The organism is Spirosoma knui (assembly GCF_054780635.1).
On record NZ_BAAGVY010000012.1, the window covers coordinates 115,343 to 230,685 of the forward strand.

Genomic DNA, 115,343 nt, shown 5'->3' on the forward strand with positions numbered 1-115,343 from the left:
CACCAGTTCAATCATCCCCGCAGCACCCATCATCGACAGCAAGGGCACGGGTTCGCCGCCGCCGGGAATGCCCAGTAACTTCTGGCTGCCGTGGGATGCATAGAGTAGGCCTGCTACAATGCGCACAAGAGCGAACAGGTGCGGTGTGTAAGGAGCAAGTAGTTTGTCCATGATACGTATCAATTTAGAAAATGGTGAATACCAATCTGTAAGTACAGGTAATGAACCGAAACGGGAACGAGTCGGACCGGAAAGCGGCTATAGGCTGAACCTATCTCGAACGGATGCTTTTTGCGACGGTGTTTATCGAATACGTCTTTACACCTCAACTTCTATACGGAGCTCGATATGGCCACGTTAATGACAGACTCACTCAGCAGCTTGTGCTGAGCAAACTCGCGAAGAGACCCAAACAAGCAGTAACGACAACAGCACCATTACGATAACTGACCTCACCCTGAGTTTGTTACTACTCTGAACCGCACGACAACTCCAGACCTCAGAGCAATCACAATAGTAACCCCACTTTTTGCAGGTCAAGAGGTGACCGTATAGGCTATTCACTCCGGAGGGTTATAACCGAACAGGGTGAGTTCGGGCTAGCTAATCGTTACGTACTTGACCGCACGCATGATGTACGGTTGATCAAGGAATGTATAATCCGAGTAGCGTTACGTCGCAAAAATGGCTTAGCTTCGCGCAATTCTTGTTTTAGTTGTTCCTACCATTCCATGTTAATGTATTGTATGAAACGGATTTTTTCTGTTCTTCTCCTGTTTGTTACCTTATCGGCTTCGGCCCAAGAGTTTAAACCTTTCAAATTCAATATCTCGTTAGGCTACGCCAAACCCACTGGCCCGGGCGCGTCGGGGGGTGTGCTTTTCTCGTTAGAACCCAAATACGGCGTAAACGATCAGTTCGACATTGGCCTGCGGTATGAGCTGGCGGCTATGGCTCGCGCCTACACCATCAATGGTCAGGACGCTGATGGCGAATTAAAAGCCGCTTCGTCATTTGTACTGACCGGAACGTACCTCATCTCTACCAACAATTTCCGTCCCTACGTGGGCGTGGGTGCTGGTCTATTTTCAACGGCGGCTACCGGCTTTACCGTTACGGGTGGTCAGGGAACAACGGATGGCGACATTGCTGCGGGTACCAAATTTGGTGGTCTGGTTCGCGCTGGTTTCAAGGCCGGCCATTTCAATTTTGGCTTGGAATACAACCTGATTCCTAAAACAACGGGAATCATTGGAAGTGTATCGGGCAGCAATTTCAACTACGAAAGCAACAACTCGTATTTCGGTATCAAGTTCGGCGTCGACATCGGCGGAGGGCGATATTAGCGATAAAGAGTGAAAGGGTGAATTCGCCCTTTCACTCTTTAGGAAGAATCAACGGGTGGAATCGCAAGCCCTTTGTTCGGTTAAACTCCAGCGACGGAGCGGGTATTTTGAAGAATTGCACGGTTCCAATGAATCGTTGCAACGATGGACTGAACGTACCGATGCGCGACAAATCAGCATCTGGCGAAATAAAGAACTGTCGGTACCGCTCGAACTTCACCTCCTGCCCATTGGCATCAACGACGCGTGGATTCTCGTGTCCGCCAATCATGCCGCTACCGCTATAACCCAGATCGAGATTTAACCAGCGCGGAAACGACGGGCCAACCGGTAACACCGACGCCAGATTCACCGATAGCCAATACTGCTGCCCATTGTAATCTTTGAGCATCTGCTGGCCGGTCGTTTTCCCGAGCAGGTTCGGGCGATAGGGCGGAAAAATCGTTTTGCGGAATCCGTATTTCAGGCTCACAACCTGCTGCCCGGCGCTGTACTGCTGCCCAACAAACAGGGCCGTTCCCGCTACGTTGGCCACCATATCGCCTTTCGAAAACCCCCACCCTTCCGAGTGCCCATCAAAGACTTCAAGGGTTGTCTGGAATAAAAGCGCCAGGAGTCCGCCAGTCAGAATACTGGCCCGCTCATTAACACCGCTCCAGCGCATAAGTTCATAGCCACCCCGGCTCATACAATAGGCCGTAGCCGCATGCCCGACCTTGTCCATCTGCAACCACTCGGCATTGTCGTTGAAGCTATGAAAGGGGACCTTCTTTTTATACCACTGCTTGCGTAGCAGCAACAGAGTAATGGTATAAAAAGCCGCTGTACCAGCAACTACGCCAATAAATCGACCCTGGTTTATACCCGATTGATCCGGTATAGTAGGGGCGGCTGGTAACGGTTGTGCCTGAACGGATTGGCCCAAAATGAGCAGGCATAAACCAATCAATGCGGTAGCCCGTATCCCTTGTTTCATGCCCAAAAGTAGCCGATTATCACTTCACCAACTGCGCCAGCTCGGCAGAAGATACCGTTAGCAGGCCAACTTTGGGTAATCGTCGGGTGAGTTCACGCCAGTTTGCATCTTTAGCGTAAATCCGGTTGAGCATGCTGGCGGCCTTGGGCACCTGCTTTGAATTAGCTAAGGCAATAGCTGTCCAATACTGCATTTCGAGATTTTGCGGAAACTGCTTCATGGCGGCTCCGTACTCCTGCATGGCTTTGGTCATGTCGTTCTTTTCAACCGCCAGGTCACCGCGGTTCATGTGCTCATACGCCCGGTGGGTACGTAACAGCCGATCCAACTCACGTAACGGCTGGTCGGCATCATCTACGCGCAGATCAACTAGATGGTTGTCATCCCACGGACTCCCCGTTGCCTTCCCTTTCACAACCAGGATAACGGCCGACTGCCGTCCCCGAATGTCGCCACCAGCGGCCTGGGCCGCGTGTAAGGCCGACAGAACCCGTTCGGGTAAAGGCAGGTTGGTGTTCTTTTCAAAGGCGGTGGCCATTGCACCCGGCACGTTGTCCGTTAGCATCATATTGGCCTGTACTGAGTAGTTTCGGCCTTTGCGATGGCTGGCAAAATCCACGCATTTTTTGCCCGTATGAACCGCTACGTTCCCTTTCGCGTCGACAATCGCTACCTGCCGTACGTCGCGCCCTTCGTCGAGACGCAACAGCTCATCCAGCGCCTGTTGAGCCGTTCTGCCTTTCTTCAACAACGCCAATCCGCGCAAGCCAAACGATTTGTTAATAAACGATTGAGTCGCTACAACACCAACTCCGGCTTCACCCCAGGAAACGGTGGTACCAACCGAAAACCAGTGACTCTGTACGCCTACGGCTAAATCGCCGGTCTTTTCATCGCGGGCGACGATGGAGAACGTATGGGCAAACGGTTCGCCGTTATGGGTTCGTTGAGCCGTAGCCAGTAGTGGCACAACTAGTAATAATAGAAAAGTTCTTCTCATACAGGCGGTTAAGTAATCATCGTGAAACGCGCATAGGTAGTCGTTATGATAACGTCTTTCACGCCAGTGCGAGTGTACAGCCGACGCTTGTTTACAACCTGAATCGTGTTGCTACCTGGATCAACTGTAACGGATTCGGGATAGACCCAACGGAATAGATCTTCCTTGGTATTGGGCGCGACATCGATCCGTTTAAGATCGGGAGAAAACGAAAAATACCGGACTACCCCCTGCATGTTGTAATTAACAATCCGTTCAGGATCGTAGTCAATTGGCTCACCGTCCCACACCTTATTGGTAGTACTCATCCAGATATGTTGTTCTGGCCACCACTGCGTGAATAGAAAAGCAGATTTTGAACTATACTTATTCGGTGAGTAAATACGCAACTCAAGGTAATTGCTGTAATTCAGGGTCAAATCCGGAATCTCAACCAGCATATCGGTCGATGCTTGCCCGTCGAGATTAACATCCAGTGGCTCGCTGCTTACGGATCGAATGGCTTTATACTTCCCGTGGAACTTCTCGTGCAGGGCCTCTGCGTTTTCATTCGGCGCAAATTCTTTGGGATAGCATCCCGCCAGCCCCAGGCTAATCAGGGCTATAATCACGTTTTTCATACCGTTGCGGCTTGTTATATACTTGGCCTAAATTACAAAATAAGGATATATACAATTGTGGTAATCGTTGACAAACTTGTCCAATAATTTAAAATTGTATTTAGTGCACGGGTAAAAGAGACACCAGAACGACGGCCCCCTATGGCTGTGCCAAAGCCAACGGGTCATAAAAGAATAATGCCCGACACAAACGCCAGATGCCGTAATTTGCAACCAAATACCCAGTCATTTTATGAGTCTCGAACAATCGCCACCCCTCAATCGCGCCCAGGAATCCCGCGTTGCCATCGAACGATTATACATTACCATGCGCCACCTCTTTAACCGGGGGTTTTACAAACCGTCGGGGGTTTCGGGTGAAGAAATACGTCGGGCACTGCTCACGCTGCAACCCGAAATCTACGGTCTTGTAACGGATCCCCAACGTGTTGAGTTAGACGGTCTGGTATACGTAATGGATCGTCTGCCGAAGGGCATCGAAGCGTGCCGGGTTATTACGTTAGCCTCGCGCGAAGGCTTCGAACACTCCCATTTCCCGGTACTGGTTCCCGCTAAACGTCGACGTAACTGCTACCGCATCGATCAGGAGCAGATGGTGATCGAAGTAACCAACGGACGCAGCGAAATTTACGACATCTTGACCCACCTGACGTTTATGTTTATGGAAGCCGACAAGATTCGGCGGAACGCGTTTCAGGAACGGGGCAGTAAAACCCGCGAATGGGAGAAACTGGAGGCTATCATTCAGGCGGGCGGTACCGTTACCGAAGATGAACGCGAACTGGCGCTTACGTACTTAAGCTCGATTCTGGGCCGCACGTTCGAGGAAACCCAACGCGCTTATCGCCGTTTTGAGGAGACGGCAGGCACCAACAACGGGCTGTTCCAGATCGTCTATAATCTGGGCAGCGTGTCAATCAGCGAAATTCGCGAAACCCACCTCGACCGGGAGATCAACTTTACGCCCATGCTCCGCGAACGGATCGGTCAGCACCTGTACGGCGAACGCTGGGCAACCCGCATCAAACAGTATATCTGGGAGAACAACCTTCAGGAGCGACCTCTGCATATCATCAGTGCTAACCCGCACAGCGTAATGAACTGCCTCTACGCCCCAGCGGCCCTGGCAGGAACCACGAGTTGGGATAGCCTCTACGACCTGGCCCTGAAACTCAGCCAACCGGCGCAGCAGGACCTTCGGCAGCGGGTGGTTGACTACGCCCTGACCCACGGTCTGCACGAACTGGCCGATGCGGGCGGTACCAATCTGCTGGTTCAGTTAATCGACACCGCCCGATTGGATGTTGCTCAATTATCGACTGAACTGGCGCACGATCCCGATCAGATGCGCAAAGATCAGCCGCTACTCCTGGTGATGGATTATGCCTTCGGCGAACAGGCGTTCGAAACCATGGATGAACTGTTAAAGCCGTATGAGTTTAATGGCGATTCATTCCCGCTGCGGGTAGCATCTATTTCGGTCATTGGCAAAGCAGGTATCCTGACGGGCGGCAAAGGCGATCTGATGCTGCCAACCGCTCATATTTTTGAAGGCACCGCCGATAACTATCCCTTTGTCAACGACTTCTGCAAAGCTGATTTTGAAGACAATGGCCTGGCTGTCTACGAAGGCGCTATGATTACCGTCCTCGGTACGTCGCTGCAGAACAAGGACATCCTCAGTTATTTCCGCAACTCGTCATGGAAAGCCGTTGGTCTGGAAATGGAAGGAGCGCACTACCAAAAAGCGATTCAGGCTCATGTCGAAATTCGCAACAGCGTTCCCAGCAACGTCAAAGTACGTTACGCCTATTACGCGTCGGATAACCCCCTGATCACGGGTGGAACGCTGGCCTCCGGTAGTCTGGGTACGTTAGGCGTAAAACCGACGTACCTGATTACGGTCAAGTGTCTGGAGAAAATTTTGGCCAATCAGGACGCAAAACACGAATAGCCAGACTGCGTCGAAAACGTAGCGGTTGCCTTTCCAGTTATTGGTACTATGGCGACCGCTACGTTTTGTTTTCAGGATTCACTCAATGATTTTCTCGCCCGTAACCGGCGATACGTAGCGTTTACGCATTCGTTTGGGACGAGGCTGTCGGTTAAAGATGTGGTCGAATCGTTGGGGGTACCTCATCCAGAGATTGGGTTATTGCTCGCCAACAACGAATCGGTCGATTTTACCTATCTTATTCAGGAGCATGATTTTATCAGCGCTTATCCGGCTCTTAGTCAGCATTTTGCGGGTGTGGTCTCCAAAGTTCAGCCAGTACGTTTACCGGAGTACCGATTTGTACTGGATGTACACCTGGGTACACTGGCGACGTACCTGCGCATGCTGGGCTTCGATACGCTCTATCGGAATGATTACGACGATGAGGAATTAGCCCGTATCTCCCATCAGGAAACTCGTGTGCTGCTAACCCGCGATCGGGGTTTGTTGATGCGTACGATTGTTGAGTATGGATACTTCCTACGTAACACGAATCCCGAAAAGCAACTCATCGAAGTCATGCAACGCTTCGGCTTAGCTGCTGCCATACGCCCGTTTGCGCGCTGTTTAGCCTGTAATGGCTTGCTTGAACCCATTGACAAAGCATTTATTATTGACCAGTTACCGCCGAAAGTTCGGGAGGGACAGGACCAATTCTGGCGGTGCCAGCACTGTGGTCGCGTATACTGGGAAGGAACGCACTACCAACGTATGCGGCTGTTCGTAGAGAAAGTCAGCAATCAGTTAGCCAACAATAGCACCTAACCAATACAAGACTTCACCTAAGTCATATTATGGGCCGTAAACGCTTTTTTTGGAACAAGCGCCCGATCAAATTTGTAGAAACATAGGGACTTTTTGCCCAGCTACTTTCATGGCTAAGCACGACAAAACTATACAGGCAGGACCCGACGTTATTCTGATCGGGGCAGGCATCATGAGCGCCACACTCGGCGTGATGCTGAAGGAATTACAGCCAGACATCACCATTGATATTTACGAACGGCTCGACGGGGCTGCCGCCGAAAGTTCAGACGCCTGGAACAATGCAGGCACTGGTCACTCGGCGTTCTGTGAGCTTAATTACACTCCCGAACGCCCAGACGGCTCCATCGACAACTCCAAAGCGATCAAGATTGCGGAGTCATTCGAGCAGTCAAAGCAGTTCTGGGCGTTTCTGGTTGAACAGGGCTTTTTATCCGACGCGCCGAATTTCATTCGCTCGATTCCGCACATGAGCTTTGTGTGGGGCGAAGACAACGTAAACTATCTGCACAAACGCTTCGAGGCTCTCCAGCAGAATCACCTCTTCCACGGCATGCAGTACTCGGAAGATCCGGGGCAACTGGCGCAGTGGATGCCGTTGGTCATGGAAGATCGCGATCCCAACCAGAAGGTTGCGGCCACGCGTATGGACCTGGGAACGGACGTTAACTTCGGTGCCCTGACCCGCAGCATGTTCTACCGGCTGCAAGCTATGCCAGGCGTTCGCATTTATTTCGCTCATGAAGTGCGCGATATATGGCGGTCGAAGTCACTGGGTGGCTGGAAAATTCGGGTAGAGAACGTAACAACGAATCACGTTCGCGACGTTCGGTCTCGCTTTATGTTCATCGGTGCCGGTGGTGGCTCGTTACGTCTGCTGGAAAAATCGGACATTCCCGAAGCACGTGGCTACGGCGGTTTCCCCGTAAGCGGCCAGTGGCTTAAATGCGTGAACCCCGACATCATCAACCAGCACCAGGCTAAAGTATACGGAAAAGCGTCAGTAGGCGCGCCACCGATGTCAGTACCTCACCTCGATACCCGCATGATTGAGGGGCGACGTGAACTCCTGTTTGGACCCTATGCCGGCTTCTCAACCAAATTCCTGAAGCATGGGTCTTATTCCGATTTACCAAAGTCGATCCAGATGGGCAACCTCGCTCCGATGCTGATGGCTGGTCTGCATAATATTCCGCTTACCCGCTACCTGATTCAACAGGTGATGCAATCACCCGAAGATCGACTAGCCGCCTTACGTGAATACTTTCCCAATGCCAAGATGGACGACTGGGATCTGGAGATTGCCGGTCAGCGGGTACAGGTTATTAAGAAAGACGAAGAAGAGGGCGGTGTGTTAGAGTTCGGTACCGAAGTCGTTAGCTCAGCCGACGGCACCATTGCTGCGCTGCTAGGAGCCTCACCAGGTGCGTCAACGGCGGTATCGATCATGATCGATCTGCTCAACAAATGCTTTAAAGAAGAGATGGCGTCGGATGCCTGGCAGCAGAAGCTAAAAGAAATGATTCCATCGTATGGCCGCTCGCTTGCCAAAGACCCTAAGCTATTGCAGGAAACCCGGCAGCACACGAGCCAAGTTCTTGGTCTGAGCGTTGGCGAGCAGATGTCGGCCGTTACGCGGTAAACGATACGCTATTTTAATCTGATATTACTAAAAAAGGAGGGCTTAAGCCCTCCTTTTTTATTGTACTGATAATATTTTAAACTCGGTTCGTCGGTTCTGCTGGTGTTCATTCTCGTTACAGTTCACCCCATCGACGCAGCCGTTTACAATTTCACTTTCTCCGTACCCATGAGCCACTAACCGGCTGGCCTTGATGCCCCGCGACACCAGATAATCCATAGCTGCACGGGCCCGGTTTTCCGATAAGCGAAGGTTGTAGGCATCTGTAGCGCGTGCATCTGTATGCGAACGCAACTCAATCGACATCTGCGGATATTCTTTCAGAATCGCCAGTACGTGATCGAGTTCACGAGCCGCATCAGCCCGGATAAAGAACTTGTTCAGATCGTAATAGATATTCTTGAGCTGAAATATGTCACCTACGCCATATAAACCCAATGAGTCGGTGACAACCTTAGGATTGCGTTTATTCTTCGCGTACTGTGCTTTTTTCGTAGCGTACCGATCTTTCTGGGCCGTAATGGTATAAGGAGCATTAGGACGGGTGTTGAACTCGTACCCGCCGTCGGGTCCCGTAATCACCGTTTGCTCCGACTTATCTTTATCATTACGTAACGTCACCTTCACCCCAGAGGCAGGTAACTGATTGACTTCGGTTTTCACTACGCCTTTCACAATCGTATTCTCCGAGCGTTCGAGATAAATCGATACGTTCAGGATCGGCTTGGGCGACTGGGTCAGCGTCGAGAAACGAACACTATTCATGGCAAAGCCTTCTTTAATAGCTTTAAACTCGTATTCGGTATTGGATTCAACGCAAAGATCCGCCCGCCCCTGCAAGTTGGTTAGTTTAAGCTCCTGGTTAACGCCGTTCCGCAGAATGCGGACATCCGCATTTTCGAGGGGTTGATTAGTTTTCGCGTCGTAAACGAAAATATTCAACTGTTTACATATACGTCGGAACGCATAGATATCGTCATCGCTTACGCCTTTCTTACGATTGCTGCTGAAATACCCGTTTGTGCGGCTTTTATCGGTAATGAATCCGAAATCGTCTTTCTCGGAATTAATCGGAGCGCCTGCGTTGGTAACTCCTTTGTAGGCAACCCCATCCCGAAGTTCTGCGTAGAACACGTCCAGCCCGCCCAGACCTTCGTGTCCGTCCGAGGAGAAGTACAGATTTCCTCCCTCATCGGCGAACGGAAACATCTCGTTACCCTCCGTATTAATTTCTTTACCCATGTTCACGGGTGTTCCCCACTGGCCGTTGCTGTATTCAACGACGTAGATGTCCGTGCCACCGTAGCCACCGGGCATGTCAGACGCAAAATAGAGTTTGGTATTGTCGGGCGAAAAGGCCGGGTGGCCAACTGAATATTCGTTGCTATTGAATGGCAGCTCCTGAATATCACTCCACTTCCCGTTTTTGTTCACGGAAGAATACAATTTCAGTTTTTTTATCCCATCCGAGCTTTTGCCGGCTTTTCCCTTGCTGGTGTTGTTCCGGGTGAAAATGATAAAGTTCTGATCCCGGGTAAAGGTCATCGGTCCCTCGTGGTATTTTGTGTTCAAGGTCCGGCTGAAAATCTCGGCTTTAGTGAGCTGCTGACTCTCGGCGGCCACTTCCGCTTCGGTGGCTTTTGTGTCGCTGCTGCCTCCCAGCACAGCCGCACTCGCCGGGCGGGGCAGAGCCCCTGGCACCCGTAACTGATTGGTATCGGGGTGGTAATATAGATCCAGAAAAGGCGTCTGATTCCAGTTGAAAACCCGCTTAACCGCCCCCGACTCGTCGCGGGCCGAGACAAACACCAGCCCGTTTTTATAATACATCGGGCTAAAGTCAGCCTGGCGTGAATTGATGGGAAGATTATGAATTCGGTACGATGACGAATCCTGATAGAAGCGACTCATATCCATATAGGATACCGTAAACCGACGCCCCCGTAAGTCCTGCGCCTGTTTTTCGCCGTATTGGCTATACATCTTCTGCGACTCACGGTATTTGCTGTTAGCGGCCAGTGACTGCGCGTAATACAGGTACACCTCACTGTCAAGGTCCGTGTAGGCTTTGACCAGATCGGCGTATACCCGCTCGGCATTCCGGGTATCCTGGAGTTTGCGGTAGCTATAGCCAAGCTTGATCATGGCTTCGCGAGTCTCTGTAGGGTCCTTTTTCTTATCGGTCCGCAAAAACTCTTCGTACGCCCGCACAGCACTGACGTAGCTAAGGTTATCAAATTGTTTGTTGGCCGCTCGCAACCGCGCACTTTGCGCCTGAACAGTCAGGCTCCACAAGGCCAGTCCTGCAAGTAGCAAGACCCGTACAATTCGGTTCATGGATAATAATAAGTTTATGAAACTATGGGCTCAGAACGGAATCTATCAAATAGAGTGCCAGAGTTATAAAAACGAACACCCAATCCGGTCGATCAGAACAGTGCACGCAATTGCCCCTTTAAAAGTACAATTTTTTGTAATCTAGTATACACATCGAATCACTTACGTTGCCAAATGAGCTCCACGATCCGGCTTGTCTGGGACGTAATGCGAACGGAGTGGCTGATTCGCCGACCAACCACCCAGACAATTTGATCGCCCGAGAGCAGGACAAGAGCATTCTCCCGCTCCGAGCGACTTACTTTCAGATCGTTCAGGACGTCGCTAACCAGCTTGCTTCCCTTCATCCCCAACGGCCGGATGCGATCGCCTTGCCGCCAGGGCCGAATCGTCAGCGGAAACTGAAGTCGGTCTGCATCCAGGCAAGCGATGTGCGCATCGGTGGGTGCCCTAAATTCAGGCTCTCGTGTACTGAGCGTAACCCGAAGCACGTATTGATCATTTAGGTCCACAGGCGACGCGGGCCAGTGAGTCAAGATAATCTCGAACGGAGCTACATTAACCAGGGGTGCCAGCAAAAGCCCTCCCCGTTCGTGCGTGATACGGTGGCTGGCCGATTGAACGACCTGCCCAACCTCACTAGCTAACGTAATGCTTATCTGCCGGGCCTGATCACCTGTAAAGCCGAAGGGTTTAAGCCACTCCGCTAATCGAAACGCCATTTCCGGCAAGGCAAGCAGCTTATCCGCAGGCAACCAGATCAGCTCATCCCGCCGTTCGGCAATATCGGCCCAGGAGCGCTCCAGTTCATTACGTACCAGGGTTTCGGTAGCCCGTAGCCGTTCGATGGTACGTGGCAGCGTTTCCCAAAGCCCCGGATTCAGCGCTTCCAGCACGGGGACAACGTGGTGACGAATTCGATTGCGTGCATACTTATCGTCCGCATTGGAACTGTCTTCCCGGTACGTCAGCGCATGTGCCTGTGCGTAAGCTGACAGTTCAGCACGGGTTGCCATCAGCAATGGCCGAACAACGTTACCTTGCCTGGGCGCTATGCCGCGCAATCCCGCGACACCCGTACCTCGGGTGAGGTTTAGCAACATCGTTTCCAGTACGTCGTTCTGATGATGAGCCGTTGCGACGCAGGCATAGTTATGATCACGGAGAAGCTGCGCAAACCAGTTATAACGAAATTCGCGGGCGGCCATCTGAATCGAGATGCCCCGCTCACGAGCCAGACTGCGGGTATCGACCTCGGTTATATGAAACGGAACCTCATACTGCTTTGCCTTGTTTTCTACAAAAATGGCATCAGCCGCTGACTCCGTCCCGCGCAGCCCGAAGTTAACGTGCGCTATGGCGAACGGCTGACCACTGCGCTGGAACACCTCGGCCATCACAACTGAATCGAGTCCGCCACTCACCGCCAGCAGGACCCGATCGGTTGCCGTGAACAAGCGATTGTCGTTAATAAATCCTAAAAAATGTTGCTCTAGCATCCGGTGTCGGCTCTATGCCGTAGTTTTGTTACCATGTATCGTTTGACAGTTCGCCTTCTTCTTGGTTTTACGCTGCTCAGTTTTCTGGTAGCTGCCCCCAACGCTCTGGCGCAGGTGGGTCGCCCAACCACGCCCGCGGCTGACAAGGTGGAGCTGCTACCCGGCTCCGACAGCTTAGTGATCGTGAATATACCGGGTCAGGCGGTTCGCAAGATTTATAATAACGTCCGGTTTCGTCAGAAAGGCGTGCTCATGTACTGCGATCTGGCTATCCAGAACGTAACGAGCAACGTCATCGAAGCCTACGGGAACGTTCGCATGATCCAGGGCGATACCATCAGCGTTCGGGGCGATACTATGCTGTATTACGGCAATACCCGCCAGGCGAATGTACGTGGCCGAGTGATCATGAAAGACCGGAAAATGACGCTCACGACGACTCAGCTCGATTACGATATGATTTCCGGCATAGCGCACTATCCCACGCCGGGCCGGATTGTCGATAAAGAGAACGTATTGACCAGCCGCGAAGGCTATTACGATACCCGTTCAAAACTATTCACCTTCCGGCAAAATGTTCGTCTGGTCAATGAGAAAGGTACGTTGACTGCTGATTCACTGCTGTATAATTCCCTATCCCGGATCGCCACCTTTCAGGGCCCAACCCGTATCACCAATAAAGATGGCGTGCTGACGGCCATTGAAGGGCAGTATAATACGACAACGGGCATCTCAAACTTTCAGCGCCGGGCCACGGTTGAAACCCCTAAATACCGACTCACGGGCGACTCCTTGTATTACGACAACGTAACAGAGTTAGGAATTGCCAAAGGTAAGGTAATTATGGTGGCTAAAGATCGCAAGATCATCATCAACGGAGACCACGTTCGCTACAACGGTAAAGCAGGCATTTCGCGGGTAACGGGCCATCCGGTCATGAAAAGCCTCGCCAGCGAAGCCAGTAGAGACACCTTGTTTCTAAGAGCTGATACGTTATTTTCCTTCGATGACAAAGCGACGAATACACGCCGGTTATTAGCGCACAAAAACGTGTTTGTCTATAAGTCTGACCTGCAAAGCAAGTGCGATTCGCTGCTGTACAATACGGCCGACTCAACCATCTATTTCTATAAAAAGCCGATTGTCTGGAGCCAGAACAAATACCAGATGGAAGCAGATTCGATGCGGGCGTTGTTAAAAAGTAATCGGATCAATACGATGTTTCTGAAAGGCAGGTCGTTCGTGATTTCGCTCGATACGCTTAAGAATTTCAACCAGATCAAGGGACGTACCATTACGGCTTATTTTACCACAAAAACCAGGCCTGCGGACGTAGCGCCCCAAACGACTTCGGCCGCTCGGGTCGGCGGCACCAGTTCAACTGCTTCGCCCATCATCCGAGCCGTTTCTACGGTTGCAACGAACCCCTCCCCGAAAAGCGTATTGGTACAAAACACCGCACCCATTTCGGCCAGCGCCCCGGTTCAGGAAGAAACCACACTGGAGCGGGTCATTGTGGAAGGAAATGGGCAGAGTATTTACTACGCAGTTGATGAACAGAATAAAATGATTGGGTTGAATCACGTGGAATGCAGCCGCATGAACATCGAGTTTCTCGAAAATAAGGTAGGGCGTATCCGCTTTTACGGACGGCCTGACGCTCAGCTGATTCCGCCCAAAGAGATTACCAGTGAGAACGAACAATTAGATGGTTTTCGGTGGCGCGAACCCGAAAAGCCCACAAAGGCACAAGTTTTGTGGTTAGAAACTCCACCGGCTGAACAACCAGCCGCTAAAAAACCAATTAAAATGAAGCCGAACACTAAACCTTTAGCTAAGAAACTCGTTCCAAGAGGTAATAATTAAACCGTTTAACAATTTTTTAGACTGTACCCCGTTGACATTGTCTTTTTCGATGAATATGTTTGTGGTGAGTACAAGTGTACCTGAATACGACTTTCATGAAACAAATTATACTTATTGGTGTACTGACGGGCCTGTTAACGGCAACAATCCCGATTCGGGCGCAGGTCGCGCTCCGGGATTCGGATGCCCGAAAAGGTAGTCGCCTTGAGCTGGGACGGACGTCAACGCCCCGGAAAACACCTACCCCGGTGATGCCGTCGAATCGGTTTTCGCTGGCGCCGAATCCAACCCTATCCAACCTCGACCGGGCAATTTTGACGAACAAGAACACGGCAATCAACGAACATTACAAAGCGTTGCTTGTAGCCCGTTCGGGTTCTAAAACACCTGCCCGCCCCCTGGCAACTGACAGTACGCCCACACCAACCAGCGATGCCCGGCCTGTACCGGCACAGGAAGGAAAAGGCGAAAACCGAATGTTCTCGAACGAGAAAATCTGGGTGTCAAATGCGTATCCAAACCCTGCGGATGATGTCGCGGAACTGGATTACCAATTTAACGGCGGAGCTAGCGAAGCGAAATTAACACTACTGAATATTCTGGGTGGGCCAGTGGCTGAATATGAGCTTGAACGAAGTGATCGAAAGCTCCGCATTGGCACCCGTGATCTGGCCACCGGCTATTACCTGTACCAACTCACGGTCGACGGTAAAAAAGTGGCGACCAAGCGTCTGCTCGTCCGTCACCAGTAAGAATGCGATTTGTTAAAATATTGTAAAACCAGGTCTAAATCAGCTTGTTTTACGGCACTATCCGGGCTGCATCGTCGTTAAAACGGTGTAGCCTCTATTTTTTTTGTATCTTTGCCACTTATGCAACAACGTCATATCAGTAAGTTTCTGTTGGGAGCTTGGGTCGTGGTAATACTTGGTTCGTGCAGTCCGTTCTCGAAATTGCAGAAAAGTGGTACCGATGACGAAAAATACAAAGGTGCTGTCGAATATTACAAAAAAGGCGACTGGTACCGGGCGGGCCTGCTGTTTGAAGAGCTGATTCCGGTTCTGAAAGGAAGTACGGAGTCGGAGATGGCTCAATTCTATTACGCCTATACGCAGTATCACCAGCAGCAGTATTTGCTGGCCGCTACGTTGTTCAAGAAATTCTACGAAACGTTCGCCCGGTCCGACTACGCGCAGGAGTCTATGTATATGTATGCCTACTCGTTGTATAAGGACACGCCAGCGTTTAACCTGGATCAGTCCAATACGTTAACGGCGACCTCGGCTTTACAGGATTTCATCAACGCCTATCCCGATAGTAAGTACAATACCGAAGCGACGAAATTGATTCTGGACCTTCGAAAAAAGCTGGAGCGGAAAGCCTACGAAAAAGCCAAGCTTTATTACAAAACGAGCGGTTTCAACATCGCTTCCTACAAATCATCGGTTATTGCGATTAACAACTTCCAGAAAGAGTTTCCGGATTCTGAATACAATGAAGAACTCGCCTATCTGAAAGTTGACGCCGAGTTTAGCCTGGCGCAGAACAGCCTGGAAACAAAGCAGAAGGAACGTTATCAGGAAGCGATCAGTTATTATCAGGCATTTGTGGATAAATATCCGAACAGCAAATACATAAAGCTGTCGGAGAAAATGTACGAAACCAGCCAGAAAGAACTGGAGCGGCTGACAAAGCTGGAACAGGAACGCGAACTGGAAAAACAGAAATTAAAGGCTCCCGATGCCAACCGCCCGGCGAAGGTAACGGCCGCTAATTAGGTATAGCAAGACAAATTACGGGTAGCAAATCTTTACTTGCTACCGTGAATACAAATCATAAATTGAATTTCAATACATGGCAACGAATCAATCGATCATTACCCGCGATAACGACAAGATTGCAGTACAAACTGGGAATCTGTACGAATCAGTAGCAATCATCTCGAAACGCGCTCGCCAGATTGCTACCAAAAATAAAGAAGAGCTCAGCAACAAATTGTCGGAGTTCGTTTCGGCGGTCGACAACCTTGAAGAGGTGTTTGAAAACCGCGAACAGATTGAGATCTCGAAATTCTACGAGCGGATGCCGAAGCCGACATCCATCGCAACGGATGAGTTTCTGGAAGGCAAAGTGTATTGGCGTTATAACGACGAAGACGCTCAGCAATAAGCAAGTGTTACGTTGATATGATCTAACCGCACGGTATGTTTGCCGTGCGGTTTTTCTGTTTACCTGAACCGTATGGTGGATGCGTTAGCACGCTTCGCCCGTATTAATCCTTCTGATTGATGACTTTATCCGGCAAACGAATTCTCTTGGGCGTAACGGGCAGTATATCAGCTTATAAATCTGCGTTACTGACTCGATTACTGGTAAAAGCAGGCGCTGAGGTTCAGGTACTCATGACCGAATCAGCCCAGGAGTTTATTACTCCGCTAACGCTGGCTACGCTTTCGAAACGTCCTGCTCTATCGTCGTTCATCAAAGACAATACAGGCAGTTGGAACAACCACGTTGAACTAGGCCTCTGGGCTGATGCGCTTGTCATTGCCCCGGCTTCAGCGCATACGCTGGCCCGTTGCGCTCATGGTTTCTGCGATGACCTGCTGTCTGCTGTTTATTTGTCGGCTAAATGCCCGGTCTTTTTTGCACCGGCTATGGATCTGGATATGTACCACCATCCGACCACCCGAGAAAATTTACAGCGGTTAGCTTCGTTTGGCAACATCATCATTCAGGCGGAACACGGCGAACTGGCCAGCGGACTGATCGGTGAAGGTCGGTTAGCTGAACCCGAGACGATTGTGCAGACGCTGGAAACGTTCTGGGCAAGGAGCGAGGAGCTGGGAGCCGGGGGCCGGGGGCATACCGCATCCAGTTCCCAACCTTCAGCTTTTAGCCCTCTACCCCACGCCCTCCGCCCCATGCCTTTAGCAGGTAAACACGTACTGGTTACGGCTGGCCCAACTCAGGAGCCAATTGATCCGGTGCGGTACATAAGTAACCATTCGACGGGTAAGATGGGCTACGCTATTGCTCATGCGTTTGCGCAGGCCGGTGCCGACGTAACGCTCGTTAGCGGCCCGACTGCACTGCCGGTACCTCATGCTGGCATAAACCGCATTAACGTCCGTTCCGCTCAGGATATGTTCGAAGCAACAAAGGCGGTTTTTGATGAGGCAGACGTAGTGATCCTGAGTGCCGCCGTAGCTGACTATACTCCTGCTCATCCCGCCGACCGAAAGATTAAAAAGAAAGAAGCGGAGTTTGCTTTGGAACTGATCAAAACCGTCGATATTGCGGCTACCCTTGGTCAGCAGAAACGCCCTGGCCAGTTGCTGATGGGATTCGCCCTGGAAACGGATAACGAGATTGAAAACGCCCGGAAGAAGTTACACGCCAAGAACTTAGACTGGATTGTGCTCAATTCATTACGTGATGCCGGGGCTGGTTTTGGACACGATACCAATAAAATAACCGTTATTGACAAAGACGAACAAACCCACGAATTTGCGTTGAAATCGAAAGATGAGGTCGCTCAGGATTTGGTAAGTCTAGTCTTAACCCAACTAAAAAGCTGACGCCGATATACGCTGTTCCCCTAATTATGAGATTCTTCTTACTCCTAGTTACCTTCCTGACCATCAGCCGGCTCGAAACTCGGGCGCAGGAACTGAACTGCCAGGTAACGATCAATTCAGATCAGTTATTCGCGCAGCAAAAAACCGACTTCACTTACGTGAACCAGTTGAAGGGGATCATTTCGGAGTTCATGAATACCCGGCGCTGGAGTAACGATCAGTTCGCGGTTTCCGAGCGCATCAACTGCTCGATGAACATTAATCTTATAAAGTCGCTGGCTCAGGGCGCGTTTGAAGCCACCGCGCAGATTGTGGTTACACGACCCGTTTACGGCACCAACTACGAAACCACTATATTTAGTTACGTCGACCGGGCGTTTAATTTTGTGTACCTGCCTACTACACCCGTCTATTTCCGGGAGAACCAGTTCTCCGATGATCTGACGTCGCTGCTGGCTTTTTACGCGAACGTTATTTTGGCAGTCGATTACGACTCGTTCAGTAAGCAGGGTGGTAATCCATTCATTCAGCGGGCCTACACCATTACGAACCTGGCTCAGCAGGGTTCAGTCAACGGTGCCTGGCAGCCGGGCGGTGACCGGCGTAATCGGTACTGGCTCATCGAGAATTTACAAAATCAGCAGCTACTGCCCTTCCGCGACGGTTTTTACACGTATCATCGGCAAGGGCTGGATGTGTTTGGCGCCAATCCGGTTCAGGTGCGCAAGCAAACGCTCGATCTGCTGACGACGATTCGGACCATTGGTCTGCAAATGCCGAACTCGGTGCTGCTCAATTCGTTCTTCGATGCAAAGTCGCAAGAGCTTTACAACATTCTTTATGAAGGTACCCCTGAGGAACGGAAGCGCGCGTTTGATCTGCTTTCGTATCTGGACCCCGCCAAAACGGAAACGTACCGAAAGCTAACTCTGTGAAGTACGGATTCATAATCCGACGGGGTTGTGAACCCAATTTCGTAACGCTTACCGTCTTTATCACTGAACCTCGCCTTGGTTACCTGTGTTAGTTAAGTAAGGAGCTTCCTCTATGCTATCGCATCTACTAATCAAAAATTACGCGTTAATTGACGAGCTTGAACTAGCCCCCGACCGCGAACTGAACATCGTTACGGGCGAAACGGGAGCCGGGAAGTCAATTATGCTGGGGGCAATCGGGTTGCTGCTGGGCAACCGGGCCGATACCCGAGTTTTATTTAATCCGGAGCAGAAGTGCGTGATTGAAGGTACGTTCGGCGTATCGGGCTATATCATCGAGCGCATTTTTGACGAAGAAGAACTGGACTATTCCGATACGTGCATCGTTCGCCGGGAGATCGGCGTGAGCGGCAAATCGCGCGCGTTCGTGAACGATACCCCCGTGAACCTCGAAACTTTACGTCGGGTAACCAGCCAGTTAATGGATATTCACTCCCAGCACGACTCAGTGCTGCTGGGCTCCAACGAATACCAGTTGGAGATTGTTGATACGTACGCGCAGAACGACGAGCCGCTCCGTGCGTACCGGACTGATTACCAGACTTACCGCGCGAAACGAACGGTTTACGATCAGTTGCAGGCTGAAGCGTCGGCCATGCGCAAAGAGTTCGATTACAACAATTTTCTGTACGAAGAATTAGTCAAGGCGCAGCTTCAGCCCGACGAACAGGAACAGCTCGAACAGGAACTGACTATTCTTGAAAACGCCGAAGATATCAAAGAGCGGCTTCAACTGGCTTACGAGTATCTGGATAATACCGAGCAGTCCGTCATCGACTTTTTAAAGGGTACAGTCAGCAATCTGGCTTACATCAGCAAGCTCTCTGACCAGTACCTTCAGTTGCAGCAGCGGGCACAAAGCAGCCTGATTGAACTCCGCGACTTAGCCGATGAAATCAGCCGCGAGCAGGACAGCGTAGACGTAGACGATACGCGCGCCGAGGTGATTCGGGAACGCCTGAACTTACTGTATCAGTTACAGACCAAACATCAGCTTAAAGACATTGCGGACCTGATTGCGCTACGTGACGAACTTGGCCAGAAAGTGAGCAAGGTGCTTAACCTGGATGATGCACTCGCCGACGCGAAGGCTCAGGCTGAAGCCGCCCGCGCCCAACTGCAAACGTCGGCCGAAGCCTTATCGGCTTCCCGCCAAGCGGTACTTCCTTCCATCGAATCCGAAATTGGCGGCTTACTGCACGACCTGGGGATGCCCAACGCGTCGTTGAAGATTCAGGCGGAAACCGGTAAACCAACGCCAACGGGCGTCGATACCATCTCGTTCCTGTTCAGTGCTAACAAAGGCGTGAAGCCGCAGCAGCTTAAGAACGTAGCGTCGGGGGGTGAGTTTTCGCGGTTGATGATGGCGATAAAATACATTCTGGCCAGTAAGCGCTCATTGCCGACCATCATCTTCGATGAGATTGATACGGGCGTATCGGGTGAAATTGCTATCAAAATGGGCAATATGATGCGAGATATGGCGCATAGCCATCAGATCATCGCCATCACGCACCTGCACCAGATCGCCGGTCAGGGCACCGCTCACTATTTTGTTTATAAAGATCATTCGGCGGCAAAAACGGTGAGCCGGATCAAGAAATTAACCTTCGACGAACGGGTCACTGAAATTGCGCAGATGATTGGCGGCAAAAACCCATCGGCAAGCGCCCTGAAAAACGCTCGTGAAATTCTTAAACAACGTGCTACAGCCGTAGCCAAATAAATGAGTTGCCCGCGAAAGAACTCTTTCGCGGGCAACTCGCATTTCCCCCGTACTACTATGCTAAAATTTTCGCTTACCCTTGCTACCGCCATTACACTTGGTACTCTTCTTGGAAGTTGTAATTCGGACGAAGAGGCCATTAAAAACGCCGAGAACGAGGTCTTTGCCATTCACGATGAGGTGATGCCCAAGATGGACGACTTGATGAAGCTACGCAAGCAGTTGAATAAACAGATCAGTCTGATTGACAGCCTGAAAGCCACGGGTTCGGCGGCCGCTACGCTACGTAGTGACGAAGACAAGGAACAGGCCATTCGTTTACGACGAAATCTGAATGAGTCCGACAGCCTGATGAATTACTGGATGGACCACTATAAAGGAGATACGCTGGCTAAGCTTTCCCATGAAGATGCGTTACGTTACTTAGCCGAGCAAAAAGATAGGATTACCGATGTCAAGACAAAATACAATGCCAGCCTTGAACAGGCTCGTCAGTTCCTGGATAAAAAATAGCCGCTCGCTGTTGGCGTTTGGCTTAGCCGCTACGCTGTTGAGCTGCGGTTCTGGCGACGATAAACTGCCGATTTTGGGCCAGCGCGAAGCCGTTACAAAAGTTGTTGATGGAAAAACCGTAACCGACTCGGTGTATCAGGCTGTTCCCGATTTCAGCTTTGTCAGTCAGTATGGGGATACCGTTACGGCCAAAACGCTGGACAATAAAATTTACGTTGCCGATTTTTTCTTTACCAGTTGTCCAACCATCTGCCCGAAGATGAAAGTGCAGCTGAAACGGGTCTACGAGAAGTTCAAGGGAAACCCGGATGTAATGTTGCTCTCTCACACGATCAATCCGGAACGGGATTCGGTGGCGGTGCTGAAAGAATTTGCCGATAACCTGGGGCTGACGGGCAAACAGTGGCTATTTGTCACGGGCGATCGGGAGAAAATCTACGACATTGGTCAGAACAGCTATATGGTAACGGCCCAGGCTGACTCAACCGCTCCGGGGGGCGTTGTGCACAGTGGTGCGTTTATTCTAGTCGATAAGGCCAAACACATTCGCGGTATCTACGACGGTACAACCGAAAAAGGCGTTGATAAACTTATGGTCGATATGGAGCGGTTACTGGCCGAGTACAAAAAATGAGTCGACTGATTGGTTATTTACTGGTATTGGTAGCAACGGCTGCGTTTTTCGCCTGCCAGAGTGAAGAAGAGATTAAGCGCCAGCAATACATCACAGAAGGTATTCTGGTGTATAAGAATAACTGCGCTAACTGCCACCAGGATAAAGGGGAAGGATTGGCCGAGCTTTATCCGCCCATTGCAGGCTCCGACTACCTCGCTAAAAAAGACAGTGTGATTTGCCTGATCCGATATGGTCAACAAGGGCCGATTAAGGTCAACGGCAAGCACTACAACCGGGTGATGCCCGCTCAGCCCCAGTTGAGTGACCTCGAAATAGCGGAACTCGTTACGTATATCTACAATCAGTGGGGTAATGAAACGAAACGTACCGATGTGAAAGCGGTAACGCCGATCCTGGCGCGCTGCAAACAATAATGGACCGCCTTGTGGCAGTCCATTACGTACGGGAAGCAATTAAAAACCGGGACCGGCTTCGACATTGAAAATACCGGTTGGCTTGCGAATTTTAGAGCTTGTAAAGTCCTGGTTGGCGTCCAGGCCCATCCCGTATAAGGTTTCCCCCGTAAGTTGACTGACTATTTTTACCCGGCTTTCGGTGTATACTTTTTTAGTGACCGGATTCCAATTCAGCAGCGGGGTGTAGAGCCGTTCCTGCTTCTGCTTGTTCACGACCACTACGTTCCCCATCACCGTATATAAATCTTTGGCTTTATCGTAGCGGCCGGAATCAGCCCGTAGCGTGGTTACCTCGTCACCAGCTGGCCCATAAAACACAATATTGACGATTTTTGGATATGATCGGTTGTCATTGGCATAGCGGAACTGCTTGGGCGTTGTCAGCCTTACCTTCAGAGCAGCCGATTCGCTGTACAACAACGTTACGTCGTTAATTTCCTCGATTGGTCCGCTGTACGGATTTACTTTCTTGGTCTGCTTGGCTTCTTCACAAGCCAGTAGCAACGCACTGAGGCAAGCAAAGAGCACAACCGCCTTTGTTTGAACAAAACGTTGTTTCATCTGACTGATAATAGGCATAGTAGCAACTAACGCAACGCGGGAGAAGAGCGATAAGTTTGCGTAGCCTTAGTCGACAACCTGTTTGCGGAACCACCAGTCGTTGAGCGAGAATCCCAGCGCCATGCGGACGTACTGCTCCCGAATCTGCGTGCCCGTGAGCACACCGCGCTGCCCACCCACAACCGACAGGGTAATGTGATTAACCAGATACGCGCCCAGCGGCAGGGACAGACCTAAGCTCCCATTTACGTCGTTAATCTGCTTACCCTCAACGGTGTACGGCAGCCGGTTGTATTGGAATCCAGCCCGATACGTAACCAGATCCCAGTAGCGGGTAGAGTTCGCCTTAGGCGTGTATTCCAGCCCCGCGGCAACCGTCATCCCGTCGGCCAGATTACCCGACTGACCTGTGATCGTCCGGTACTGTCCCCATTTCTGGAATCCGACATCGACTCCGAAGAGAAACGTATTATTTTTTTCCAGGCTGATGCCGAAGTGCATTTGCTGGGGTAAGGTTACCCGACCACTTGATTCGATACGTAAGGTGTCGGCCGCCGAGATCGCTACGCCCGTCAAGGACGTTTGCTGATAAATATCGGTCTCGCTGGCGTTAACCCGAGTCTGCGGATCGTAGGTAGCACCCAGGTTAAGCGACCATTTTTCGCTTAGTTTAGGGCGCCAGCCCGCACCAAATTTCCAGACGATATCGCTGTAGTTGATGCGGTCTAACCGAGTCACACGCGTATCCTGAATGCCGACACTGGCATCGTTGATCAGCACTCGCGAATCGGAAGAATTGGTTACGTTACCAAACAGGAATGAGGCTTCGCCACCGACGTAGATGTTACTGCCAATCCGAAAGCCGTTGGTAAAGGTTGCTTTGTTCAGACCACCCCGCCCCGTGTAGTTGTATTCGGCTTCGTAGATCGTGCCCGGTACAGTTCGGTACTGGCGGGTGGTATAATCGACGTAGGTATAGGGTTTGAGGCTGATTCCCATGTTCCAGCGCGAGCTTGCCGGAAACGCTAAAGCCAGATAGCCGAGGTTTCCCCCAAAATCCCGCTGGCTTTGCAGGCCACCGTTCAGATTCTGACTGAGTGATTTTGACTGGCCGATCAGGCCTACTTCAAATACCGTAAAGCGAGTTCGGCGGGCAAGCAGGGCCGGATTCTGCATATTTAGGTAAAAAGGGCTGGCATTACTGATGCCCAGACCACCCATACCCATGTTTGTTACGTTACCTTGGCTATATAATTCTCCGATGCCTAAGGCTGAATAGGGAGAGTTTCCCAATCCCTGCGCCAATACCATCGGCGATGTCGCGGCAACGGCCAGCAAACTATGCGTTAACGTCCGGCGAAGCCGCTTATAAATTCTCAACATTATACCGTAAAATTCGATTCAACCCTAGTAAAACCAGTTCGGGCACTGCAAATATCGGCGGTTTAAGACGACTTTCAAAGGCAGGCGCGTCTCCCCCGCACAGCAATACCACAATGTCAGGCCGCTCACGGCGGTACGTATCTATAATTCCGTTCATCTCAAACGCCAGTCCGTTCGCCACTCCGCTTTGCAGGGCCTGCCGCGTATTCTTCGCCAACAGATCTGGCCATTCCGTCGGCAGCTCGACCAGCGGTAGCCGAGCCGTTTGCTCGTGCATGGCCCGAAAGCGCATCCGTAACCCCGGCGAAATAAGCCCACCTTGAAAAACACCCTGCCGATCGACCAGATCAGCCGTCAGGCACGTACCCAGGTCAAACACCAGGCAATCGCGTTGGGGAAACAACGTAACGGCGCCTACCGCAGCTGCGACCCGATCGGCTCCCAGCGTAGTTGGTGTATCGTACGCTTTTTGGATGGGCAACGGCGTATGACCGTCGAGCACCCACACATCTTGGCTCAGGTCCACGAGTTGCGCCCGGATCTCATCGGCCGGGCGATTCGTCGACGAAACCAGTACGTGTCCGATCAGCCGGTTAGCAAGTGCCGCCACTAGGGCCTCCGGCGATTCGTAGCGGCTTGTTTCCAAAAGTGTTTCCCCCTTAAACCAAGCTGTTTTCAGGCTCGAATTACCCCAGTCAATCACCAGATTCGGGGAAGCCGACGGCGTTGCCTCCTGCGTTTGTGTCTCCATCCGCGTACCAAGTCCCAACGTTGATTCAGGACTTAAAATTTGCATGTTTATAAGGATTTAAGGATTTTTAACGACGTCTCTGAATAGCCTACCTTTCCGCTTGCTAATCCGTATGCGCCCTCTCTTTATTCAAGCGGTCTTCTTCATTTGTCTGTGTGTATGGGTTGCCGCCTGTCATTCAGCCAAACAAACGCTGGCAATTCACACCTTGCCGAACTATACCGAAAAAGCCCTCCATCAGGTCTTATTTCTCGATTTTGACATCAGTCGTTCAGGGTCTGCTCAGCCAGAGCGAGTGCGCCTTGTGAATTCAATTATAGGGAATGGTGAATTGAAAACCTTATCTCGCCCTGTACACACCCCGTACCAACTTAGGGTAATCCGCTACTATACCGACGGCCGGGAGCCTGTCAGCGACAGTCTGGAACACCCCTTATTCAGGTCAGTGGAGATGGCCGAATCGAATGGTACATTAAACCGTCAGGCTTTAAGCGAACAAAGTGGCCACATTTCAATCCGGTTTCCGTATGCCAAAGCGCTCAGCCGACTTGCTATTTTCAGTGTCACGCCTGACAAAGGCATCGTCAAAATCCACACCCTACGTCTACGCCCATGAAGCAATTTTCTATCTGCCTGCTTATTGGTTTCTGTTTAGTAAGTGCCTGGTGCAGCGCCCAAACGTTCCAGGTCGATACACTCCGCAAATCCGGCCCAATTGCCAACCGGATCAACGTTGTTATACTAGGTGACGGCTTTACCCAAAGCGAACTTCCGGCATTTACCCAGGCCGCCCAAAAGTTCGTTACGTTCTTTTTGAGTTATTCGCCCTATAACGCCTACCAGAACTATTTTAATTTCTATTCGATACCGATTCCGTCAAAACAAAGCGGAGCCACAAATCCGGGAACGGCCCCCGATCGATACCCCAACCAGCCCGTCGAAACCAAGGATACGTATTTTGGCTCTTCCTTCGGCACCAGCAATATCCACCGGCTGGTAGCCATCCGTAATTACTCGGCGTTTACGAACGTCATGGCCACTAATTTCCCAAGCTACGATTTGGCTGTTATGATTGTCAACTCGCCCTGGTACGGTGGGTCGGGCGGCAATCCGGCTACGTTTACGCTTGACCCACAAGCCGACCTGATCGCTATGCACGAGGTTGGACACATCTTTTCGGCTTTAACGGATGAGTACTGGGCGGGTTTAGTATACGCCCACGAAGCCGCTAACATGACCCGAATCACTGACCCTAATAGCGTCGTCTGGAAGAACTGGCTGAATCAACAGAATATCGGCATTTTTCCGCATACGGGTGCGGCCGATGCTGGGAACTGGTATAAACCCACAACACATAACTGCCTGATGGAGCAGCTCGACAAATTGTTCTGCGCCGTATGTCGGGAAGCCACAACCGCTAGAATTTTAAACGTAGTGAAGTCGGTAGAATCGATACAGCCGCAGACCGGATCACCGGTTGTCGTGAACGAACAGCCTACCCTCTTCCGGTTGGGCCTCCTCAAACCTGAACCGAACACGCTCCGGGTAGAATGGCGACTAAACAATCAGCTTATCGGTCAGAACAGTGACCAGTTGACGTTGACCAGTAGTCAGCTAACCGACCCGACCGCTACGTTGAGTGTTTCGGTGGTTGACACAACCCCGTTTATCCGGCTGGCCAGTCACCGCACCAATCATCGGTATACCACCCAATGGAGCCTGGTTAAAGGAACCACTGCCCCTCCATTTTCCCTGACAGCAACGAAGCGTTCAGTTTGCGCTGGGGAGTCCATTACATTGACCGCTCTGAACTGCGCGGGTGCAGTGACCTGGTCGACGAGCGCTACCGGTACGTCGGTAACCGTATCGCCCGCTCAATCTACGACTTACTCCGCAACGTGCACGGGTAGTGCATCGCAAACTGCCACCATTGACGTACAGGTGTTTCCTTTACCAACGGCTAGCGCAGCTAATACAGGCCCGTATCTGGAAGGCCAGCCACTGCAGTTGACGGCGCAGGGTGGCAAACGTTACAGATGGACCGGGCCGGATAACTTTCAGTCGACGGAGCAGAATCCAACCATTCAGAGCGTCAAAATAAGTCAGGCGGGCAGCTATACCGTGGTGGTCACAAATGAACAGGGCTGCTCCAGCACCGCCCAGACTCAGGTTACGGTCAATCCGGTACTCGCCGTACATAAGCTGCCTACTGACATGGTCCGGATATTTCCGAACCCCAGCAAAGGCCGGGTTCAAATCCAGACCTCGCTGGATGGACTTCTGGAAGTGACGCTGCTCGACGAAACCGGCCACGTAGTCGCTAAAAAATCGTTTTTTCGCGACACCGAGTTAAGTACGGATAAACTCCCGAGAGCCGTTTATATCTACCGGATTAGCACGACCAAAGGGCTGATCACCGGCAAGCTTCTGGTGGAGTGAATGTAAACCCGAATATTCGGGTGCTGGATCTGGATTTTTGATAAACCAGCGGAAACATTTCCAATCCAATTACGTTATCTTGACATAAACAAATGAAATCGCTACATTTGCTTCCATCAATCCGGTTTGCAGGTAGTGCTTTCATCGCAGCAGCCCATAGCTATAGCGGACCGTCTGTTTTCCCAAGAGTTTTAACAACCACCGTGTCTGGCCCCACCAGACCTTTGTGTGTAGATCAGGGAAATCGCTTCCAAGCTTACTAGTTGACTTATTTTTCCATTACGTAAATAATTGAGCCCGTTGAGGTTAATGTGGTTAATTAATCGGTGGCCCCACCTCCGGCGTTTGTTCGGTCAACCAACCTACCCACAGAACATCTGTTTTCAGTCAACATTCCCCTATTTCAACATTACCGCCAGCGCGGTCTCTTGAAGGTTTATTGCTAACCTGACCTCTATGTTAACAAAAGAAGAATTAGCTATGAAGCTCTTGTCTGAGCTTCAGCCTATTGCCGAGCAGTTTGGCATCCGAGATGCTGCCAAATACACGAAAGAAAAACTCATTTACAGAATATTAGATCAACAGTCCGTCGCGTCTGAGCCCGAATCAGCGGCTGTAGCGCCCGTTGTTGACGAAGCCCCCCGCCGTGGCCGACGTACGCGACCGGCAGCGGAGGTGGTACCCGTACAGCCCAGCCAACCTGAGGCAGCCCCGGCCGAAACACCTGAAGCTCCTCGTACCCGTCAGCGGGCCCGGCGTGACCGTGAGGAGGTTATTACTGCCGAAGTAACTCCCGTAGCCGTTGCAGAAACAGCCGCTGAAGCTCCTCAGCCCGAGGCCGCTCCGATAGCGAATCCGACTGTTGCGGGTGAATCAACTCCCCCACAGCCCGCTGATCAACCCACGCAGGAACCCCGCGACGAACGTAACCGCACGAATCGGGACTCAAAACCCATTCAGCAACGTAGCGATATGGGAAATCAGCCCAGAAACCGTCAGGAGAACGGTCGGGACATGGGATCGCGTAATGACCGCGATCGTCTTAACCGCGAGGGCGGACCGGATCAAACCGGCCCCCGCGAAGGCCGAACGCCTTCACGTCCTGATGGGAACCGTGATGTAAACCGGCGCGATCAGCGCCCCGATGCCAATCAATTTGGCGGACGGGATGGAAATGGTCGTCAACGTGTAGAGGGTAACCGTGATGTGAACCGGCGCGACAGCAATGCGGGGCATCGCCCACGTACGCAGCGCGTCGTAGCCGACGAAACAGCGATCAACTACGCCGGTCAGCCCGACGAAGAGTTTTTAACGCCTACGGTTGTATCGGAAGATAACGCAGCCAACATGCAGCCGTCGACCGAAGAGTTGAGCACAGCCGATCCGTCGGTGGCTCCACAGACGGATACTCCGGGAGATGGCCAATCAGATCAGCCACAGAACGGAGCAGCGGGTCAACCCCATCCGGTGAATCAACCTTCGCGCGAAGCGCAGGAATACCAGAACCGCATCCGTCGGCAGTATAACCAGCACATCCGCGAATTCGATGGCATCATCGATAACGAAGGGGTACTGGAAATTATGTCCGATGGTGGGTATGGCTTCCTGCGGTCGGCTGATTACAATTACCTGGCCAGCCCCGATGATATTTACGTATCGCCATCGCAGATCAAGCTGTTTGGCCTGAAAACCGGTGATACCGTTCGCGGTGCGATACGTCCTCCCAAAGAAGGCGAGAAGTATTTCGCCCTGCTTCGCGTGTCGACGGTGAATGGCAAGACGACCGAAGAAATACGCGACCGGATTCCGTTTGAATACCTGACTCCGCTGTTCCCCGAAGAGCAGCTTCGGTTGAGCAATCGTCCGGAAAATTATTCGTCGCGCGTACTGGATTTGTTTGCGCCGATCGGTAAAGGCCAGCGGGGTATGATTGTAGCCCAGCCTAAGACGGGGAAAACGGTGCTGCTGAAAGAAATTGCCAACGCGATCACCAAGAATCACCCCGAGGTGTATCTGATCGTACTGCTTATTGACGAGCGCCCGGAAGAAGTAACCGACATGGCCCGCAGTGTCAATGCCGAAGTGATCTCGTCGACGTTCGATGAGCAGGCCGACCGGCACGTAAAAGTGTCGAGTATGGTCCTTGAAAAAGCGAAACGCATGGTCGAGTGCGGGCATGATGTAGTAATTCTGCTCGATTCCATTACGCGGTTGGCGCGGGCCTATAACACGGTCGTTCCGTCGTCGGGCAAGATTCTGTCGGGTGGCGTGGACGCGAATGCCCTGCACCGGCCAAAGCGCTTCTTCGGTGCCGCCAGGAACGTAGAGAATGGCGGTTCGCTGACAATTATTGCGACCGCTCTGATCGATACAGGTTCGAAGATGGACGAAGTTATCTTTGAAGAATTTAAAGGTACGGGCAACATGGAACTTCAACTGGACCGTAAACTCGCCAATAAACGCATTTACCCAGCCGTCGACGTATTATCTTCCGGTACGCGTCGGGAAGATTTGTTGCTGGATAAAGAGACGTTGCAGCGTGTCTGGATTCTGCGGAAGCACATGGCCGATATGAACCCTATGGAAACCATGGATTTCCTGCTCGATCGCATGAAAGGCACCCGTACCAACGAAGAGTTTTTGATTTCAATGAACCGATAGGAATCGGGCATAGTACCAAAAAAGACGACCTACATAGGTCGTCTTTTTTGGTATGAGTGGTTACGGAAATAGACGTCAGACGAGATCGGGAAGGTAAATCGTAAACGTAGCGCCCTGGTCGGGCTGACCCTCAGCCACGACAGTTCCGCCGTGATTTTCGGCCACCTTTTTCACAATAGCCAGGCCAATGCCTGTACCGGGAAACTGCTGCCGACCATGCAGACGCTGAAACGCTCCAAATATCTGGTCGGCATATTCCTGGTTAAATCCAATGCCGTTGTCGGCGACTTTGATAACCCAATAGTGACGCGACTGGTAACCGAATCCGTCTCCCCCTGGAAGCAGCCGGGTAACTGAAGCTGGCAGCGCTCGTTTTGCCACGGGCACGCAGGTCACGATGATGTGTGGAACGGCTTTTGTCGACTTTACAAATTTCAACCCGTTACTGAATAAGTTCTGGAAAAGTTGGCGTAACTGACTTCCGTCGCCCAAAACAGTGGGCAGGTTCGGTACGTCAATGCGAGCCTGTTTTTCCTCAATAGCCGTTTCCAGATCACCCAGTACGTCGGCAATCACCTGATTAAGATCTTCCGGCTGGAATACTTTCTGTTGGGTAGTAATTCGTGAGTAACTCAGCAGGTCGCGGATCAGAACCGCCATTCGGGAAGCCGCCAACTGCATTCGGTTGATCATATCCACGCCCGATTCGCTCAGGCTACCAGCATATTGACTTCTAAGCAGCTCGCCGAAGGATTCAATCTTCCGTAAGGGCTCCTGTAAGTCGTGGCTGGCTACGTAGGCAAACGCCTGTAAGTTTTCGTTCGACTTCAAAAGCTCGGCATTAGCGGCTTCGATCCGCTGGCTGTAGGAATGATTCTCGGTGATATCAAACGAGGAGGTCAGCACGCCATCGCCAAACTTAACAATGGATACGTAGTACCAGCGATTGTCTACGGGCATTTCCAGAGTGACTGGCTCCCCGGTTTCCACGACCTGAACGTACTGCTCAAAGGCAATGATCTTCGGTAGCTGCGGATTCAGTTCGCTGAGCAGTTTACCATGCAATTCCTCGGCCATCATGCCCAGCATTTCGCACGTCATCTGGTTCGCCAGCGTGAAGCGAAAATCCAGAATTGTCTTCTCGGCGTCGCGCACTGTTTCCAGACAGGATACGGCCGTAAGGGTAGCATCCAGAACAGCGTTCAACAGTTCAGCCTGTTTCTGCTGCTTCAGTTCCGCCTGCTTGATGGGCGTAATGTCGATGTACGACTGAATGAAGCCATCGCCCCACTTCACCGCCTGCGTGTCGAACCAGAAATCGAACCCATCGTATTGATAAGAATCCTGAAACCGTTCTGTCTTGGCCTGCTCCACCAGTTCTACCCAGCGGTCGAATACGCCACTTGTTCGCACTCCCGGAAACAGTTCAAGCATCCGCTTGCCAATAATTTGTTCCGCCTTATAACCCGTGAATAACTCTGACGTGTGGTTAAACGACTGGTAGATGAAATCGACAATCTGACCATCGTCGTTACGTACGGCCGTAAAATGTGAGATGGCCGTCAGCGCGTTGTCCAGTATCTGACTAAACTCCTCGGCCTGCTTTTTAGTAAACTCCTGTGCATTTTTCAGATCTGTAATATCCAGAAATGACAGGACAATCAAATCATCTTTGCGGATTCCCTGCACCTCGTACCAAAGATCGTACCCGTCGACGTTGTAGTGGTTGTGGTAGCGGAGCGGTTCGCCGGTTTCGGCCAGTTGCTTGTATTTACTCCAGATGCCCGTCCCTTCGATCCCCGGAAACACCTGACGCATGGTACGTCCTACCAGTTCCTCGGCCTTACGCTGAGTCATTTGCTCAGCCCGGCCATTAATCAGTTCATACCGCAGGTCGACGACTTCGTTGGTCACCGGGTCGCGAATAATCGAATACAGCCCAATTGCCGTTAAGGCACTATCCGTAACAAACTTAAGCTGGTAAGCCCACTTCTGGACCTGTAGTTGCGCCTGTTTGAGGGCGGTGTAATCGGTGTGCGTAATGAGGAGTTCATGGTCCAGCCTGGACACCTTCACATCGGCCCAGATATTGAGTCCATCCTGTGTATAATTCAGATCGAGCTGCTGACTTTCCCCCGATACGTACACCTTTCGGTAGAGGTCGAACAACCCTTGCTCCCGATACCCCGGAAACCAGTCGGTTAACGACTCGCCAACTAAATCGGCAGGCTCTACACCGGCGTACTCCGCCAGGGCCGGGTTAACTGCCGTAAACTTAAATTCGACGATCTGACCATCCTGATCAAATACCGGTCGAATGATGTGAACACTGCTTTGCAGGGTATCAATAACCCTCTGTAAACGTTGCGGCTGCCACGGCTGGTCGCGCTCGGGGGCCACCGTGGGTTCATCAATTTTCCGAATAGTTGTCAGCGCACCGTCGCCGTAAGGAGCGATTGTTACATCGAACCAGTTTAGGAGATCATCTATCCTGCTTTCCTGCTGGTATTGAATCGGCTCACCCGTTGTGATTACCTGGATTGATTGTCGATACAGTTGGGTGTGTAGATCACTGGCTGATATGGCTGACCATCGTTTTCCCCGTACTTCCTCGGCGGCAAGGCGTCCTATGAATTGGACCGCTCGGGAATTGACGTAATGCACATGCAGATCTATCAGTTGATCAGCCTGATCCCGAACGGATTCCAGATGAATGAGAGCGACTGGTACTTCCTCTAACAGCCGTTGCAGGTACTCAGCCTGCCCGGAAGCGCCAGTAATTGGTGTTGTATTCATGTATGACAGAGTACTGGCTGGCCGTACCGTCGATTAGTTCGCGGTAGAACCAGTAAGCTTATCCGTAATAAATTGAGTGTTGATTGGGGGTACTAACTGAGCACACGTAGTACTGTAAAGTACGCAGTTATTTTGATAGTTACCAATAAGTTAGTCTTATAATAGTCTTGTTATTCGTTCAACACGTAGCCCACGACATTGTCCGGATATGTGCCCTTTCCCGATTGTATTCTACCCAGATGCGCTTTATTTTTGTATTGGTCGAAGATGGAATAAAAGAATCTATAGACGTTGGATACGCTTGTCGCGTTAAATCATATACGAACGTAATGAAAGACTTGATTCAATACGCCATCCCCGGCTTTGTCATTTTGCTGATCGCCGAGGTAATAGTAACGGCCAAACAGCAAAAAGATTATTACGACGCTAAAGACACAGCCAGCAGTCTGGCGATGGGCATCGGGAATGTCATCGTTGGTCTTGTTGGCAAGGTACTTGTGTTCGGCGTGTACTCGTTTGTGTATCAGTTCCGCCTGTTTACCATCGACATGACCCAATGGTCGGCCTGGCTGGCGCTGTTCGTGGCCGATGACTTTAGCTACTACTGGTTTCACCGGATTAGTCACAGCAGCCGGTACTTCTGGGCGTCGCACGTGATTCACCATTCATCGCAGAAGTATAATCTGGGCACGGCTTTGCGCCAAACCTGGACCGGTACGTTGAGCGGGGCATTCCTGTTCTGGGCCTGGTTACCGCTTGTAGGTTTCTCGCCCGTGGCCGTGATGACCATGCAGGCTATCAGTTTGTTGTATCAGTTCTGGATTCATACCGAACTCATTAATAAGTTGCCTGCTCCCATTGAATTTGTGTTCAATACCCCTTCTCATCACCGCGTCCACCACGGCTCCGACCTCGACTACCTCGACAAAAACCACGGGGGCATTCTCATTATCTGGGATCGGCTGTTTGACACCTTCGAACCCGAACATAACCGCCCAACGTACGGCCTCACGAAGAATGTGGATTCGTATAATCCTGTGCGTATCGCCTTCCACGAGTGGAGCGATATAGCCCGCGATCTGCGCCGGTCTAGCTCAGTACGTAACGCCCTGGGGTACCTGTTTGGCCCTCCGGGCTGGAGCCACGACGGATCGCGTAAAACAACAAAGCAACTACAAGCTGAGAAACGTAACCCCCTAACCAAACACACCGCCTGAACGCAACAAAACGGTTTTAGTCAATGAGTTAACTAACAGCAAACTCGGCACCCTGCTCTAACGATAGATACATGCCAAGGAAGCGGAGCTAGAATAGCTTGATTATTAAAAGCTTTTAGTTCCGCGGTTTTACATACATTAATATGTTGGGTGGACGGAATAGGCGGTAACGTAGTAGTGAGCTTGCGGTCGACAGGGGGCACGTCCTGTGGCAAGGTGGTTTTGGCTCATTGGGCGGTTTCGGTCGACACTAGAAACGTCTCAGTTAGGAAGTCAAAAAAAACATATTTGGCACGTAGCGCCGACACGAGAAATGCTCCGGTTGGGCCGAAAAAAAGTGGATTTTCAACGAAGCGTCCGACTCGAAAAACACTATAAATAGGCCAGCAACAACGTAACAGGTGACCCGACAATTTGGAACACAACGCACTCGCCTACCTCTCATTTTCAACTAACTTAGCAGAGTATTATTGTAGATGGCGAGCCAATTAGACTGGGTATCATCTTACGGAAAGAATTTGTACATTACTTTGCACAGTTAAATTACACAAGAAGACATGAAGTCATTGAAACCACATATTAAAGAGAAGTTGCAAAGCTTAAAATCAAACACTTCTAATGTACAACTCACTAGCGGTAGAATAAAAGAAATTCCTATTGAGCTCAAAGATTGTGAGAGAATGAGAACTCTCGATTTATTTGGGAATTCAATCCAGAGGATTCCTGATTGGTTTTATAATCTTAAAGGACTTGAGCATTTGAGCTTAAAAAACAATAGCTTTAAAGAAATTCCAACTATTGTCTTCACTCTTGAAAATATAAAATCTCTAAATTTTGCAGAGAATCAAATTAGTGAACTCAATGATAATATTTTCGTAAATTTGATGAATGTAGAAAAGGTAGATATTAGTTATAATATTATCGAATCGATTCCTTATAAAAATATAGACTATCCGAAATGTAAAATTTTAAATCTCCAAGGCAATCAATTAGAAAATTTTCCAACCGTAATCAGTCAAGTTAAAAGCCTTAAAAAATTACTTTTATCTGAAAATAAAATTAGTTCCGTAGAGGATAATGCATTTGAAGGATTTGAAAATTTAACAGAACTTGATTTGAGTTTTAATGAACTCACGTACTTACCATCGAGTTTAGGTAAATTAACAAAACTTAAAAAATTAAATTTAAGTGGCAATAGAATTCAATTACTACCAAAAGAATTCGAGAATCTTACATCACTTGAGGTACTCGGTTTGGATGGCAACCCAATGGAAAGGGTTCCTGTAGAGATTTCAGCCCAAGGAGTCTCGGGAATTATAAACTACTATTTATCTCTCGGAGATAATGTTCAACTGTTTGAAGCAAAACTCCTGATAGTTGGACAAGGTAATGTTGGTAAAACATATTTAATGAATCGTTTAATCCACGACTCTATACCTGATACCCACACAACAGAAGGAATTGATATTAAGACATGGAAAATTCAAACACATTCGTCGCCAGATTTTAGAGTCAATATATGGGACTTTGGCGGTCAGGAAATTTACCATTCTACCCATCAATTTTTCCTAACGAAACGTTCTCTATATTTACTAGTTTGGGAAGCAAGAACAGATCAACATCTTATAAGTTTTGATTATTGGCTTAATGTAATTCGCTTATTAAGTAACAATTCTCCTGTTATAATTGCGCTGAATAAGATTGATGAGAGAATAGTTAATATTGATGAGAGGTCTCTCAAGGCTAAATTTAAAAATATAGTCGCTTTTCATCAGGTTAGTGCAAAGAGTGGTCAGAATATAGTGCAGTTAACTTCTCAAATTGGAGTCGAAATTGATTCACTTCCTTTAATTGGTGATAGACTTCCAAAAGTGTGGCTTGAAATACGAACTGAATTAGAATCTTTAGACTCAAACTATATTCCAACAGAAAAGTATTTAACTATTTGTAATTAAAAAGGCTTGTCTAATAAAAAGGCACTCTTTTTAAGTCAATATTTTCATGATCTTGGTGTTTTCCTCCACTTTCAAGATGATAGTTTATTAAGAAATTTAGTCTTCTTAAAGCCAGAGTGGGCTACAAATGCCGTTTACAAAATACTCGATTCTAAGGATGTTATCACGAGAGAAGGAGAGTTTGACTCTAATATGTTAGACGATATACTTATTGAATTTGAACGCGATAAACGGCCATACATAGTCAACTTGATGAAGAAGTTCGAATTGTGCTTTGAAGTAGATAAAGATACGTACCTTATACCAGAACTACTTACGCCTGAAAAAATTGAGTTTGACTGGAATTATGCAGATAATTTACGTTTCCAATACCATTATGATTTTATGCCAGCCGGAATTATGGCTCGCTTTATTGTGAGAATGAGAAATTTAGTCTATGATAGGACATTTTGGAAAAATGGAGTAATTATTCAAAGAGAAAATACCCGTGCACTTGTGACTACAGATCAGTATTCTCGGAAACTATATATATGGATTCATGGAAATAATTCGTCTCTTTTACTTGAAATTATTAGAAAGGAATTAGACGAAATTCATGCCTCATTGAATTATCATGATGTTCCGCAGAAAATTCCATGTATCTGTCCAGAGTGCGCTAATTCTCAAAGTCCACATTTATTCAATTATTTGTTTGTTAGGAAGATAGGTCAAGATAATACCTTTAGAACTATACCTTGTGAAGTTAGTTATACGGGAGTTACAGTTCACAAACTTCTTGGATTATATAGAATAGACAATCCTGAACCTGATAACAATCCAATGTATTCTCTTGATAAGATTTTGAGTGATCTTATTGAGGTATGTTCCAGGATTCTTGAACGAAAGTTTCAAAAGAAAATTGAAGACTTGTTTAATGATGATATCGTTGATCTACTGAGAACTAAAGGGCATAATATAGCAGATCAAACGAGATCGGGGCTTTCAGGAAGTGGCCGAGGCTCTGGTGAAATAGATATTATGATTAGAAGGAGTAACGGAATTCCAATTACAATTATTGAATGTTTCAGACTTGAAAGCTGTGGTCCAAAAAACGTAGTAGTAGCAGAACACTTAAAAAAATTACTATCAAGGTATGACACTCATGAACTTAGTCGGAAATTCATTATCGTATTTGGGGAGGCAGATAGGTTTGACAACCTATGGGTCAACTATTCTGAGTATATTAAAAATATAAATTCCAATGATGATTACGGAGATAAGTATCCTCTTTCTGGATTTAGTGTAAGGGAGGACCTAAATAGTTTTTCAAATATGAAAATTGGTGTTTCGCGACATGAAAATAATGGAGAGACATTGGAAGTCGTTCATCTTGTTTTGAATATGAACCATATAAGTCAAGATTTGAATTAATAAATCGCTCCGCGTAGGCGGCTGTCTTGCAACAGGGAGCACGTCCCGCATGGAAGCGGGTCAGCCCAACCGCCACCGTGTTCAAGAGCGAACGAACCCAGAAGAACTGTTAAATTGCCTTTTTGAACGATACTTGATAACCAGTCATTTGCAATTTAACAGTACATCAAAACTAGGGTGCAAAGGTTAAAGCGGTCTGTATTTAGAGACGTTGTGTGCTACTCCATTAACCCTAGTGGGCGTTGGGAGTAGGTTAAAGAAGTTGTTCTATTTTCAGGTAGCGATCAGCAGATTGCAGGCGAATAGGTTAGACTTATTGCTTGTTCAGCAGGTTTCATTTGATAGGTCGAACGCCGTAGCGACGGCCCGGTTAGAGGGGTTTATGCAACATCAGCGGTTTGGTTCCATGTCCAAAGCTCGTGCGACAACGGGAGCGCCACAAGATCGGCCTTACAGTTAAAAAAAGTGCCTTATTGACGAAGACAACGCTGGCATGAAAAAACTTGTATACGTATTAATCTTACTCTTTTGCCAAAGCGTTGTATTGGCAAAACCAATTCCAGAGTATGATCCTGAACGAAACTTTGAGGAGTTTTGGCGATTGTTCGATCATCATTACGCCCATTTTGAGACCAGAGGAATTGACTGGAAACAGCAATACAAACAGTTTAGACCCAAAGTCAATTCACATACCACAAATGAACAATTACTAGCCATCTTCAACGAAATGGTGGCTCCACTTAAAGATGGCCACGTTGCTATTTCCCCAATAGGTGACCTACCCGCGAGTGCCAAATATTCCCGCTTTTATCAGGAGTTTCCCACCAAAGAATTACAAAGCCAATTTCACCAGGTCACCCTTAATGTGCTACAGCCACAGGGATTCGGGCCGCTTGTTAAGTTTAGGAGTGAGCCCTACCAGATTGGCGGTTACTGCCGGTCAAAAGAACTCGGCTATCTGCAACTAAACGGCTTTGGAGGAATGCCTTTAGAGGAGTTCAAAAAACAGTTGGATGAAATGGTTGTTGCATTCGCCGACGTAAAAGGGCTGATAATTGATATTAGAATTAACGGTGGCGGTTCACCAGACTTTTTGTGGGCTTTGGTCGGGCGGCTTACTGAGGTGAAACGACTGGTTGGCTATGCCCGTACCCGCGTGAGTAAACCAAAATTCGAGTACACGCCCTGGGGAGCCTATCAGGTGTCCCCCCAAGGCCCCAAGCAACTCATCAAACCAACCGTTCTTTTGACCAGTGGAGCTACTATAAGTGCCGCCGACCATTGCGCCATGTACCTCAAAGATTTTCCCTACGTCAGACTGATTGGGGAACCTACAAACGGCATTTTCTCGCCTATGTTAGGAAAGAAATTGCCTAATGGTTGGGAGGTTTCCTTATCGGATGGCCAAACCGTTAGCAGCAAACGTATCAGTTATGAAGGGAAAGGCGTTCCTGTTGATCGGGTAGCCTTGCATCATCGAAACGATATGTTGCAAGGGCGTGACCCGGTTTTAGAACAGGTCGTCGATTTTCTAAACTTGAATCAATCGGAACTCGCCAAACATACTATTTGCTACGAACAAATTGCTTTAAACTTCTATGCCGACAGCGTACTGACCAATAAGACCTACGGCGATATAACCGCTTATTCCACTGGCTTAGTAGAAGAAGATGCAACCTTGTTAGCTCCATTCGCTACCAAGTGTTATTCGTTACAGTCAGCTTACTGGACTGATGGCGTAGAAAAACGAATTAAAGCCGAGCAAAAAGCGGATTCACAGTTCTATCAGCAAAACGTTGCAAATCGTTTCTACGTGGAACTACGGACACCAATCCGGCCAAAAATGCGGTGGCCCTTTGTCAAGCGTAATGCCCGCCGTTTAACAGTAGCTCATCACATTACTATTGACAATAAGCGATACGTTCGCCTTCACTTAAGCCAGGGCAGTTGGCGTGGAGAGACCGTTTTAGTTGTAGTAGATAGCGCGGGCCGCGTTGTTGAACATTGCTCGCTGACGTACAACTATTTATCTGGTCAACACTATCAGTAATTTTTTAGGAGACTAGTCTTACTCCGCGTAGGCCAGCTTCTCGTCGACACGCTACATGTACTAAAGTCAAATGTAACACCCAGCAACCAGGGCTTTCTGTGGTGACTATTCAGCCCCAGTTGCCATAAGGCGACGCAGATTATTACTGCGGGGCAGGGTTATGTATAGCCGATACGATCTCTTCGGCCCGTATCTTCTGCTGCTGACCGGTTATCATGTTTTTGAGCGACATCTGCCCCGTTTGTACTTCTTCCGAACCAATCAGCACTACGTACGGAATCCCTTTGGCGTTCGCATAGTCGAGCATCTTTTTAACTTTTGCCAGATCCGGATAAACCTCAGCCGCTACATTGGCTTCCCGAAGTCGGGTTAATAACGGCAAGGCGACTCCCCTTGCTTCAGCGTCGAAAGGTACGATAAGCACCTGCGTGCCCTGTCCGGCCGAAGCCGGGAACAGATTCAGTTCATCCATTACGTCGTAAATCCGATCAACGCCGAACGAGATGCCAACGCCCGACAAACCCGGTTGTCCGAACGCGCCCGTCAGGTTGTCGTAACGTCCTCCCCCACTGATGCTACCAATTTGCACCCCGTTAGCTTTCACTTCGAAGATGGCGCCCGTATAATACGATAAGCCGCGCGCCAGGGTTATGTCCAGTTCCAGCCGCGAATCGGTCAACCTGTACTGCTCAACAAACCGCCAAACCTCTTCTAACTCGGCAATACCTTTCTGCGCCGTATCCGACGTATTAAGCCAGCTCTTCAACTGCGTAAGTACGTCGGCCGGGCTACCAGCTATAGTAAACATGGGGGCAAGATTCGTAATGGCCTCTTCAGAAAAACCACGTTCGCGCAATTCGTCCAGCACCCGTTCCTGGCCGATCTTATCGAGCTTATCAATCGCAACGGCCAGCGGTCCCTCCTGCCCGGCGGCTCCAATCGCTTCGGCAATACCCGCCAGCACCTTCCGGTTGTTGATTTTCAGCGTAAAGTCCTGAATGCCCAAGTTGCGAAATACTTCGTGCACCATCAGCACAATTTCGGCTTCGCAAAGCAACGAATCCGTTCCAACTACGTCGGCATCGCACTGATAAAACTCGCGGTAGCGGCCTTTCTGGGGACGATCGGCCCGCCAGACCGGCTGCATCTGATAGCGCTTAAACGGCATCGTCAGCGTATTGCGGTTCATGACGACGTAACGCGCGAAAGGTACGGTCAGGTCATAACGAAGGCCTTTTTCAGAAATCTTGGGCGTAAGTTTTTTATAGCCGGACGTAATGTCCAGCTCGGTCAGTTCAGCAGCAAAGTCGCCGGAGTTCAGAATTTTAAAGAGGAGCTGATCACCTTCGTCACCGTATTTACCCATCAGCGTAGACAGGTTTTCCATCGAAGGCGTTTCGAGCGGCTGAAAGCCGAAACGCTGAAAGGTTTGACGGATAGTGTCAAAAATAAATAGCCGTTTGCGCATTTGCTCCGGCCCAAAATCGCGGGTCCCTTTGGGTAAGGTCGGTTTTTGCATAGGGCAAAATTACGCACCTAACCGAAAAGAACGGACGTACCATTTACTTTGTCTGATAAAAACCTTATTTTTGCGGTCTCATTTGCAGAGACGCTGCATTTTACTAGCAAGAACCGACAAGTTAAAACAATATACCGTCATGGGAGTAACTGAATTGAAGCGGAAAGGCCGCCGGAACCGCGCCGTCGCTAATAATAAGACCAACGCCATCAAACAACTGCTGCGTAAGCCAATCATCAAGAACGTAGACGTAGAAGCAATCAAAGCTTCATTCGCTGAGAAGAAAGCAGCGTAACGTTCAATCTGCCCGGTCCGCTAAGCAACAACGAACCGGCGACTTACTACCTAATCCTCATCTCGACCGGATGAGGATTTTCGTTTTCTACGATTTCCTTCGCGCTTTTTAAACTCCCGGCGCACAAACCGGCGATAGTCGAGCTGGACCCGGTACCGGACGGCCTGCCCAAACAACGACAAGCCGCCGTTGACCAGAATAAGCCCGTAGAGCCCAATCAGAAACCACTGCCGGAAGGGGCCTCCGGTATGTTTAGCATGACCTGCCTCACTTAATACGCACAACCCAGCACCAACCAGCATGAGGCTAATCGGCGCTAACAACAGCCATTTTGTGCGGGTACTCATCCGCTTCACTAATCGGCGGCCGGGGGGTGGAGGAAGCTTTGCCATGTCGTTTACAGCTAAGGTGGTGTACGTTCATAACGTAACCATCCGTTTATTTGTTAACAAGCACGAAACATTAAGATGGATAATCGATGGTTGCTCCGGTCTCCCGAAACCCTTTGGGCTCCCGAATACGTTTCCAGCCCTCGCTTATAAATCCGAAACCGTAACCGATCAGTTGGACAAACGCAGCTTCGATACTGAGCAGACCTACGTAAACACTTTTTTCTTTCCGGGTAGCATCCAGAAAAATCAGTCCCGAAAACAAGAGCAGTGCCCCCACAGCCAGCGCGAACAGCACCGGACTAATCAAGGCCCAGACAGGCACTGAGAATACAAACAGCGTGAACAGAGCCGGGAACGTATGCACCAGCTTTAACTCCGACGGATAATACCGGGATATATTGATCCGGGCCCTGCCGAAAAAACGCAGCTGGCGAAAAAACTGGCCGAAGTTCGTTCGGCGTTTGTGGTAAATAAACGCATCCGCAATCAGTCCGGTTACGAAACCGTTTTCGATAATGCGGATGGCGAACTCAATATCCTCCCCCATCCGGCTGAGTTTATACCCGCCGATCTTTTCCCAGACCTGCCGAGATAGGCCCATATTAAAACTTCGCGGATGGAACGTACCGCCCAAATTTTTTTTGCTACCCCGAATGCCTCCCGTCGTAAACGGTGAAGTCATCGAGTAGCTGATTGCTTTCTGAACGGGCGTAAAATCGGGATGAGCTGCGTCAGGTCCGCCGTATGCATCCAGCCGGGTAGCGGTCAGATACGTAGCGACGGTTTGGAAATAGTGCGGAGGCACCAGCGCATCGGAGTCGAAAATGACAAAATAATCGCCTTCAGCGCGTTGAAAGCCAAAGTTTCGGGTAAACCCCTGGCCGGAGTTTTCTTTAAAAAAATAACGGATTCGGAGTCGATCGCCAAAACTAGCTACCACCGCATCTGCTTTCACCGTAGAGCCGTCTTCAATGACCAGCACCTCGAAGTTGTGGTACGTCTGTTGGGTCAGGCTTACCAGTAGTTCGCGCAGTTCGTCCGGACGATTGTAGACGGGGATGATGACGGAAAAAAACATACAAAAAAGGATAGCTGATGGTCGATGCTACGGAATCGGGCACCGACCACTTACTTATGCATTCAAGGCTTCGACCAGCGCTTCTTCGTTTGCCTGGATTACCTGATCAATTAATTCGTCGGTCAAGGCGACCGATACAAACAAGCTTTCAAATTGAGATGGCGCTAAATACACCCCCCGGTTCAACATGGCGTGGAAGTATCGACCAAACAACGGCAAGTCACATGATTTAGCTTCGGCAAAATTCGTCACTGATCGCTCCGTCATGAACAAGGTAAACATAGACCCGATCTGATTGATCGTGTAGTTGAGCCCTGCTTTCTGCAAGCCGTTCTGGAAACCTGTAACCAGTTTCTGGCCGATCTCTTCCAGGCGGGTGTAGACCTCGGGATGCTCGTTCAGGTGACGTAACATGGCCAACCCGGCCGACATCGCAATCGGGTTACCCGAAAGCGTTCCGGCCTGGTAAACCGGTCCGGCGGGCGACACTACGTCCATAATGTCGCGACGGCCGCCGTACGCGCCAACGGGCATACCGCCACCAATGATTTTACCCATTGTCGTCAGGTCGGGCGTAATACCGAATCGTTCCTGCGCTCCGCCTTTGGCTAAGCGGAAGCCGGTCATCACCTCATCAAAGATGAGCACAACGCCATGTTTGTCGCATAGGGAACGAAGACCCTCCAGAAAACCGGGTGCGGGCAGCACACAGCCCATATTGCCGACGACCGGTTCCAGAATCAGAGCCGCTACCTGATTTTGGTTATTGTCGAGGAGTATTTCAACGGCGGCCAAGTCGTTATAAGGCGCGGTTAACGTATCGGCTGCGGTCGCTTTGGTAACGCCCGGTGAATCCGGTACACCCATCGTAACAGCACCACTACCGGCCGCAATCAGGAACGAATCGCCATGACCGTGGTAGCAGCCTTCGAATTTGATGATTTTATCACGACCCGTAAAGCCCCGGGCTACCCGAATAGCAGCCATCGTCGCTTCGGTACCGGAGTTGACCATCCGCACTTTTTCGACCGACGGCACCATGTCTATAATTAACTCAGCCATTTCCACCTCTTTGCGGGTTGGCGCGCCAAACGAAAAGGAATGCTGAATCGCATCCCGAACGGCCTGCTCAACCGGCTCGAAGGCATGCCCCAGGATCATGGGGCCCCACGAGTTGATCAGCTCGACGTATTGCCGACCGTCTTCATCGTAGATATACGGTCCTTTGGCTGACTTGATAAACAGCGGATTGCCACCAACCGCCCGAAACGCCCGAACGGGAGAGTTAACCCCACCCGGAATCAGTTGCTTCGCTTTCTCAAATAATTGTTCGCTCGTGTTCATAGGAGAAAGAACGAAAGAGTGTAAAAGCGAAAGAGGGCTCAAAACCACTCTTTTGCTTTTACACTCTTTCGTTAATTAATTTTTACAAACCGCCCGCTGTCGTACTTCACGATGGGAACGATCTGGTTTTCATTGCTTTGTGTATAATCAAATCCGGACAGTAAATAATCATCCGTGTCTGAACGGAGGCTGGTGCGGTTCCGCAGGCCCGGTCCATTTTTAGCCAGTTGGCGGCCAAAAAACAGCATCATATCATATCCCTGACTGGCGAATACGGAGGGAATTGTGTTCCGAAGCTCCAGATACTGCTCCTGAAAGGCGGTAACCGGCTCTCGCGCCGTATCGATAAAGTCAGGATAGAGCAGATACAGATCTCGTCGGGTAAAGGTCGACAGGGAGTTTTTATAAAAATCGAAAGCGGCAGCGGTAGCCAGTACCGGGCCCGTTACGTGTCGGCGGCTCAGGGCGTCTAATAGCTTAGGACCATCGTCGTCGTTGCTGCTGGACAGGAATATGTGGCTCAGAGAAATACTGGCGCTTGTCGATGCTACGACTGTCGTCGTTGTAGGCCCGGTCGGCTGCATGGCATCGGCAATGGCCTGCGTACTTCCGGTCAGTTTCCGGAAATCCACGATCTGATAATTTAGCCGCTTCAGCTCGGCCTGGTATGCTGTGGCCAACAGCGAATCTTTACGGGTCGTCCCAAAGTAAATAGCCGCTTTACGTCCTCCGCCCAGATTTCGGGCCTGTTCGGCCACACGCTGCGCCTGCCTGGCGAGTGAGGGCTGGGCCAGAAACGACATGGGCTGGTTGGCGACTAACTCGCTGCTCGTTGCGATCGGGTTCAGGAGCAATACGTTATTCTGATTGGCAAAGGCCGAAGCAATGCGATTTGGCTCTACGTATAGTGGGCCGATGATTAGATCGGTCTGCGCAAACGCCGGGCTGTTCACCAGTTCCAGCGTTTTGTTGGCGTCATTATCTACGTCGTAGGCAAACAGATTCACCGTAATCCCTTCTTCCTGCAGTTTGTCTTTAGCTAACTTAATTCCATTGTACAGATCGTATACGTATTGATTCGCCCGTAACCGCTTGTCCGCGTCGAAATCCTCTAATCGGAATGGAAACATCACGGCTACATTGTAATAGCCTTTCGCCCGGGCCGGTCGACTGGTCTGAGGAGTAGTTGGCGTTGGTCGCGCTGTTGTTGTGGTTGACGCAGGCACCGTAGTCGGTCGGGATGAGGCCGTGATCGGCACCCCAAAGCGATTCGTTAACCGGTCTGACAATTCCAAGTCTTCTTTATCGCTGGATGATCGCTGAATCAGATCAATTAAAGCCAATCCAATGATTCGATCTTCCGGAAACTCCCGGTTCATCTGCTTCAACCGATTCAAATCTGTAATCTGCCGGATAAAATGCTGTTCCAGTTTTGCTACGTCGGCCCGCAGTGCCGGATCGCCAATACGCTGCATCTCCGTCAGGCCGTCTTCAAACTGACCGGTTTCCATGCACACAGCCCCGAATAGATAACGTGCTTCGTCCATCTTCCGCCAGTCGGGGTAGCGGTTCATGAGCTGCTTCAGCATCAAACGCGACTGGCCGAAGTAACGCTGCCGAAACGCAGCAATGGAATAGTAATAATGCGCGTAAGGAGCGAGAGGACCATCCCGTTGAATAATCGCGTTCAGCTCCGATTTAGCCCGGTCGTAGTCGCCCGTCTGAACGAGCCGAACCGCAGCCTTATAGCGTTTCTGGGCATCAGCTCCTACCTGCCCAACAGCCTGCTGCTGACTCACAAGCCAGATCAGACTGCCTGCCAGCAGTTTAAACCAATAAAGTCTCTCGTTCATGTTTTTTTGGGTTAATGCACAAAAGCAACGCGGTAGCGTTGCTTTTGGTAAGCGCTTAGGCCGTTTGTTTCTAAACGTCTTATCGGCTCGTTATGTAAACAGGCTCTGTAGACTTCTAACTAAACTTTACTTCTTCTGTTTTGCTTTCCGCTGCGCTTCTTCGGCCTGTTTCCTGGCCTCATCGGCTGCGGCCAGCTGCTTTTGCAGAAGCGCTTGGAAACCACCCGGCTTTTTGCCCTCACCCGCTGCGTTCTTCCGACGGTTTTCGTCGAGTAACGCTTTGATCTTATCCTCGTCTACAAACCGGCGAATCAGCTGCTGCTGCGCAATTGTCACTACGTTCGATACGAAGTAGTAGAACGTCAGACCAGCGGGATACGAGTTCAGCACGAACATAAACATCAGCGGGAACACGTAGCTCAGCGCCTTCATGTTCACTGGCCCCGGCTGTGTCGGCGTCGTCTGGTTGTTGTAATACGCGTACGCAATCGATGAAGCGGTCATCAAGACGGTAAACAAACTCAGGTGACCACCGATAAAAGGCAACTGCGGGAACGTAATAAAGGCGTCGTAAGTGGAAAGATCAGGAGCCCATAAAAACGTTTTCTGCCGCAACTCAATCAGGTTCGGGAAGAGCATGAAGAGGGCGAACAGAATCGGCATGGTAGCCAGTACCGGTACGCAGCCACTCAGCGGGCTTACGCCTACTTCCTGGTACAGCTTCATTTGCTCTGACTGCTGCTTAGCCATGTCGTCGCCCACGCGCTCCTTGATCTCATTGATTTCGGGAGCCAGCACGCGCATTTTCGCCATACTCACGTACGACTTATAAGTTAACGGCGTTAGAATCAGCTTCACAAACACCACCAGGGCAATAATCAGCAGCCCGTAGTTCGAGATGAACTTCTCCAGCAGGTTGAAAACCGGCACGAAGAAATACTTGTTGATCGGCTTCAATACCGAGTAGCCGAGATACACGTTCTGGTCGAACTCCGGCGCTACGTTCCCCAGCAGTTGAAAGTCGTTTGGACCGTAGAAGAACTTGTACTGGCCCTTCCCCGATTTGACGTCAGCCATCGGCAACGACACATCGGCAATGGCCGTTTTCACGACACTAGTATCCGTTGGGTCAACCAAGGCTTTAAAATTGGCTTTGGTCAGCGGGCTGTTCTGGGCCACAAAACCCGACAAAAAGTATTTGTGTTTAATAGTAAACCATTTAACCGGCTCTTCGAGCGTGGCCTCCTGGCTACTTTCGCCTTCCGTGAGTTTATCAAAATTCTCGTCGGCCGTCAGGTAATTGATAGTGGCGGCCCGGCGGTTATTCAACAAATCGTTTTCGTACTGGCGCATTTTATCTTCCCAGTAGAATCGGATGTTATCGTTGGTAACCGTATTGTCGAGACCATTAACTTTTAAGCCATAAGCGATTTCGTAGCCTTCAACGGGCAGGGTGTATACCTGCTCGACCGACTGCCCCGCTGCCACCTCAGCCCGGAACGTAATCTGCTGCGGCTGACTGCCTACGCTGCCACTCTGGGTGCTCGTTTGGTAATACAGTTTGTGCAGATCGACCTTACCCCGATTGGTCGGCAATTCCAATACCGTCCGGCTGCTCTGCGCATCAATCAGGACGAGTGGCTTCTGATCGTAGGTTTTATAATTCTTCAGAACCACTTCCTTCACACGCCCCCCCTGGGTGCTGAAGGTCACCTTCATGTCTTTATTTTCTACGACTACATCCTGCGCCTGTCCAGAAGCCACTGTCGCAAAGTCACCGAATTGCTGGCGGGCAACGGCCGAATCAAGGGGTTGTTCCGCTTTAGTAAGAGCAGCTTGAGCCGCTGACGCCGTAGTGGGCTTTGTCGTCTGTGTTTTTTGGGCCGGTTCCTTCTCGGGCGCGGGCTTCGGTACCAGAAGCTGGTAACCGACCAGCATCGCCATGATCAGGACAATGCCAATTAATTGATTACGATCCATGTATGTATTTTACGAAATTCGATCTACGATGTACGACGTTTACCTGCGAGTATGAAATCGTAGTTCGTACATCGTAGATCAGCGCGTAAAATTACGCCAATTCGCCCGCTTAATCAACCAAATCAGCGGTTTCTACAGGAGCGGTGCGGCCAGGAGTCTCACTGGTGCGTTTCTGCTGACTATAGGCAAGTGCGGCCCGCACGAACTGCACGAATAAAGGGTGTGGATTCATCACGGTGCTTTTCAGTTCGGGGTGAAACTGAACGCCCACAAACCAGGGGTGGTTCGCCATTTCGACAATCTCAACCAGACCAGTATCGGGATTAATTCCCGTTGGGCGCAGTCCTGCCCGCTCAAACTGATCGAGATAATCGTTATTGAACTCGTAGCGGTGCCGGTGACGCTCGCTGATCTGGGTTTTCCCGTAAATATGGTGCGCCAGTGAATCACGTTTCAACTTACAGGTATAAGCCCCCAGCCGCATCGTGCCTCCCTTATCGGTGATGCTCTTTTGCTCTTCCATCATACTGATGACAGGACTGGTTGTATGCGGCTCCATCTCTGTTGAATGCGCATCTTCAATACCCATTACGTTACGGGCGTACTCGATAACGGCCATCTGCATACCCAGACAAATACCCAGGAACGGAATGCCGTGTTCACGAACGTACCGTACGGCGTTGATTTTGCCTTCGATGCCGCGCTCCCCAAAACCAGGGGCAACCAGCACCGCGTCCAGTTCGCGCAATACTTCGGCGCAGTGGTGCTCATCAACCAGGGTTTCTGACTGAATCCATTCCAGTTGCACTTTGCATTCGTTGGCTGCACCCGCGTGGATAAACGATTCAGCGATGGACTTATACGCATCTTTCAGTTCGACGTACTTACCCACCAGCCCAATGCGAACGGTATCGCCGGGGTTTTTAAGTCGCCCCAAAAAGCTTTTCCAGGCGTCCAGATCCGCGTCCTTGTCGTTGTAGAGGTCAAGCATGTACAGCGTGCGCTGATCCAGTCGCTCCTTCTGCATGAGCAGCGGTACGTCGTAAATCGTTTCAGCATCGATCGCTTCGATAACTGAGTTTACCTGCACATTACAGAACAAGGCAATTTTCCGGCGAATGTCCTGCGGCAATGCGTGCTCCGTACGGCACACAATGATGTCGGGCTGAACGCCATTTTCGAGCAGCATCCGTACCGAGTGCTGCGTCGGTTTGGTTTTTAATTCGCCCGCCGATTGCAGATACGGCACGAGGGTCAGGTGAATGACCAGCGTATCTTTCTCCCCGAGTTCAAACTTCAGCTGACGAACGGCTTCAACAAAGGGAAGCGATTCGATGTCGCCGACGCAGCCCCCGATTTCGGTGATCACGATGTCGTATTCGCCCGTATCACCCAGCAACCGAATATTCCGTTTGATCTCATCGGTGATGTGGGGGACAACCTGCACCGTCTTACCCAGGAAATCGCCCCGCCGTTCGCGCGTGATGACATTGTTGTAGATACGTCCCGTGGTGATGTTATTCGCCTGTGACGTGGGCCGGTTCAGGAACCGCTCGTAGTGCCCAAGATCAAGATCGGTTTCCGCTCCGTCGTCGGTGACGTAGCATTCGCCATGTTCGTACGGATTGAGTGTACCGGGGTCGATATTAATGTACGGATCGAATTTCTGGATCGTTACCGTAAGTCCCCGTGATTGAAGAAGTTTGGCCAGTGAAGAGGCTATAATGCCTTTGCCAAGTGATGAAGTTACCCCGCCCGTAACAAAAATATATTTTGCGGATTTTGGTCCCGTAGCCGCCATGATTGAAACCTGATTTGGTCGTTACGGGATATAAAGGTAGATAAAATAAACCAGAAAACGGTTTTAAAAAATGGGAAAATGTTGGGGGTAGCGGCTAAGCCGTTGGTCGTCAACGGATGGCATCGAAGCTGTCGACATTCTGGCTACAACCGGTCTTCAGCGCTCAGTTTATAAGCGGCATATAGAGTAAATGGCTGTACTCAGGGGTGGTCTTCAACGGCTTTGTGGGCTATTCCTCAACCCCGCTTACCGGTTACTAAGTCGTAAGACCCAATAGTTGTTTAGTGAAAAAATAAGTGGGAGACTTGCAGCGGAAATTAACTCTTCCTCAAGCGGTTAGTCAACATAACCGGCTTCCATAACCAACCAACAAAATCAATGAACCAACAACCATCTAGTGCGTTTATTGCGGCCTCTTGGGCTGCGCTTATTGCGGGTATTTTAGCGTTTAATATTGGCCTCTGGAATGCCCAGATGCCCTTGAACGAAAAAGGCTATTATTTCACTGTGCTGATGTACGGTTTGTTTGCCGCCGTTTCTGTCCAGAAAAGCGTACGCGACCGGATCGAGGGTATCCCCGTCACAAACGTGTATTACGGTATTAGCTGGCTATCTGTGATTCTGGCCATTCTGTTGCTGACGGTAGGGTTGTGGAATGCCAGCCTGACCCTAAGCGAAAAAGGATTTTATGCCATGTCGTTCACGCTGAGCATGTTCGCAGCCATTGCCGTACAAAAAAATACGCGCGATAGTCAGACGGGCGACCGCACCCCATCGTCGGCTCGTTCGGTGAGCAGTCTTGAGTAACTACCTGCCAGGTTATAAATAAAACGGCCTTACTGGAGAGTAAGGCCGTTTTTGTATCAATCAGGTTTGTAACCAACTACTTACCCTGGGTCAGTTCGCGCTCTTCGTAGGCCAGTCCATACTGTTTTAAGACGTCGTTAGGAACACCATCCCACTGGTTGGGCGTGTTACCGACATAGCCGATGTCCTTGATACCCATCTGGCTGGTGTAAAAGCCGGAAGCGACCAGATTCCGCATCATGCTGAAGAACGCAGCGCCCTGCGTCATGTCCGGCTTGGCCGTAGCCGGATACGCAATCTGTTCGACCAGGTCGATCTGCTGCGCTTTTGTGCACTGAACAAACTGCTTGCCGTAACGTTTCACGCTAGTGTTATCCAGCCAGCGAATTCCGCCCCGCATTGGGGTCTGGTTGCGGGGCTGATCTTTCATCATAAATTCGATGAACGCGGGCACCCCGGCCTGTGAGGCACTTCCTGACCGTTCATCGGCGGGAATAATAATGTCGCCCAGCACCGTTACGGTCTGTAGCTCATGGGGCGTAAAAAACTTTTCGGCGTGCAGTTTAGCATCACGCTCAGCTTCAAACTTTTGTCGGCCGCCCGGCACCTTGAGTGGTTTTACATCCGGTGGAGCCGGTACTGCCGCTTCGACGGGCGCGACTGCAAATCCCAGTGCCGTGGCAGGTATCGTTTTGAGAATGTCTCTGCGTTTCATAGACGTAGTTGCTTATACGGTCTCCCGATCAGTCTGCTGATACGTAGTTACGTTGGTAAAATCAGCCGCAGCAGACGGAACAGGAAGGCGCAGTGTTAGATATTCTTTTGTTTAACTTGATCGATCAGGTATTCGGAGGTGCGCATCGACGAGGCCAGGATCGTCCACGTTACGTTCTTATCGCCCTGCGAAGGGAACGGAGCGGCATCGACCACAAACAGGTTTTTCACATCGTGCGCCTGCTGAAACTTATTCAGCGCCGACGTTTTGGGGTCGTTACCCATGCGGGCGGTACCCACCTCGTGGATGATCTTGCCCGGCTCGGCCAGACCGTAGTTGTTGGCCGCGTTCGGTTTGGCTCCTAAAGCAATACCGCCCATCGAGTGAATGATCTCCTCGAACGTATCCTGCATGTGCTTGGCCTGTTTGATCTCGTAATCCGACCATTTGTAATTGAACCGGAGGACGGGGATACCGTATTTATCCACTACGTTCGGATCGATTTCGCAGAAGTTACTTTCCAGCGGTACAGGTTCGCCCCGACCGGCCATACCGACGTAAGCACCGTAGAAACGCCGGTAGTCGTCTTTCAGGCTGGCACCGTAACCACCACCGGGTTTCATTTTACCGTCGCGGCCGGGAATCATGCCGTTCAGTTCTTCAACGCCCCAGCCGAATCCGTAAGCAGGCATACCCATGCCACCCCAATATTCAATGTGGTAGCCACGGGGGAAATCCAGTTTCTTGTTGTCCAGCCACCAGGGCGTAAAGACGTGCATACCACCTACCCCATCTTCGTTATAGCGCTTCCGGTCCATCAGGGCGGGGATGAATGCCGAGCGGGAAGCTCCGGTCGAGTCGTTGATGTATTTGCCGACAACTCCGCTGCTGTTAGCCAGACCCGTTGGGAACCGGGCTGACTTGGAATTTAAGAGCAGCCGGGCTGTTTCACCGGCGCTAGCCGCCAGAACTACCGTTTTGGCTTTTACGGTTACCTCCTGCAAGGTTTGCGTGTCGACGTAACTAACGCCGGTGCAAAGTCCGGTAGCCGGGTCGGTTACCACTTCGCGCACCATCGCTCCGTTAATCAACGTAACGTTGCCGGTTTTCATGGCGGGCTTGACCAGTACCGACGACGACGAGAAATCGGCATAGGCCTGGCACGCCCGACCGCACTGGCTACAATAGAAGCAGGCACCGCGTTCGTTGTTGATCGGCTTGGTCAGAATGGACAGACGCGACGGTATTACCGGAATACCGATGCTGCGGGCTCCTTTCCGAATCATCAGCTCGTGCAGACGCGGCTTTGGGGGCGGCAGGAAGATACCATCGGGTTCGCTTGGCATATTCTCCACCGAGCCAAATACACCGATTAGCTTATCGACGCGATCGTAAAATGGCTTGATGTCGTCGTAACCGATCGGCCAGTCTTCGCCGACGCCGGTCATGCTTTTCCGCCGAAAATCGTCGGGCGCAAACCTGAGTGAGATACGTCCCCAGTGGTTGGTACGTCCGCCCAACATACGCGAGCGGAACCAGTAGAACTCGGTGCCTTTGGCGGTCGTGTAGGGCTCTCCTTCAATGTCCCAGCCACCCCAGGCGGCATCGAAATCGCCAAAAGCCCGGGTGGTACCCGCTCCGCGCCGGGGCGACTCCCAGGGCCACTTTAATTGCGTGATATACTTTGGATCGGCTGGGTCGAAATAGCCGCCTGCTTCCAGCAAGACAACTTTAGCCCCCGCTTTTGCAAGCATATAAGCCGCCATGCCTCCTCCGGCTCCAGAGCCGACGATAGCCACATCATACTGTGCCGGGGCTTTTTTAATCTGAATTGGGTCCATGCAGAAAATACGGTTTTACGGAATTGTTCAGAATACGAATTAAAGATACAACATAAACGTGAAGCCGCTGTCAGGTAGCAAATCAATCGCCCGCCCCCGACTCCCCGGCTCAGGGTAACTCTTCCAGCATCAGGTCTTTGTACGCGACTTCAGCTTTGCCTCCGCCGTGAATTTGCAGACCAATGATTCCCGACTGCGGAATGGCCGCATCAGGTTCGGTGTAATCGACGGTTGGTTGTCCATTCAGCCAGAGCCGGATGCGCCGTCCTTCGCACCGGATGTGGTACTCATTCCAGTCGTTACGTTTCAAAATGTGTTTCACCTGATTCGAATCGGGAGCGACTAAGGTTTTGTTACGTCGGGATTCGTCGTACAGTCCACCCCAGTAGCCATCGCCTAGGTCGGCCTGGTAGCCCGTCATTTCGTGGGCTGGGTTGGTTAACCGCTGGCTCCGGAACTGCACTCCCCCGTTGATAAAACCGGCGGTACCGATCAGCTTCCATTTCAGCTTCAGATCGAAATTAGCGTAGCTCCGGGTTGTGCACAGAAAGTCATTTTTAGGAACGGTCTGCGTGAGAGAACCGCCCACCAGCGCTCCATCCCGGATGCGCCACAAACCCGTCGTGTCGCCTTCCCAGCCCCGAAAGGTTTTGCCGTCGAATATAGGAGTTGGCTTCACGGCATGGCCGCCAAACCACGCACAAAAACTGAGGGTAGTGAGTATACAGAATTGAACAATGGCATTCATAAGACCACTTGTTACGTATCGTTAACAGGTATAGAAGCGGCCGAACAGCCTGTTTTACCTGTATTGGGGCATTTAATCGAATAAATACCAGTCAACGCCAAACGCGAAACCCCGGCGCATTTGCAGGAAATCAGGTGCTACAAAGTAACCGGGCGCAAATACGCCCTCGTTGGCATGGGTGAGTTTGACAAACAGCCGCGTTCGGTTGACCCGCAGGTTCGCGTACAGATCAGCCAGCACGTAACCTTCTACCCGCTGCCGGTTTTGCAGATAAAACTGCTGCGTAACGGGCATATACGCATCGGCATAATAGGGCGACTTGTAGTGCAGATCAATACCCGCCTGTATATAGAGGACCTTGGCGTACAGAAACTCATACTGAAGCCGGGTATTCATAAAGAACGGTGGCGTTCGCAGAATATCGGAACGGGACTGAACGGTATAATAGGCCTGCCCCGAAACCAGAAATTTTCCTAACTGAAGATGATAACCCAATCCGGTACGTAATACACTAAAAGAACCAGAAGCCTGCCGGGCTACGGCGTTCGTATCGAAATATGTGTAGTTGCTCAGCAAGTAGTAGTCGATGCCCGGCTCGACTCGTAGTTTCTTGTACCGCAGGTTCAGCTTACCATACGCATAGTTATAGCCGCGCAGCTTGAAATCGTTACGCCAGAAGTAAATCATACTCTGGAAGCGCTCCTGCAACAGCGTTGGCTGCACCAGCATGGCCGTGTAGCCGGCCGTTAAGAACTTGCTGTCGAACTGCCCCTGCAATCGGAACCCACCGCCGACCTGGTATTCGGCCTCGGCCGTTACCTGCGACAGACTGTCCGGGAAATAGTAGCCCAGCCAACCGCCCAGAAACGTTTCGACTCGTCGGGTTTCGTATTCGTTGAAGTTGATGCGGGAGGTATTGTACCGCGTATACTGCCCAAAGATCCGGCTGCGTAGGTAAGCCCGGTAATTGAACGCGGACCCCCCGCGCCGGTAAACGCCTTTGAGACCGAACTGGTTTTCGACCTGCCGGAATCGGGCTTCCTGAAAGATGCGGGACGTATCGCCCTGGATGAACGGATAAAAGCGCCGGACTGAATTATCGAGTAACGTAACCGACTGGTTCAACCGTAGAGTGTCGTCCTGGTAAAAGTTCTTCTGCCGCCGGTAATCGAGTCGGTGATACAACTGAAACCCCTGATCCAGGACGTATTGGTGGTACACGTGCCAGTCGTTGCGGATTTCCCAGCCGTGCGGTCCCTGCACCCGAAACTGCGAATCGCCACTTCGCAGGATCGGATCACCGGTATAGTTATAGACGATCGGTGCCCCTTCGGCCGTTTCTCCGGGCAACACGCCCCCCTGCTCGTCGAAGCTGTGATTCATATTAATGAAGTGCATCAGCAGGGTGTACTTATCGTTTTTGGAGCGGTAGTTGGTATGCCCCAGAAATCCCCAGTTCTGCGCCAAAAGTTTATTTGGATCATTGGGGCCACTAGTGCCAAACTGCTTCTGCGACGTAAAGCGCTGGGCGTTGAATCCGACATTCCAGCGGGGCGAAATGTTCTGCGAAAAGTCGAAGCGCAGGATGTTCTGATTCCGTCCGCCCAAGGCCAGATACATATCCGTAAACGGCGACTTCGTATCGAAATAACGTACGCCCATCGTTTGGTAAGCGTAGGGCGAAAACACGTAATAACCGGTTTGAGCCCCCAGTTGCTGCGGTACCTGCACAAATACCGGCCGCATGGGCGTTCCGAGCGTTCCTAAATCCTGGTACTGGTTCTGGCTCCGCTGTACGTACGTAAACCGATGGGCATCGTCCATCGTGGTATCGACCGTGTATAACTTTTTACGGTTATTAAAAACGTCCTCCTCCAAAAAGAAGCGGGTCGACTTCGGCCCGTATATGACTTTGGTTGAGTCATCAATCCCGTTGTTGCTGGTGGTTGCGCTGGAGAAGGACCCTGGTCGCCCCTGCTGGCCACCAAACCCGCCGGGAAAGCCATTGGGCAACTGCGTACCACCGGGGAACTGCTGCGCCCAGGCGGTATGCGTGAGACTAACAAAAAAAAGTACGCAGAAAAGAAGTCGATTCATTGCCTCAAAAATACGCTAAATCGCCGTATGGCCGAACGTAGGGGTAACTGGTTAACGATTTTTAAGGAGTTGCCGGGTCAGATAATCGGAAAAATTCTCACCGGCCCGTTCCAGAAACGTCATCCCGATGGGCAGGATATAGAAAGGCCAGGTGTTTCGCTGTTCGGGCGTGAGCAGCGCATCGAGTTTAACCCAGTCTTTTTCGGTGGTTATTACCGCTGCTTCGGTTGGCAGATCGGCCATAATTCGGTCAAGATCAGCCTGCGTGTACGTGTAATGATCAGCGAACCGGTAGTGATTCAGAAGTTGAAACGTCTGGCGAACGTATCGTTCCAGCGGATCGGCATTGGCCAGACCCGATACTAATACAACTTCCCTTAATCCGGGTGCGACAGGTCGGCCGCTAAACGCGACTGGCTGTCCATACTGCAGCCCGGCGAAGAAAATCGGCGTCTGCGGTCGGGCGTATTGCCGAATCTGGCAGGCCATACGTTCCTGATCAGCATCGGAGAGGGTAAGCGGGCATTTCGTGACCACCACCGCATCGGCCCGGTCGGCTCCTCGTCTTGGTTCCCGAAGCCGCCCGGCCGGAAACGGATAATCAGTATAGAACGGCCGGTTAAAATCCATCAGCAGGATATTCAGTTGCGGCCGCACAGCCCGGTGCTGAAACACATCATCGAGCAGGATCAGCGACGTTTCGGGATGGAGTTCCAGTAAACGCTGGATGGCCTCGGCCCGGCGTTCCCCTACGCAGACGCGCACCTGCTGTTTAAATTTCCGGTATAGCTGCAGCGGTTCGTCCCCGATGGTTGCGGCAGTATCGGAATCATCGGCAATCCGAAAACCCGTTGTCTGTCGGCCATATCCCCGGCTGAGCGTAGCCGCTTCGAAGAGCGTAGTAGCACCGGTTGCGGCATACCATTTAATCAAAAATTCGACCATGGGTGTCTTTCCGGTGCCGCCAACGGTCAGGTTACCTACCCCGATTGTGTATATTGAAGGCAAATAGTGTTGGAACAACCCATTGTCGAACAACCAGTTACGCGCCGTCGTTATCAACCCATAAATTCCACTGAGTGGAAGGAGTAACCAGTTATTCACTCAACGTATCGCTAATATTTTCGTAATATTGCCTTTTCCAAGCAGCCAAAAGTAGTACTTTTAGGATTGTGATTACCCGCCCTCACCACTTGTTACAATGAGTCTTAAGGTCGACTACCTCAAATACACGTTGCATTTTCGCTTCGAAGCGGGTACGTCGCGCGGTATCCTGACCGAGAAGACGTCGTATTTGATCAGACTCTATGACGACGAGCATTTAGCCGTTGTTGGCTACGGCGAATGTGGCCCGCTGGTGGGCTTAAGCTACGACGACCGGGCTGATTTTGAAGAGCGTTTAGGCGAGTACTGCCAGGAATTCAACGCGCTTGACCTTCAGCTCTTTAGCTGGAACGTACCCATCATCCTGAATCAACTGATCGGCCAGCAGTTTCCGAGTATTTTATTTGGTTTTGAAACCGCCATGCTCGATTACCTGGCGGGTGGTCGACGGGTCTTGTACACCAACGATTTTTCGGACGGGAACCGTTCGCTGCCTATCAACGGCCTCATCTGGATGGGTAGCCCAGCCTTTATGCGGCAGCAGATTGAAGAGAAACTCAGCGCGGGATACACGACGCTTAAGCTGAAGATTGGCGCTATTGATTTTGAGCAGGAGTGCGACCTGCTGGCCATGATCCGGGACCGCTTCACTCCCGAACAGATTACGCTCCGGGTTGATGCCAACGGCGCGTTTCGCCCCGACGAAGCTATGGCCAAACTCGAGCGGCTGTCGACCTACGGGCTGCATTCGATTGAGCAGCCCATCCGCGCGGGTCAGACGGAGCTAATGGCCGAATTATGTCACCATACGCCCCTGCCTATTGCCCTCGATGAAGAGCTGATCGGGCAGATGGAGTACGTCCATAAGTTTCGGCTACTGAAGAAGATTCAGCCCCAGTACATCATTCTGAAACCGACCCTGCTGGGTGGCCTGCGCCATTGCGACGAGTGGATCGAGCTGGCCGGGCGGCTCAATATTGGCTGGTGGATTACCTCGGCGCTGGAGTCAAACATCGGGCTGAATGCCATTGCTCAATACGTTTCTCAGTTCAAGAATCTGATTCCGCAGGGATTGGGTACGGGCCAGCTCTACCAGAATAATTTCGATAGCCCGCTCACCATTGAACAGGGCCACCTGCGTTACAACGCTACTCAAGCCTGGGATCTAAGTCCTTTAGGGTTAGGTACTATGCAGTCGCGATAATCGGCTACTCACCTATAGTATATCGGTGCGTATTGCTGACGCCTATGCGACACAAAGGCATCAGCAATACAAAATACCCGGAATCTATTCCTTGTGAACGGGTGAACTGTTGTGTACGAGAGCCTCTCCCTCCGGAACACTTATGCTACAGGCAGAAACTCTTTCTTTCGCAGTAGGCTGGCGCTTAGCGACGTAATGACCAACCCAACCGGGAAGATTTCCATAAAAGTCATGGCAAAACGCACCAGCGGATTTTTATAGGCCTCGGCACTCTGCCGGAATTCGTTCATGGCTTTGGTGATTTCCGCCGGGCTGGCTCCACTGTCTTTCAGGCCTAACTCGGTATGCCGGGCGGCCATGTCCATAAAATCCGGAAAAACCGTGTTGTAACAAATTTCCCAGGCGACGCAATACAGCAGTGAAGCGACCAGCGTAATGAGCATACCTACTTTAAAGGCCGTGCCGAAGGTGATGAATCCACCCGCGTGATTATCCCGGTAGGACTTGATGCCAAAGAAGATCAGCGACAAGGCAATGACCATGGTGGCATACCCCACCCATATACCATTGTCAAACGTAATGGTTCCGTTCTGCCACAAGGGAACGTTAACGGCAAACATGCCGCCCACAATAGTACCGGCGATCAGACCGTAGGTTAAAACGATTTTTTTCATGGTTGTTTTTTGGTCAAAACAAGCCAAACTGTTAATCACCTCCCTCACCCAAAAGTATGATTTGTGCCATGACCCGCTGAATCACCCGTTTGGACTAGGCGATCAGCCCTAGCTCCTTGGCTTTCTGGATAGCCTGGGTTCGGCGCTTCGCGTCCAGTTTCAGAAACAGGTTCGAGGTATGCGTTTTAACGGTATTGAGGGAAACAAAGAGCGTATCCGCAATCTCCTGATTCGACAGTCCCTGCGCCATCAGTTCCAGTACTTCGTACTCGCGTTTGCTGATGCCGACCGTTTCCGGAAGTACCCCATTGATTCGACTGTCTGCGGGCACTACGATCACTGGTTTGGTTCGGGTAAGTTTCAAACCCGCCCATACGCCCAGGGCCGTAAACAGAATGGCAACTGTTCCAAGGTATATTTCCAACGGCAGCATGCGTACCAAAAATCGGTATTCCAACAGCTTGAGGGCCGTAACTAAGCCCGCCAGTGCTACGCTATATAAAAGAATGGTCCGTTTCATGCCGTAAAATCAGCCACGAAATGTTGCGCTGGTGACTACAAAAACCAAGAAATCGACGCATCCGTCAAGGGTTGTGACACCTAACCACCCCGGCTCAATTTTATACCCAGTCGATTCCTTTACGTAGCCGTTGTAGCGTCTGCTCTTCGCGGCTGTTCGGTTCAGGATGATGATCGTAGGTCCAGTTAGCTTGCGGAGGCATACTCATCAGAATCGACTCAGTACGTCCGTTGGTTTCCAGACCGAACTTGGTGCCCCTGTCCCACACCAGATTAAATTCCACGTATCGCCCCCGACGTAATAGCTGCCAGTTGGTTTCGCGCTCTCCGTAGGGCAATTCGCGATTCTGTTGCATAAAGTGGGTATAGATCGGCGCAAATGCGTTACCTACGTCCTGCACAAACGCGAACAGACTCGCCTTATGGGCTGCATCCGAAGGTTTCAGATAATCGAAGAAAATACCGCCGACCCCACGGGTTTCCTGCCGGTGCGGTATGTAAAAATAATCGTCGGCCCAGGGCTTAAACTTCGGGTAGTAACTGGCGTCGTGCCGGTCGCAAACCGTTTTAAGTTGCTGATGAAACCACCGAGCATCTTCGTCGACTACGTAATGCGGAGTTAAATCGATGCCTCCTCCAAACCAGCTATGGCCCGTACTCATCTCGAAATACCGGACATTCATGTGAATGATGGGGACCATTGGATTGCGCGGATGCAGCACGATGGATACGCCGGTGGCATAAAACTCAGCCGGTTGGGTCAGATTGAGCGACCGTAACGTAACTTCGGTAGCCTCGCCGTGTACGGCCGAAAAGCCGACCCCGCCTTTTTCGATCACCGCTCCATTCTCCAGGGTTCGTGAGCGTCCCCCGCCCCCACCGGGTCGTTTCCAGGTATCTTCCCGAAAGGTTCCTGTTCCATCGGCTTCGACCAGGGCCTGGCAAATGCGATCCTGTAAGTCGGTGAAGAACGCCGTTATGGTTTCTTTAGAGGTGAGTTGGTCTGAAATCATACCGTAAAGATAAGACCTATTTATTCAGCCAGCCTCAGGGCGTAGCGAACCGGGCGGGGTTTGTCGATCATCAGGAGTAGCCCTTGTTCGGCCATCTGCCGGAGTAATTTACCCGCCCGATAGGCCGATACGTTGATCAGCTTGGCGAACCGATCGGCGGTGATGTTATCGTTTTTGCGCAGGTACTGGATCAGCGTGCGCGCCATCGGCGACCGGATCAGTTCGCCATCGGCAGCCTCGGGGGTAATAATGAGCTTGTTGGTCGGTACAGACTTGTCTCTTGCCCTGACATAAATGGTACGCTTTCCGGCTTCGTCGATAGCCTGATGTGGCTTTTCGCTGCTTTCTGCTACGGTAATGATCAGGACTTTTCGGCCATCGGGGCTTATCGTCTCGTAGCTGACACTCAGCGCTGGTTCGATCAGGCTATCGGTAGCATCCTCGATTTTGCGAACTTCCCTGAACTCCGACGGTACGCCGACAATCTTTCCGTCGTCGGTTACGCCGATCAGCAACGTACCACCCGACGTATTGGCGAAAGCGGCCAGGGTACGGGCAATGCGATGCGCCGACGAAATCTGACGCTTAAACTCTAATCGATTGCTTTCGCCCTGCTCAATAAGCTCGTCAAGTTGGTTGCGGGTCATGTCAGGATAACCAGGCGCTGGTTCTTTTGTTGCTTCGCCCGATCAGCAGTTGCAGAACGTACTATCAACGAAGGTTCGGTTGCCATTTATGTTGATGTAGTAGCAGCCCTTTGGACTCCGGTTGAGCTGATGCCCGTTGTACGTACTTCCGGTACATTCAATATCGACGGCTTCGGTACTATCGCACGAAAAGGCCGTAACGGAAAATAAGGCGATGATATAAAGGTATTTCTTCATGAATCTGGAATCACTACGTAGCAGACGGTCCCGCTGGTTTTGCGCTCTTCTTCCGATGAGTTACGGGGTGTTTGCTACGTTCGTCTTTCGGTATAGTTGGTAAAAATAACGGGCCAAGGAGCCAAATCAAACGTTATAATCTTCTTTTAACCTCGCTCGGCTGCACCTTGACTCAACAGATAAAACGGCCATCGGCCCTAAATCGTATAGCCCACTACGTTCGTGTAAGTCACTGTTTGGTCCGCTCTCGTTTCTATTTGATTCACTCCTAAAAAATATATGAAAAACATGTCACTAGTGGCTTTCTATTGGCATGTAAAGTGCATAGTATTCGGTGACAATGTAATCCTGATACTTGCAAAGGGATGGAAGCAGCTATACAAAACAAATTCCTCAAGCTCATCGATTTCGCCATGCGAAACCACTGGGTCATTCAACTGAAGCATAAAAACAGCTGGCGTACCGTTGAGCCCTACATTGCGGGGGTTCACCAGGGCACTCATTCCACCAGTCTCTACGGCTATTGCCGGGATGTGGTACCTTCTCCCAAAGACGGCAACACGCGCTGGCAGGTCTTTCCGCTCAATGAGGTGGAAGATGTCGAACTTACCTTTTACGAATTTTCCACCCGCTACGACTACGGGGGCACGTTCGATCCCATCCATCCCATCTATTTCAAGGTAGACTGACAGATTGGGGTTTAGGTCGAGGGACATAACGCCTGGCAGTTCCGCTCATCCAGACGGTTGACCTCTCATCCAAAAACCGCTAATTACCGCAACGTTTCACCCGAACGAGTCGTCTTTAGGATGGACTGTCTTCCAGACACTCGTAAAAGTTGAACGCCGAAAGATCGGGCCGGTTGCGTCCGATCTTTTTTGTTGGATGTAACAGTTTAGATGCAACGTCAGCCGATTTTCCCTGTCTTTTACCCGAACCGGTTGCGGCCAGCCCGTGACAGGTGTTTAAGTTAAGAAGTAGTATAGCAAAGCCGGATCAGTTTTGACCCGGCTTTTTTGTTGAAGGCACCACTGATTTGTCAAGAGCTTGTCTAACTATCCTACTAAAGTGACCAACCTGTTTTGAAACAATTCAATACTTCTGGTAAATATTTTGTTACTTCATCAAGGATTTTGGGTTTAAAGTTGAGCGTGCAAAGCCAGACTGCATGAGCGGTCTGGCTTTTTTGTCGATGTATACTCACAAGCCAGAAAAACTACTGATATCTGGCCACTCTGGCGCCGGTCTCTTTGCCTTTCGTACCTCCGCTTAGTAACTATCTCGCACCAATCAGTCAACTATGCACCTTTACTTAAGTAGCTTTATAGGTATTGTATCTTACTGACTGTAAACTAATTCTTTTCTTATGAAACACTTGTTTACTTATCTGTTACTGTTACTTAGTGGCTTCTCTGTGCAAGCCCAAACTATCACCTGGACAGGGGGCACCAGCTCTGATTGGAATACACCGACCAACTGGAACCCCAATGGTGTACCTACGAATAGCAGTGATGTAATTATTCCTAACGTAACCAACGATCCTATTATCGGGTCAACATCGGCCGTTTTAGCCAGGACGGTAGAGGTACAATTTGGCGCGGTGCTCACTATTCAAAACTCAGCAACCTTGACGGTCAACGGCTCGAAGTCAATTAGTAGTGCCACTACCGCCTTTTATAATGCAGGTAGCGTAACAAACAATGGTCTGGTAAGTATTGGTGCCACGGCTGCGGTGGGGCAATATGGTCTTCTCAATCAGTTTGGTACGGTTACTAACAATTCCAGTGGTCAAATCCAGATTAACCGCTCAACGACCGCTGGACTGTATAATCAGTTCAATGCAACCTTTAACAATGCAGGTAGTATTGTCGTTGGGGCTACAGCTTCGGTGGGACAAAATGCACTTCTTAATCAACTTGGCACCTTCAATAACCTCACCGGTGGCCAGATTCAACTTGACAACTCTACCACTGCCGGGCTACTCAACACAGTAGGCACCTTTACCAACTCAGCGCGTATCGTCATTGGTTCTACCTCTCCGGTAGGGCAGTCGGGGCTTGCCAACCAAGGTAACTTTGCAAACAATACCGGCGGTCAGATCGATATCGATCGGTCCTCAGACTATGGATTAGCCAACCAGGCGGGCAGCTTTACCAATGTGGCGGGTATTCGCATCGGCGCAACGGCTCCGGCAGGCAAGAATGGCCTTTATAATTATGCTACTTTTAATAATAACACTGGTGGACAGATCCAGATCGACAACTCCACTGAAATCGGATTAAGAAACGAAGGAGGTACCTTTACCAATGCAGCTAGTATCCGTATTGGTGCTACTTCCTCGGTAGGCCAGTATGGCCTAGGTAACCAGGCGACCTTTACTAATTCTGCTGGTGGCCAGATTCAGATTGACAACGCCACTCAAGCTGGCTTATTTAACTTAACAGGCATCTTTACTAACTCTGCACGTATTGTCATTGGAGCAACTGGCCCTGTGGGTGTCTATGGTCTCCGTAACCAGACTAGCTTTACAAATGCCGCCTGTGCTGTTCTGACGCTGTTTGCTCCAGTTGGGAATGCGGCCACCTTCACCAATCAGGGCTTCCTGACGGTGAACACCACCCAGGCTCATCTTAACTTAGGTACGTTAACTAACAATGGCACCATCGTTTACCCCCAGGGTAATCCCATTCCTGGGGTGATTAACAACAAGCTCACGGCCCTGCCCATCACCACCAGTTGTGAACTAACGGCTAGTCCAGCTTTGCAGGTGGGAGGAAGCAACAATTTGCAGGTAAGCACCACCTGGAGCAAAGATGAAGCGTTAACAACACCGGCTGGCACCTACGATGCCAACACCAACACATTTACGGTTAGCAGTCCAGCTACAGGTGGTACGTATCCCCTCTATTTTACGGTTAATGATCCTCAGGGTAGTTGTAGCCAGGTTGTATCCATTCCCGTAACGGTCAACCTGCCTCCTGCCCCTACGTTAGTGAGCTCAGGCACCATAACTTGTGCCAATCCTACCGTTACGATAGTGGCTACGCCCGCCGACCAGAGCAACTACAGCTTCACAGGTCCTCTATTCACGCAGAATAGCACCAGTGCGACAGCAGTAGTCAGTCAGGAGGGTTCCTACTCGGTAGTTGTGACCGCAGCCAACGGCTGTACGGCTCTGGCTACTACCACCGTTAGCAGCAACACCATAGCGCCTGATGCTACGTTAGCCAGCTCCGCCACCATAACCTGCGCTACTCCTACGGTGACGCTAATTGCTACACCCGCTGAGCAAAGCAATTATGCTTTCACTGGCCCTCTGTTGAGCCAGAGTGGTACCAGTTCAACAGCAGTAGTTAGCCAGGAGGGCTCCTACTCGGTAGTTGTAACTGGTGCCAATGGCTGCACCGCACTGACCACAACGACGGTTAGCAGCAACACCATAGCGCCAACGGTAAGCCTGACGAACACAGGCCCTATATCGTTTACCAACGCTACGTCCACCCTTGTTGCTGTAACCAGCGACAATGTTAGCTACAGCTTTAGTCCCGGAGCCATTCAACAGGGCATGAGTAATATGGCTCAGGTAAGTACCCCAGGTATCTACTCTGTGACGGTAACCCGGCTGGACAACGGCTGTACCGCTACGGCTTCGACGACCGTAACGGGTGGTAACAGTCCAACTGTATGCCGGGGAGGAACGGCAGTGATCAACGTAGCGGTCGATGGTGATCCGGTCAAGTACGAATGGTACAAGAATAGCCTCTCTACGCCTAAGATTATGGAGACGCCCCAGCTTTTCCGGGGCACCGCTACGTCCAGCCTAACGCTGATCAACGCTCAGACTAACACCCAGGGTAACTTCTTCCTCAAAGTGACTGACCGTTCAGGCACCGTGAAGATTTATGGTCCTTACCGGCTGACGGTGGACGCTAGTTGCCGAGCTCGTGAAATCGCCCAACTAGAAACACCCTTACAGGTTGAACTGGCTCCGAACCCCATCCAGCAGGACCGATTACGTGCCATTGTTCGGGGCGCAGAAGGCCACTCCTTACAAGTAGAACTGGTTGATCTAAACGGCAAGCCCATTCGTCAGCAGCGCTGGAGCCAGGCCCAGGCAGAGCACCTGATTGATTGGGACATGCAAGGGCAAACGTCAGCTGTATACGTATTGCAGGTAGTAAGTGGAGCTGGTGCCGGTATGCCTGCTCAACGCCAGAACGTAAAAGTCATCAAGCCTTAATAAGGCACCAGTCTGTTTTATAATCAACGAAGCCGGATCAGTTTGGTCCGGCTTCGTTGTTGGTTAACAAGTGATTGGTCTGTAAAATAATGTCCCGTCATTGTAATGGTAGGTGGGTTGAATTCTCACGTACCGAACATATAGTGTTCTGCGAGTCCATCAATGAGAAAGATACTGCGATAGGTTGACGATCAGCCTAGAAGCGCTTTGGTCAGCAAAAGCCTAAAAGAGATTACTTACTGCACATGAATACCAATCAACCTGATCACTCACGTAGCTCACCATACGTTTGCCCGGCTCCCCAATAGCAGACCGACAAGCGAACGATCAGTGCTGTCTCAGAGCACAGCGAATTTAGTACAACCGAAGCTTACCTGAAGATCTTGTAACGAGCGATCCGGACGAGGACATGGCCGCCGTGTACGGGTAACTACCGCTCCATATTGACGAAATTCTCAACTGCCTGATCCGGCGTCAGTTCGTGGATCGACCACATATCATAGAGGTAATCATAGTCCGGTTGTCGTAGCGGCTGAGTATAGCTGGATTTAAACAGGCGTTTCTGAACGGCACCGAGCCAGGCGTTGTAGTCGTGGCTCTGGCTAAGGAGTTTGAAGAAGTTGAACATACTGCGAGTGAGGATAAGAGATTTACGTTGGCACGATTCGAATATAAGCTTCTCTAGCGAACCTATAGATAAATTACAGCAAATTTAGTACCACCTAATAGTACAGAAGCATCTGCTGATGACGAAAGCGGCAAAAGTCAAAAGCGGTACGCTACTTTGAAACAATCTTCTTTTATCTTGTTTAAAGGGATTAGGTGGTATTCTATTCTGTTATAGAATCAATGTAGCTGTTGCTAGAGTCAATTGTTTCGTTTCACCAGGTTGACTCAACTATCCCCCCCCTCAATACTGCCAGAAATCCTTCAATGGTTTTACATAGATTCCACCATTCATGGTCGTCAGATAGATCTTGTCTCCATAGTGGGCTAGCCCAGTAATCTCACCTCTCGTTTTAGGAATCCCGTCCAATCGGAGTGTTTTTACCTGATTTGACGCCACATCATATTCTTGTAGTTCTTGCTTAACATAAACGACCACCAGTCGATTTTCGATCTGATAAAAAGTCGAAAAGGTAGCTCCATACAAATTTGAGTTCGTTAGTTCATAAAGGTTTGACCAACTTTGACCTCTGTCGGTTGATCTATACAGTCTGAATGAGTTGCTCAGCGGGCCACCAACCGCATAGAGCGCATTGTTGAACAGAAACACGTTTTGCACACTCACCTTGGGTAAGACCGTTTCCAGTTGGCTATCTGGGCCAATTCGTTGCAGCTCGCCCATCAGGGTACTGGCGATTGAATTATCTCCGACGTAATTTCGAGCAGCTTCCACAAAAAGCAACTCCCCAAAGGCATATTTGCCCCAGAACATGGGCGCAAATGTTGAGTTGTTTAATTCAATTGGATGGCCCACTTTACCATCCAGCGGATTACTAACTGGTCTTCCGTTACCATCTAATTGTAGGGTATATAAATACTTAGGAGCTGTCACTGCGTCGAGTTCCACCAAGAGTTGCCCTGACGAGTTAATGGTAATTGCGGACCGTCGTGAAAAAGCCACGTGACCGGTTGGCGTTTGAGGCAGGTTAAAGTCAGCCAACCGGATCGTAAATGGTTGCTGATTTGGTTGTCTATAGGGAAACGCCTGAATGGTACTCTCTGAAGTGAGCACATAAGCGATACCCTGATAGAAGGCGGGTTGCACACCGCTCCAGTACTCATTATAGAGTGAATAATAATAATGAGAGGGTTGTGTAGTGTTTTTTCGAAGCAATGTAAATCCATCCTGCTTCATAAAAATAAGTCCCGCACTATCAGCATATACGCCTAGCGCTCTTCGATTTGATAAGCCAATCAGCGAGTCCACATTCTGCCAGTTCACTACTGTAGGTGCCTTGTCAATCGGCAGTGGATCAACAGAGGGGGTTTGTTTACAACTGGTGTCTTAGCCCCCTATTAGTTGGACAGATTTTCTGAAAAGGTTGTATCATAAACCACCGTTGCCTCCTCCCATTTTTGCTGAGGTGTTATAAATCCAATCGAGCGATGCAATCGATGATGGTTGTAATGGAAAAAATAACGCTTTAGCATTTCTTTCGCTTCATAATAGCTGGCAAATTCATTGCGATCAATCACATCGTGTTCTAGAATGCTGTGAAAGGCTTCAATGTAAGAGTTCTCCTCTGGGGTAGCCACATGAGTGAATTCTTGTTTGACCTCCGAGTTTTTCAAAAACTTACGAACCGAATGGGCAATGAATTGGCTACCATTATCATTTCGCAAAATGACGCCTTTCAACCCATGGCCCTGATTTACTCGTCGAAGCAGATTGATTAAATCCATTTGACGAATGCTACCCTGGAAGACCCAGTCCAGGATTTTGCGGCTATAAACGTCAATAACGCTTAACAAATAGTAGTTTCGTCGTTCACCCTTAACCCAGACGTATTTGATATCCCAGCATAGGTATTCTAGGGGTTTTGTCGCTTCGATACGTTTAAATTTGACGAACTCCCGTTTACCCCCTGTCGATTGTATCATCTTGCCTAAGAGTAAGTTATGCTCTTGCATGAGCCGATATACCTTTTTCTTGTTGATCAGATATTCTTTTTTCAGCTCATACGTAATGTACTCATAGCCGAGCGCATTGAATTCAACGTCCAGTAAGTGCCTGATACTTATTACTACTTGTTGATTATCTACCCACGACCCGTCTAGCTTCATGGTCAACTGGCTGGGCTTTGCCCCAGGCCTACCGGATTGGGGTTGATAGTAATACACGCTGCGGGGCAGGTCAAGCCACTGACATAACAGGGTGCAATTGGCGCGGGCTTCGAACTGTTTCATGAGGGCTAGCTTCTCCTGGATTGAATAGGCGTTTTTTTTAGCAGCTCGCTCTTTATTTCCAATTCTAAAGCCTGTTTTGCTACAATCCGCTTCAGACGTTCATTTTCCTCTTCGAGTGCTCGCAGTTGAGGATCGACGCGTGCATAGGAATCTTTTAGGCCCTCTTTGCCTTTGCTTAAATACTTCAATCGCCACTTGCGCAGCAACGAAGGAGATAGATTGTACTTGCGACAGGTCTCGGCATGGCCGTCACGAATGGCTTCTTGGACGATGGAGTAGCGGTCTTCGGGGGAGAAACTTCGCCTGATTTTGCTCATGATTTCTGAATGTAGTAGGACTAAACTGTTTTTACAATTTTGTCCAACCATTCAGGGGGCTAAGACACTGGTATGCCCCATGACCAACAACACCAGCCAGCCATACATCGTTAGTTTCATAATAGTTTACTGATAGCTCAGGTTGATAAGGCAAGCCAAGGCTCAAGTCTATTTCTTTCAAAACAAGCTAAATTGGGGAACCTACTTACCACATAGTCCAATCCTGTCCCTAGTTTAACTACTCCTTTAGGCCTCATTGACTACTAACGTTCAAGAGCGACATACTTATCAGCGTACAACTAAAGAGTCAGATCCAGTATAGTATTTTCTTAGTAAGCGTTGTAAAACTCAAGTAGCTGTGGTCTGCCGATGCGGTTACAGAAACCCGAAAATAGGTGTCTTTGTTTAGTACGTACACCCTATTTTACTGAATTTCAACTCGAAAAGACAAAGCTCAAAAAGGAATTTTGGCCTAGTACCGACTTTTGCAACAGCCACCAATTATTGGACGATTTATGAACAAGTCAGTAAAGTCGCTGCATTGTGAAAGCACTTGATCTTACTAGTAGCTTGGTGTACCACCTGTTCACTTTACAGACTTACTCACGGGTCAGTAATTCAGACCTTGTAATTAAGGTTGCACTTAGTACACATTTTAAATAAAAACCCCGAAATCTGTTGGATTCCGGGGTTTTTGTGGAGACGGAGAGATTCGAACTCTCGTCCAGTCAAGGAACTCGTCGTGCTTTCTACATGCTTAGGTATGCTTGGGATTGTCGGGAATCGGCCCGGTGCATACCAGACCAAGCGTCATCCGTAGGTGCTTGTGTCTTACTCGGCCGTTAACACCATAAACCGAGCCAGCGCTGCGAGTCGATGCCTCCTGATCCAGCCAGCAGCACGTAGGCCGGGGAGACAATGGCTATTGCTTAATCCTCCGGATTAGGCAGCCATGGCGTAGTTATACTCGCCAGTTATTGTTTTGACGATTTGTTCGGGTCGGGAAATACCGTCAACTCCCGGCATGCTTACACGCGACCTCTGCAAGCTGTCAATTCCGGTCGTCCCCAAAAGTGACCCAGTAAGGGCGTGTTCTATCTAAACGCAAATATAAGGCTTTTGGTTCGGGTTCCGCTCTCTTACCTCAACGTTCGTATTGCCTAAGTTTATAAACTTATGTAGTTTAGATTAGTTAAGCCGCTACCCGACACCGTCCGGCAATATCGGCAAAACAGCTATGATCAGTACGCCCTTTGAAACCACATTATATCAGCACCTGACGCCTTTTTTCGCCAGGCATCAGTACGTACTGCTCCCCGATAAGCGGCAGTATCGGCGACCGTTAGAGACTGGTTTTCAGAATGTAATTCTGTCACCTTCGTTCTACAGCGATGAAACGATGCTGGAGGTGAATTTCGGATGCCGTAACCACCAGATTGAACAGATTGCCCAGCAGTTTTTGAACAACATGGCTGACTACCGGCCCGATGCCAACACGCTCATTATCTCCATCGGCAAATACAGCGGGCTGGACTATTTTCGGTATAAACTGCATACCACCGACGAACTGCTGAACGCCTGCGCCGAAATCGAAGCGTTTTTTACCGAACAGGGCTTCGAGTTTCTGAACCGGGCTTCGTCGCTGGCTACGCTCGATCAGTTGCTGAACGATCACCCCAGCCAACCCTGTCGTTACGTCTACAACCAGACGCACCGCTGCTACAAAGGCCTGATTGCCGCGCGACTGAATCACAATCCGCATTTCGACGGATTAATTGACAGTTATCGGCATTTGCTGGTTCGGCAAACCCAGAACCCGCACGAACAACTGCATTTCGAGCGCCTGATCGCGTATTTGCAGCATTATTCGGCGAATTGAAAAGGGGGAGGAAAGGGAATAAAGGGAAAAGTGGGAGGAAGGGGAAAAGGGATAGAACTTGTGTAGTTACCTCATCCCCTTCTTCCTTTACTCCCCTTCCTCCAACTCTTCCCTCTCCTCCTTCTCCTACCCCTTTTTCACAAACTGTACCATAGCCGTAACCAGGCCGGGGCTAAGCGGAAGCGACGGATTGGTGTATGTTTTCAGGTTTTCGGTACGGTCGGATGGCGCGTCTTTCAGGATGTGGTTCATCGACTCAATCAGCAGTACCTCCGCATCGGGTCGGGCGGCTTTCAGCAGCTCGGCTTCGGTAACAGGTACCTGTACATCATGCCGACCGTTGATCAGCAGTACGTTCGCGTTCAGCTTTTTCAGCTCTGCCGTCGGTTCGTACTTCATCCAGGAAATCAATCCTGGCTGATTTTTAGGGCCAAACAGCGAAAACAGAAACGGATTTACCCGATTGACCCGGTGCCCCGCCCGCAGAGAGTCGATAATCTGGTATGATACCGCCCTCAGCGTGTCGGGAAGGCCCGCCCGAAGCTGCTCTTTCAGTACATCGGCAATGTTACGTCCCGGTCCGGCGATGGATATAAATTTGGACAGCTTCGTTTGCTGAGCGGCCAGCATACCCACCAGCGACCCCTCACTGTGCCCGGCCACAATTACGTTCGAAAATCGCTTATCGGCCTGTAGCTGACAAATAAAACCAACGGCGTCACTTACATAATAATCGAACCTATGCTCCTGGGGTTTGAGGATCGCTGCAGCCCCGATCAGATTGGTTCCCGAGCCCCGTTTATCGTACCGGGCTACAGCAATGCCCTGCCGAACGAGACTGTCTGCCAGCATTTTAAATGCGTTCGTTTTCAGACTATAACCGCTATTACAGTCGCGGTCGGTGGGTCCCGAACCGGCAATCAACAAAACAACGGGCACGGGACCAGTGGCCTGATTGGGGATCGTCAACGTACCATCGATGGTTAGATTTGCCCCGGCCGGTACGTTGATTTTGTAATGAAGAGGCTCCTCCGTTTGCGCAAAGCTGGTTAGTCCGGCCAGCAGATACACCAAGAGATTAAAAATGGATTTCATGGTAAGTGACTCGTTACGTTCAGATTAGGTGTTATTTCCCTCACCCCCAACCCCTCTCCCGGTAGGGAGAGGGGAGATGAGATTGAAGTTAATTCATCAAAAGAGTTGCTGCCGTACGGCCCTTCGACTCCGCTCAGGGTGACATTCACCACTGGGTGTTTAAGCAAATACAACTTGGCAAGCTGTCACCTTGAGCGGAGTTGAAGGGCTAGGCATCAGTAATGCACAATCACCTAACAAGTTTCTCCTGCCGGAAGTAGATATACGAGTAGACAACGGGAATGAATACCGATAGCAACGTAACGCCGACAACCAACCCGCTTTTGTAGGGCACAGGAACGAGCAACGCAAGCACCGTGCTGATTACTCCTCCGGCCAGCATCACCCGGCCACCCAGTTGATGCGTTCTTCGCCAGACGGTCTCGCTCTCCAAAGTCCAGGGGGTACGTATACCCACGAAATAGTTAGGCTTTACGCTGTTCATCAGGTTACCAAGACACGCCACGAGCAGTCCAACGCCAACCAGCACACTGGTCCCCAGCATTTCCGGGCTTACGCCTTTCCAGGATACCGTCCACATCCAAATCAGAAAAGCAGCCCAGAAGACCATGATAATCCAGCGTATTTTCTGAAACAAGGCCGTGTCAAGATTTTTACGGGGGTCAAGACGCGGCACGTACCGAAATGTCAGGTATAGAAACACCGTCAATCCGGCCATGCCAAAGGCCAGCTGCTCTTTGGGGTCGTAGCGGTCCGGTTTTCCGTTGGGCCCATAGTGACCCGGAATGGTATCGGGTAATTCCGTCCAGATGTAGGCAAGGTAGATAAACGGGATCAGCAGCATCCCGATCAGCAGGAATTCAGACGCGGTTGATTTGCGGTTCATGAGTATACGGTTTAGTGAGGATGTTCGGTTTTCGGTTCGGGCGTGGGCGTCTCCGATTTCTGAAAGCCCAGCAGCCAGGCCAGCAGTTCATCGAGCACCGTCGTGTTCAGCGAATAGGTAATGAACTGCCCTTTCTTCACCGACTCAACCAGTCCCGCCTGGCGAAGTAGATCGAGGTGGTGCGAAATACTTGGTTTACTCATGTCGAAGCGCTCGGCAATTTCTCCGGCATTCAGATCACCATCCCGCAGCAGATCCAGGATTTGTCGGCGGGTCGGGTCATTCAGGGCTTTGAAAAGCGTGTTCATACTATTCGTTAAACGATTAGACAAATATCTAATTAATTATTTAGACAACCATCTAATTATTAGTAAACGGTTATTCATGCGTGTATGCCCTCACCCCTGTCCCCCTCCCAAAACGGGAGAGGGGGATTATACGACTGATGCAAGTGAGTGGATGATGATTTTGTCATCTCGAGCCTGCGAGAGATCTTCTGACCAGACTGACAATCCTTCCGGTCACAGAAGATCTCTCGCAGGCTCGAGATGACAAAAACCGGCTATTATGACTCAAGTGACTTATCCATAATTAACAATAACTATTCGTGAACGATTAATTATGGAGTCTGCTACATATGAATACGGTTAACGCGAGAAATAGCCTGCCAGGCATAGTTCATCGGCAAACGAACGCCATTCGTGGAAACTGACGGGTTTGGGCGCGACCTGATACACCTCCAGAGCTTCTGCTTTCAGGACAACATCCTGCTTTAACTGCTGGCTAAACAGCACCGTACGTAAAGCCTGCGTGGTTGGGTTGTTCTTTAAGCGTTCGATCAGCCGTAAGCCATCTTCGTCGGGCAAGTAATAGTCAACGACCAGAAGCGAAGGTAAATTCGGCGTTTTAGCGATTTCGGCCAGTAGCGTTCTGCTGTCCGGAAAACAAACAATCTGGCACGTTAGGTGCTCAAGTCTAAAGGCCCGGGTAACGATATCCGCTATGTGCTCGTCATCGTCGACTAACCAGATTGTGGCGTTTTGGCGCATGATACGTTGTAGTTAACTCCTGGCCTGGTACATGCTTATACACTGACAGGTAAGTTTGCTGTTTAACGTGTAACCACAAAAGATTGATTTAAGCTAAAATACGGCCAACTTATTTTGACGTATAGGATAGACAAACCGCTTGTTACGTAGTCCACTCAGGCGGAACACCAACGGGAAAGGTGATTGTCTCATAGTGATGATCTAAGATCCAATCCCGATTTTTGTGGCCTGGCTTTACGAACACAATGATTACTTCTTCAACAAATTCAGCGCTGGAAACCGAAGTCCGTCGGTTGATTGACAATAAAACCAAACCACTCGGAGCCCTGGGCCGTCTGGAAGAACTCGCGCTGCAAATTGCCCTGATTCAACAAACCACAACGCCTGTTCTGCAAAATCCGCACCTGCTGGTTTTCGCCGGTGACCACGGCCTGGCTGCTGAAGGCGTCAGCGCTTATCCGGCTGCGGTGACCTATGGCATGGTGAAGAATTTCATTGCGGGCGGGGCCGCAATCAATGTATTCTGCCGCCAGAACGACCTCAAGCTGCTGGTGTGCGACGTGGGTGTCAACGGTACGTTCGCCGAGAACACCACCGAGTTTGTCAAGTTCAAGATTCGGCCCGGCACCCGCAACATGCGCCACGAACCGGCCATGACCGACGAGGAGTGCGCAGCCGCTATTGATGCGGGTAAAACGCTGGTCAACGGCGTACACTATCGCGACTGTAACGTAGTCGGCTTCGGCGATATGGGAATCGGCAATACGTCGTCAGCGGCTTTGCTGATGCATCGGTTCATGAACATGCCGCTGGATCAATGCGTGGGACGGGGTACCGGCCTCGACGATGCCGGGCTGGCTCGTAAACTCTCCGTGCTGCAAGACGTAGCAGATCAGTACACGGCCCTGACCGAACCAATGGCGATTCTGGCGGCTATGGGCGGACTGGAAATTGCGGCCATTGCCGGGGGTATGATTCAGGCGGCCGAGAATGGCATGATTATTCTGGTCGACGGCTTTATTGCTACGTCGGCTCTGCTGGCTGCGCAGGCCCTGAGCCCAGCGGTGGTGCAGCACTGCATTTTCTGCCACCAGTCCGATGAGCAAGGTCACAAGCGGATGCTTACGCATCTGGGCGCTAGTCCGCTGCTCGACCTGGGCCTCCGCCTGGGCGAAGGAACTGGCTGCGCCCTCGCCTACCCCATTGTGGCGGCTGCGGTTACTATGCTCAACAACATGGCCACTATGGACGTATTATGAGACTATTCTTTACGGCACTGATGTTTTACACCCGTCTGCCAGTGCCAAAGTCTATCGATCACTCGGCCGACGCCCTAAACCGGTCGACGCTCTTTTTTCCGCTGATCGGCTGGATTGTGGGGGCAATGGGCGTTGGTGTGTACTGGCTGGGCACGGTCCTGTTCCCCCCCCAGTTTCTGCCGGTATTGTTCAGCATGATCGCAACGGTCTGGGTTACGGGCGCATTTCACGAAGACGGATTTGCGGACGTTTGCGACGGGTTCGGCGGGGGCTGGTCTAAAACCCAGATCCTGACTATTATGAAAGACAGTCGGCTCGGTACATACGGCACCATCGGCCTGGGGTTGCTGCTGGCTGTCAAGTTTTTTGCCTTGCAGGCAATGCTGTCGGTGGAAGCTTTTGGCTGGGCGGTTGCGTTGAAGTATGTATCGGCGCACAGTCTGAGCCGGCTGACAGCCGCGACGGTGATCCGGTCTTTACCCTACGCCCGCGAAGATGCCGAATCGAAAGCCAAGCCCATAGCCCAGGGCATTACGTCCGTTCAACTGGCTATCGCTGCGTTGTTTGGGCTGGCTCCCCTGCTGGCGCTGGTGGCGTATAGTGGCCTATGGATCTACCTGACCTTCCTGATTCCGCTGGCGCTCGTCCGTTGGCGGCTGATCCGATTTTTCAACAAATGGCTGGAAGGCTATACCGGCGACTGTCTGGGCGCTACCCAGCAGCTCACCGAAGTAATTGTGTATCTGTCGTTCGTTTCCCTCCTCTGGGTTTCTGTTTAATCTTACTTTCTGCTGATTGCTGTACATGGATATTTACCTCATTCGACATACCGAAGTTGCCGTTGGACGTAGTGTTGCTTACGGGCAGAGCGACGTTGACCTGGCGGAAAGCTACGCTGAACAGCGCGACCGGCTGCTTACTCACTTAACCGAAGACCCTGCTTCGAGCCGCCCGTCGGCCATTTTCTCGTCTCCGCTGAGCCGTTGCCGCCGACTGGCCGAAGATTTGGCCGTAACCGCAGCGGCCAACAGTCAGATCGAAGTGGCTCCGGGGCAGGCTACCGTTATTGACGGCCACACGCCTACCGTGCAGTACGACGATCGGTTGAAGGAATTCTTTTTTGGCGACTGGGAAATGCAGCCCTGGTCAGCAATCGGGCGCGAAGTGCTGGACCCGTGGATGGCCGATTTTGTGAATGTTAAAACGCCCAACGGCGAGAATTTTCAGGACGTATTCGACCGGGTCGGGTCCTTCTGGCAGGAGCAGATTCTGCCGCTGGCGCAAACTCAAACGAGCCAGCCGGTGTTCATCGTATCACACGGTGGGGTCATACGCGCTTTGCTGTGTCTGTTTCTGGATTTATCTTTGCAGAACGCCTATCGGATCAACCTCGACTACGGCGCTGTTACGAAGCTTACCCTAACCGGTTCAACGTACACGATTCAATACATCAATCGCTAATTTATTCCAATGAAGTCCCTGCAAATTCGCCTGACTACGCTTACTGTTCTCGTTCTGGCTACGGCTCTCTTTCGTCTGGTGCCGCACTGGCCGAACTTTACGCCCGTAGCGGCTCTGGCCCTGTTTGGTGCGGCTACATTCGAGCGGAAGTGGCTGGGTTTAGTCATTCCTTTTGCGGCTATGTTCCTGAGCGACGCCCTGATTGGGTTTCATGGCAGCATGGGCGCTGTTTACATAAGTTTTGCCCTGACCTGGCTGCTGGGCCTGTGGGCATTGAACGGGCAACGTTCGGGGCAACCCTCAGCCGGGCGGATCGCGCTGGCCTCCGTCAGTTCGTCGGTGCTGTTTTTCCTGATCACGAACTTTGCGGTTTGGTACGGCAGTTCGTTTTATCCGCAAACTATGGCCGGTCTGATGGGCTGCTATGCTGCGGGTCTGGCGTTCTACAATGGTACGTCGTTTTTCCTGAATGGACTCTTGGGCGATCTGTTCTTCAGTGGCGTGCTGTTTGGCAGCTATTACCTGCTTCAGCAACGGTTCACGGTACTACGTCCAATTCGCAGCCGTGGCTAAGATCTTCTATTTTATAATTACCTAAGACAGACGCTCGGCCGAAAGGCCGAGCGTCTGTCGTTTTATGTCTATCTCAACGTAGCAGCGCTCAACGCGCTAATTTGGGATTGTAGTTCGGGTAGCAATTGACTTCTGTTGATCGTAACCGATCGACTACAGACCTCCTAGGCTCCCTGCCTAAACTGTACCTCTGTTTACCCCTCCCGGCCTCCCCTACGAGGGGAGGAGTTTTCTTGCAAGCTAGTTTAGTTCTGCTCCTCCCCTACGAGGGGAGGCCGGGAGGGGTATTTAAATCCGAAACCGATACACAGCAGCTTTTTACACACCAGGTACGATACGTAACGGCTTATCTAAGCGAGGGCCAGTTCCTTATTGTATTTATTACGATACTCCAGTGGAGAGAGGCCGGTAATTTTTTTGAACGTTAGGCGGAAGGCTTTGGGGTCCGAATAGCCAACGCGGTACATCACTTCGTTTATGTTCTCGCGCGACGATTCCAGGCTCATTTTAGCGGCTTCGATCTTTACCCGCTGAATGTATTCAACCACCGAGTTTGCCGTAGCTTTTTTGAAGCGACGTTCCAGATTCCGCCGTCCAATGGCGAACATAGCGGCCAGTTGATCGACGGTTATGCGTTCTTCTACATTTTGTTCAATGTATTCCTGCGCCTTTTTGATGGCTTCGTCGCCGTGTCCTTTCTGCCCGTGGAAAATAATGAACGGCGACTGGCTCTGGCGCTCGATTTCGATCTGAAAGGCCTTTGACATAAACACTGCTACGTTGCGCCCAGCGTATTTCTCGATCAGGTACAGAATCAGGTTCAGGTACGAAAAGGCACCCCCGCTTGAGTAAATGCCTTGTTCGTCGGTGATGATTTTATCTTCTACCAGGTTGACATCGGGAAATAGCCGCCGGAACTCCTGAGCGGCCATCCAGTGTGTAGCGCACTGTTTGCCCGTCAACAGGCCGGTTGCGGCCAACAGAAACGCACCCACGCACAGGCTACCCACTTCGGCTCCTTTCTGATAATGATTGATGATCCAGGGGATGAACTCCTGATTCGTTTCCAGCGTCTGTCTGAGGTCGCCATCCAGCGCCGGAATAATGATCAGATCGGTCCGGCGGACGGTCTCCATCAGGGCATCGGTATAGACCGTGTATTTGCCACCCGCAGCAGGCACCTGCTGCGCTAATCCCACCAGTTGTACGTTGAACAGGGCTGGTTTTCCGAGGCTCATCAGGTATTTATTCACTTCCGTCAGCACCTGCCGAGGGCCTTCGATACTACCTAAAACAGCGCCTTTCGGAACCAGAATTGATACGTGTTTCATAGGGTTAATTATATCCAGAAAAGGTGTCGCAATCTACCCTTTTATTGCCGGATTTACCCCCTTTCTCTCCCCTATTCAACCGGTAAATTTGTCCTGTAAACAAACCCCAGCCAGCCCATGAAAATCGTTCAACTGGACCAGGACCTCGACCTCATTTGCGTTACTGCTACGTCGTTTCCTACCGGTATTCGCCAGGCGTTTAAAACCCTTGAATCTTCCGTTCCGGAAGCGAGCAACCGGCCTTCCTATGGCCTCTCCAAACCCGACGAAACGGGAGTGATTAATTATAAAGCCGGAGTGCCACAGGCTTACGAAGGCGAAGCAAAGCAGTACGGCCATGAAACGGTTAGGCTCACGAAAGGCGACTACCTGACCGTTACGATACGGCAGTGGCAGAAGCAGGAGAACAGCATTGGTCTTACGTTCCGCACGTTGCTGGACGATCCACGACTAGACCCGGCTTCTTACTGCGTAGAACACTACGACAACGAAGATGTGACCTGCATGGTAAAATTAATTCCTAGTAATCACCAGTTGACCAATAACAACATGCAAACCCTAGCTACTCCCGTTGCAACACAACCCACTGTGCCCAAATCAAAAACACTGCGTATTACGTACTGGGTATTAACGAGCCTGTTTGCGTTAGCGATGCTAATGGATGGCATAGCCGGTGTCATGCAGGAAAAAACCGGGCAAGAAGTGATGCGCCATCTTGGTTTCCCCATGTACGTCCTGATCATCTTTGGAACAGCCAAAATTCTGGGCGTACTTGCGTTGGTACAACCCAAATTTAACACCCTGAAAGAGTGGGCGTATGCGGGTTTCGCCATTAATTTTATTGGTGCGTTTGCCTCAAGAGCCTTTGTTGGGGATGAAATCGGCTTATTACTTCCGCCCCTGGTCATGCTGGGAATTATGTTCCTGACGTATTCTGTCTGGAAGCGGTTCGAGCGGGCAAACTTGGCGTAGTATCCGTCTATAAACACGTAGAACGTTATGGTAGAAGTATTTAAAACCAATGTATTCCACTCCGATCATGCAGCGGTGCTTATTACGCTGATCCAGCAGCGGTTCGTCGAATACAAAGCCAATTTCGATCTGGAAGATTGCGACAAGGTTCTGCGGGTGCAGTCGACGACCGGCCCAATTCAATCCTCAGCCCTGATCGGCTTGCTGAACGGTTATGGATTTGACGCAGAGATTCTGCCGGACGACATTGAACCGATTCGCAATCGGGCTTTACCAACGGCCATTCTGCTGACTCGTACCCGCCGGTTCATGACCTGGGCCTGTTGTATTTCCGATCGATAAGTTCAGCCACTAAGCCGGTCCAGCCGGTCTGGTGGCTCGCCCCAACTCCCCGGCCATTGTCGCCATCGAAGTACTCGTAGAACAATACGTGATCCCGGAAGTTCGGGTCCTGGTACATTGGGTGCTGGCCAAACGCGGCTCGCCTGCCGTTACTATCCAGGGTAAAAAGGCTGATGAGCCGGTTGATCAGCTCATCAGCCACCGTCCGCAGCGTGACCTGCTGCCCCGAGCCGATGGGAAACTCAACGGTGAAGCTGTCGCCGAAGTAATCGTAGAAGCGCTCAAGGCTTTCGATGAGCAGGTAATTCACCGGCATCCAGACGGGCCCCCGCCAGTTGCTGTTGCCGCCAAACATATTGCTGTTGCTTTCGGCGGGCGTATATGTCAGCCGGAACGTAGTGCTGTCGAGTCGAAACTCGTAGGGCGTATTGCGATATATTTTTGAGACGGCCCGCACGCCATGCGGACTCAGAAATTCCGTTTCGTCCAGCAATCTACTCAGCAGTGCTTTCAGGCGGAACCCACGTAACAAACTCAGCAACCGCTTATCGGCAATTCCTGTTTCGGTATAACGTGACACCTGGTGGTACAAGTCCGACCGGTGGCTCTGAAACCAGGTCATGCGGTCAACGAAAGCCGGGTTCTGTTTCAGCAGTGCATCGTCCAGAATCTCAACGGCAAACATAGGAATTAACCCCACCATGGTACGTACCCGCAGCCGCTGCACACTGCCATCCGACCAGCGAAGCTGATCGTAGAAAAAGCCGTCGGTTTCGTCCCATAGGCCGATGTTGGTGTGCGCCATGCTGGTCATTGCCCCGGCGATGTACAGGAAATGGTCGAAAAACTTCGTGGCCATCTCGTCGTATACCGTGTCATGGCGCGCCAGTTCGAGTGCGATGCGCATCATGTTGAGGGCGTACATGGCCATCCAACTGGTTCCGTCGGCCTGCTCCAGGTGGCTGCCATCCGGAAAAACGGCGTTTCGATCGAAAACGCCGATGTTGTCCAGGCCCAGAAATCCACCCTCGAAAATATTGTTACCCGATTCATCCTTGCGGTTTACCCACCAGGTGAAGTTGAGCATGAGCTTATGGAACACCGCCCGCAGGAACGCTACGTCCTCGTCGCCAGGCGGTTTATGCTGCGCTTCGAGCTGAAAAATCCGCCACGCGGCCCAAGCCTGTACGGGCGGATTCACGTCGCTGAAGGCCCACTCATAAGCGGGTAACTGACCATTGGGGTGCATGTACCATTCGTTGGTCAACAGCATCAGTTGCTGCTTGGCAAACCCCGGATCGATCAGGGCCAGCGTTACGCAATGAAATGCCCAGTCCCAGGCCGCGTACCACGGGTACTCCCACTTGTCGGGCATCGAGATCACATTGGCGTTGATCAGCTGCGTCCAGGAATGGTTGCGTCCTTTGGCCCGCTCGGGTGGCGGGGACGGCTGGTTCGGATCACCCGATAGCCAGCGTGCTACGTCGTAATAATAAAACTGTTTGTTCCAGAGCATCCCGGCAAACGCCTGCCGTTGCACTAGTTTCTCGTCGTCGGTAGCCTGGGCGGGCTGGATGGTCGCGTAAAAGGCGTCGGCCTCAGCCTTGCGCTGGCCAACAAGCCGGTCAAAATCAGTGAATGCATCGACTGACTGATCTGGTGTTGATAACTGAGCCCGCAGCCGTAGCCGAATAATCACCTGCCCCTGAGCATCGACCGTGACTACGTAACGTGCAGCGGCTTTCGTACCCCATTGCGCGTCATTAACGGTATTTGCCCCAAAAACTACGTAATCGTTTATCCCATCCTTCGGAAACTGCGGCCCGATATGCGTGTCATACAACCGGGCCAGGTTCGATTCGTTCTCACAGAACAGCCACTCGGGTTGCCCTTCGGCATGGAGTACGTATCGCCCCAACAGACTCTGCTCGGCCAGTACGCTGCCATCCGTCTGCAACGACAAAAGCGGCCGCTGGCTGGGTACCCCATCCGAATCGTCGCCCCAGGCCCACGAGTTTCGAAACCAGAGCGTTGGTAACAGGTGCAGCACAGCCGTTTCCGGTCCCCGGTTCTGCACCGTAACGACCATCAATACGTCCTGCGGACCAGCCTTCGCGTACTCGACCGCTACGTCGAAATAGCGATCGTCGGAAAAGATCTCTGTGTCGAGCAGTTCAAATTCGGGGTCGTTGCGGGTTCGGCGCTTGTTTTCGTCAACGAGTCGTTGGTACGGAAAAGCGGCCTGTGGGTATTTATACAGCATTCGCTGATAGGAATGAGAGGGCGTACCGTCCAGGTAGTAATACAGTTCCTTTACATCTTCGCCGTGGTTTCCTTCGCCGTTGGTCAGTCCGAAAAACCGCTCTTTCAGAATCGGGTCGTTTCCGTTCCAGAGGGCCAAGGCCAGGCAGAGCTGCTGCTTATCGTCGCAAAATCCGGCAATACCGTCTTCACCCCAGCGATACGTATAGCTGCGGGCCATATCGTGGGTGGTGTACCGCCAGGCGTCACCGTTCGAACTATAATCTTCGCGAACCGTTCCCCACTGCCGATCAGAGACATACGGACCCCACTGCCGCCAGGCGGGGTCTTGCAGGCGTTGGTGTTCGGTGGTCATGCAGGATGTGTTTGACTGCTCAGTTGTTTGTCGGTTAGTCGTTTACCCTCCGGTTGCAAAGCTTTCGAAGACGGTCATGCCGCCATCGATGAATATGCTGGCTCCGGTGATGTAATCAGACAGATCGGAGGCCAGAAACACAGCGAGGTTTCCAATGTCCGACGGCTGTCCGATGCGATTATACGGAATTAACGACATTAAACTGTTTAGGGCCTGGGGGGTATCCCAGGCCGGTTTATTGATGGGCGTCTGGATAGCACCGGGGCAAATGCTGTTCACCCGAATTTGCCGGTCGCCGTATTCCTGCGCCAGCGACTGCATCAGCATTTTGATACCGCCTTTCGAGGCCGCGTAATTGATGTGACCCGCCCAGGGAATCACTTCGTGCACCGAACTCATGCAGATGATCTTGCCCGTTGCTGCCGACACCTCCGGACGCGGCCCCCGGCGCAGAAACTCGCGGATGGCTTCCCGGGCACAGAGGAACTGCCCGGTCAGATTAACGTCAATGACGGTCTTCCAGTCATCCAAGGTCATTTCATGAAATTGGGCGTCCCGCTGTAGACCAGCATTATTAACCAGAATATCGACCGTGCCGTACCTGGCGACCACATCCGCAAACATGCTGATAACCTCATCTTCCTTACTCACATCACACTGAGCCGTCATGCCCGCACCACCGGCATCAGTGATTTCGGCTAAAATAGTCTGTGCGCTTTCGAGTGATTTGGCGGAGGAGTGGTTGATAACGACCATTGCCCCCGCCTGCGCCAACGATTTGGCTACGCCCGCTCCAATACCGCTGCTAGCGCCGGTAACGAGCGCAATCTGCCCCTTTAAGACCTGATCCATACGTTAATCGATGTGTTTTAAACGTAAGTTTTTTGCTGTCGATTTGTTTCCACGTATTTCTAAAGTCAGGCGTTGCGACTCTTACGATGCCGATTTCTGCCTTCCTGCTGTCAGGCAGGCAATGCAGACGTATTAATAGATTCACTTCTCGGAAAATCCAGCGCAGGCTCCTCACCGGTTCTACGTATGAACAGAGTGACGTTTGTTGGATTTTCTGAAAAAGCTTCCTGTTGTATCTTGCCGTCTCGCCATTCCATCTCTCAGCTTATGTTTACAACCCGACGTGTTCCGTTTTCCATTGTTTTTCCGTTTGCCCGACGTTCTGTTCTTGCCTTTTTAGTCTATTCCATTTGCATCTGTACGTTGTACTCCGTTGCTGGCTGGCGGTTTCTCGCCGTTCCCTTTGTGCCGGTAGCCACCATCGGAACAGCCGTGGCTTTTTACGTAGGCTTTAAAAACAATTCATCCTATGACCGGCTCTGGGAAGCCCGGCGCATCTGGGGCAGCATCACCAACGCCAGCCGGTCGTGGGCCATCATGGTGCTGGATTACCTGGCCAGCCAACACGTTAGTGACCCGATCCCGGCTGATGAACTCGTCCAAATTCGCAAACAACTGATTTATCGTCATCTGGCCTATATTACCGCCTTACGGGTTCAGCTCAGGCAAAAACCCGTTTGGGAACTTCACCACGACCCGGCTCACGAAGTGATTGAACGCATCGAAGAGTTTAAGCAGTGCAGCTTAGATAAAGAGCTGGCTCGTTTTTTACCAAATGATGCGATCGAGGCCATACTGAGACATCCCAATCCCGCTACGTTCCTGATGCGACAGCAGTCAGCTCAGATCCGCGAACTTTGGCAAAGCGGCTACCTCAGCGACTTTCACCATGTAGATATGGAACGGATGCTGGTCGAATTTTATAATCAACAGGGTGCCTGCGAACGAATCAAGTCATTTCCGTTCCCCCGGCAATACGCTTTCTTCAGTTACGTGTTCACCTTGCTATTTATTATCGTGCTTCCGTACGGGTTGCTGACCGAAATGGCGCGGATCAGTGGTTGGCACATCTGGCTGACAGTACCCTTTTATACAGTGATCGCCTGGATTTTCAACACCATGGAAATTGTGGGTGATACGAGCGAAAATCCGTTCGAGAACAGCATTAACGATGTGCCGATGACGGCGATCTGCCGGAACATTGAAATCGACCTGCGCGATATGCTCGGAGAGACAGACCTGCCTAAACGAGCTCAGGCGGTAAATTGGATTCTGATGTAGATACGAATTGTGGGTAGAAGCTGACGCTTAGCAACGATACTTTATTGGCATCAATCAGCCTTTATTCAATTTATACTTTATAAGGTCTCTCACAAAAAGCGGTACTTACGAATTGTTTAGTCCTGTCGTTCCCGATCATCTGATTGGGGGGACAGGACTAGTCGTTTTGGGTGGCTTTCAGAACGTTGAACCGGAAAAACGAAGTAAGGAATTTTCGTTTTCAAGGCGAAATCTGCAATAGCCGCAAACAGGTCAGAAAATTCATTTTGCACTTTTTCGATAAAAATTGTATAAAACTAATTTAACAATCCAATAAATTAGAATTATTAGAAAAATACAATACATGCGCTATAATTAGGGACTTATTGTACTTTTCACATAAGCGCCCTACTTTACTTATAACTAATTGAATTTTTGAAGGAAGTTTCGCGAAACAAGGCTCACCACCGCTCTAAGCTATTGCATTAAACCAATTATGGAGCCCACCTTTGTCACGGTAAAACTAAATTTCAAACCAATGAAACAGTTCCGTTTATCAATTGCTGTACTCTTGTCAGTATGGGGTCTGGCAGGCATGGGAGATGCCAAAGCCGACAATGGATCGGGAGCGAATGGGGTGAAAGTCGAGAAGTCCGAAAACAAGAAAGTTCGTATTTATACCCAGCCGGGAGCACCAGTCGAGGTGTCAATTATTGATACCGACGGCAATCTGCTCTATCGGGGCTCCGTATCCAACCAGAAGCAGAAAGCTACCTTGTTTAATCTGACCAACTTACCCGACGGGCAGTACTTCCTCACCGCCAGCAACAACGCCTGGTGGATGTCGCAGAGCCTGACCATCAAAGGTAATACCGTCAACGTAGACGAGCGTAATCTGCAACAAGTTGTTCAGCCCACGCTGACTGCCTACGGAAAAGACAAGATCGAAGTAAGCCTGCCGTCGACCAACGTAACGAAGGCGAACGTAACGATCTACGATGCCCAGAGCGTACCGGTTTACACCGACACGTTCAACGGCAAAGTACGTCGGTTCGATCTATCGTCGCTGCCCGAAGGTTCGTACACCTTCGTAGTTGGTCCTGATCAGAAACAATTCTCTGCTCGGGTTGACATTCGTCACTAGTAGGTTAACCGCTGATTGACACTCAATTTGTCCCATCAGCACCACTCGATTTCGCAATCGGACTCTTCGGACAAGCCCGGTTGCACCCACCATTCCCAACCCGCTGCGCTCGTTCGAGTGTGGCGGGTTTCTTTTTTAAATGTGCTGTTACGTCCGGTAGCGTTCAGGTCGTTTCGTTCGCGCCAACGACCTCGGCGGGTGGATTTTCGGGGTCCTGTTTTTTCTGCTGATTCATCAGCTTAGCCATTTTAGGCGTAATCTCGGGCTCATCGCCCCGCAGCCGCATAATAGCCAATTCCTTCATCTTCGATTCAAAGACAATATCTACCTCTTTTCCGTACGTGTTGGCGGGTGTGTAGAGCCAGTCGGCATGGGCTTCGGCGCGTGCTTTGGGCTCTTCGTATTCCCGGCGGGAGTTGGAATAGTGGAACACCGGGCGCACATCCCACGTATCATAGGCCATCAGGAACGCATCCTGTTCACTCACGCCATCGGGATGAAGCGAATGATGGAAGTAGTCGAACACGACCGGCGTACCAATCGTCTCGTGTACGGGTACCAGATCCGCAACGGAGTACAAACTAGGTCGATCGTCGTTTTCCACCGTCAGGCGCGCACGCAGATTTTCGGATAACCGCTTGAAATTCTGGCAAAAGCGCGCAATCGTGCCTGCCTTATCGCCGTACGTACCGCCCAGGTGAATATTAATTTTGTTCCAGTGTGAGGGTTTGAACCCCATAAGGTCGAAGATTTCCGAATGGTATTCAAGATCGGTGATCGTGTTATCCAGCACCCGCCCCTGCCCAGCCAGATGGTTGAAAGGACCGGGATGTACCGTCAGGCGGATCGGGCGACTACCGATGGCTTCAAGCGTTGACCGGATTTCGAAAAAGTCGGGCAGATCAGTCAGCCGGTACTCGGATGCCCACGGGAACAGATCGGACGATACCCGAAACAACCGAAATCCGTGTTCGAGGTTCCAGTCCACGATTTTCAGCAGATCCTGTACGTTTTTCAGGGCCAGTTCGGAAGCATAAGCCGTGCCTTTTTCGGCGAATGTCTTTTTGATCATTCCCCGGTTGGTCATAATCTTCTCGGCCTGAAGGCTAATGTTGATACAGGCGTAGCCAGCGTTGAGTGAAGCGGAATTCATAGGCAGTAAACCTGATTTTGGCCCATCCGGTTTTAAATCTGACCGTTCGTTCAAAACCGGCGCGTTCATCCTGTTTTTTGCCAGCGAGGTTATATCTTACCAGCCGACCTTGGCTTTTGCATGAACCGATTCTCGCTTATTCTCGTGGTTACTGTATGTTGGTGGCTCAGCGGTTGTGTTAACCTCAAACTAGTCAGCACGTTCTGTGCTACGTCGGCGGGTGGCCTACAGCGGGGGACAAGTCTGTCAGCTACATTTACCGACATCTATCAGCAGCGAGTACTCGCTGATTCACTTGACAACCATCCGTTTAACCGGGTGCCGCTGGTAGGCATTGATTTCGACAAACGGATTCGGGCTGATTCATTACGTTCCTATCAGCTCGCCGATAGCCTCATCCGGAGCGGCACATTGGTGGTCAGCGCTTACTTTCAGGCCCTAGCGGCCTTGTCAGCGACGGGTGATTCGTTCGTGCCCGTCCAACTCAAGTCTCCGGCGTTTAGCAGCTTCCTGCAAAGTCCGGCTGGCAACCTCTCGGCTGATGAAACAGCGGCCTTCAATCGGGTAGCGAACCTGCTGGCCTCAACGGCAACCGGAGCGTATCGACGTCGGAAAGTAGCTATTTTATTGGCACAAAGCCATGCGGATGTAAATCAACTACTGAACGTATTGAGGTTTGCCTACGAACGGCTCGCGCAGGTAATTGACCTGAGTCGCGACCAGCAGTACGTCTATTATAAGAACGTAGTTATCCGCGATCCGGCTCTGTCTTATTTGCAAAAGCTGGAACTGGCCCGACAATGGCTGCAGACGGCGAAGGCTATTGAGCAGAATCGACAGGCCACACTAACGCACGTGAAGATGGTAAAAACGCTGCAATCTGGCTACAATGACCTTTACAATCGTCGCAAAGAGTTGTCGGGTAAGGCCACATTGGTCAGCCTCGGTACGTCTATCGCCACACTCAATCAGCTCCGGGTCGACCTTGAGCAACTCACCCCTGTTTATGGAAGATTTAAGCCCTGACCAAATCGTTGCGGTAGCCGACGGCTACCGCGATATAGCCCGCTCGTTGAACGAGTTTCAGGTGCTGCACTGGCCAGCGCTTACCTATGAGCAGCATGTAGACCTGAACGCGTATCAGAGTAGTTTACTAAACCGGGCACAGGACTTACAGACCTTGGCCGTCCGTCCGGCTTTTAACCGGGCAGCCGACCTGATCAGCCGAATTCAACAGGCTACGGACGAAGCGAAAGCCAGTCTCAGACGCGTTAAAAACATGAGTATCGCGCTCAATATAGGTGCCATTACCGTTGCGCTGGCTTCATACGTAGCGCGGGCCAACGTACGTGGCATCGAAACCGCCCTACAGGAACTCGGCGAGTTGGTACTGACGGAGGAATAGTTTATAGAAAGAAAACGGAGGCATTCGGGCCGTAACGATTTCCGTTACAACAGCCAGATGCCTCCGTTATGTGTTGGGTAATAAGCTCTTATAGAATTAGGCCGGATGGCGACTTCACGCCAACGAGTTCTACTTCAAAAATAAGATCCTGCCCTGCCAGAGGGTGGTTTGCGTCGAGCGTTACGCTGGTATCGGTCAGGTCGCGTACGATCACAGGAATTGGCCGGGGGTTACCGTCTTCGTGCATATTAAGGGTCATGCCCATTTCGAGCGGAATATCATCGGGGATTTCCGACCGATTCAACGTGAACACCATCTCTTCATTAGCAGGCCCATAGGCGTCGTCGACCGGAATATTGATGGTTTTCTTTTCGCCCTGGTTCATGCCTTCAACCCCCTCATCGAAGCCTTTAATCACTTGGCCACTGCCGACCGTAAATTCCAGGGGGGTGCGGCCCGCTGACGAATCAAAAACAGTTCCGTCGGTCAGGGTTCCGGTATAATGCACCTGAACGGTGTCTCCGGATTTTGCTTGTGCCATAAGTCAATTTCGTTTTGTATGCGCTGTTCCAAAGATACCGGAACTTCCGGCGATAACGGGACTACACGCTAATTTTTGACCAACTCGTTACGGCGGCCAAAAGTTCAGCCTGGGTAGACTGAGTCTGATCGGCATTGTACCAGCGCTGGGCCCGCTCAACGGCTTCGTCCAGGGAGAGTTTCTCGGAGCGCCACTCGTTCATCTGTGCCTGCAAGCCCGCCGGGCGCGGCCCCCAGGTGCCTACTTCGGTCAGGGTTTCCGAGTGCAGACAGATCAGTTTGGGAATCGACCGGCCGCCGTTAGTAAGGTAGGCGTTCATCAAATCGGGGTTCTGGTCGCGCAGCAACAACCGGAAGGTAATATTAGGCGACGTCTCAGCAATACGATCCAGTACGGGTATGATCTGGGCCGCATCGCCACACCACGACTCGGTCAATACCAGCCAGGTCCAGGGCTCCGTTACCTGCGCCAGCGCCTGCTGTAGCTCCGGCCGAACGACCGTCAGCTTGCTCAGTCGGCTCATGCGGTGCAAGTTGAGTTTGGTATAGCCCAAAATTTCGGGCGTGTTGTAATGCGGATCGTCGGAGGTGCTCAGGCCATTGGCGTAGCGATCTGTTGATAGTTGAACGTATTGCTCGTACGTCATCGCCGAGGCAATCAAATCAGGCGTAATCAGGGGTGATGCAGTAATCATAAATTAAACAGAGTTACACCAGCAACAGAAATCGCTCAAAAAACAATCCTGTGCCTGATGTAACCCTGTTTCACTCGTTCGGATGTTAGTACGCCCGCGCAAATACTACGCGTCCTTTCGAAGGCTTCCCGGAAAAGACATCAACGCCTTCTTCAGGCTCCTGATCGAACGGAATACACCGGATTGTGGCTTTGGTCGCTTCTTTAATGGCCTCTTCGGTTTCGGACGTACCATCCCAGTGTGCCAGCAGAAATCCGCCTTTTTCGATCTGCTCCTGAAACTGCTCGAACGTATCGACCTTATAGGTATTCTCCTGCCGAAACGCTTTAGCCTTGTTGTAAATCGTCTGCTGAATATCGTCCAGCAACGCTTTGATTCGCTCGGTAAGCCCGTCGAAGGGTACCGTTTCTTTCGTCTTCAGATCGCGCCGTGCAATCTCGACCGTACCGTTTTCCAGGTCACGTCCGCCCATCGCCAGCCGGACGGGTACACCCCGTAACTCGTATTCGGCAAACTTCCAGCCGGGTTTGTTGGCGTCGGAATCGTCGTACTTCACCGAAACCCCAGCTTTGCGTAGCTCCTGAATCAAGGGCTTTATCTTCGCCGACAAAGCCTCCAGCTGCTCATCATTCCGGTAGATGGGTACAATAACGACCTGGATGGGAGCCAATTTTGGGGGCAGCACCAGTCCATCATCGTCGGAGTGGGCCATAATCAGGGCACCCATCAGACGGGTCGATACCCCCCAGGACGTACCCCATACGTAGTCGAGCTGGTTCTGCTTGTTCAGGAACTGCACATCAAACGCTTTGGCAAAGTTCTGGCCCAGGAAGTGTGACGTACCCGCCTGTAAGGCTTTTCCGTCCTGCATCATAGCCTCAATGCACAACGTATCATCGGCACCGGCAAAGCGTTCGTTCGGCGTTTTATGGCCTTTGATCACCGGCACGGCCATCCATTCTTCGGCAAACTGAGCATACACATCGAGCATCTGACGCGTTTCGGCCATGGCTTCGTCGGCCGTGGCGTGGGCGGTGTGCCCTTCCTGCCAGAGGAATTCGGCGGTACGCAGGAAGATCCGCGTGCGCATTTCCCAACGTACTACGTTTGCCCACTGGTTAATGAGCAAAGGAAGATCGCGGTACGACTGAATCCAGTTTTTATAGGTACTCCAGATGACCGTTTCTGATGTCGGCCGAACAATAAGTTCTTCTTCGAGCTTAGCCTCTGGATCGACGATGACGCCCGACCCATCCTCGGCGTTTTTCAGCCGGTAATGCGTAACAACGGCGCATTCTTTCGCAAACCCTTCGACGTGCGACGCTTCTTTACTCAGGAACGACTTAGGAATAAACAGCGGAAAGTAGGCGTTCGTGTGGCCGGTTTCTTTAAACATATCGTCTAAAGCCCGCTGCATTTTCTCCCAGATGGAGAAGCCATACGGCTTGATCACCATACAGCCACGAACGGCTGAATTCTCAGCCAAGTCAGCCTTTTTGATTAACTCATTATACCACTCGGAGTAGTTTTCACTACGGGACGGAATCGCTTTAGCCATACGGTAATGGTTATTCGTAGTCCTTTTTGTCATTAACTCATCACTCGTTGTTCATCAGCAACGTTGTGACGCGAAATGGCTATTTCTGACGACGAAAAACTTTTTTAAGAACGGATTAAACCTTTATGAACAAATTAGAATCTAACAGGTTGAAGACTTGCAAAGATAGGTTTTTCTCCTATTTTTGTAATCAATCCGCCCGGCCCTGCGTTATGGACTAAGAAGGGTGGTTCAATGCGCTTACTATACGAAAATTCCCCTTGCCAAATGAATACACAACGACTATATCGCTACCTAACGCTGGCCGCGCTGATGGGTTTCTGGAGCTGTTCCTCCAGCCGTCAGACCGCTCAGAATACGGGCGAAGTCGATGATTTGTACGGTAACTCCTCCAATGCGGTGGTGTATGCCAGCAACTCATCGGATCCTTCGTCAGTGGCTGAACGTCCTTCGCGCCAGCAGCAACGCTTTGACCGTCAGCAACAGCGGTCGTCTTCACGCTACGCCAATCCTGAATACAACGACGAACAGCAGGGGTACAATTCTAATATGGATGAGTACTACACCGAACTGAGCGCCCGGAAATTGAACCGTGGCCTGTCGCCCGATCCAGGCTGGAACGACAACGGAACGAACGCTTACAATTCAGGCTTTGTGAATGGCTACAACTCGGCCATGACCTCCGCCTATAGCTGGAATCGCTGGGGCTTTAACAACACCGGATTTTACAATGGACTCGGACTTGGTCTGGGCATGAGCGCCTTTGGCTACGGCTACAACAGCTTCAATTTCGGCTTTGGCAGTCCGTTTTATTCACCGTTTTACGGTGGGTCGTATGCTTACAGTCCGTTTGGCTACGGTGGCGGATTTTACGATCCGTTCTACAGTCCCTATGCGTACGGTGGCGGATTCTACAACTCCTTCTATTCGCCCTTTTACGGGGGTGGGTATTACGGTGGTGGTCGGCCGGTATACGTAAACAACGTGATTGTGACGGGTGCTGATCCATACCGCAGAACGTACAATTCGCGCTACGACCGCTCGGCTGGCCGTTACAACGACGCTTTTGTGAACGGTCCGCGTACGACCAACGATCCAAACGGAGGTCGTCGGTATAACACCGGTTCGAGCTCGACGGGCAATGCAACCGCAGCGGGCGATTACTACGCACGGCCTCGCCGGAGTGGTAATGGTGGTAACTATTATTACGACAATGGTGCTACCCGCAGCAGCGGTGGCCGCGCTGGGTCGTTTAACAATACGCCTTCGGCTCCGTCCTATAACAGCAGCGGTAGCTCGTCGTCTAACAGCGATTATTACGCTCGTCCCCGCCAGAGCGGTGGTGGCGGTACGTACGGCAGCGGTAGCCGGGGTGGCTACAACGCTCAGCCGAGCTATCAGTCGTCGCAACCAAGCTATCAACAGCAGAGCCGGGGTTACAGCCAGCCGAGCTATCAACAGTCGCAGCCGAGCTATAGCGCACCAAGCCGTAGCTATAGCGCGCCCAGCTACAGTGCCCCAAGTGGTGGCGGTGGCGGAGGAGCCTCCAGTGGAGGTGGCGGCTCACGTGGGCCACGCTAGTTGCTGAGTCAGGTTACAAAATAAAATCCCGCCATTGATGACAAATGGCGGGATTTTTCGTTTCATTGATTGGGTACGATTAAACGTTCATCAATCCGTTTTGTCATAGTGGCATCAGACGCCACAGACACATTAAATACCATGAAAAAATTCTGTTTTATAACGAGCATCACGCTACTCACACAGGCCGTTTACGCGCAGGGGCCTGCCGTTGATTACGCGGATGATGCCTTCCGGTATTCCGATCAGGTCATTTCCGGAACGGCGCGGTTTCGGGGTATGGGTGGTAACCATGCTTCATTGGGTGGCGATGCCAGCACCATCTTCGGTAATCCAGCCGGATTGGGATTCTATAACCGCTCCGAAGTCAGTGTCAGTCCGTCGTTCAACATCAACCGAAACGAGAGTAATTACTTAGGGGGCTCGACAATCGGAACAAAAAACAACGTCAACGTCGGACAGTTCAGCCTGGTTCTAGCGGGCAATAACAGCAACGGAAGTCGTCGCTGGCGTCGGTCTACGCTGGGTATTTCCTATTCGCAGTCGCTAAACTTCAACGAGCTGGTCGATGCAACGGGGATCAATCGGAATAATAACTCGTCATTTACGCAGGCGTATCTGAACGATGTAAACTCGAACAACGTAAATCCCGCTGACCTCGATCTGGAATACGATCCGAGTACAAATTCAGCCGCTACGGGCGCTGGTGCCGCGTATCAGTTATTTCTGATTAATCCGACTGAACTTGCTAATGGCACGGCTGGGTTACCTTACACTCGACCTGATAATTCACCGAATTTGCCACTCAATCAACGCGCGACGTTGACTCGAACGGGAGCGCAGTCGCAATGGTCGATTGCATACGCGGGTAACCTCGACGACAAGCTTTACATTGGCGGTTCGTTGTCGCTGACGCGTATCCGGTACAGTTCTGATTACACGTTACGTGAATACGTAATTGGTGGTGGGGCATTTGACAATTACTCGCGCAACAGTCGACTCGACGTAACCGGTAATGGTATCAATCTATCGCTTGGCATCATTTACAAACTCGATCCGAGCCTTCAGATTGGTGTTACTGCACAGTCGCCATCCTGGTACGGGGTTCGCGAAGATTACAGCCAGACGTTATCGGCTCGAGCCATTGCACCTGCCTTTCAAACGAACGGTATCAATAATATAGCCATCTCTCCGGAGCCAACGTTCAACTACTCGCTGACCTCTCCGTTCAGAGCGTCGGGGGGCGTTACGTATTTCCTGGGTAAAGGCCGTATCGGCCTGATAACGGCTACGGCCGAGTATGCGGGTTACGGCGGGATGCGCGTTCGCACGACGGATTTCGACTCGCAGGGGAATACTGACTTCCGCAATGATGTTCGGCTAGCCGTTCAGGACCGGTACCAGAGCGTAGTCAATTTCAGAGCGGGAACCGAGATTCGGGCAGGTCTGGTACGTATCCGCGCCGGAGCGGGTTACCTGCCTACCGCTTACAAGCTGAACTTATATCGGGTGACGCCTAATGACCGGGACAAAGTGCTTATTACGGGCGGGCTAGGCATCCGAAACGAACGCTTCTTTGCAGATTTATCGGGCAGCTATTACACGTTTACAACCGGTTTAGCGCCGTATGAACTTCCAAATCCGTCCGATACACCGACCGTGTTGACGAAGGCGCAGCGGACCAACGTAACACTTTCGATTGGTACGTTCTTTTAACCAGTATGAAAACTAACCAAAAAGAGGGCTTTTAGAGCCCTCTTTTTGGTTATAAACACTGCCGACACTCATGAGCGTCGGCAAGCCCTGACTTCTTTACTCAACCAATACGCGGAGTACCGACTGTCGTCTGCCCGCTTCGGCTCTTAATAAATACTGGCCCGATGGCATCGTCGTTAGCGGCCATTCAGCTTGTTTCTTACCTGTGAATGCCGGTATCTGCCCCTGCCAAACCGGCCGCCCTGATAGATCAAGTAATTGAATAGCAACGGCCGACCGCTCAGACTGCTCGATTTCCACGCGTAGACGACTCACAATGGGGTTAGGCACAACACGAATGGCTAAGCCATCGCCTGGTTCATTCAACGCGGTCAGGATGAAACTAATCGGATCGGACGGGGGCGATGGGCACCCATTCACGGTGATTGTGGCGTAATACTGACCGCTTTCAAAGGGAATCAGTACAGGCTGGTTACCGTTCGCAACGGGTTTCGCCGGGTCACTTCCAGTTTGTACGTACCACTGAATACCGGCCGTCTGGTTCACAACCAATGTATTGTTCGACTGGCTGATCACCGGTTTGAACGGTGACGGATTATCCGCTTTTATTGTAACAAATGCCGTGGCGGTTGTGCACCGGTTGCTGTCCAGCACACTAACGGTATACGTACCTTCCACCAAACTCGTTTGCGTAGCAGTGCGGGCTTTGAGTGTATCGGTTCGTTCGGTCAGCCAGTAATACGTAAACGGTTTGGCTCCTCCAGCCACCTGTACGGTTGCCTCCCCATTGCTACCACCGGTACACGATACGTTCTTGATAGCACCAACGGAAAGCGTCAGCGAGGCCGCATCGGTAACGACGGCCGCGATCGAGTCCGTACAACCCACTTCGTCCGTAACGCGGAACCGATACGAATTCGGTCGAAGTCCATTGATTTGACTGTTGGCCTGATACGCCTGGCCGATGAGTTGATATTGACGATTGGTGCCCGACCCGCCCGTGCTGACCAGTTGAACCGCTCCCGTCGGACACACGCAGCAGGAAGCAGGAATAGCGGTCGCCCGAAGTTTCAGCGGTTCGGCAACGCCAATCCTGACCGGAAGCAGGCTTGTGCATCCATTCGCGTCGTTACCAACTACGGTATAATCACCAGCCGCTAAGCCGGTGAACACGTTGCTGGCCTGCGGAACGCGCGTGGTCGTTAACTGATATGTCATGGCTCCCGTTCCTCCGGCCGGGGTCACGGTGATTGAGCCGCTATTGGGCCCAAAGCAGTTAACCAACCCGGCAACCGCCGTGAGCCGTAAGGCAGCAGGCTCCGGAACAGCCACTGCTTTTTTCCCCTGACAGCCGTTAGCATCCCGAACTGTAATATCGTAGGTACTGGCTGATAAGCCCGTAAACAGTACTCCCGTTTGAAACGCACTGGTGCCGAGCTGATACTGATACGGCGCCGTTCCGCCCGTAACGGCAACTGTAATCCCCCCATCTACCGAGCCAGCGCAGAGCGTTGGTTTAGCATCGAGCTTGATATCAAATGGATTCGGGGCCGTCACGGATATAGGAACCGTTAGCAGACAATCCCGCTGATCAGCTACTGAAAGTTGATACGTCGTGTTTGCCTTTAAGTTGATGAACGTACCACTGCGCTGTGGGGTACCGAAGTCGAGGAGGTATTGATAATTGCCGTTTCCGCCGGAGGCCACCGCTATTACTCCCCCATCGGTTCCATTTACGCATTTGGTACCAACAACCGTAACGGCAAGCGACAGGGATGGCGGCTGCTTCACTTCGACGTTCGTTTGCACCGTGCACCCGCGCCCGTCTCTTACGGCAATCGGGTACGTACCCGCCTTGAGATTTCCATACCCACTTTCGCTGCTAAAGGGCAGCCCATTAAATTGATATTGTAACGTACCGAAGCCCCCGGTCGCCTGTATGGCAACCAGTCCATCACTACTCCCATTACAACTGGCAGACGTACTAATGGGTGATACAATAATGGCCCGGCTCACCTCTATCGTAACCGTACCCGTTGCCAGGGTTGTACTTGTTACGGCCGTGCCTGTTGCGGCCGTGGTACTGGTCACGCAAGCCGCCGTATACGTCGTAGTTTGCATCGGCGCAACCACAATCGGGTTTCCTGCCTGTGCCGTCGACCAGCGCACCATCCCGGTAGTCGGGCAGCCAGCAGCAGTCAGGGTGATACTCGTACCCGCACAAACGGCCGTTTGGGTAGCGGTTACAACCAGATTTCCCTGCGCGAGCGCCGGACCCGACCAGAAACTACCGAATAGGATAACTAAGGAGATGACTAAAAACCGAGAAAGAAACTGTAAACAGTTTTCCATAGAGGGCGGAGTAGATAAGCGAAAATAGCCCTTCAAGATACATAACTCCGTACCAGCCTATCACGATTTATTTACTTTTCGGCGTTTTCCCTCTTAAAGAGCTCTTCAAGCCAGAAAAGTGCAGTGATAATTAGCTGGTATTTGCGGCAATAGGTATAAAATACGACCAACAGACAGCGCATCGGCTGGCCCGTAAGAATGCAGCTCTAAACTATCGGATTAGTGTTGTATTGCCCGGCCGCCCAGGAGCGGAGAGAAACGGACAGCATGAGCGGTTGGACTAACTTGGGCTTTATTAGTAAAAAAGCCCCCAGTCATCGGGTGCGTCGTTGTCTTTATCGAAGCTGTTCACCCAGTCAACAAACAACAACCGAAACTGCTCAATTTCATCGCGCAGCACGTTCAGATAAGCGGGAGTGGCTAACTTTTCGGCTTTACAGTACGAGGTCTGCGCGAGCAGTTCACGGGCGTGCATCTTTATAATGACCGCATTCTCCATACGCAGTGTGTACAGATCCCCACCTTCGGCCCCAACAATCTTCGGTGCCAGCATCATGGCATTAGCCAGCATCTGCTCATGCATCATGAGCACGTCATCTTCCTTATTGATCGTTTCGACAATGGCCTGAGTCAATTCCATGATCTCATTCGCCTTACGCAAAACCGGCAGGTTTTTGATCCGCCGATTTTCTGCTTCCATTTCGGCGCGGGCTTCTTCCGGATCATAGTCTTCGTCGAAACCGTCCCAATCCATAAAGCTATCGTCGTCCTCGTCGTCAAAGTTCATCGTAAAACGGGAAAGGGGTTTGACTACTTTCTACCAGACAAAGTAACAGAAACCTTTCCCAAAAACAAACCCATATAACCGAAATCTCCTGATCTGACAAATCTGATTGTGCGGCTACCAATCGATTCATCGGCATGGGCGTTTTGCTTCCTAGTAGAGTGGCTACAGGCCGACGTCGTGGGCAAGAGTTTCCGCTTCAATTATTGAAATAGCATAGCCTTTCCGAAACTCTAAACGAGCCCCGACCTTAGACAGTTAAACGGATCGTGAGTATTTCAAGGGTGTCTTATGGCGACTCAAGATTGACCTGATTCGGCTTATTTAACCTGATGAGTACCATCGGCTCCGGCTAGACACGTAACAAGTTCCATCGCCATTTTTCAAGAAAACAGTGCGGCAACTCATACAAAACTAAGGGCAACCTGTATATTTGTTGAGCATACAACCTGCTTCCCACTGTTTCGAATGACGTATTGTTTAGGAATTAAAGTTGCGTCGGGCTTAGTTGCTATTGCCGACACGCGGCTTACATCCGGCACTGAAGTGTCGTCGAACCGTAAGATTTCGGTTCACGAAGTTGAGAATCATTCTCTGTTTATTATGACCTCAGGGTTACGCTCCGTGCGTGACAAAGCCATTACGTATTTCCGGGAAGTACTGCTCGAACAAGACCGTTCCTTTAACAAGCTCTACAAAGCGGTCAATGCCTTCGGCGAACAGGTAAAACGGGTTGCCAAAGAAGATAAAGAGTCGATTGTAGCGAGTGGGCTGAGCTTTAACCTCAACGCCATTGTGGGTGGGCAACTGGAAGACGATGACGAGCACAAACTGTTTATGCTGTACCCGGAAGGCAACTGGGTAGAAGTCGAGCATGGCTCTCCGTTTAAGATCATCGGTAACTCGGGCTATGGAAAACCCTTACTGTTCCGGAACCTGTCGTACGAAACCAGCTTACAGGAAGCGCTTAAGATTGGATTTCTGGCCTTCGATGCAACGCGGGTCAGCGCCAACGACGTCGATTATCCGCTGGACGTAGTGATTTACCCTAAAGACAGTTTCCATATGACCGAATATCGACTCGAAAAAGACGATATGGACGAGGTTTCGCATCAGTGGAGTGCGTTGCTGAGTAACTCGGTACGTAAGCTGCCCACGTACTGGATGGACCCGATCTTCGAAAAGGTACGGGCTGTAAACCATTGAGGCAGGCCGAATGAGCCAGCTTGTTCAGCCCGCCTGTGTGGGGGCGGGTCCGATTCAAGATTCTATCGCTATGCATCTTCACGTTCGGCACGATTCCGAATACACGTACGACAGCCCCGTCGCGCTGGGTCCGCAAACACTTTACCTCTACCCGCGGATGTACCCGTATCAGCGGTTGCTGGCCTATCAGTTAACGATCGACCCCACGCCCTCGCACATTGTCCGGAACATCGACGTAGAGGGCAACGTACAGCAGCTGGTTTATTTCAATCAACCAACCCGCCACTTGCGCGTAACGGCCGAAATGCAGCTTCAGTCCGACGAGTTCAATTCGTTCGATTTCGTGTTATTCCCCTTTGAAACCGAACGCGTGCCGTTCCGCTACCCGAAATCAGTGGAAGATCTGCTTCAGCCTTATCTCCAGCGGGTTGGCGTATCGGATCAGGTCGAAAGCTGGGCGCGGCAGCTGGCAGCTTCGGCTGGCTGGCAAACGACGGGTTTTCTGATGGCGCTGAATCGGGCCATTCAGCAGTTCGTGTACGAAATTCGGGAAGAGGGGGCTCCGCTTCTCCCTGAACAGACGCTCACGTTACGGAAAGGATCGTGCCGGGACTATACAACCCTGTTTATGGCGGCCTGTCGTAGTTTAGGCATGGCGTCGCGGTTTGTGAGCGGCTACCTGTTCGGCAATCCGCAGCATGAGCATCAGCTCCACGCCTGGGCCGAAGTTTACCTGCCCGGCGCGGGCTGGCGCGGCTTCGACCCGACGGAGGGGTCGGTTGTGGTGAACCGCCACATTTTTCTGACCTCAACAGCGAAGCCCGAGTTAGCCGCCCCGATCAGCGGCACCTTTCAGGGAAAGGCCAGCTCAACCCTCCGCTCGGAGCTGGTGTTCATCTGACCTGTTCCACTACGCTTAGCAAAATCAGGTCCTGGCGTAAAGATTGGTCTATCTTTTTTGTCGAGATAAGACCGATTGACTCAGTACTGACGACTATATTTGTAAACTTATCAGAATACTTACCTGACCCATCACGTGGCATTAATTAAGTCTATTTCCGGAATTCGAGGTACAATTGGGGGGCGCAGTGGAAACGGGCTGACGCCTTTGGATGTAGTAAAGTTTTCGGCTGCTTTTGGGCAATGGCTTCGCCAACGCAATCCGGACCGCCATACGGTGGTCATCGGGCGCGACGGCCGACTGTCAGGCGAGATGGTGTCAAAGTTGGTGGCCGCTACGTTACAGGGCCTCGGCCTGCATGTAATTGACCTGGGTTTATCGACTACGCCTACGGTTGAGTTGGCCGTGCCGGGCGAAGGGGCCGCCGGAGGCATCATTCTGACCGCCAGCCACAACCCCATTCAATGGAACGCCCTCAAACTGCTTAACGAATCGGGAGAGTTTATTACCGCCGAGGATGGTGCCGAAGTACTGGCGATTGCCGAAGCCGATTCCTACGAGTTTGCCGAGGTACGTAAGCTGGGGAAATACCAAACGGACACGACCTGGCTTCAGAAACATATTGACCTGATTTTGGCGCTGCCGCTGGTAGATCGGGACGCGATTGCCGCCCGGAACTTCCGGATTGTGGTCGATGCGGTCAACTCATCGGGCGGTCTGGCGGTGCCCATGCTGCTGGAAGCACTAGGGGTTGAGCAGATCACCAAGCTACACTGTGAACCGACCGGAAACTTTGCGCATAACCCCGAGCCTTTGCCGGAGAACCTGCGCGACATCATCAAAGAGATTGAAAAAGGCGGCTTCGACCTGGGTGTTGTTGTCGATCCCGATGTCGATCGGCTGGCGCTGATCTGTGAGGATGGCTCACCCTTTGGCGAAGAATACACACTTGTAGCCGTGGCTGATTACGTTCTGAAAAACAGCTCGGCTGGTGGGAATACCGTCTCAAATATGTCGAGTACGGTTGCCCTACGCGACGTAACGAAGAAGTACGGCGGACAGCACTTTGCGTCGGCAGTCGGCGAGGTCAACGTTGTCGAGATGATGAAGGAGCAGCAGGCCACCATTGGGGGTGAAGGCAATGGCGGCATCATCTATCCAGAATTGCATTACGGACGTGATGCGCTGGTAGGTATCGCCCTGTTCCTCAGCCATCTGGCTAAGTTCGGCAAGTCGGCATCTATGCTGCGCCGGACCTACCCGAACTATTATATATCGAAGAATAAGATTGAGTTAACGCCTGATATTGATGTCGACGCGGTGCTGCATCGTATTCAAACGAAATACGCCCGCAACCCCATCAACACCATCGACGGCCTCAAGATCGAGTTTGACAAAGAGTGGGTCCACCTGCGTAAATCCAACACAGAACCGATTATCCGAATTTATTCGGAATCGGATACGCTGGCAACTGCCGACCATCTTGCCGGAAAAATTATCAACGATATTCGGGAAGTAATCTCGGAGAAGCGTTAGCTTGTTCAGGATCGAACGTAATGAAATGCGCTGAGGACAGTGATAACTCTACTTAGCAAATGCTGCCGAAAAAGAGAATTTCAATTAATAAAAGAAGGGCAACGTACTAATACGTTGCCCTTCTTCATTACTGTGTGTTAGCCTGTGGCTGCTTACCGATTTGTGTACGACGTATTGGTATTATCGGTCAGATCGTCGTCATCGAGCGTAGTGCGGTTCGTTCCTAACGTTTGGTCGGTAGTGCCGATATTCTCGACTTCTACATCCGTGTTGCGAACCGTATCGCGAACAGTTTCTACACGCTCATTTACTTCTTTGCCGACCGAAATTTCTTCAACGACGTTGGCCGTTTTCGAGACTACGGGTACTTCGGCATGTTCGGTTACCTGGATTTGGCCTTCCTGGAACGCATCCAGATCAGCCGCGGTTGCCGGACGGTTTACGGGTGTCCGCTGAATACGTACCCGCTCTTCGCGTAACCGCAGGCTTTCTTCCACGGGCCGTTCGATAATCCGGCTCCGTACCCGAACGCCACCGCGTTCAACTTCGCGTTTGCCTACTTCCAGGTTTTCCTGTATTACTTTAATGGTCTGATCACTGCCCGTGTCGGCCAGACGATTCGTTGTGTCAGTCGTATCAACGTAATCCGTTGTGTCTGCTACGTTACCTGCTGTATAGCCAGTCGTAGTATCATTGTACGACGAAGTGCTATCGTACGACGAGGTAGTATCGTAGGATGACGTACTGTACTGGTTTGCCCGTTCGTCGATATCAACAGCACCGTACTCATCAAGCAAGTCAGCGGCCCGTTCAGCCTCATCCTCCGACTGCGCATGAACCGTTACAATCGAACCCCGTTCGGCCACACTTGTATATTTCCGGGTATTATCGTCGTCATCCCCACCAAATAATGAACTAAAAAAACCGCCAATTCCACTATTATGATCCTCATCGCGATCGAGCCGCGTCGAGCTATCACTGTAAGTGGAGCTATCATTGTAATCTGAAGTAGTCTGAGCTGACAGATCAATATTATCGCGTGAGAAACCATTGCTAACCAATTGGTCCACCGCCCGTTGCGCTTCTGCTGCGCTGTCAAATACGCCGATTACTGTTTGTTGTGCCATTGTCTTGTGGTTTGTTAGTTTGATAAATAGTTACTCTACACTGGTAATTGCATTCAGGGATTCGACGTCCGTTCAATGTGAACTTCTTCCTGACGAAGCGTCACTTGCCGGATGTCGCGTTCCTCCGTTCGCTCTCTGGTTACGTGTACCTCTTCAACTAGTAGCAACCGCTTCTCCGTTACCAATACCTCCTGGATAACCGGAATAATCATCGTCTCGCCTTCTTGTCGAACAGCGGGGGCCCAAGCGACATACTGGTTTATAGGTACTCGTTCAACGCGAACGTTCTCGTGCACAACAGGTAATTCAACTTCCTGCTGTTTTTCATGCACCTTCTTTATAATCGTTACCTGACCGGTCTCAACAATACGTTTACCGATATCGACCTGCTCTTCGAAAACGGGAGTGACTACTTGCTGAGCCTGATGTTGCGGCTGTCCATGGGGCTCTTCCTGTTCCGAAAATTGTGAGGTCAAGTTCATACGTAGTGTTGGGATCAGTTCATGCTGTTGCTGCCGGATTGATCAAATACTGGTCCAACTGCTGATTGTCTGTACATTAGCTGTTTTATTAGCCCCGCATTGTATAATTTATTCTACATATTAAGTAGTCTATTTCCCCGATATAGGCATGCCACTATAAATTCCTTGGAATATTATATTCTCGTGAACTTTAGGATTGAGTTGGTGCTAGAGTAAATCACATTAATAGCCCTTATCCTGAATTGAGTTATTGATGTTTGACTAACGGTTTAATCTTTACGACCCATTACTCAGACATTTATTAGTTAGGTAACTGGGGAGTAATTGTAGAGATAAATACTCAGGATTGCCCAGATTTTTTGCCAACTATAAGTTTCCATCTAAAAACAATATGTTTGATATTCAGCTACTTACGTATCAATAGTTAAACTGGCATGGTTTTGACTCAACTGATAGCGTTCTCAGAACTAACTAAAACGCTTACAACTATGAGAGGTTTCGTGACAGGCATTCTAGCAGGCTTAGCAGTCGGCTACTTGACAGCCCCAAGAAGTGGTAAAGAAACACGCGACAAGTTAACGGACGAGGCTAACAAGCGCTCGAAAGATCTTCAGGATCAATGGAACAAAAACGTAGCCCAGGTGAAAGACGGGTATGAGCAAGTGAAAAGTCAGGTTAACCAATACGTTGGCCAGGCGCAGGAGAAAGTCAATCAGTTTAAAGATCAGGCTCAACAAGCGGCAAACGGAGCCAAGACCAACAATACTAACACGAACAATGATCCCGTAGAATCAGGCGTTTACCATACCGATGGTGCGTTCTAATTCAAACAAGTGCTTTCTGATTTACTCAACACTCTAAAAAATACCCCTATCCCAGTTGGACAGGGTCAGCTTACGATCTCACTCAACGTTATTGAAGAATCAGCGCCAATTAAGACGCAACACGACAAAAGCCGGAGCTACTGTTCCGGCTTTTGTTTTTGGTCTACACGTACTGCCTAGCCCCAACCATCCGCAACCGAGCGTTTGTCGAAGGTTGGTAAACTAATTGGAGTTTGGTGCGGGTGATTTGTTTACTTTAGCAGACAAATCGAAAAACAACTCCTACCATGTCAATCAAAACAACCCTTGGTCTGCTTCTGACAGCCGTTCTGCTGTCGTTCAGTCACCTCACCGGACAAGCCGCAAAAAAACCATCTACCGTTACCGTTTCGCAGATGGTGGCCGAGTGGCAGCGGGCAAAAGAATACACCAAAGAGTATCTGGATGCTATGCCCGAAGATGGAGTAGGCTATAAACCCACCGCCGAGATCCGCAGCTTCGCGGAGCAGATGCTTCATCTGGCCAACGGGAACTTTAACTTTGCTTCCGCAGCTAGCGGCAAAGCCAACCCGTATCAGGGCAAAAACCTCGAAAAGCTGGACGAGTTCAAAACGAAAGCCGCGCTAACCAAAGTCGTCTTGGAAAGCTACGATTTTACTATCGACGCCTTGAAAGCGATGACCGACGCCCAACTTGCCGAGAGCGTGAAAGTATTCGGACGGGATATGACGCGCGAAACGGCGTTTGCTAAAGAGTTTGAGCACCAAACGCACCACCGTGGCCAAACGACCATCTACATCCGGATGAAGGGGATCAAACCCCCGAATGAGAAACTGTTCTAGTCCATTGGTTGAACACAGACGAGCGGGCGTTACGTATTGATCTAGCTGTCAATACGTAACGCCCGCTTAGTTAGTACGCCTATCTAATCAATACGTTGCTACCGCGTCCGAATGAGTGCGTTTCGGGTTGACCCGACCGGTTTTTGTCAGCAGTCGATCTATGGAATACCGTCCGCTACCGATACGTATCAGGGCCAGACTCATGCCGAAAATAAGCAGATCCATCTCATAACCCTCCCCCGACTGATTGCCGAACCAGTTCATCGAAAAGCCGAACGGCAGGTGGGTAGTCAGCATGGCCCCGAGCATAACAGCAAAGGTTCCCAGCGCATTCAGTCGGCCTAAAAAGCCAATCAGTAAGCCTACGGCCCCCAGGGTTTCAATCACAATTGTTAGAAATCCAATGATCCAGGGCAGGTGCATGGTTTCGGTAAAGAACTGCATAGTGCCGCTGAAGCCATAACCGCTAAACCAGCCGGCGGTCTTTTGCAGACCATGATAAAGCATGACAACACCGAGCGGTACGCGAAGTAAGATTCCTGCGGAGCTATTGTTGGTGTATATGAGTCGTTGTAACATTGTTTTTTGTCGTTTACGGTTCAAGGAACAGAGTTGGTTAGTTTTGCGCGGGTACTGGATCATAGAAAAACTGTTCGCGCACAATCTTGCCGTCGCGCCAGTGCTGCACCGACACCTGCGTGTAGTCTTTACGTCCCCACTCTTTGTGCGTGTAATCATACTGCCAAACAACCATCGTTACGTTGTCTCCGGCGGCTACGTCGAGCACGCGGAGGGTACGTAAGTCGGTGATGCTGGCGAAGAAATTCTGTTCGCGCTGGCGGTTTGCAGCTTTACCCACAGTGGGTGGCAGGGCATTTTCCTGCATCACGACCTCATCGTCGTAATAGCGTTCGAAGGCTTCCATAGCCTGGCCCTCGAGCACAAGCCGGTTCAGGGCATTGATGGTGGTCAATAGTTTTTCCATGGTGTTGTTTATCAATTAGTTGACAACACAAAACTACGGTGCCCACCAGGTTGGGTGCCTTGACCTGGTTTAGGAAATCATATTGATCTAGTTCAAGATTTTCGGTTGGTCATCTGCCGACGGATTCGGCTCAAGAACTCCGGCGTAAAGCCTAGGTAGGAAGCGATTAAATGCTGCGGTACGCGTTGGTCAAGCCCCGGATACCGGTCCAGAAAGTGCCGGTACCGTTCTTCGGCTGTTTGGCTGATGGTCGCAATAACCCGCTGCTCAGCGGCTACGAAGGCTCGCTGCGTGAGAATCCGGAAGAACCGCTCGAACTTAGGAACGCGCTCATACAACGTTTCGAGCGATGCATGATCGATTTGTAGAAGTTCCGCATCTTCGAGCGCATCGGTATTGTAAGCGGCAGGCGATTGGGTTAGAAAACTGTACAAATCGCCTGTCCACCAGTTTTCAACGGCAAACTGCACGACGTGCTCATTGGCTCGCTCATCGACAAAATACGTACGCAGACAGCCCTTCACCACAAACGAGTCGTATCGGCAGACATCACCCGCCTGGACCAGGTACTGACGTTTCCGCAGGAGCTTATACCGTAGCAGGGACGTAAACGTAGTTGCCTCGTCGGGCGTAAGGTCAATAAACTGGCTTACGTGAGCAAGAATGGCGTAGTGCATAGCGGGCAAGAAATTCGATAAAACCGGATCATGAACGGTGTTTAAAGTTAGCACTCGTTTTTAATTTTTCGTACGCTACGTATCAGTCCTGCTTACACATTGTCGCAACACCGATTGGCCGAATCAGCAGGCTTATATTGTCTTCGTTCCGACTCATGAAACGTTCTGCGCCGTTGGTATTCTTCTGGCTACTGTTCACTTCATAATCTTTGCGGTGCCCTGCCTGTAGGTCCTAGTTTTGAGTCGTTTCCAGATAAGCCGTATGGCAATGGCCGATGAATAAACCTGGTACAAAATTATTTATAGCTATGCTTCGATTTTGCTTACTCATAGACTCTCTGCTTCTAATTGCCGGGACATACGGATTTGTAACGGGTTCGCTTCCGCCCACAACGCCAGTGATTCTGGGAGTGGTGTTTGGCTTTGTTGGCTTAAATACGCTGGGAGGTGGCTTATTTAGCTACCAAAAAACCCGCAAGTGGCTGGTCAATTCGATACGTACCACCGGAGAGGTAATCGATTACGCCTACAAAGAGTCGGTCGATAGCTTCGATCGCGACGATAATCGATACTATACGGTGCATTACCCCATCGTTCGATACCAGACGCAGATGGGACAGTCGGTTTCCTTTACCTCTTCGGTAGGATCGTCGAAACCCAGTCACGCCATCGGCCAGCAGGTGGGCGTGCGTTACGTTGCCGATGATCCGCAGGGTGCCGAGATAGACGAGTTTATGTCGATCTGGCTGGTGCCACTGGTGCTGACGTCGCTGGGTATTTCGTTCTCGCTGGCTTCAATGGCGTTAACCTTTCTTCACATACAGCCTTAATCCACAGTAAATAATTACTGAACTGGCATCAACAAACCCACCTATACCATGTCCTGGCAAGAACATTACGAAAACGCGGCCCAACAGGAGTCTGACGCGTACGATACGTTATCGGTTGAAAACCTGATTGACCAGATTGAACGAGGCCAATACGGCCGGTACAACATGATCTGGTCTGCACTGGTCAGTCGGGCGACCTTGTCCCAAGCCGGATGGACTCTATTCCGGGTGCTGCTTCGCGACGATGTAGCGTATCTTATCCGCTGCAACTGCGCCGAAGCCTTACTCGAACTCCTCGGCCGAACCGATGTGCTCCAGACGCTTGACGAAGCAGTTAATCTGACCAATGGAAGTCCCTCCCAGCGTGAGCCGTATTTAACCGCCCTGCACCAGGAACTGACCGAACGCCTGCAATAGTCCTGACTTAGAATTTCCGTACCAACTGGTCGGCTGATATATCAGCCGACCAGTGCTTTTTTTGTGCAGTACGTATCCATCAGATGCAGAAACGTTTCCGTTTAAATTCTTCTACGGCCAAACAGAGTTGAACACAATAAATTATCCGTTTATGGTCGTATACTTTGTAAGTTTGTTGGTGCAGTAAAAGCCAACCTGAATCTGCGTTTATTATCAAATCACTGAAGTAGTTATGGCAAACAAATTTTTATTCATTCTGGCGGGCAGCTCACTGGCGTTAACAGCCTGTGGTCAAAGTGCGTCTACCAATACAGCAGCGTCTGCTCAGACGGCGAATCTGCCGCCCGTGGAGACTAAAGAGCCCAATTCAGCCTATAAACCCGCATTTACTGGCCAGACACGGATCGCCGGTATCAAATCGGCTACACCTTACGAAGGCAAGGTCTTGTCAGAAGCCCTAAAAAGTCCGTGGGGCATTACCAGCCTGCCCGATGGTCGGCTGCTCATTACCGAGAAAGAAGGAACGATGCGCATCGCCACCCCGGCTGGTAAGATAAGCGGGCCAATTACGGGCCTGCCTAAGGTCAACTCGGCTGGTCAGGGCGGACTGTTAGGCGTCCGGGTTGATCCTGATTTTGCGACAAATCGCATGGTATACTGGGTATTCTCCGAGCCCCTACCCGAGGGAAATCTGACAGCCGTAGCGAAGGGGAAATTATCGGCCGATGAAACCAAGATCGAAGGCGCAACGGTCATTTATCGAGCTACTCCGGCTTACAAAGGCACCCTGCATTACGGCGGCCGAATCCTGATCGACCCATCGGGCAATCTGCTGATCAGTACGGGTGAGCGCTCCGACAAAGTAACCCGTCCGCAAGCCCAGTCCATTAATTCGGGATTGGGTAAAGTAATTCGCATTACCAAAGACGGTAAACCCGCTTCGGGTAATCCATTTGCGGGGCAGGCCGATGCCAGACCTGAGTTGTATTCGTACGGCCACCGGAACGTACAGAGCCTGGCTCTTCATCCGGTAACGGGCGATCTGTGGGAGGCTGAATTCGGCCCACGAGGTGGCGATGAACTGAATCTGGTAAAACCCGGAAAGAACTATGGCTGGCCTACCATTACGTATGGCATTGAATACAGCGGTGAAAAAGTAGGCGAAGGCATACAGCAGAAAGAAGGGCTTGAACAGCCGGTTTATTATTGGGACCCGGTTGTGTCGCCCAGCGGCATGACCTTCTACACCAGTGATGCCATTCCAGAGTGGAAAAACAATCTCTTTATTGGCTCCCTAAGCGGGATGCACATCGCCCGGCTGGTCATCGAGAACAATAAAGTAGTTGGCGAAGAGCGACTGATGGTGGGTGATTACCAGCGGTTCAGAGACGTAACGCAGGGCAAGGATGGTGCGATCTACGCTGTTACCGATCAGGGCCGGTTGTATCGCGTCTTCAAAAAGTAGTTGTCGTAAGGTATAGTATTTCTGGTGCTTACTCTGTTTGTCAGGCGCCAAAACGTTTCGATCCATGTCGGGCGTTTTAATCAACTTCTAATTGACCGGCCACGGTGCTCAAAAGACAAAGTTTTTGAGCACCGTGGCCGGTCAATTTATTAAGATTAGTTGCTTGTTCAATACTTCCTGAACCTTGTTTTCATTCAGTGATCGCTCACCTGTAACAAATTACACCTCATCTGGATGATAACCGACTGGCTCATCAGTTTTTGCACACCCTGTTGAATGTAACACCGACTTCTTCAGCTTTCTTTACCTGTAATCAGTTCGTCGGTAATCACAAACATCGAACTGTGAACGATTAGTGAGCCAACGATTCAATGGGTTAGACTTTTCTTCTCTAAACACAGATGAGATGGAAGAAGTCGTCTATATTCCGAAGAATACTTCCCTCTAATTGTAGCGTTTGATAGATTTTGTCGATACTATATTGATAAAGAAGATATACTCATTTAATGATAGTTAGGATTCCTAATTATATTTGTGTCGGATTTCAACTGTTTCTATCATGAGCGATCAAAACATAATACCAGGGTATATCTACGGGCAGCAGCCCCTTAGCTCCCCAATCTCAATTGAGGAGCTGGCCTTATTGAAACAAACCGTCTTGTTTACTGATGAAGACGAGCGTCTGTTGAGGCTAGCTAGTGACGTATTGGCCGATCAGACCGAGGCTATCTTGGATGTCTGGTATGGCTTCGTAGGTAGCCACCCGCACCTACTACGTTACTTTGGCCAGCAAGGTCAGCCCGACGCACACTATCTCGCAGCCGTTCGGAAGCGGTTTGGTCAGTGGATTATAGACACCTGCACTCGTTCTTACGACGAAGATTGGCTGGCCTATCAGCAGGAGATCGCCCTTCGTCATCATTCGATCAAGAAAAATCAGACAGATGACGCTAAGGCCGGGCCTATCATTCATCTGCGTTACATCCTGGCCTTCATCGTCCCACTGACAATTACCATGAAGGATTTTCTGGCAGCTAAAGGGCATGATGCCGATACCGTAGCGGGTATGCATGCTGCTTGGTTCAAAGCCGTTACGCTCACGGCCGTGCTGTGGAGCCATCCCTACGTGCATCTCGAAGAATTTTAATAATCTCTAACTCCCTCAAATCATGCAAGTTTCCGTTTATGATACCTACGTTACCCGCACCGACGGGGCGGTCATGCACTTCGATATCCTAGTGCCATCTACAGTAACCAGCCAGGCAACGATCCATGAGTACGGGCAAGCTTACCTGGCAACGAAAGGTCAGGTTGGACAACCGCTGACCGCCAAAGAGTGCCGCTTCTGTCACATCGAAGAGGCTACCGAGATGATGCAGGCAAGTATTGCCAGTCAGGGCTTTCACATCATTGAAATGCAGGGATGCTGAACGTTCGTCATCACTAGTGCTCTTACCAGTTTTTCCTGGTCGACAAGTTTCAATTTTCTAATCAACTCATTCCATGTATAGATCATTTAAAACCGCGCTGTTCGCGCTTGTGCTGACTACTTCAGGGGTAACGGCTCAGACTCACAAGCCAGCTACAGCGTATAACAATGCCGATTTTAACATCAAATCGGCCAGTATTGCCTACGACAACACGCTGGATATGCTTATTTTCGAGATGAAAGTGGAAGGTACTGCCGGTCGCACTGTACCCAAAGGTGTAGGCAGCATGAACGGGGCGCCCGTGCTGGCCTACGTATTTCCAACGACGCTCAAACCGACCGATGTGGGCTTTTCCAGTACCGAAGGTATTGTGGCGATGGGGCTTACATCTCATCCCGATATGGACGACACTCCGCTTTGGGACGAGAACAACGACGGTATTTTCGACAACGACGGTGTAGTCTGGCACCCGCACTGGGTTGTGTTGACCAAAGACAGCCGGGTGCTGGGTGGCTTGAGCGTTAAGGAATTCAAAAAAGAAGATAAGGCTGTTACGCTGCCCAAAACCGCGCCGGGTGTGCCGATGTATTTTGATTCGCCGGGCTACAATGTAGTGACGCAGGGTAACGTCATTCGGATGGGTGTTCCGGCTTATCGGGTTAACAACCAGAAGAACTTCAAGTTTGATGCGGTAAGCTGTTATATGGAAATGAACATGGGGGGCGATCACGCCAATCACGAAATATCGGCGACCAAACCTACGCTTGGGGTATATGCAGTGTATACTGTGCTATCGGGTAAGTTAACCCTACCGTATACGGTCACCGCAAAAAAATGACTCACTCTATTATCCTCTCGTTTTGTTATGGACACGATCACCCTGATTCCTAACAACAGCCTGCTGACGCCCACCCCAGAGGAAGGTCGGCAACTAGCTATCAAAATGGCCCGGCTCATCATTAAAGCAACCCAGCCCGATGAGCAGAAACGGATTCAACTCCGAGACGTGTATGCCAATGACGCGATGATGCTGATTGCCATTGGACAGACCGTCGCCACCGAGTTCGCGACTATTGCAGCAGCAAATAACTATTGGCAATCGAGATGAACGACTCAACTGCGTATCGCACTTATTTGAATGACTTGGTAAGAAGGCGAAGCTATGTAAAAGTCCAATATTTTACCGAGCTTCACGAGTTAATTACCCTGAATGCGCTCGTTGTAAGCTTAAGTACGGAGGGCAATGACCCGATGGTTGTTCTCTCAACGGGGGATCAAATCCCCTTGCCCAAGCTGGTTAGTGCTGAAGGGGAATTTGCGCCAGATTACGAAGGCTACGCGCCTTACTGCGAAACTTGCGATTGCTAAATGGATGACTCTGTATTTGACTTAGGCCGACAAAACAGCTCGGTTGATGCCAAGATTGTGGCGGGTCTGGAACGACTGGGAGAAGTGTTCCGAACATTGCTCTGGCAACAAAGCCGCGAAACCGGCCTAAGTCCAATTCAGATTCAAATACTTCTTTTCCTGGCCTTTCATGACCCGGTGAAATGCAAAATTGGGTATTTGGCCGCTGAGTTCAACCTAACCAAGCCGACCATCAGTGATGCCGTTAAGGTGCTGGCTCAGAAAGAGCTGGTCGCTCGAATCGTCGATCCTCTCGATAGCCGCAGCCACAGTTTACAGTTAACCCCAGCAGGACAACAAATTGTCGATCAGACGAGTGGTTTCGCCAACCTTTTAAGCCAGTTGGTAGGGCAGCTAAATGGTGAGCATAAGACAATGCTTTATGAAAGCTTGTTTACGCTTATTTACGGGCTGCACCAACGCGGTCTGATTACAGTGCAGCGAATGTGCAAGACTTGTCTGCACTACCAGTTTGATGGGCAGATTCATTACTGTGGCTTGCTGAAAATACCCCTGGAAGCGGACCTGCTTCGTCTGGACTGCCCTGAACATGCTGCTTTATGAAGAGCCTATATTCAATCTAGGCCAACGAATAGTGCAGAAGTATAGCTTCTGAGCTGATCGAATCTTCAATGATCACATTAGCCCTACTTATCAATCGTTTCCGCCAATCCATCAACCGACGGCTATTCACACGTACTATCTTGAGCTTTTAATGGAGACGATACGTCTTTTATACGCGTTTACGCTCATTGTTTATGAACCTTCAACCACCCATCCACTACGTCGGTTATCGTAAATCGAACACCCTTAAACCGTTCGGGAGGGGTTGTGTTTAAGGCTTGCTGGAGCTTCAGAACGTTTGGGTAAAAGTTGACGCCCTGCCCCTGAAACTGCTCGTCTATAGCCCGCAGCATCCGGTCGATTCCATACATATCAAAGCTCCAGTTTTGCAGGTTGTTGCTGTCACGAATATCGGCAGCTATGGTTGAGGCCATCCAGCCAATGCTCTCATTGAGTGCCTCCGCGAACTCTTTCGGGCGACTAACGGAGTTACCATCCAGAAAATAATACACCTCCCGGTACGAGCATTGTTCTTTCAGGAGTGCCAGAACTTCTGATTCCCAATCGGGATGCGCTTTGACTTTGGCAATGGCCGCCTGACGAATATCGTTGTCCTGAAATCGGTTGGTATGCGCCAGCACATTAATAATCGGATCTTCGGGCTTCTGAGTGGCAATGAAATTCAGCGTTTCCTGATGCCATCGTTGCTCCTGCTCGTTCCGGGCGGCCAGTTCCCGTTCTGAGTCGCGGGCTGTTTGCCGCAGGTATCCTAGTGCCAACCCACCACTGTACAAAGCACTGACAGCGAAGGCGGCAAAAAAGGAGATCTTAAACAGATTGGGCGGAAAGCTGGCCTGCCAGTTCGGATTAAGCGCAAAAAAACAGGCAACTAACCACAGCAACGGAATCCAAAGCTGGCCGTGCCACACGGCGATCCCGTGCAGAAACTGAGGGTACGTGTTATCATCGGTACTGTGCCACTCCCATTTGAAAACAGCGCAGAAAAAAATCGTTATGACCACGAATAACCAGCACGCCAATGCCGCAGCCGTCCGTAAGCTGGCATCGGTGGTCAGCCACTGAAATCCACTTCTAGCCGAAATCGTCAGAGTCAAGGCCAGGCTGCTGACCGCAAAGCCCAATCCCAAAAAAGCCAAGACAAGGCCGTAGCCCATTCCATTGTCGCCAGACATAGACGGTTTAGAAGCCGTTAGCATGGCCAGACCGACGTAGAATAAGGTGGTGATTGTAAAAAAGATATACCCAAGCATGGTTGTATGATTACTACGCACCAAAAATGCAGCGGTCAGACCAGCCCGTCAAAAGAAATACCTTTGCTGGCTCAGAACAGCATCTCGACCGTAGCTAGTTGGTAATGAACCGTTTTAGATTACTGAGGCAACGGCTACAGCAGGGGCACTTTAACCAGAAAGTGCGTATCAGTTTCAGTAACCTCAATGTCCCGGCGGCTGAGGTAGTGATACATAGATTTTAGGCTGGCCAATCCCTGCTTATTCGATGTTTCCACAAAATTCTTTTTCTGTACGTTATTGAGTACACACAAATAATTGCCTTCCGGATAGATCTCAACAATTAAGGGGCTTTCGTCGTCAATGGTGTTATGCTTGATCGCGTTCTCCAGCAGGTTCTGAATCGTGACCGGTACAATCATCCGTTCCCGGTAGCTCTCCGGTACATCCACGGAAATTTGCAGCGCGTCGGCAAAGCGCGACTTCTGTAGATCAATGTAGTGTTGCACAAAATTCAGCTCATCGGTTAACGTAACCAACTCTTTATCCTTGTTTTGCAGAATATACCGGTAAATGGTCGACAGTTTCCGTAAAAAATTGGAAGCTTCGCGCGGGCTGATGTTGATGAGGCTGTTGAGCGAGGTCAGGCTGTTGAACAGGAAGTGGGGGTTGAGGTGGTTGATCAGGTTGTGGTACTGAATCTCGGCTTTATCCCGCTCCAGCCGAGTGGCCTGAACCTGTAAGTTGTGCACCTGCATGGTCTGATCAGCCCGGAATTTCAGGAACCCGATCGCCAGTCCCAGTATGATTACGAATACAAGTACCCAGAACCAATCGGTCTGATAGAAATAGCTATCAATAGTAATAGCTAACGTACTGACGGGCGTTTCCCGTCCATCGGGGGTCACCGCTTTCAGGTTAAATTGATAACTGCCGCCCGGCAGTTTCGTATACACGGCATAACCAGCGCCCCCTACCCGCTTCCAGTTGTCGTATCCCTCTAACTGGTACATGTATTCGTAAGGCGTTTGCGAACCAGGGCTCAGTGCGGCAAAGTGTACAGCAAATCCTGTTTCTCCAGCCTTTAGATTAACACTGGCTAGCCCTCGGTGATTAAGCCAGATCGAGTCTCCAATGCTAACCTGACTGATGAGCACTTTTTCGGGTAACTGCGCCGGACGGTTTGCAAACTTTTCCGGAAAAAACTCGACTAAGTACCCCCGTAGCGCGCCAACAATATGACCGTCTCGCAATGGGAACAGGCGGTTATCGTAATTGGTACTACTTTCGTTGAAGGGCAGGGTGAAGTTGGCAAACTGCCTTGTTTTTGGCGTATAAACCGAAAATCGGTTATAGGCTCCGACCCAGACGTGCCCGTAACGATCGGGCAGAGCGGCCCCGCAATGGTCGTAAGCCAGCCCATCGTTTTCGGTCAGTCGCTCATACGAACGACGCTTAGGATCGTACCGCAGCAGACCATACCCACCCGACGCCAACCAAAATATGCCTGTCGAATCTTGTGTACAGGAAGCTATGGTCTTACGGATTGCCGGATTTTGATTATCGTCGGGCGGTGCGTCATACGGTACGAACTGACCACGCTGCTTCGAGAATCGCATAAAACCATCGGTATTCGTATGCAACCATAAATCACCACTACGACCAAGCTGAATAGCACCGGTTTTATATTTTCGATTATCCACAGTCGACGCAACCGGATAGCTACGCCATTGGCCCGTACGCAGGTTCAGGCGGTAGGCTTGTCGACTCTGGCCCGAAATCCATAAATCATCGCCTTGCAGCAGGAATGCATGCATCAGCTTTTTGTCGGCTGTTACATAAGGTGGTGCGGGTAAGTTAATAAACTGGCCCGTTCGTTTATTAAACCGAAAAATTGCATCATTACCACCCAAAATCAGGTCGTTGCCGTAGGCTATGATGTTGACGACACTGGAGCCGTAGGGAGTCGTGGCTGTCGCATTTGGTAGTTTATAAATTGATAACTGATTCGTTTGCGGGTAATAATGCAATAAACCCCGCTTGGCGGTCCCGAGCCACCACGAGCCATCCTCGTCTTCGTGGAAAGCGATACCCCCCTGCTCGTCACTTATAGTAGGAAACAGCGCATTGATGTTGTAGATCGCAAAAAAGGTTTGTTTCGGGTTAGTTATCGAAATACCGTTTACCGTACCGAGCCAGATTGAACCATCGGGATGCTGCCAGCCGGCCGAGAAAAACGTACCCGCAATCGATAATGGATTCGCGTCTTGATGAACTAACGGCTGAACTTGGTAGGTACCGCCTTCGACAAAGTATAGGGTATTGCCCCAGGTACATATCCACAGATTATGCTGACGATCTACGAAAATATAATGTATCTC

103 protein-coding genes and 1 other RNA gene (2 of these 104 running past the window's edge) are annotated in these 115,343 nt (G+C 50.7%); 52 read left to right on the top strand and 52 right to left on the bottom strand.

The features are described from left to right. On the bottom strand, positions 1-171 hold the start of the coding sequence (locus ACYVIY_RS22330; RefSeq protein WP_460978616.1) for a DoxX family protein. 225 nt of this gene lie to the left of the window's left edge; the window shows 171 of its 396 coding nt (coding positions 1-171); the start codon lies at positions 169-171; its stop codon lies beyond the left edge, outside the window. Positions 172-746: 575 nt separating this feature from the next. Between ACYVIY_RS22330 and ACYVIY_RS22335 the strand changes: the two genes are divergently transcribed. After that, positions 747-1,346 (top strand): outer membrane beta-barrel protein, encoded by a 600-nt coding sequence (locus tag ACYVIY_RS22335; protein ID WP_460978617.1) that lies wholly within the window; start codon positions 747-749, stop codon positions 1,344-1,346. A gap of 31 nt (positions 1,347-1,377) precedes the next feature. Here ACYVIY_RS22335 and ACYVIY_RS22340 read toward each other — a convergent pair whose 3' ends face one another. From ACYVIY_RS22340 to ACYVIY_RS22350, 3 genes are read right to left on the bottom strand one after another with little or no spacing between them, the layout of a single operon-like run. Further along, entirely contained in the window at positions 1,378-2,322 is a 945-nt protein-coding gene (locus tag ACYVIY_RS22340; RefSeq protein ID WP_460978618.1) for a DUF2279 domain-containing protein, read from the bottom strand. Positions 2,323-2,341: 19 nt separating this feature from the next. Further along, positions 2,342-3,322 carry a DUF1028 domain-containing protein gene (locus tag ACYVIY_RS22345; protein WP_460978619.1) on the bottom strand — a complete coding sequence of 327 codons (981 nt, stop codon included), beginning with the start codon at positions 3,320-3,322 and terminating at the stop codon, positions 2,342-2,344. Between the two features lie 8 nt (positions 3,323-3,330). Continuing rightward, the gene (locus ACYVIY_RS22350) at positions 3,331-3,942 is read right to left on the bottom strand and encodes a hypothetical protein (protein WP_460978620.1); all 612 of its coding nucleotides are present in this window, start codon (positions 3,940-3,942) and stop codon (positions 3,331-3,333) included. Between the two features lie 232 nt (positions 3,943-4,174). Here ACYVIY_RS22350 and ACYVIY_RS22355 point away from each other — a divergent pair, with 232 nt between their 5' ends. The 3 genes from ACYVIY_RS22355 (at position 4,175) to ACYVIY_RS22365 (ending at position 8,345) form a co-directional block, all read left to right on the top strand. Beyond that, positions 4,175-5,896: a DUF6909 family protein gene (locus ACYVIY_RS22355; RefSeq protein ID WP_460978621.1), complete on the top strand. Its 1,722-nt coding sequence runs from the start codon at positions 4,175-4,177 to the stop codon at positions 5,894-5,896. Positions 5,897-5,944: 48 nt separating this feature from the next. Beyond that, complete coding sequence (locus ACYVIY_RS22360; protein ID WP_460978622.1) at positions 5,945-6,703, top strand: Mut7-C RNAse domain-containing protein; 759 nt, start codon at positions 5,945-5,947, stop codon at positions 6,701-6,703. Between the two features lie 109 nt (positions 6,704-6,812). Beyond that, positions 6,813-8,345: a malate:quinone oxidoreductase gene (locus ACYVIY_RS22365; protein ID WP_460978623.1), complete on the top strand. Its 1,533-nt coding sequence runs from the start codon at positions 6,813-6,815 to the stop codon at positions 8,343-8,345. A gap of 57 nt (positions 8,346-8,402) precedes the next feature. Here ACYVIY_RS22365 and ACYVIY_RS22370 read toward each other — a convergent pair whose 3' ends face one another. Continuing rightward, the gene (locus ACYVIY_RS22370) at positions 8,403-10,682 is read right to left on the bottom strand and encodes an OmpA family protein (protein ID WP_460978624.1); all 2,280 of its coding nucleotides are present in this window, start codon (positions 10,680-10,682) and stop codon (positions 8,403-8,405) included. 158 nt (positions 10,683-10,840) lie between these two features. Then, on the bottom strand, positions 10,841-12,181 hold the full coding sequence (gene tilS, locus ACYVIY_RS22375; protein ID WP_460978625.1) for a tRNA lysidine(34) synthetase TilS: 1,341 nt from the start codon (positions 12,179-12,181) through the stop codon (positions 10,841-10,843). A 33-nt stretch (positions 12,182-12,214) separates the two neighbouring features. Here tilS and ACYVIY_RS22380 point away from each other — a divergent pair, with 33 nt between their 5' ends. The 10 genes from ACYVIY_RS22380 to ACYVIY_RS22425 all read left to right on the top strand — a co-directional run bounded on the left by ACYVIY_RS22380 (position 12,215) and on the right by ACYVIY_RS22425 (position 21,912). Further along, positions 12,215-14,047, top strand: coding sequence for an OstA-like protein (locus ACYVIY_RS22380; RefSeq protein WP_460978626.1), 1,833 nt, complete (start codon positions 12,215-12,217; stop codon positions 14,045-14,047). A gap of 95 nt (positions 14,048-14,142) precedes the next feature. Beyond that, complete coding sequence (locus ACYVIY_RS22385; protein WP_460978627.1) at positions 14,143-14,799, top strand: T9SS type A sorting domain-containing protein; 657 nt, start codon at positions 14,143-14,145, stop codon at positions 14,797-14,799. A gap of 120 nt (positions 14,800-14,919) precedes the next feature. Then, a complete protein-coding gene (locus ACYVIY_RS22390; protein WP_460978628.1) occupies positions 14,920-15,825 on the top strand; it encodes an outer membrane protein assembly factor BamD in 906 nt (301 codons plus the stop codon). A gap of 76 nt (positions 15,826-15,901) precedes the next feature. After that, positions 15,902-16,216: a DNA-directed RNA polymerase subunit omega gene (locus ACYVIY_RS22395; RefSeq protein ID WP_460978629.1), complete on the top strand. Its 315-nt coding sequence runs from the start codon at positions 15,902-15,904 to the stop codon at positions 16,214-16,216. Between the two features lie 119 nt (positions 16,217-16,335). Then, a complete protein-coding gene (coaBC, locus tag ACYVIY_RS22400) occupies positions 16,336-17,628 on the top strand; it encodes a bifunctional phosphopantothenoylcysteine decarboxylase/phosphopantothenate--cysteine ligase CoaBC (RefSeq protein ID WP_460978630.1) in 1,293 nt (430 codons plus the stop codon). A gap of 26 nt (positions 17,629-17,654) precedes the next feature. Then, complete coding sequence (gene porD, locus ACYVIY_RS22405) at positions 17,655-18,563, top strand: type IX secretion system protein PorD (protein WP_460978632.1); 909 nt, start codon at positions 17,655-17,657, stop codon at positions 18,561-18,563. 112 nt (positions 18,564-18,675) lie between these two features. Then, on the top strand, positions 18,676-20,349 hold the full coding sequence (gene recN / locus ACYVIY_RS22410; RefSeq protein ID WP_460978633.1) for a DNA repair protein RecN: 1,674 nt from the start codon (positions 18,676-18,678) through the stop codon (positions 20,347-20,349). A gap of 57 nt (positions 20,350-20,406) precedes the next feature. Further along, positions 20,407-20,862 (top strand): viral A-type inclusion protein, encoded by a 456-nt coding sequence (locus ACYVIY_RS22415; protein ID WP_460978634.1) that lies wholly within the window; start codon positions 20,407-20,409, stop codon positions 20,860-20,862. Continuing rightward, entirely contained in the window at positions 20,819-21,496 is a 678-nt protein-coding gene (locus tag ACYVIY_RS22420; RefSeq protein WP_460978635.1) for an SCO family protein, read from the top strand. The genes ACYVIY_RS22415 and ACYVIY_RS22420 overlap by 44 nt, the downstream gene beginning before the upstream one ends. Further along, on the top strand, positions 21,493-21,912 hold the full coding sequence (locus ACYVIY_RS22425; protein WP_460978636.1) for a c-type cytochrome: 420 nt from the start codon (positions 21,493-21,495) through the stop codon (positions 21,910-21,912). The genes ACYVIY_RS22420 and ACYVIY_RS22425 overlap by 4 nt, the downstream gene beginning before the upstream one ends. Positions 21,913-21,951: 39 nt before the next feature. Here ACYVIY_RS22425 and lptC read toward each other — a convergent pair whose 3' ends face one another. The 3 genes from lptC to ACYVIY_RS22440 all read right to left on the bottom strand — a co-directional run bounded on the left by lptC (position 21,952) and on the right by ACYVIY_RS22440 (position 24,649). Next, a complete protein-coding gene (gene lptC, locus ACYVIY_RS22430; RefSeq protein WP_460978637.1) occupies positions 21,952-22,515 on the bottom strand; it encodes an LPS export ABC transporter periplasmic protein LptC in 564 nt (187 codons plus the stop codon). A 66-nt stretch (positions 22,516-22,581) separates the two neighbouring features. Beyond that, a complete protein-coding gene (locus tag ACYVIY_RS22435) occupies positions 22,582-23,898 on the bottom strand; it encodes a hypothetical protein (RefSeq protein WP_460978639.1) in 1,317 nt (438 codons plus the stop codon). Beyond that, a complete protein-coding gene (locus tag ACYVIY_RS22440) occupies positions 23,882-24,649 on the bottom strand; it encodes a type III pantothenate kinase (RefSeq protein ID WP_460978758.1) in 768 nt (255 codons plus the stop codon). Before ACYVIY_RS22440 ends, ACYVIY_RS22435 begins: the two co-directional genes overlap by 17 nt. Before the next feature lie 112 nt (positions 24,650-24,761). Here ACYVIY_RS22440 and ACYVIY_RS22445 point away from each other — a divergent pair, with 112 nt between their 5' ends. The 3 genes from ACYVIY_RS22445 to rho all read left to right on the top strand — a co-directional run bounded on the left by ACYVIY_RS22445 (position 24,762) and on the right by rho (position 29,749). Next, positions 24,762-25,265: a hypothetical protein gene (locus ACYVIY_RS22445; protein WP_460978640.1), complete on the top strand. Its 504-nt coding sequence runs from the start codon at positions 24,762-24,764 to the stop codon at positions 25,263-25,265. Further along, entirely contained in the window at positions 25,262-27,088 is a 1,827-nt protein-coding gene (locus ACYVIY_RS22450; RefSeq protein WP_460978641.1) for a M64 family metallopeptidase, read from the top strand. The genes ACYVIY_RS22445 and ACYVIY_RS22450 overlap by 4 nt, the downstream gene beginning before the upstream one ends. 456 nt (positions 27,089-27,544) lie before the next feature. Continuing rightward, positions 27,545-29,749, top strand: coding sequence for a transcription termination factor Rho (rho, locus tag ACYVIY_RS22455; protein ID WP_460978642.1), 2,205 nt, complete (start codon positions 27,545-27,547; stop codon positions 29,747-29,749). A 75-nt stretch (positions 29,750-29,824) separates the two neighbouring features. On the opposite strand, the gene ACYVIY_RS22460 is transcribed toward rho, so the two are convergent. Beyond that, on the bottom strand, positions 29,825-32,545 hold the full coding sequence (locus tag ACYVIY_RS22460) for a PAS domain-containing protein (RefSeq protein WP_460978643.1): 2,721 nt from the start codon (positions 32,543-32,545) through the stop codon (positions 29,825-29,827). 329 nt (positions 32,546-32,874) lie between these two features. Between ACYVIY_RS22460 and ACYVIY_RS22465 the strand changes: the two genes are divergently transcribed. From ACYVIY_RS22465 to ACYVIY_RS22480, 4 genes are all read left to right on the top strand, one after another. Further along, positions 32,875-33,762 carry a sterol desaturase family protein gene (locus ACYVIY_RS22465; RefSeq protein WP_460978644.1) on the top strand — a complete coding sequence of 296 codons (888 nt, stop codon included), beginning with the start codon at positions 32,875-32,877 and terminating at the stop codon, positions 33,760-33,762. Between the two features lie 557 nt (positions 33,763-34,319). Further along, on the top strand, positions 34,320-35,717 hold the full coding sequence (locus tag ACYVIY_RS22470; RefSeq protein WP_460978645.1) for a leucine-rich repeat domain-containing protein: 1,398 nt from the start codon (positions 34,320-34,322) through the stop codon (positions 35,715-35,717). 6 nt (positions 35,718-35,723) lie between these two features. Beyond that, a complete protein-coding gene (locus ACYVIY_RS22475; RefSeq protein ID WP_460978647.1) occupies positions 35,724-37,127 on the top strand; it encodes a COR domain-containing protein in 1,404 nt (467 codons plus the stop codon). A gap of 493 nt (positions 37,128-37,620) precedes the next feature. Beyond that, positions 37,621-39,177: a S41 family peptidase gene (locus ACYVIY_RS22480; protein WP_460978649.1), complete on the top strand. Its 1,557-nt coding sequence runs from the start codon at positions 37,621-37,623 to the stop codon at positions 39,175-39,177. Between the two features lie 142 nt (positions 39,178-39,319). Here ACYVIY_RS22480 and hisS read toward each other — a convergent pair whose 3' ends face one another. After that, positions 39,320-40,696 (bottom strand): histidine--tRNA ligase, encoded by a 1,377-nt coding sequence (hisS, locus tag ACYVIY_RS22485; protein WP_460978650.1) that lies wholly within the window; start codon positions 40,694-40,696, stop codon positions 39,320-39,322. 139 nt (positions 40,697-40,835) lie between these two features. Between hisS and ACYVIY_RS22490 the strand changes: the two genes are divergently transcribed. Continuing rightward, complete coding sequence (locus ACYVIY_RS22490; protein WP_460978651.1) at positions 40,836-40,991, top strand: hypothetical protein; 156 nt, start codon at positions 40,836-40,838, stop codon at positions 40,989-40,991. Positions 40,992-41,041: 50 nt separating this feature from the next. Here the strand turns inward: ACYVIY_RS22490 and ACYVIY_RS22495 are convergent, their stop codons facing one another. The 6 genes from ACYVIY_RS22495 to ACYVIY_RS22520 all read right to left on the bottom strand — a co-directional run bounded on the left by ACYVIY_RS22495 (position 41,042) and on the right by ACYVIY_RS22520 (position 49,439). Beyond that, the gene (locus ACYVIY_RS22495; RefSeq protein WP_460978652.1) at positions 41,042-41,383 is read right to left on the bottom strand and encodes a hypothetical protein; all 342 of its coding nucleotides are present in this window, start codon (positions 41,381-41,383) and stop codon (positions 41,042-41,044) included. A 70-nt stretch (positions 41,384-41,453) separates the two neighbouring features. After that, on the bottom strand, positions 41,454-42,461 hold the full coding sequence (locus ACYVIY_RS22500) for a glycosyltransferase family 2 protein (RefSeq protein WP_460978653.1): 1,008 nt from the start codon (positions 42,459-42,461) through the stop codon (positions 41,454-41,456). A gap of 54 nt (positions 42,462-42,515) precedes the next feature. Beyond that, positions 42,516-43,805, bottom strand: a complete 1,290-nt coding sequence (hemL, locus tag ACYVIY_RS22505) for a glutamate-1-semialdehyde 2,1-aminomutase (RefSeq protein ID WP_460978654.1) — start codon at positions 43,803-43,805, stop codon at positions 42,516-42,518. A gap of 71 nt (positions 43,806-43,876) precedes the next feature. Then, positions 43,877-45,658 (bottom strand): ABC transporter substrate-binding protein, encoded by a 1,782-nt coding sequence (locus ACYVIY_RS22510; RefSeq protein WP_460978655.1) that lies wholly within the window; start codon positions 45,656-45,658, stop codon positions 43,877-43,879. A gap of 126 nt (positions 45,659-45,784) precedes the next feature. Continuing rightward, positions 45,785-47,638 (bottom strand): membrane protein insertase YidC, encoded by a 1,854-nt coding sequence (gene yidC, locus ACYVIY_RS22515; protein ID WP_460978657.1) that lies wholly within the window; start codon positions 47,636-47,638, stop codon positions 45,785-45,787. Between the two features lie 109 nt (positions 47,639-47,747). Then, positions 47,748-49,439 carry a CTP synthase gene (locus tag ACYVIY_RS22520; RefSeq protein WP_460978658.1) on the bottom strand — a complete coding sequence of 564 codons (1,692 nt, stop codon included), beginning with the start codon at positions 49,437-49,439 and terminating at the stop codon, positions 47,748-47,750. A 378-nt stretch (positions 49,440-49,817) separates the two neighbouring features. Here ACYVIY_RS22520 and yiaA point away from each other — a divergent pair, with 378 nt between their 5' ends. After that, entirely contained in the window at positions 49,818-50,246 is a 429-nt protein-coding gene (gene yiaA, locus ACYVIY_RS22525; protein ID WP_460978660.1) for an inner membrane protein YiaA, read from the top strand. Between the two features lie 76 nt (positions 50,247-50,322). Here the strand turns inward: yiaA and ACYVIY_RS22530 are convergent, their stop codons facing one another. The 5 genes from ACYVIY_RS22530 to lpxK form a co-directional block, all read right to left on the bottom strand. After that, a complete protein-coding gene (locus ACYVIY_RS22530; RefSeq protein ID WP_460978662.1) occupies positions 50,323-50,961 on the bottom strand; it encodes a gluconate 2-dehydrogenase subunit 3 family protein in 639 nt (212 codons plus the stop codon). A gap of 95 nt (positions 50,962-51,056) precedes the next feature. Then, positions 51,057-52,802, bottom strand: a complete 1,746-nt coding sequence (locus ACYVIY_RS22535; protein ID WP_460978663.1) for a GMC family oxidoreductase — start codon at positions 52,800-52,802, stop codon at positions 51,057-51,059. Between the two features lie 109 nt (positions 52,803-52,911). Further along, positions 52,912-53,550, bottom strand: coding sequence for a 3-keto-disaccharide hydrolase (locus ACYVIY_RS22540; RefSeq protein ID WP_460978664.1), 639 nt, complete (start codon positions 53,548-53,550; stop codon positions 52,912-52,914). A 72-nt stretch (positions 53,551-53,622) separates the two neighbouring features. Continuing rightward, complete coding sequence (locus ACYVIY_RS22545; protein ID WP_460978665.1) at positions 53,623-55,647, bottom strand: putative porin; 2,025 nt, start codon at positions 55,645-55,647, stop codon at positions 53,623-53,625. Between the two features lie 51 nt (positions 55,648-55,698). Beyond that, entirely contained in the window at positions 55,699-56,751 is a 1,053-nt protein-coding gene (gene lpxK, locus ACYVIY_RS22550; protein ID WP_460978666.1) for a tetraacyldisaccharide 4'-kinase, read from the bottom strand. A 97-nt stretch (positions 56,752-56,848) separates the two neighbouring features. Here lpxK and ACYVIY_RS22555 point away from each other — a divergent pair, with 97 nt between their 5' ends. After that, positions 56,849-57,955 (top strand): o-succinylbenzoate synthase, encoded by a 1,107-nt coding sequence (locus ACYVIY_RS22555; RefSeq protein WP_460978667.1) that lies wholly within the window; start codon positions 56,849-56,851, stop codon positions 57,953-57,955. A 140-nt stretch (positions 57,956-58,095) separates the two neighbouring features. Here ACYVIY_RS22555 and ACYVIY_RS22560 read toward each other — a convergent pair whose 3' ends face one another. The 5 genes from ACYVIY_RS22560 to ACYVIY_RS22580 form a co-directional block, all read right to left on the bottom strand. Continuing rightward, a complete protein-coding gene (locus ACYVIY_RS22560; protein ID WP_460978668.1) occupies positions 58,096-58,629 on the bottom strand; it encodes a DUF4199 domain-containing protein in 534 nt (177 codons plus the stop codon). A 94-nt stretch (positions 58,630-58,723) separates the two neighbouring features. Then, positions 58,724-59,149, bottom strand: coding sequence for a response regulator transcription factor (locus ACYVIY_RS22565; protein ID WP_460978669.1), 426 nt, complete (start codon positions 59,147-59,149; stop codon positions 58,724-58,726). A 100-nt stretch (positions 59,150-59,249) separates the two neighbouring features. After that, a complete protein-coding gene (gene hemF, locus ACYVIY_RS22570) occupies positions 59,250-60,161 on the bottom strand; it encodes an oxygen-dependent coproporphyrinogen oxidase (RefSeq protein ID WP_460978670.1) in 912 nt (303 codons plus the stop codon). Positions 60,162-60,181: 20 nt separating this feature from the next. After that, positions 60,182-60,808 (bottom strand): AlbA family DNA-binding domain-containing protein, encoded by a 627-nt coding sequence (locus ACYVIY_RS22575; protein ID WP_460978671.1) that lies wholly within the window; start codon positions 60,806-60,808, stop codon positions 60,182-60,184. A gap of 42 nt (positions 60,809-60,850) precedes the next feature. Next, positions 60,851-61,045, bottom strand: a complete 195-nt coding sequence (locus ACYVIY_RS22580; protein ID WP_460978672.1) for a hypothetical protein — start codon at positions 61,043-61,045, stop codon at positions 60,851-60,853. 365 nt (positions 61,046-61,410) lie between these two features. On the opposite strand from ACYVIY_RS22580, the gene ACYVIY_RS22585 reads away from it, so the two are divergent. Together ACYVIY_RS22585 and ACYVIY_RS22590 are read left to right on the top strand one after the other, a co-directional pair. Beyond that, the gene (locus ACYVIY_RS22585; protein WP_460978673.1) at positions 61,411-61,734 is read left to right on the top strand and encodes a hypothetical protein; all 324 of its coding nucleotides are present in this window, start codon (positions 61,411-61,413) and stop codon (positions 61,732-61,734) included. Between the two features lie 677 nt (positions 61,735-62,411). Next, entirely contained in the window at positions 62,412-65,285 is a 2,874-nt protein-coding gene (locus ACYVIY_RS22590; protein WP_460978675.1) for a hypothetical protein, read from the top strand. Positions 65,286-65,715: 430 nt separating this feature from the next. Here ACYVIY_RS22590 and ACYVIY_RS22595 read toward each other — a convergent pair whose 3' ends face one another. From ACYVIY_RS22595 to ssrA, 5 genes are all read right to left on the bottom strand, one after another. Beyond that, entirely contained in the window at positions 65,716-65,913 is a 198-nt protein-coding gene (locus ACYVIY_RS22595) for a hypothetical protein (protein ID WP_460978676.1), read from the bottom strand. Between the two features lie 282 nt (positions 65,914-66,195). Further along, positions 66,196-67,233: a hypothetical protein gene (locus ACYVIY_RS22600; RefSeq protein ID WP_460978677.1), complete on the bottom strand. Its 1,038-nt coding sequence runs from the start codon at positions 67,231-67,233 to the stop codon at positions 66,196-66,198. A 74-nt stretch (positions 67,234-67,307) separates the two neighbouring features. Further along, complete coding sequence (locus tag ACYVIY_RS22605; RefSeq protein ID WP_460978678.1) at positions 67,308-68,198, bottom strand: IS3 family transposase; 891 nt, start codon at positions 68,196-68,198, stop codon at positions 67,308-67,310. A gap of 5 nt (positions 68,199-68,203) precedes the next feature. Next, the gene (locus tag ACYVIY_RS22610; protein ID WP_460978680.1) at positions 68,204-68,515 is read right to left on the bottom strand and encodes a transposase; all 312 of its coding nucleotides are present in this window, start codon (positions 68,513-68,515) and stop codon (positions 68,204-68,206) included. Positions 68,516-69,209: 694 nt separating this feature from the next. Further along, positions 69,210-69,584: a transfer-messenger RNA gene (gene ssrA / locus ACYVIY_RS22615) on the bottom strand. Between the two features lie 168 nt (positions 69,585-69,752). On the opposite strand from ssrA, the gene ACYVIY_RS22620 reads away from it, so the two are divergent. Further along, positions 69,753-70,394 (top strand): hypothetical protein, encoded by a 642-nt coding sequence (locus ACYVIY_RS22620; protein ID WP_460978681.1) that lies wholly within the window; start codon positions 69,753-69,755, stop codon positions 70,392-70,394. Between the two features lie 126 nt (positions 70,395-70,520). On the opposite strand, the gene ACYVIY_RS22625 is transcribed toward ACYVIY_RS22620, so the two are convergent. From ACYVIY_RS22625 to ACYVIY_RS22640, 4 genes are all read right to left on the bottom strand, one after another. Further along, positions 70,521-71,489: an alpha/beta hydrolase gene (locus tag ACYVIY_RS22625; protein ID WP_460978682.1), complete on the bottom strand. Its 969-nt coding sequence runs from the start codon at positions 71,487-71,489 to the stop codon at positions 70,521-70,523. Between the two features lie 229 nt (positions 71,490-71,718). Then, entirely contained in the window at positions 71,719-72,375 is a 657-nt protein-coding gene (locus ACYVIY_RS22630) for an SdpI family protein (RefSeq protein ID WP_460978683.1), read from the bottom strand. Between the two features lie 11 nt (positions 72,376-72,386). Next, positions 72,387-72,683: an autorepressor SdpR family transcription factor gene (locus tag ACYVIY_RS22635; protein ID WP_460978684.1), complete on the bottom strand. Its 297-nt coding sequence runs from the start codon at positions 72,681-72,683 to the stop codon at positions 72,387-72,389. Between the two features lie 339 nt (positions 72,684-73,022). Next, positions 73,023-73,424 carry a response regulator gene (locus ACYVIY_RS22640; RefSeq protein ID WP_460978686.1) on the bottom strand — a complete coding sequence of 134 codons (402 nt, stop codon included), beginning with the start codon at positions 73,422-73,424 and terminating at the stop codon, positions 73,023-73,025. 245 nt (positions 73,425-73,669) lie between these two features. Here ACYVIY_RS22640 and cobT point away from each other — a divergent pair, with 245 nt between their 5' ends. From cobT to ACYVIY_RS22660, 4 genes are read left to right on the top strand one after another with little or no spacing between them, the layout of a single operon-like run. Next, on the top strand, positions 73,670-74,683 hold the full coding sequence (gene cobT / locus ACYVIY_RS22645; protein WP_460978687.1) for a nicotinate-nucleotide--dimethylbenzimidazole phosphoribosyltransferase: 1,014 nt from the start codon (positions 73,670-73,672) through the stop codon (positions 74,681-74,683). Then, positions 74,680-75,462, top strand: coding sequence for an adenosylcobinamide-GDP ribazoletransferase (locus tag ACYVIY_RS22650; RefSeq protein WP_460978688.1), 783 nt, complete (start codon positions 74,680-74,682; stop codon positions 75,460-75,462). The genes cobT and ACYVIY_RS22650 overlap by 4 nt, the downstream gene beginning before the upstream one ends. Before the next feature lie 25 nt (positions 75,463-75,487). Next, complete coding sequence (gene cobC, locus ACYVIY_RS22655) at positions 75,488-76,144, top strand: alpha-ribazole phosphatase family protein (protein ID WP_460978689.1); 657 nt, start codon at positions 75,488-75,490, stop codon at positions 76,142-76,144. A gap of 9 nt (positions 76,145-76,153) precedes the next feature. Then, on the top strand, positions 76,154-76,717 hold the full coding sequence (locus ACYVIY_RS22660) for a DUF6580 family putative transport protein (protein ID WP_460978690.1): 564 nt from the start codon (positions 76,154-76,156) through the stop codon (positions 76,715-76,717). Positions 76,718-77,067: 350 nt separating this feature from the next. Here the strand turns inward: ACYVIY_RS22660 and ACYVIY_RS22665 are convergent, their stop codons facing one another. After that, complete coding sequence (locus tag ACYVIY_RS22665) at positions 77,068-78,048, bottom strand: GlxA family transcriptional regulator (protein WP_460978692.1); 981 nt, start codon at positions 78,046-78,048, stop codon at positions 77,068-77,070. Between the two features lie 117 nt (positions 78,049-78,165). On the opposite strand from ACYVIY_RS22665, the gene ACYVIY_RS22670 reads away from it, so the two are divergent. Both ACYVIY_RS22670 and ACYVIY_RS22675 read left to right on the top strand, forming a co-directional pair. After that, positions 78,166-79,020, top strand: a complete 855-nt coding sequence (locus ACYVIY_RS22670) for a DoxX family protein (protein WP_460978694.1) — start codon at positions 78,166-78,168, stop codon at positions 79,018-79,020. A 27-nt stretch (positions 79,021-79,047) separates the two neighbouring features. Further along, positions 79,048-79,362 (top strand): hypothetical protein, encoded by a 315-nt coding sequence (locus ACYVIY_RS22675; RefSeq protein ID WP_460978695.1) that lies wholly within the window; start codon positions 79,048-79,050, stop codon positions 79,360-79,362. Here the strand turns inward: ACYVIY_RS22675 and ACYVIY_RS22680 are convergent. Next, on the bottom strand, positions 79,328-81,979 hold the full coding sequence (locus ACYVIY_RS22680; protein ID WP_460978696.1) for an MGH1-like glycoside hydrolase domain-containing protein: 2,652 nt from the start codon (positions 81,977-81,979) through the stop codon (positions 79,328-79,330). The genes ACYVIY_RS22675 and ACYVIY_RS22680 overlap by 35 nt on opposite strands. A 42-nt stretch (positions 81,980-82,021) precedes the next feature. Next, entirely contained in the window at positions 82,022-82,831 is an 810-nt protein-coding gene (locus ACYVIY_RS22685; protein WP_460978697.1) for an SDR family oxidoreductase, read from the bottom strand. Positions 82,832-83,098: 267 nt separating this feature from the next. Between ACYVIY_RS22685 and ACYVIY_RS22690 the strand changes: the two genes are divergently transcribed. Both ACYVIY_RS22690 and ACYVIY_RS22695 read left to right on the top strand, forming a co-directional pair. Then, positions 83,099-84,112, top strand: a complete 1,014-nt coding sequence (locus tag ACYVIY_RS22690) for a bestrophin family protein (protein ID WP_460978698.1) — start codon at positions 83,099-83,101, stop codon at positions 84,110-84,112. Positions 84,113-84,629: 517 nt separating this feature from the next. Beyond that, the gene (locus ACYVIY_RS22695) at positions 84,630-85,235 is read left to right on the top strand and encodes a T9SS C-terminal target domain-containing protein (RefSeq protein ID WP_460978699.1); all 606 of its coding nucleotides are present in this window, start codon (positions 84,630-84,632) and stop codon (positions 85,233-85,235) included. A gap of 163 nt (positions 85,236-85,398) precedes the next feature. On the opposite strand, the gene uvsE is transcribed toward ACYVIY_RS22695, so the two are convergent. Further along, complete coding sequence (gene uvsE, locus ACYVIY_RS22700) at positions 85,399-86,388, bottom strand: UV DNA damage repair endonuclease UvsE (protein ID WP_460978700.1); 990 nt, start codon at positions 86,386-86,388, stop codon at positions 85,399-85,401. A 120-nt stretch (positions 86,389-86,508) separates the two neighbouring features. Here uvsE and ACYVIY_RS22705 point away from each other — a divergent pair, with 120 nt between their 5' ends. After that, positions 86,509-87,414: a hypothetical protein gene (locus ACYVIY_RS22705; RefSeq protein WP_460978701.1), complete on the top strand. Its 906-nt coding sequence runs from the start codon at positions 86,509-86,511 to the stop codon at positions 87,412-87,414. Then, positions 87,395-87,793 (top strand): hypothetical protein, encoded by a 399-nt coding sequence (locus tag ACYVIY_RS22710; protein ID WP_460978702.1) that lies wholly within the window; start codon positions 87,395-87,397, stop codon positions 87,791-87,793. Before ACYVIY_RS22705 ends, ACYVIY_RS22710 begins: the two co-directional genes overlap by 20 nt. Before the next feature lie 88 nt (positions 87,794-87,881). Here ACYVIY_RS22710 and ACYVIY_RS22715 read toward each other — a convergent pair whose 3' ends face one another. The 3 genes from ACYVIY_RS22715 to proS form a co-directional block, all read right to left on the bottom strand. Next, positions 87,882-88,334, bottom strand: a complete 453-nt coding sequence (locus ACYVIY_RS22715; RefSeq protein WP_460978703.1) for an FKBP-type peptidyl-prolyl cis-trans isomerase — start codon at positions 88,332-88,334, stop codon at positions 87,882-87,884. Between the two features lie 61 nt (positions 88,335-88,395). Next, on the bottom strand, positions 88,396-89,028 hold the full coding sequence (locus ACYVIY_RS22720; RefSeq protein WP_460978705.1) for a thioredoxin family protein: 633 nt from the start codon (positions 89,026-89,028) through the stop codon (positions 88,396-88,398). Between the two features lie 85 nt (positions 89,029-89,113). Beyond that, entirely contained in the window at positions 89,114-90,586 is a 1,473-nt protein-coding gene (proS, locus tag ACYVIY_RS22725) for a proline--tRNA ligase (RefSeq protein WP_460978706.1), read from the bottom strand. Between the two features lie 267 nt (positions 90,587-90,853). Here proS and ACYVIY_RS22730 point away from each other — a divergent pair, with 267 nt between their 5' ends. Together ACYVIY_RS22730 and ACYVIY_RS22735 are read left to right on the top strand one after the other, a co-directional pair. Then, a complete protein-coding gene (locus ACYVIY_RS22730) occupies positions 90,854-92,167 on the top strand; it encodes a hypothetical protein (protein WP_460978707.1) in 1,314 nt (437 codons plus the stop codon). Positions 92,168-92,308: 141 nt separating this feature from the next. Next, entirely contained in the window at positions 92,309-93,883 is a 1,575-nt protein-coding gene (locus ACYVIY_RS22735) for an OmpP1/FadL family transporter (protein WP_460978708.1), read from the top strand. Positions 93,884-93,979: 96 nt separating this feature from the next. Here the strand turns inward: ACYVIY_RS22735 and ACYVIY_RS22740 are convergent, their stop codons facing one another. Continuing rightward, positions 93,980-96,235, bottom strand: a complete 2,256-nt coding sequence (locus tag ACYVIY_RS22740) for a hypothetical protein (protein WP_460978709.1) — start codon at positions 96,233-96,235, stop codon at positions 93,980-93,982. A gap of 295 nt (positions 96,236-96,530) precedes the next feature. Further along, the gene (locus ACYVIY_RS22745; protein WP_460978710.1) at positions 96,531-97,022 is read right to left on the bottom strand and encodes a hypothetical protein; all 492 of its coding nucleotides are present in this window, start codon (positions 97,020-97,022) and stop codon (positions 96,531-96,533) included. Between the two features lie 465 nt (positions 97,023-97,487). On the opposite strand from ACYVIY_RS22745, the gene ACYVIY_RS22750 reads away from it, so the two are divergent. The 3 genes from ACYVIY_RS22750 to glmM all read left to right on the top strand — a co-directional run bounded on the left by ACYVIY_RS22750 (position 97,488) and on the right by glmM (position 100,662). Beyond that, entirely contained in the window at positions 97,488-98,225 is a 738-nt protein-coding gene (locus ACYVIY_RS22750) for a peptidase (RefSeq protein WP_460978711.1), read from the top strand. 70 nt (positions 98,226-98,295) lie between these two features. Continuing rightward, a complete protein-coding gene (locus ACYVIY_RS22755) occupies positions 98,296-99,126 on the top strand; it encodes a transglutaminase family protein (protein ID WP_460978712.1) in 831 nt (276 codons plus the stop codon). Between the two features lie 135 nt (positions 99,127-99,261). Then, positions 99,262-100,662 carry a phosphoglucosamine mutase gene (gene glmM / locus ACYVIY_RS22760; protein ID WP_460978713.1) on the top strand — a complete coding sequence of 467 codons (1,401 nt, stop codon included), beginning with the start codon at positions 99,262-99,264 and terminating at the stop codon, positions 100,660-100,662. 152 nt (positions 100,663-100,814) lie between these two features. Here the strand turns inward: glmM and ACYVIY_RS22765 are convergent, their stop codons facing one another. Then, positions 100,815-101,789: a YsnF/AvaK domain-containing protein gene (locus tag ACYVIY_RS22765; RefSeq protein WP_460978714.1), complete on the bottom strand. Its 975-nt coding sequence runs from the start codon at positions 101,787-101,789 to the stop codon at positions 100,815-100,817. Between the two features lie 53 nt (positions 101,790-101,842). Then, the gene (locus ACYVIY_RS22770; RefSeq protein ID WP_460978715.1) at positions 101,843-102,271 is read right to left on the bottom strand and encodes a YsnF/AvaK domain-containing protein; all 429 of its coding nucleotides are present in this window, start codon (positions 102,269-102,271) and stop codon (positions 101,843-101,845) included. Between the two features lie 488 nt (positions 102,272-102,759). Between ACYVIY_RS22770 and ACYVIY_RS22775 the strand changes: the two genes are divergently transcribed. Together ACYVIY_RS22775 and ACYVIY_RS22780 are read left to right on the top strand one after the other, a co-directional pair. After that, positions 102,760-103,095 carry a YtxH domain-containing protein gene (locus ACYVIY_RS22775; protein ID WP_460978716.1) on the top strand — a complete coding sequence of 112 codons (336 nt, stop codon included), beginning with the start codon at positions 102,760-102,762 and terminating at the stop codon, positions 103,093-103,095. Between the two features lie 287 nt (positions 103,096-103,382). Next, entirely contained in the window at positions 103,383-103,937 is a 555-nt protein-coding gene (locus tag ACYVIY_RS22780) for a DinB family protein (RefSeq protein WP_460978717.1), read from the top strand. 87 nt (positions 103,938-104,024) lie between these two features. Here the strand turns inward: ACYVIY_RS22780 and ACYVIY_RS22785 are convergent, their stop codons facing one another. From ACYVIY_RS22785 to ACYVIY_RS22795, 3 genes are all read right to left on the bottom strand, one after another. Next, positions 104,025-104,516, bottom strand: coding sequence for a DoxX family protein (locus ACYVIY_RS22785; protein WP_460978718.1), 492 nt, complete (start codon positions 104,514-104,516; stop codon positions 104,025-104,027). A 37-nt stretch (positions 104,517-104,553) separates the two neighbouring features. Then, positions 104,554-104,922 (bottom strand): nuclear transport factor 2 family protein, encoded by a 369-nt coding sequence (locus ACYVIY_RS22790; RefSeq protein ID WP_460978719.1) that lies wholly within the window; start codon positions 104,920-104,922, stop codon positions 104,554-104,556. Positions 104,923-105,014: 92 nt separating this feature from the next. Next, a complete protein-coding gene (locus ACYVIY_RS22795; protein ID WP_460978720.1) occupies positions 105,015-105,653 on the bottom strand; it encodes a Crp/Fnr family transcriptional regulator in 639 nt (212 codons plus the stop codon). 254 nt (positions 105,654-105,907) lie between these two features. On the opposite strand from ACYVIY_RS22795, the gene ACYVIY_RS22800 reads away from it, so the two are divergent. From ACYVIY_RS22800 to ACYVIY_RS22835, 8 genes are all read left to right on the top strand, one after another. Then, positions 105,908-106,429 (top strand): DUF3592 domain-containing protein, encoded by a 522-nt coding sequence (locus ACYVIY_RS22800; RefSeq protein WP_460978721.1) that lies wholly within the window; start codon positions 105,908-105,910, stop codon positions 106,427-106,429. Positions 106,430-106,477: 48 nt separating this feature from the next. Continuing rightward, complete coding sequence (locus tag ACYVIY_RS22805) at positions 106,478-106,846, top strand: hypothetical protein (RefSeq protein WP_460978722.1); 369 nt, start codon at positions 106,478-106,480, stop codon at positions 106,844-106,846. Between the two features lie 232 nt (positions 106,847-107,078). Then, positions 107,079-108,311, top strand: coding sequence for a PQQ-dependent sugar dehydrogenase (locus ACYVIY_RS22810; RefSeq protein ID WP_460978724.1), 1,233 nt, complete (start codon positions 107,079-107,081; stop codon positions 108,309-108,311). Between the two features lie 559 nt (positions 108,312-108,870). After that, positions 108,871-109,458 (top strand): protoglobin domain-containing protein, encoded by a 588-nt coding sequence (locus ACYVIY_RS22815; protein ID WP_460978725.1) that lies wholly within the window; start codon positions 108,871-108,873, stop codon positions 109,456-109,458. Positions 109,459-109,480: 22 nt separating this feature from the next. Next, positions 109,481-109,741 (top strand): DUF2024 family protein, encoded by a 261-nt coding sequence (locus ACYVIY_RS22820; protein ID WP_460978726.1) that lies wholly within the window; start codon positions 109,481-109,483, stop codon positions 109,739-109,741. Between the two features lie 73 nt (positions 109,742-109,814). After that, a complete protein-coding gene (locus ACYVIY_RS22825) occupies positions 109,815-110,579 on the top strand; it encodes a hypothetical protein (protein ID WP_460978728.1) in 765 nt (254 codons plus the stop codon). Between the two features lie 27 nt (positions 110,580-110,606). Continuing rightward, entirely contained in the window at positions 110,607-110,849 is a 243-nt protein-coding gene (locus tag ACYVIY_RS22830; RefSeq protein ID WP_460978730.1) for a hexameric tyrosine-coordinated heme protein, read from the top strand. Between the two features lie 260 nt (positions 110,850-111,109). Further along, on the top strand, positions 111,110-111,712 hold the full coding sequence (locus ACYVIY_RS22835) for a MarR family winged helix-turn-helix transcriptional regulator (protein ID WP_460978731.1): 603 nt from the start codon (positions 111,110-111,112) through the stop codon (positions 111,710-111,712). A 185-nt stretch (positions 111,713-111,897) separates the two neighbouring features. Here the strand turns inward: ACYVIY_RS22835 and ACYVIY_RS22840 are convergent, their stop codons facing one another. Next, the gene (locus ACYVIY_RS22840) at positions 111,898-112,983 is read right to left on the bottom strand and encodes a hypothetical protein (protein ID WP_460978733.1); all 1,086 of its coding nucleotides are present in this window, start codon (positions 112,981-112,983) and stop codon (positions 111,898-111,900) included. Between the two features lie 134 nt (positions 112,984-113,117). Continuing rightward, a protein-coding gene (locus ACYVIY_RS22845) for a two-component regulator propeller domain-containing protein (protein WP_460978735.1) crosses the window boundary here: on the bottom strand, positions 113,118-115,343 show its 3' portion. Its footprint extends 867 nt past the window's final position; the window shows 2,226 of its 3,093 coding nt (coding positions 868-3,093); its start codon lies beyond the right edge, outside the window; it ends in the stop codon at positions 113,118-113,120.

Coding starts and splice junctions, on each gene's coding strand:
- ACYVIY_RS22825 (WP_460978728.1), top strand. CDS start 109,815: ATGTATAGATCATTTAAAACCGCGCTGTTCGCGCTTGTGCTGACTACT.
- ACYVIY_RS22670 (WP_460978694.1), top strand. CDS start 78,166: ATGAAAATCGTTCAACTGGACCAGGACCTCGACCTCATTTGCGTTACT.
- cobT (WP_460978687.1), top strand. CDS start 73,670: ATGATTACTTCTTCAACAAATTCAGCGCTGGAAACCGAAGTCCGTCGG.
- ACYVIY_RS22470 (WP_460978645.1), top strand. CDS start 34,320: ATGAAGTCATTGAAACCACATATTAAAGAGAAGTTGCAAAGCTTAAAA.
- ACYVIY_RS22650 (WP_460978688.1), top strand. CDS start 74,680: ATGAGACTATTCTTTACGGCACTGATGTTTTACACCCGTCTGCCAGTG.
- ACYVIY_RS22370 (WP_460978624.1), bottom strand. CDS start 10,682: ATGAACCGAATTGTACGGGTCTTGCTACTTGCAGGACTGGCCTTGTGG.
- ACYVIY_RS22635 (WP_460978684.1), bottom strand. CDS start 72,683: ATGAACACGCTTTTCAAAGCCCTGAATGACCCGACCCGCCGACAAATC.
- ACYVIY_RS22610 (WP_460978680.1), bottom strand. CDS start 68,515: ATGAGCAAAATCAGGCGAAGTTTCTCCCCCGAAGACCGCTACTCCATC.
- ACYVIY_RS22805 (WP_460978722.1), top strand. CDS start 106,478: ATGTCCTGGCAAGAACATTACGAAAACGCGGCCCAACAGGAGTCTGAC.
- ACYVIY_RS22490 (WP_460978651.1), top strand. CDS start 40,836: ATGGGAGTAACTGAATTGAAGCGGAAAGGCCGCCGGAACCGCGCCGTC.
- ACYVIY_RS22460 (WP_460978643.1), bottom strand. CDS start 32,545: ATGAATACAACACCAATTACTGGCGCTTCCGGGCAGGCTGAGTACCTG.
- ACYVIY_RS22595 (WP_460978676.1), bottom strand. CDS start 65,913: ATGTTCAACTTCTTCAAACTCCTTAGCCAGAGCCACGACTACAACGCC.
- ACYVIY_RS22640 (WP_460978686.1), bottom strand. CDS start 73,424: ATGCGCCAAAACGCCACAATCTGGTTAGTCGACGATGACGAGCACATA.
- ACYVIY_RS22660 (WP_460978690.1), top strand. CDS start 76,154: ATGAAGTCCCTGCAAATTCGCCTGACTACGCTTACTGTTCTCGTTCTG.
- ACYVIY_RS22495 (WP_460978652.1), bottom strand. CDS start 41,383: ATGGCAAAGCTTCCTCCACCCCCCGGCCGCCGATTAGTGAAGCGGATG.
- ACYVIY_RS22830 (WP_460978730.1), top strand. CDS start 110,607: ATGGACACGATCACCCTGATTCCTAACAACAGCCTGCTGACGCCCACC.
- ACYVIY_RS22665 (WP_460978692.1), bottom strand. CDS start 78,048: ATGAAACACGTATCAATTCTGGTTCCGAAAGGCGCTGTTTTAGGTAGT.
- ACYVIY_RS22520 (WP_460978658.1), bottom strand. CDS start 49,439: ATGGCGGCTACGGGACCAAAATCCGCAAAATATATTTTTGTTACGGGC.
- ACYVIY_RS22385 (WP_460978627.1), top strand. CDS start 14,143: ATGAAACAAATTATACTTATTGGTGTACTGACGGGCCTGTTAACGGCA.
- ACYVIY_RS22350 (WP_460978620.1), bottom strand. CDS start 3,942: ATGAAAAACGTGATTATAGCCCTGATTAGCCTGGGGCTGGCGGGATGC.
- ACYVIY_RS22720 (WP_460978705.1), bottom strand. CDS start 89,028: ATGATTACTGCATCACCCCTGATTACGCCTGATTTGATTGCCTCGGCG.
- ACYVIY_RS22765 (WP_460978714.1), bottom strand. CDS start 101,789: ATGGCACAACAAACAGTAATCGGCGTATTTGACAGCGCAGCAGAAGCG.
- ACYVIY_RS22500 (WP_460978653.1), bottom strand. CDS start 42,461: ATGTTTTTTTCCGTCATCATCCCCGTCTACAATCGTCCGGACGAACTG.
- lptC (WP_460978637.1), bottom strand. CDS start 22,515: ATGAAACAACGTTTTGTTCAAACAAAGGCGGTTGTGCTCTTTGCTTGC.
- ACYVIY_RS22775 (WP_460978716.1), top strand. CDS start 102,760: ATGAGAGGTTTCGTGACAGGCATTCTAGCAGGCTTAGCAGTCGGCTAC.
- ACYVIY_RS22730 (WP_460978707.1), top strand. CDS start 90,854: ATGAATACACAACGACTATATCGCTACCTAACGCTGGCCGCGCTGATG.
- ACYVIY_RS22780 (WP_460978717.1), top strand. CDS start 103,383: ATGTCAATCAAAACAACCCTTGGTCTGCTTCTGACAGCCGTTCTGCTG.
- ACYVIY_RS22785 (WP_460978718.1), bottom strand. CDS start 104,516: ATGTTACAACGACTCATATACACCAACAATAGCTCCGCAGGAATCTTA.
- yidC (WP_460978657.1), bottom strand. CDS start 47,638: ATGGATCGTAATCAATTAATTGGCATTGTCCTGATCATGGCGATGCTG.
- ACYVIY_RS22735 (WP_460978708.1), top strand. CDS start 92,309: ATGAAAAAATTCTGTTTTATAACGAGCATCACGCTACTCACACAGGCC.
- ACYVIY_RS22560 (WP_460978668.1), bottom strand. CDS start 58,629: ATGAAAAAAATCGTTTTAACCTACGGTCTGATCGCCGGTACTATTGTG.
- ACYVIY_RS22335 (WP_460978617.1), top strand. CDS start 747: ATGAAACGGATTTTTTCTGTTCTTCTCCTGTTTGTTACCTTATCGGCT.
- cobC (WP_460978689.1), top strand. CDS start 75,488: ATGGATATTTACCTCATTCGACATACCGAAGTTGCCGTTGGACGTAGT.
- ACYVIY_RS22565 (WP_460978669.1), bottom strand. CDS start 59,149: ATGAAACGGACCATTCTTTTATATAGCGTAGCACTGGCGGGCTTAGTT.
- ACYVIY_RS22425 (WP_460978636.1), top strand. CDS start 21,493: ATGAGTCGACTGATTGGTTATTTACTGGTATTGGTAGCAACGGCTGCG.
- proS (WP_460978706.1), bottom strand. CDS start 90,586: ATGGCTAAAGCGATTCCGTCCCGTAGTGAAAACTACTCCGAGTGGTAT.
- ACYVIY_RS22510 (WP_460978655.1), bottom strand. CDS start 45,658: ATGAACGAGAGACTTTATTGGTTTAAACTGCTGGCAGGCAGTCTGATC.
- ACYVIY_RS22530 (WP_460978662.1), bottom strand. CDS start 50,961: ATGAAACGCAGAGACATTCTCAAAACGATACCTGCCACGGCACTGGGA.
- ACYVIY_RS22545 (WP_460978665.1), bottom strand. CDS start 55,647: ATGAATCGACTTCTTTTCTGCGTACTTTTTTTTGTTAGTCTCACGCAT.
- ACYVIY_RS22710 (WP_460978702.1), top strand. CDS start 87,395: ATGGAAGATTTAAGCCCTGACCAAATCGTTGCGGTAGCCGACGGCTAC.
- ACYVIY_RS22695 (WP_460978699.1), top strand. CDS start 84,630: ATGAAACAGTTCCGTTTATCAATTGCTGTACTCTTGTCAGTATGGGGT.
- ACYVIY_RS22790 (WP_460978719.1), bottom strand. CDS start 104,922: ATGGAAAAACTATTGACCACCATCAATGCCCTGAACCGGCTTGTGCTC.
- ACYVIY_RS22395 (WP_460978629.1), top strand. CDS start 15,902: ATGGCAACGAATCAATCGATCATTACCCGCGATAACGACAAGATTGCA.
- ACYVIY_RS22585 (WP_460978673.1), top strand. CDS start 61,411: ATGGAAGCAGCTATACAAAACAAATTCCTCAAGCTCATCGATTTCGCC.
- hemL (WP_460978654.1), bottom strand. CDS start 43,805: ATGAACACGAGCGAACAATTATTTGAGAAAGCGAAGCAACTGATTCCG.
- ACYVIY_RS22580 (WP_460978672.1), bottom strand. CDS start 61,045: ATGAAGAAATACCTTTATATCATCGCCTTATTTTCCGTTACGGCCTTT.
- ACYVIY_RS22420 (WP_460978635.1), top strand. CDS start 20,819: ATGCCAGCCTTGAACAGGCTCGTCAGTTCCTGGATAAAAAATAGCCGC.
- ACYVIY_RS22575 (WP_460978671.1), bottom strand. CDS start 60,808: ATGACCCGCAACCAACTTGACGAGCTTATTGAGCAGGGCGAAAGCAAT.
- coaBC (WP_460978630.1), top strand. CDS start 16,336: ATGACTTTATCCGGCAAACGAATTCTCTTGGGCGTAACGGGCAGTATA.
- hemF (WP_460978670.1), bottom strand. CDS start 60,161: ATGATTTCAGACCAACTCACCTCTAAAGAAACCATAACGGCGTTCTTC.
- ACYVIY_RS22770 (WP_460978715.1), bottom strand. CDS start 102,271: ATGAACTTGACCTCACAATTTTCGGAACAGGAAGAGCCCCATGGACAG.
- ACYVIY_RS22705 (WP_460978701.1), top strand. CDS start 86,509: ATGAACCGATTCTCGCTTATTCTCGTGGTTACTGTATGTTGGTGGCTC.
- recN (WP_460978633.1), top strand. CDS start 18,676: ATGCTATCGCATCTACTAATCAAAAATTACGCGTTAATTGACGAGCTT.
- tilS (WP_460978625.1), bottom strand. CDS start 12,181: ATGCTAGAGCAACATTTTTTAGGATTTATTAACGACAATCGCTTGTTC.
- ACYVIY_RS22810 (WP_460978724.1), top strand. CDS start 107,079: ATGGCAAACAAATTTTTATTCATTCTGGCGGGCAGCTCACTGGCGTTA.
- rho (WP_460978642.1), top strand. CDS start 27,545: ATGTTAACAAAAGAAGAATTAGCTATGAAGCTCTTGTCTGAGCTTCAG.
- ACYVIY_RS22840 (WP_460978733.1), bottom strand. CDS start 112,983: ATGCTTGGGTATATCTTTTTTACAATCACCACCTTATTCTACGTCGGT.
- ACYVIY_RS22590 (WP_460978675.1), top strand. CDS start 62,412: ATGAAACACTTGTTTACTTATCTGTTACTGTTACTTAGTGGCTTCTCT.
- ACYVIY_RS22480 (WP_460978649.1), top strand. CDS start 37,621: ATGAAAAAACTTGTATACGTATTAATCTTACTCTTTTGCCAAAGCGTT.
- ACYVIY_RS22390 (WP_460978628.1), top strand. CDS start 14,920: ATGCAACAACGTCATATCAGTAAGTTTCTGTTGGGAGCTTGGGTCGTG.
- ACYVIY_RS22620 (WP_460978681.1), top strand. CDS start 69,753: ATGATCAGTACGCCCTTTGAAACCACATTATATCAGCACCTGACGCCT.
- yiaA (WP_460978660.1), top strand. CDS start 49,818: ATGAACCAACAACCATCTAGTGCGTTTATTGCGGCCTCTTGGGCTGCG.
- ACYVIY_RS22415 (WP_460978634.1), top strand. CDS start 20,407: ATGCTAAAATTTTCGCTTACCCTTGCTACCGCCATTACACTTGGTACT.
- ACYVIY_RS22380 (WP_460978626.1), top strand. CDS start 12,215: ATGTATCGTTTGACAGTTCGCCTTCTTCTTGGTTTTACGCTGCTCAGT.
- ACYVIY_RS22755 (WP_460978712.1), top strand. CDS start 98,296: ATGCATCTTCACGTTCGGCACGATTCCGAATACACGTACGACAGCCCC.
- ACYVIY_RS22435 (WP_460978639.1), bottom strand. CDS start 23,898: ATGTTGAGAATTTATAAGCGGCTTCGCCGGACGTTAACGCATAGTTTG.
- ACYVIY_RS22820 (WP_460978726.1), top strand. CDS start 109,481: ATGCAAGTTTCCGTTTATGATACCTACGTTACCCGCACCGACGGGGCG.
- ACYVIY_RS22445 (WP_460978640.1), top strand. CDS start 24,762: ATGCGCCCTCTCTTTATTCAAGCGGTCTTCTTCATTTGTCTGTGTGTA.
- ACYVIY_RS22440 (WP_460978758.1), bottom strand. CDS start 24,649: ATGGAGACACAAACGCAGGAGGCAACGCCGTCGGCTTCCCCGAATCTG.
- ACYVIY_RS22815 (WP_460978725.1), top strand. CDS start 108,871: ATGAGCGATCAAAACATAATACCAGGGTATATCTACGGGCAGCAGCCC.
- ACYVIY_RS22680 (WP_460978696.1), bottom strand. CDS start 81,979: ATGACCACCGAACACCAACGCCTGCAAGACCCCGCCTGGCGGCAGTGG.
- ACYVIY_RS22685 (WP_460978697.1), bottom strand. CDS start 82,831: ATGGATCAGGTCTTAAAGGGGCAGATTGCGCTCGTTACCGGCGCTAGC.
- uvsE (WP_460978700.1), bottom strand. CDS start 86,388: ATGAATTCCGCTTCACTCAACGCTGGCTACGCCTGTATCAACATTAGC.
- ACYVIY_RS22625 (WP_460978682.1), bottom strand. CDS start 71,489: ATGAAATCCATTTTTAATCTCTTGGTGTATCTGCTGGCCGGACTAACC.
- ACYVIY_RS22555 (WP_460978667.1), top strand. CDS start 56,849: ATGAGTCTTAAGGTCGACTACCTCAAATACACGTTGCATTTTCGCTTC.
- ACYVIY_RS22345 (WP_460978619.1), bottom strand. CDS start 3,322: ATGAGAAGAACTTTTCTATTATTACTAGTTGTGCCACTACTGGCTACG.
- hisS (WP_460978650.1), bottom strand. CDS start 40,696: ATGCAAAAACCGACCTTACCCAAAGGGACCCGCGATTTTGGGCCGGAG.
- ACYVIY_RS22535 (WP_460978663.1), bottom strand. CDS start 52,802: ATGGACCCAATTCAGATTAAAAAAGCCCCGGCACAGTATGATGTGGCT.
- ACYVIY_RS22835 (WP_460978731.1), top strand. CDS start 111,110: ATGGATGACTCTGTATTTGACTTAGGCCGACAAAACAGCTCGGTTGAT.
- ACYVIY_RS22355 (WP_460978621.1), top strand. CDS start 4,175: ATGAGTCTCGAACAATCGCCACCCCTCAATCGCGCCCAGGAATCCCGC.
- ACYVIY_RS22605 (WP_460978678.1), bottom strand. CDS start 68,198: ATGAAACAGTTCGAAGCCCGCGCCAATTGCACCCTGTTATGTCAGTGG.
- ACYVIY_RS22450 (WP_460978641.1), top strand. CDS start 25,262: ATGAAGCAATTTTCTATCTGCCTGCTTATTGGTTTCTGTTTAGTAAGT.
- ACYVIY_RS22690 (WP_460978698.1), top strand. CDS start 83,099: ATGTTTACAACCCGACGTGTTCCGTTTTCCATTGTTTTTCCGTTTGCC.
- porD (WP_460978632.1), top strand. CDS start 17,655: ATGAGATTCTTCTTACTCCTAGTTACCTTCCTGACCATCAGCCGGCTC.
- ACYVIY_RS22365 (WP_460978623.1), top strand. CDS start 6,813: ATGGCTAAGCACGACAAAACTATACAGGCAGGACCCGACGTTATTCTG.
- ACYVIY_RS22360 (WP_460978622.1), top strand. CDS start 5,945: ATGGCGACCGCTACGTTTTGTTTTCAGGATTCACTCAATGATTTTCTC.
- ACYVIY_RS22540 (WP_460978664.1), bottom strand. CDS start 53,550: ATGAATGCCATTGTTCAATTCTGTATACTCACTACCCTCAGTTTTTGT.
- ACYVIY_RS22715 (WP_460978703.1), bottom strand. CDS start 88,334: ATGGCACAAGCAAAATCCGGAGACACCGTTCAGGTGCATTATACCGGA.
- ACYVIY_RS22750 (WP_460978711.1), top strand. CDS start 97,488: ATGACGTATTGTTTAGGAATTAAAGTTGCGTCGGGCTTAGTTGCTATT.
- ACYVIY_RS22630 (WP_460978683.1), bottom strand. CDS start 72,375: ATGAACCGCAAATCAACCGCGTCTGAATTCCTGCTGATCGGGATGCTG.
- ACYVIY_RS22340 (WP_460978618.1), bottom strand. CDS start 2,322: ATGAAACAAGGGATACGGGCTACCGCATTGATTGGTTTATGCCTGCTC.
- ACYVIY_RS22675 (WP_460978695.1), top strand. CDS start 79,048: ATGGTAGAAGTATTTAAAACCAATGTATTCCACTCCGATCATGCAGCG.
- ACYVIY_RS22745 (WP_460978710.1), bottom strand. CDS start 97,022: ATGAACTTTGACGACGAGGACGACGATAGCTTTATGGATTGGGACGGT.
- ACYVIY_RS22740 (WP_460978709.1), bottom strand. CDS start 96,235: ATGGAAAACTGTTTACAGTTTCTTTCTCGGTTTTTAGTCATCTCCTTA.
- ACYVIY_RS22800 (WP_460978721.1), top strand. CDS start 105,908: ATGCTTCGATTTTGCTTACTCATAGACTCTCTGCTTCTAATTGCCGGG.
- ACYVIY_RS22465 (WP_460978644.1), top strand. CDS start 32,875: ATGAAAGACTTGATTCAATACGCCATCCCCGGCTTTGTCATTTTGCTG.